Here is a 115,343-nt window from a genome sequence, read left to right as displayed (position 1 = left end):
CCCGAAAGCCTCTTTAATTGCCGGCCAGACAAAAAGATCGGATTGCCCCAGAATGTCGCGTGTCTGATCAGGCACACACAGGCCAGCCAACGTGACATAGCTTTGGGTAATGCCGACGTGGTCAAACATCGCCTCGACCCGGTCGCGGGCCGGACCATCCCCGATCACGGTCAGGTGCCAGTTCCCTATTCCATCACGCAACAACCGCCCCAATGACCGCGCAAGGAGGTCAAATGAACTAAGCTTGTCGCCATCGCGCATCATCGCTGTGGTAACAAGACGAATACAGGCGGGATCAACCGGTGGGCGGTCGGAAATCTGCCAGTTTTGAACATGAGTAAACGGGGCAATGAAATGCAGGGCCTCGTCGGGGCAAATATCGCGCAGGCAAACCATGTCTGAACGGTTAAGCGAAAAGACCGCGCGACTATGGCGCAACGCGGTTTCAACCGCAGCATGACTTTGCGCCCAGGGACCACCAGCACGTTTGGGTGCAAAGGATGCCTCGGCCACGACATAGGGAATATCAAGGGCACTGGCGACAATCGGCCCGATCCAGTCCGGGGCCTTGTAATACAGGTGATAGGTAAACCAGATATCGGGACGCGGTCGAAAGCCAGATTGATATTGGCGTAACAGGCGCCCGGCCAGTTTCGTACCAAGTTCGGCAAGCCGGGCCTGTTTCAGAACACTGCCATCCGCTACCCGGCTGCGCAGTCGCGCCGCAATATCGACATTCATGTCCGCATGGCGCAGCGCATCACATAACAGGCGCGCCAAAAGCCGATCACCCGACGGGACCGGATGGTCAACTGGTTTCAGCGGTGCATAAAAGGCAACCTGCAAACGCGTGCCTCCTACTGGGCGGCGGGTTGATGAATGTCCGAATTCGGGGAACCGTCACCGGCAAGCGGATCTGACACACCGAAACGATGTGCCAGATCTTTCATGCCGCGATAAAATGAAAAGTCGCGGCGCACAATTTCATTGCCCTTGCGCCCCATGGCATCACGCATCGCCGGATCGGTGATGACGACTTGCAGGGCATCGGCCAGGGCATCTGGATTGCGTTGCGGAACAAGTTTTCCATTCACCCCATCAACAAGCAGTTCCGGAATGGCCGAAATTGCCGTCGACACCGCGGCAAGGCCGCAAAGCTGGGCTTCCATCAGAACGTTGGGCAAGCCGTCCCGATCACCATCCTGTTCAATGCGGCTGGCCAGCACGAAAAGGTCCGATGACTGACAAGCCGCGATGACTTCCTTCTGGTCGCGTGGGCCACGCCAGTCACATTTCGCCGCAATGCCAAGTTCGGAGGCCAGCTGTTTATATTTGCTGTCACTGCCACCGCCGATATGGATGAACCGCCAATGCAAGCCGGCTGGCAATTTTGCCAGCGCACGCAAAAGATCGTCATATCCCTTTTTGCCAACCAGACGACCGACCGACAGTATGGTCACCGGGTTTTCCGGATCACTGCCATCGCGCATCGGCCGGTTTGGCAATTCTTCGGGGAAGCGCGAAAAATCAAGCCCATGATAAAGCAGGTTCACCTTGTCCGGGTCTTCGGCAAGCGTACGCAGATAATCAACATTGGCCTTGGTACAGGTCACAAGCCAATCCATATCGCTCAGCTTTTCGCGCATGTCCCAGTCTTCACTGGTATAGATATCCTTGGCGTGTGCCGAACATGACCATGGCAAGCCGCGCATGATCGCGCAATAACGGGCCACCGATGCGGGGGTATGCAGGAAATGCGCATAAATGCGCGTCACATCATCAGGCAGCTCGGCCGCCATGACCACTGCCTGTGCGAACCGCCTGGCACGGTTGGACGTGCGATCTCGACGGTAATCCTGCCACCAGATATTGAAAGCCCGGCGATATCCCAGAAGTTTGCGGGCCTTTAACCAGGCACGCAAAACACGCATCGGTTCCTGATAAACATATTCCGGAAGGTAATCGACAGCCCCGGTGATCCGGTCATTGATCGGATGGCGTTTTTTGTCGGTCGGATGACGCAATGAAACGATGCGATACGGAATACCGGCCTGCTGAATGCCAAGAATTTCCTGCGCAATAAAGGTTTCCGACAATCGCGGATATCCCTTCACCACGATTGCAAGATTGTCGCGTGTCATCAATTTTGTTCCCGGAAATGCTTATTCGGCGGCCATTTGCGGCGGAAGCCAGCGATCAACAAGATCCCCGACCCGATCAAGCCCGCCCATAAGGTTGGGTACCGTGACGTGGGACGGTTTGGGCTGATGGATCAGTCCGTGAAGGGCATCGGCCATTTCACGCGGATCGCGCCCGCCATCTTCGGTCAGCATCTTGACCAGTCCGAGCTTTTCGGCAGCTGATGCGCGGACATATTGTTCCAGACGCGGCACTGTGCGCGGCACGATAACCGCGGGCTTGTCAAAGGACAGGATTTCGCAAAACGTGTTGTAACCGCCCATGGCAATGACACCGGCAGATTTATCCATCAGCATTTCGACATTGGCATCAAAGGTAATGACCGAAAGCTTTTCAATCTTTTCGGCACGTTCCATGAAGGCCTTTTGTTCTGCGGGCGCCATGAATGGTCCCAGAACAACAAGCGATGGAACAGCAATCGTCGGGTCAGTTTCATAGGCACTGATCACCCAGTCAACCAGATTAACACCATCCCCGCCACCACCGGTGGTTACCAGGTAATAGGGTTCTTCAAGACCAAGCGCACCATGTTCCGGGGTCGGGCGCCGTGTTGCAGTACGCGGCAGATATCCGGTATAGGCCATCTTGTTTTCAACACCCGGCGGCAAATCAATCCCTTCGAGCGGATTACAGATTTCCTGCAAACCATAGACCCAGATTTCGTCATACAGATCGGCGAGCGCCGGAACACATTGTTTGCGATCCCATTCTTCGCGCAGATTGGCCGGGTCATCCATCACATCACGCAAGCCCATCACCAGACGGGTCCGTCGATGACGCAACATCTTAAGCGTCGATTCCACTTCACCACGAAGACCAAGCGGTTCCTTGTCGACGATGAAAATGTCGGGATTGAAGACATCGGCCGTGTGCTGAATGATCGATTCACGCATCGCCAGGATCTGATCAACGTCGATATTCAGATTAAGGGACGTATATTCCCCGTTCGACAGTTTGATCACGCCGGGAATACGGACAAAGTCGACTCGCGAACGGAATTCGAAACTGCCAATGATCGGTGATCCGGACAGGATAAGAACAGAAACATCATCACGACGTGACACAAGCGCATGCGCAATTGTGCGGCAACGGCGCAGATGGCCGAGCCCAAACGTATCATGACTGTAAATTAGAACCCGATACCCGGAGTTCCCCACGATAGACATATACCCGCCCGTCTGCGTAGTGATCCTTAATATCCTGTCTCTCCACCTCACAGGGTGACAGGATATCTCTTATTGGCAAGCAAATCCGTTTGTACAAATCCGGTTTGCCATTTTGTTTTCCCAGCTAATTGCTCTCACACTGACCCGATATCGCGCAAGACTTTTTCGAGCAGCTTCTGCCTTTCGGCTGGTGTGCCAAGTGACTGCAACTTCTCGGAAAGCGCGGTGATGGTCCCGGCATACATGTTATGCCAATCATCACGCGACAGTTCTTCACCCGAAAGTCTCGGCTTGTGCTGAACCACATGCAAGGTGCCCTTTTGCAAGGTCACTGTTTCATCAAGCATGGGCAGGGATATCTTTTCGACAGGTATGTCATGGGCAATCAGCGCTTGTTGGAAGGCAGTTCGCGCGCCCTCTTCACCATGGGTAAGGAAAATGCGCTTGGCCACAGGTAGTCTGTCTTTGGTCCAGCGCAAGAGCATGTCCTGATCGGCGTGACCGGAATAGACATCAAGCGTGCGAATTCGGGCATGGACCTCGATCTCGTCGCCATGAATGCGGACATGTTTTGCCCCCTTCTGCAAGACACGCCCGAATGATCCTGCGGCCTGGAAGCCGACCAGCAAGACGGTGCAGTTGGCCCGCCACAGATTGTTTTTCAGATGATAGCGAATGCGACCCGCATCACACATGCCGCTTGCCGACAAAATGATCGCACCGCTGGTCACCCGTGCCAGTTGTTTGCTGGCTTCGACATCGGGAACCATATGGAATTTCGGATGTTCAAGGGCACGCGCATCTTCATGACTGAGATGACGGGCAAAGACGTCTGTCGCATGTTGCGCAAGCGGGCTGTCGACAAAGACATTTGCCTCGGGCAAGTGCCCGCGATTGAACAGATGCGCAAGATCAACCAGCAATTCCTGGGTTCTGGCGACGGCAAAGCTTGGAATGACAAGGTTGCCACCGGCATTCAGTGCATCACGAACTTCCTTGCCCAACATGGCGCGGCGTTCATCATCACTGACATTTGGGCGATTGCGATCACCATAGGTCGTCTCGACAAACAGATAGTCAAGATCAGACGGGCCTTCGGGGGCCTCGTTAAACACGGCTTCGCCGGTACCGATATCGCCAGAAAACAGAATGCGGGTCGGTTTGGTTTCCTTTCCAACCGGTGAGACTTCAACCTCGATCGAGGCCGAGCCCAGCAGATGCCCGGCATCCCAATAGCGGGCGCGTACACCGTCGATGACATCAATCCATTCGTGATATTCGACGGGTTTGAGCCTTTGCAAGGTTTGTTCGGCATCCTTGCGGGTATAGATCGGGGTTACTTCCGGGCGTCCACGGCGCGCATTGCGGCGGTTAAGGCGTTCGACCTCGCTTTCCTGAATATATCCGGAATCGGGCAACATATAAGTCAGAAGATCACAGGTCGGCTCCGTCGCCAGAATGTGGTTTTCAAAGCCTGCCTTGACCAGTTTCGGCAACAACCCGGAATGATCGATATGGGCGTGGGTCAACAAAACGGCTGAAATGTCGGACGCCTTGAACGGAAACGGTCCATAGTTCAGTTCGCGGACAGTTTTGCTGCCCTGGAACATGCCGCAATCAACAAGAAACTGACCATGGTCGGTCTGCAACAGATAACACGAGCCGGTCACACCGCCAGCGGCACCACAAAACGTAACTGATACGGTCATTCCCGTTCCTCCTGCACGTCAACAAGGCTGCAAGGATTCAGGAATAAACCTGTCATTGCAATGATATGGATCACTTATTGGACGCTTTATTGCAAACCACGCAGCGGCAGATACAAAACCTGATCGCCCTTGCACAGCTTGCCGCAATTTTCAGGGATTTCAATCAGGCCTTCTGCCCACACCATGGATGATAGCATCCCCGAACTGGTCGAAGAAAAGGCAACCGCTTCGAATTCACCGTCATCAGTCTGTATCAGTCTCGCACGCAGCCATTCGCGACGTCCGGTCCCACGCTGAAAATCAAAACCGGCGCGAACCGGAATGCGCACAGGTTCGCTCCACGACCGTTCAGCCCCCATCATATGACGAAGCAGTGGCAAAACATACAGCAGACCGGACACCAGCACCGAAACAGGATTGCCCGGCAATCCGATGACCAGGCATTTGCCAATCCGGCCACGCATCAACGGCTTTCCTGGTTTGATGGCAAGCTTCCAGGCCGTGATTTCACCAAGTTTGTCGACAACCGGTTTCAGCAAGTCCGCCTTGCCCACAGACACCCCGCCCGATGTCATCACAACATCATGATTTTGGGCAGCGTCTCCTATTGCGGTGGCAAGCACGTCGAAATCATCCGCAAGCAGGCCAAGATCGGTGACCTGACATCCGATGTCGCGCAACATGCCGATCATCGCAAACCGGTTGGAATCATAAATCCCCCCGTGCGGAAGCGGATCCCCCGGTTTTGCCAATTCGTCCCCGGTTGAAAAGACCGCAACACGAAGCGGACGGGCGACTTTCAGACTGGCACGCCCCTGCCCGGCGGCAATCGCGATATCCTGTGGGCGCAAGACCATGCCGGCACGCAGGACAACATCACCTTTTTTGATATCTTCACCCGCCCAGCGGATGTTCTGATGACGCCGGGTCCGGGCAATCACGTCACCGGCAATTTCGATGCCGGTTTCATCCTGATCGGCGATGACATTTTCCTGGATAATGACGCAGTCTGCCCCATCGGGAATGGCGGCCCCGGTGGCAATCCGGATGGCCGTTCCTTCTGGTACGGTGCCCGAATACGGATGTCCAGCCAATGACGTCCCGACAACGGGCATCGTTCCGTCAACCGTCGCCAAATCGGCAAGGCGCACGGCATATCCATCCATGGCTGAATTATCGACCGATGGCACAGAAAAACCGGCCATCACATCTTCGCGCAGGACGGCACCATAACAGTCCGTCAGGGGGCGTTCTTCGACATGTTGTGCGACCGGCACCTCCGAAAATGCGATTTCAAGCGCATCGGAAAGCAGTGTCAGTCCGGGTTTGATATTTTGCATCTATGTTACCTGCCCGCGTTGACGTGATTTGGATTTCAGGACTCGCCACCATGGCCCGGGCGGGATTTTGAGATGGCACGGCTTAGCATGATCACCGGTACCACACCGACAAGAACGATGGTCAGGGCCCCAAGGGCAGCCTGTTCGATCATCTCGTCCTTGGCAAACTGATAAACATGGGTTGCCAATGTATCGAAATTGAACGGCCGCAAAATCAATGTTGCCGGTAGTTCTTTCATGCCATCGACAAACACCAGTACAGATGCCGCCAGAATTCCGCCCCGCACCATCGGAAAGTGAATGCGTTTGAGCGTTCCCCAGGGACTTTCGCCAAGGGTCCTTGCTGCGTCATCCATGCTTGGCCGCACCTTGCCCAAGGCAGCTTCGATCGAACCATACGACACCGCCATGAACCGCACCGCATAGGCAAAAACAAGCGCAAACACCGTCCCGCTCAGCAACAAACCGGTCGAAATCCCGAACGTGTCGCGCATGACCGCATCCAGCGCATTGTCAAATCGCGCAAACGGGATCAGAACCCCGATCGCCAGAACTGCGCCAGGCACGGCATAGCCCACAGATGACAACCGCACGAAGAATTTCAGGAACGGTTGCGGGAATAACCGCAACGCATAGGCCATGAACAATGCACATCCAACCGCCAACGCCGTGGCAAGCCCCGACACCAGCAGACTGTTACCGGCAAATTCAAAGAAATCTGCCGTCCAGCTTTGATCAAAATAGCCGACCGAATAATAAATCAACACCATCGACGGGACGACAAAGCCCAGCACAATCGGCAAAATGCAGATTGCCAGCGCCCCGGTTTTTGCCATCGGTCCAAGATCGTAGCCCGGCAGTTCCTGGTACCGGTTGGTTGTATCGTGGAAGCGCTGGCGACGGCGCGAATAGCGTTCAATCACCAGAAGCGCAATAACCACCGCCAGCATCGTCAGGGCAATCTGGGCGGCACCGCCCGCATTGCCCATGCCAAGCCATACGTTAAACACCCCGGCTGTCAGGGTATGCACCGCAAAGAAATCAATGGTGCCGAAATCGTTCAGCGTTTCCATCAGCGCAATGACAACACCGACAACAATCGCCGGGCGTGCCAATGGCAATGCAACGGTGACAAACGAGCTCCATGCGCTGCGGCCAAGAACACGGGCTGCTTCGATCACGCAGATTGACTGCGCCAGAAACGCTGCGCGGGCGAGCATGTAAACATAGGGATAAAGTGTCAGACTAAGAACAAGGATCGCCCCGCCCTTGGTACGGATATCGGGGAACCAGTAATCTGCCGCTGATGACCAACCAAAAATATCACGCAACAACCGTTGCACCGGTCCGGCATATTCCAGCAAATCCGTATAGACATAGGCCACGATATAGGCCGGCACCGCCATCGGCAGAAGCATGGCCCATTCAAAGAACCGCTTGCCCGGAAGTTTGCACATCGTGACAACCCAGGCCGATGAAACGCCAAGCAATGTCACACCGACACCGACACCAAGCATCAGCACGGCCGTGTTTTTGACATAACGCGGCAACATGGTCGATGCCAGATGCGGCCAGATATTCTCTGTCGGGAAGAATGCCAGATAGGCCACGGCGATAATCGGGGCTGCCACCATCATCGCAATGACAAAGGCCCCGATCAGCCAGACAGCCGATTGTCCGCGCGGCAACCAGCGCATGGCAGGATTGCCGCTGGGCGTACGCATCGGATCAAACGTTTCAGTAACTGCGGCGGGACGGATATCCTCGTCCTTTGGCGTGTGGCATGCGTTGTTCAAGGCAGTTTCCGTCTCAGTCGTCAAAGGCCACTTCATCAAGAAGCTGTTTCGCCAAATCCTGATAGCCTGCAATGACGGTTAAAGGCAAATGTTCAGAGGTGAATTCACCCCATGAACGCAACATTTCCGGCCAGACGATCCCGACCGGATATTCAAAATTGACCGCGGCATAAACGTGCTGGATTTCGTTGCTCGACATGAATTCGATCAGTTTCAGCGCATTTTCACGGTTCGGGGCCCGCTTCATCAAGACCACACCGGTGATATTGACGTGGGTGCCAGTGGATTTCTGATTTGGAAAGACAATCTGGACCCTGCTGGCATCCTTGCGCGTGGCCGGATCATCCAGCATTTTTCCGTAGTAATAGGAATTTGCAATCGCGACACTGCATTCCCCACGTGCGACCGCCGCAATCTGATCAGCATCGCCGCCCTGGGGTTTGCGCGCCAGATTGCCCTTAACATAGCGCAGCCAGTTTCGGGTATATTCCGGCCCGTGATGCGCAAGCATCGATGCCACAAGGCCGGTATTATAGACGTGATATCCCGACCGGATGCAGATCTTGCCTCGCCATTGCGGATTGGCCAGTTCCTCGTAACTTTCGATTTGCATCTGGTTTCCGGCCTGACGCGGGGTGACCAATACCCGTGCCCGCGATGTCAGCCCGACCCAAAGATTGTTGGTATCGCGATATGTCGTGGGAATGTTTTCATCGACGATTGGTGATGTGATCGGTGATGCGATATCGGCATTTGCCGCCTCGACCAGGCGCCCAACATTCACAGCAATCAGGATATCGGCCGGGGTTGATTCATGCTCGCGTCGAATTCGGTCAACCAAATCTGTTTGGGAATACAGGACGTTAACGCGAATTCCTGTTGCTTTGGTAAAGCGGTCAAAGACAGGCTGAATGAATTGCGGCTCGCGTTCGGTATAGACATTGACTTCATTGCCGGCCTGCGCGGATGTGCCCATTCCCAACGCCAGCAGACATCCGAAAATCATCCTTTGAACGTAACTGCCCGCCATCAACCCGCGCCATGTTCCCCAACCACATCAATCTGGACATAGTTGCCCAATGTGTCCGGGAAATCAATTCAGACAAATCAATTATACCAACCAGCTCGCCGCCCCTATCCGGAAGACAGGGGCGTTATGGGGTGATGAATTTATTCGTTAAAGCCGACTTCATCGATCAGACGAATGGCCGCACCACGATTTTCGGCGATCTTGTTCAAAGACAGTTCATCATGGGTAAAGGTGCCCCAGGACCGCACCATTTCCGACCATGCCACACCCGGCTTCACCGGATATTCGAAATTGACGTCGGCATACATGTGCTGGGCTTCATCGCCTGACAGGAACTCGACCAGCTTGATGGCGTTTTCCTTGTTCGGGGCATGTTTCATAAGGGCAACCCCCGAAATATTGACATGCGTACCCCGGTCACCCTGGTTCGGGAAGACAATGCGCACCTGTTTTGCTGCCGGGGCCTTGTTCGGGTCATCCAGCATCTTGCCGTAATAATAGGAATTGCCGATCGCCAGATCACATACACCCTGCGAGACGGCCTCGATCTGGTCGATGTCGGCACCCTGGGGCTTACGCGCCAGATTTTCCTTCACCGATGTCAGCCAGGTTTTCGTATATTCTTCGCCGTGATGGGCAATCATCGATGCGATCAGCGCGATGTTGTAAACATGCATGCCCGACCGCACACAAATCCGGCCTTTCCATTTCGGATCGGCCAGCTCCTCGTAGGTGGAAATCGCATCCGGTGCGACCCGGTCAAGCGATGTGTAAAGCACACGCGCACGGGTCGTCAGACCGACCCACAATTCATTTTCATCGCGAAACTGGTCCGGGATGTTTGCTTCGAGTACGTCACTTGTCAGTGGCTGGGCGATATCGGCATCAACGGCATCCTGAATACGACCGATATCAACCGTCAGAAGCAGGTCGGCAGGACTGTTGCGCCCTTCATGCTTGATCCGTTCAACCAGACCACTTTGCGAAAACAGCGTATTGACCCGGATGCCGGTTTCTTCGGTAAAACGCTTGAACATCGGTTCGATCAGGAAAGGCTGTCGCAACGAATAGACATTGACTTCTTCTGCTGCATTGGCGCCCTGAACCATCGAAAGTCCCATTGCCGCCGCGACCAGACCATAGACCGTTTTGCGCAGAAAAATCATGAATGCCTCTTGTGGATGTGCTGTGCGAACAAACAGCAATTAGGAATGATTTGTATTCGCCGTCGGCGAAATTAAAGGCCAGAGCCCGGTTCTTGCAAGCCCGAAAGCACAGATTTTCGATGTTAAAGGGCAGACATGCGGACAAATGCGGCTTTTTGGCCATCCTAACCACAAATATGAAAAAGGGATGGCAATGTGCCATCCCTTCAAAAATTCTGCTTTCAGAAGCAGCGATCTATTCGTTGTAGCCGACCGTATCGACCAGCTTGATCGCATCCGGGCTCAGACGTGCAATATCGGAAAGCGGCAGTTCGTCAGCCTTGAAGGTGCCCCAGGATTTGACGTTCTCGGCCCATTCGACACCCGGCTTGACGGGGTATTCGTAATTGACCTCTGCATAGATTTGCTGAGCAACATCGCCGGTCAGGAATTCCATCAGCTTCACGGCGTTTTCGCGGTTCGGGCCATCCTTGATCAGGCTCATGCCCGAGATGTTCATCGACATGCCACGATCTGCCTGGTTCGGGAAGACGATATTGACCGACTCTGCCCACGGGCGCTGCTCTTCGTTGTCGAGCATCTTGCCATAGTAATAGGTATTGCCGATCGCGACGTCACAAACGCCTTCCTTGATCGCCTTTACCTGGGCGCGGTCATTGCCCTGCGGCTTGCGGGCAAGGTTGTTTTTCAAACCTTCGAGCCATTCTTTGGCTTTTTCTTCGCCATGAACAGCAATCATCGACGCAAACAGCGCAACGTTATAAACATGCGTGCCGGAACGGGTGCAGATTTTGCCTTCCCATTTCGGGTCTGCCAGATCTTCGTAAGAGGTGATTTCACCTTCGGCCACGCGGTCCTTGGACGCATAGATCGCACGACCACGCTGGGTCAGCGCGAACCAGTGACCTTCGGGATCACGCAGATGCGCCGGGATGTTTCCATTGATGACATCATTGGAAACGGCTTCGGTTACGCCGGCATCAACAGCCTGCTGAATGCGGCTGATGTCGACCGTCATCAGAATGTCGGCCGGGCTGTTCGCCCCTTCCTGCTTGATACGTTCGACCAGACCTTTTTCCGCAAAGATCACATTGACCTTAACGCCCGTCTGTTCGGTGAATTTTTCAAACAGCGGCTCGACCAGGAATTCCTGGCGAAGGGAATAAACATTCACTTCCTGTGCGCTGGCAATGGCTGCTGCAAAGGTGGTCGCACCGAATACGGCACCACCGATCAATTTCCTGATTTCCATCTGAACGATCCCTATTGAACGTGATTACGTCTCAACTCCCATGAAGTTGCAATTAATTTGCAACCGCGCTTGCAATTAAGAGCAATCCGCCATCATTTCAATAAGGTTTCATCCTAAGGCCGCCCGCAGTGTGATTCACATCACTCCATCGCACCCCGCGTTGAAAGAATGCTTGAACTCCTAGAGAACGTTGAACGACCCGCCGCTTGAGGCGCGCCATGCATCCAGAAATTCCTGATAGGCGGGAATGTCCCCTGCCCGTTCTTCAAGCCAGCCAACCGTCAGATTGATCGCGTGATTGTATCCGTCATGATCGGTCAGTCCGGTATGCAGGGCATGACGCAGATACAGCAAATAGGTATTGAGCACATCTGTTTCACAATAACGGCGAATGCCATCGATCTCGCCATTGTCAAACATGTCCGAAACCTTGCTGCCATCAACACCGGTCTTGCCCGGCAAATCCAGTGCGGCACATACTTCATTCATCTTGGTACGGGCTGATGCACCGTAATCAGACAGTACTTCGGCAAGGTCACAATGCCAGTTCGGTGCATAACGGGATGTATAGTTTTCCCATTTGTTCGATGCCTGATGCAGCCAGCGCGCCGTAACGCCATGCTTCATCGCGCGGTATTTCAGAACCGGCAAATCAAACCCCCGGCCATTGAAGCTGACCAGTCTGGGATAAAGCTTTCCGCAATAGGCAAAGAACCCGTTCACAAGATCCTTTTCCTCGGATGTCAGATCCCCGCCGGACCGCAATTCTTCGATCTCGTACATTTCTAGATCACCATCGCGCTGGATGGTTGCACGCAGAAAGCTGATCGCAACGACCTTGTGAAACGGTTGACGGGGGAACCCATTGCGACCGCTGGTGATTTCCAGATGATAATCTTCGAGCATCTTCCGCCCGGTTTCCGGATCAGGTGCCGTTTCACCGGTCAGTTGCGGCAAAACATCAATGTCGGGAACGGTTTCAATATCAAAGACGAACAGACTGGAATGCATCATCACGGGCCCCACAGGTTTGTTTTGCCCACCATAACGGCAAGCAGACCGGATTTCACGGGAATATCGGCATGAATTCCACTCAGTATAGCTGACATCTCCTGCCATCATTGTCAGGAGCAACCTGCCATCATGGCTGCAACTGACTGGGATCACATCATGGTTAACTGACGCACCGGGGGTTGCATCCATTTTGCGCGCCCGGTTAAACTTGCGCATGGGACTTTAACCACCTGTATCAGGGGCACTGTCGGCTTCATCGGGGGACCTACCAGGATGAGCCACGCAAATATCGGGCAAAAGCAGTGCATTTGATGCGATTCCGGACCGCAACCACGAAGGGACAGAAGGATGAAAACCCTGCCTACCGGAGCCGCAATGCTGATGGCCGCTGGCCTTGCATTTTCCACATTCATTTCAACCGCACAGGCACAGGACGTGACATGCGAAATTGACCGCCCCGTCATGTTTGCCGGCCTGAATTATGACAGTGCGCTTTTTCACAATGCCGTCGCACGGTTCATCATCGAAAAGGGGTATGGCTGCAAAACCGATGCCCTGCCCGGTGATGTCATTCCGCTTTTGACCGGTGCCGGCAAAGGCGATGTTGACGTCGTCATGGAAATCTGGCGCGACAATGTGGCCGATGCCTGGAAAAAGGCAGAGGCCGCCGGAACCGTCAGCCAGATCGGGGTGAATTTTGACGATGCTGTCGAAGGATGGTTTGTCCCGCGCTATGTGATCGAAGGCGATGCCGCACGCGGGATCGAGCCGATGGCACCGGATCTGAAATCGGTTGATGATCTGCCGAAATATGCATCCTTGTTCGAAGACCCTGAAGAACCCGGCAAAGGGCGCTTTTATAACTGCCCGTCGGGTTGGGTATGTGAAAAGGTCAACTCGGCAAAGCTTTCGGCCTATCAGCTTGATGACAGCTTTACCAATTTCCGCCCCGGCACCGGTGCGGCACTTTCCGCGGCAATCGCATCTGCGCATAAACGCGGCAAACCGGCACTTTATTATTACTGGGGACCGACCTGGGTCATGGGGCTTTATGACAGCTACCGGCTCGAAGAACCGGCCTATGACCAGACCATTTTTGATGCGCTGAAAACCGATTCTTCCCCGAAGAAGGCAACCGCATATCCGCAAAGCACGGTGACGGTCGGCGTCAATTCCGACTTCATGAAATCCGCGCCGAAACTGATCGAGTTCCTGACCCATTATGAGACCAGCAATGCACTTGTTTCGGAAATGCTGGCTTATATGCAGGAAAACAACGAAAAGCCCGAAGGCGCGGCACTTTATTTCCTGAAACAAAAACCGGATGTCTGGAAAGCCTGGGTGCCGGAAAAGGTCGCCGCCCGGGTTGAGGCCGCTTTGTAAGCTGCTGTGCAAAGCAGCCTTGCAAAAGGCACTGTAAACTAATGATTTTGATGTATGGGGCGGATCATTTTCCGCCCCATATTTTTTGCGCATTCTGCCCCTGCCATCACATCCATTCCGGCATGGCGTCATCCTGACGGGCTAACTCAGCTCATTTTCCAAGTGAAAACAACCAAAGGAAACAGAGATGAAAATCCGTTTTGATGCCTTGCGTGGTCTTGCGCGCCACGTGATCATGGCCGGAATCATGATTGCGCTTGGTGCGGTCGTTGTACCTTCCCCATCGCATGCAGCTTCTTGCTCGGCCACCACCAATTCCGCCTTTGCCACGACGATCGCAAACGGGCATGCCTATACCAAACACAAGGACGAATTTGTTAAGGGAAAAGTCATTGACAATCTGGCTTTTCCGGACGCCACCATCGCCAGTGCTGGCGAGTTTGCCACTTTCCTGGAGGGCATTCTGGACGCGCCCAGCGAAAACAAGTCGCTTGCCAATAGCCGCGCGGCATACTGGGACAGCCGTACCGGCACAATCATCATCACCAATGCAAATGCAGGTGATTGCGGCACGGCATTTCGCCCCACGGATGGCGTTACCTATTACAACCAGCAAAAATGACACCTGACAGGACTGGATTTTAATAATCATGCCCGGCACGCAGCCGGGCATGACAAACCGAAACAGATCAAAGCTGCAAGGAACCCGAAATGTCAGACCATGACAGCAAAATATCACTGTTGCTTACACGCGACGAAGCGATCGCGGTGTCAAATGCATTAAACTATATGGCAGCCGGTTGCGATGCGAACGAGTGTTCCACCCTCACCGGCGCAAGCCCGAAACAAATTCAGGCAATTTTTGATCGTCTGAAACAGAATTTGGATGAAACTGAAAAATGAACTGAATGAACCCGGGCACGCGGACATAAAATACTTGGCCCATCTGCTGCCGTGCCTGCCCGTATGCCATTGGTGAATGGCCATCAATCACCATAAGGCGAAGAACCATCTGTCCGGGTCGGCGGCCTTGGATCGACTTCGGTCGCATCCATCAAGCGGGCAACATGCTGCAACGAGTCAAGGATCTGCTTGCGTTCATCCAGATCAAGCATTTCATAGCGCAACATAAAATGGCCATCCATCAAAGGTGGCGTATTGATCAGAACTTCCCGCCCCTTGTCGGTCAGGCTGCTATTGACGACACGTTTGTCGCTGGCGTTGCGCGTGCGCACGATAAAGCCGCGTTCTTCAAGACGGTTCAGAATTGTGGTTACCGTCGCCTGACTAAGTGACACGTGTCGAGATATTTCACGCACAGTAACCGCACCAAGTTCTTCGATCGCAAGCAACACAACCAGCTGCGGAACCGTAAGACCACAAACCTTCATCACATGTTTTGAATGAAGATCCGTTGCTCGGATAATCTGTCGCAATGCGACAAGAACATCGAGAAATTCCTTACGCTTTGGCTGTTCCGACCCCATCTTGATGCGGCTCCTTCCGTTCTTCGTTGCGCCCAACTTAACGCCATTATAATTTGACATCAAATGTTTTGAGCTGTAACTATCGCCTTAACGAATATAACGAGACTTGGGGGAACCTGCGCCTGGCGGCCATCCGGTCCAAAGGCGCATTGCGGGTTTCACAATGAAAAAATCCGACGGGCACCATGATCGCGCCAACGTTTTGTCCTGGCGGGATTCAAGATGTTCATCGCCAAAATTCGATAAGGGCTCATGACCGAAAAAATCGTTGTAAAAGACCTCTATAAAGTCTTTGGCGACCATCCTGATCAGGCCATGCAAATGATCAATGACGGTATCGACAAGGACGAAATTTTCGACAAGACCGGCCAGACCGTCGGTGTCTGTGGCGCCAATTTCACCGTCCATGAAGGTGAAATTTTTGTGGTGATGGGCCTGTCAGGATCGGGCAAATCCACCTTGGTGCGGCTTTTGAACCGTCTTATTGAACCGACATCGGGTCAGGTTTTGTATGATGGCGTCGATATTGCCGCCATGTCGGACGAAGAATTGCGCGCCCTGCGCCGCAGCGACATGGCCATGGTTTTCCAGTCATTTGCCCTGATGCCGCATCTGTCGGTCGTTGATAATGCTGCCTTTGGCCTTGAACTGGCCGGCGTTGACGAGGCAGAGCGTCATGAACGCGCCCTTGCCGCCCTTGATCAGGTTGGCCTTAAAGCCCATGCCAATTCCTATCCGGATGAACTTTCCGGCGGCATGCAGCAGCGCGTCGGCCTTGCCCGCGCACTGGCTAATGACCCGGCAGTCATGCTGATGGACGAAGCATTTTCCGCACTTGATCCGCTGATCCGGACAGAAATGCAGGACGAGCTGCTTACGCTTCAGCGTGAACACAAACGCACGATCATTTTCATTTCGCATGATCTTGACGAAGCCATGCGCATTGGCGACCGCATTGCCATTATGGAAGGCGGAATTGTGGTTCAGGTCGGCAGCCCGGAAGAAATCCTAAATAACCCGGCGAATGACTACGTCAAATCGTTCTTCCGCGGCGTTGATGTTTCCACCATTCTGAGCGCCAAAGACATTGCGTCAAAACGTCAGGTCACGGTTATCGAACGCGAAGGCGTTGGCCTTAAGACCGCCCTTAACCGTCTGCGTAATGAAGACCGCGAATATGGCTATATCGTCGGTGACAAGCTTGATTTCCATGGAATCATTTCTGTCGACAGCCTTGACGAAGCCATCAAATCAGGTGCGGACAAACTATCGGCAGCCTTCCTGCCAAATGTCGAACCGGTTTCCCATGACACACCGCTTTCCGATCTGATCGGGACGGTTGCGCATGCACCATGCGGTGTTCCCGTCATCGCAGAAGACGGCAAATACATGGGCGTGATCAAGAAAGCCAACCTGTTGGCAACCCTTGACCGAGAAGGAGACGGCACCAATGGCTGATACCAGTAATCCTTGGGGCCAGAGCACAGAGGCCGGCTCCGCTGACAGTGCGGGTTCATCCGCGGCAAGCACAACCAGCAACCCGTGGGGAAGCGCAAGCCCGGATGCCGCGGCAAGCGGCCCGGGCGGCAGCACCGGTGGCGATGCCGCAGCATCGTCTGACTGGCTGTCAAACGCGGCCCCTGCCCCGGAAAAGCATTTTGATATTTTCCACCCGTTCCAGGATGCGCTGATCCCGCTTGATGGCTGGGTCAATGACGGTCTTGAATGGATTGTCGAGAATTTCCGAAGCGTCTTCCAGGCCATTCGCTGGCCGATTGATGCGGTTCTCAGCGGTGTTGAAGCCGGCCTGCAAGCAACCCCGGCGATCCTTGTCATCATCATCATGGCGCTGATTGCCTGGCAGCTTGCCGGACGCCGTCTTGCCATCGGGACATTGGCATCGATGATTGCGGTTGGTCTGATCGGTGCATGGTCCGAAGCAATGGTGACGCTGTCGCTTGTCATCACATCGGTCTTTTTCTGTGTGGTGATTGGCCTTCCGACCGGTATCTGGCTGGCGCGTAACGAACGTGCATCCAATGCCGTGCGTCCAATCCTTGATGCCATGCAGACAACACCGGCCTTCGTTTATCTGGTGCCGATTGTCATGCTGTTTGGCATCGGCAACGTGCCGGGCGTGGTGGTTACCATCATCTTTGCCCTGCCGCCGCTGATCCGCCTGACCATTCTTGGCATTCGACAGGTCCCCGGTGATCTGGTCGAAGCTGCGCGCTCATTTGGTGCCAGCCCGAAACAGCTTCTGTTCCGGGTTCAGCTCCCGCTTGCGATGCCGACCATCATGGCTGGCGTTAACCAGACGCTGATGCTGGCGCTGTCGATGGTTGTGATTGCCTCGATGATTGCAGTTGGCGGTCTGGGTCAGATGGTCCTGCGTGGCATCGGCCGACTGGATATGGGTCTGGCAACGGTTGGCGGCATTGGCATCGTCCTTCTGGCGATTGTCCTTGACCGCATGACCCAGGCGCTGGGCCGCGACCAGCGATCCAAGGGAACCCGTCACTGGTATGAAAGCGGCCCTGCTGCTGTCGTACGGTCGATCCTTGGCAAGAAATAATACCGAACAACGAGATAGCTGACGGAACCAGGAGCGGTTCCGTCAGTTTGGAGAACAGGGACAGATAAACTGTCCGAGGCTCATTAAAACCAGGAGAAGCTCATGACGATCCTCAAAAAACTGACAACCGGCGCTGCGATTGCCGTTACCGGCTCCATGCTGATGACCGGTGCTGCATTTGCCGATCATCATATGCCGGGCAAAGGCGTCGAAGTTCAGCCGCTCAAAAGCTCGATCGCCGAAGAAACCTTCCAGACCCTTCTGGTCATGAAGGCACTTGAAGAACTGGGCTATGACGTCAAGCCGATCCAGGAAATCGAATATGCTGCCGGTCACGTTGCCATCGGCAACGGCGATGCAACTTTCTTGGCTGACCACTGGAACCCGCTTCATGCCGATTTCTACACGGCTGCTGGTGGTGACGAGAAAATCTATCGCAAGGGCGTATATTCGCCGGGCGCGCTTCAGGGCTACCTGATCGACAAGAAAACCGCCGACAAATACAACATCACCAATGTCAGCCAGCTTGCTGATCCGGAAATTGCCAAACTGTTCGACAATAATGGCGACGGCAAAGCCGACCTTTCGGGTTGTAACCCGGGCTGGGGCTGTGAAGGTGTGATCGAACATCACCTTGACGCATACGGCCTTCGTGACACCGTAACCCACAATCAGGGTTCCTATTCGGCCATCATCGCCGATACCATCACCCGTTACAAAGCCGGTGAGTCGATCCTGTATTACACCTGGACCCCGTACTGGGTTTCGGGCGTTCTGGTTCCGGGCAAAGATGTAACCTGGCTGCAGGTGCCGTTCTCGTCGCTTCCGGGTGAACGTAAAGATGCCGACACCTCCCTTCCGGATGGTTCGGACTTCGGTTTCCAGGTCAACAACCAGCAGATCATCGCCAACAAGGCATGGGCAGAAGCCAACCCGGCAGCAGCCAAGTTGTTTGAAGTCATGGAAGTTTCGGCCAACGACATTTCGGCTCAGAACCTGCGCATGCGCGATGGTGAAAAGTCCGCCGAAGACATCGGCCGTCATGCTGATGCCTGGATCAAGGCACATCGTGAAATCTTTGATGGCTGGCTTGAAGAAGCTCGCGCTGCTGCGAAGTAATTCCGGCAAGCCGTACCTTCAGGCATCCGCCTGATTTGAAAGACCAGACACCCCGCAGATCAAATTCTGCGGGGTGTTTTTTTTTGCGGACCAACCAAAAACTGTCAGGAGATGTCAGGCGTCGCTCGATTTACAGTCGCATGTAAAGATCGAACTTGTTAGGCTTTCAAACTCATTGATTTTTTGAGCAACACGGGCCTGCCGTCGCCATGTTTCCGGAACAATTGAATGTGCCTTTGGGCAAGTGGGTCAATCAGTTCGTTGATTGGCTGGTTATCAATTATGGCACAGCGTTCGAGGCCTTTGCCGACAGCTTGTTGACCATTCTGGTTGGGCTGGAACAGCTTCTGCGTGGTGCACCTTGGTGGCTGGTACTGATTGCGATTGCTGCCATCACCTGGCATGCCAGCAAGAACTGGAAGCTGGTTGCCGGCCTTGTGATCGCGATGTTTGTCATCGGCACGCTGGGCCTTTGGGACAAGGCGATGCAGACCCTTGCCCTGATGATTGTTGCGACCTCGCTTTCGGTCGTTATCGGGGTTCCGGTCGGCATCGCAATGGCAATGTCCAACCGGTTGCGGGCCATTATGCTGCCTGTCCTGGATACCATGCAGACCATGCCAAGCTTTGTGTATCTGATCCCGGCCCTGATGTTGTTCGGGCTGGGCAAGGTGCCGGCCATTCTGGCCACCGTGATCTATGCCGCACCACCGGTCATTCGTCTGACCGATCTTGGTATTCGTCTGGTCGATCCCGAAGTTCTTGAAGCATCACGTTCGTTCGGCGCCAGCCGCAAACAGATCCTGTTTGGTGTTCAGCTGCCGCTTGCCCTGCCCAACATCATGGCGGGCATCAACCAGACAACCATGATGTCCATTTCCATGGTCGTGATTGCGTCCATGATCGGCGCGCGCGGCCTTGGCGAACAGGTCCTGATGGGTATCCAGCGCCTTGATGTCGGCGCAGGCATGGAAGCAGGCATTGCGATTGTGCTTCTGGCGGTTGTCTTTGACCGGATCGGCCAGGCCTATGGCAAGCGATCCCAGCGCACATCAAGCGCGGAGGACGGGCAATGAGCTATATCGAAATACGCAATATTTTCAAAATATTCGGCCCCGATCCGGATGCCGCACTTGAACTGGCAAAGGCCGGTTCGGACAAGGAGGAAATCCTCGCAAAGACCGGCAACACGGTGGGACTTCATGATGTATCCCTGTCAATCGAACAGGGTGAAACATTTGTGGTCATGGGACTTTCGGGGTCCGGAAAATCGACATTGATCCGCCATCTTAATCGCCTGATTGATCCAACCGCAGGCCAGGTATCGTTTGGCGGCGAAGATATTCTGTCGATGGATATCCCGACCCTGAATGCATTTCGTCGCAAGCGGCTTGGCATGGTGTTTCAACGGTTCGGCTTACTCCCCCATCGCAATGTGATGGACAATGTCGCCTATGGGCTCGAAATCCAGGGCACTGATCGCAAAACCCGCGAAGCAGCCGCAAGCAAATGGATTGATCGCGTCGGGCTTGCCGGGTACGAAGCCAAATTCCCCGATCAGCTTTCAGGTGGCATGCAACAGCGTGTTGGCCTTGCCCGGGCACTCGCCACCGACCCGGAAGTCCTTTTGATGGACGAGGCCTTTTCCGCCCTTGACCCCCTGATCAGATCGGACATGCAGGACGAGTTGATGAAGCTTCAGGCGGAACTGCACAAGACAATTGTCTTCATCACCCATGACCTTGACGAGGCACTCAAAATCGGTGACCGGATTGCCATCCTCAAGGACGGGAAACTCATCCAGGTCGGCCGACCCGAAGAAATCGTTCTTAACCCGGCTGACGCCTATGTGCAGGCCTTTACCCGGGATGTGAACCGGGGCAAGGTCCTGCGTGCCAGAAGCATCATGGAACCGGTTAAACCGGCATCCGGCGCGGACGGGTTTTCAACCGCGCATGTGGTACGCTACGACACCCGGCTTGAGGATATCCTGCCTGTGGCACTTGGCTCAGATACCGCAATCACGGTAACGGGCCACGACAATCACCCCATCGGAACCATTGGCAAAAAACAGATTCTTGACGCCCTGTCGGTACAACGCAACGACTAGCCAAGACTTGAATTTCGCATTCTTCTACTTTAACTCGATAAGAAGGGGATTTGAACAGATTGAGCAAGCGTCGGGACTGTGCCGCAAAATAACGTAAACATAATTCACGTCCTGTGCGATCAGGACCACCGTCACTTGCTTCCGGAAAGCTTGATGGGGTTTGATCTGTGCCTGCTTGATCCGGCAAAGCCGATCCCGGCTGATATCATGTCGCTGATCATAGATGTCGATCTTCAGAACCCGGACATGATTGCCAGGCTTCGGGCCTTTCGCAAAGTATCGGAACGCGGCTCGGACCAGATTATTGCAATCGGCAAGGGCAACCTTCAAGACGAGTTGCAGGCCACAGCACTTGGCGCGCGCAAAACCATTCTCAAGCCGTTATCGGAAAAGTCGCTGGCGACTTATATCGAAGACCGTCGCACGACCTATGGCATGACGGGCAAGACCGCAACCGCGACCACGCAGCTGGCAGCAAAAGCCATCCAGAACAGCTTTGACAAGATCACCAGCAATCAGCCCGTCGATCTGAAACAGATCAACGAGGCCGGCCAGAATATCGCAACGGCCATTGCCGATCTGGGCATTTCGGAATGGCTAAGCACGGTGCGCGTCTATCACCAGTCAACTTTCCAGCACATCTTGCTGGTGACCGGCATTGCCTGTGCCTTTGCACAAAGTACGGGCATGAGCAAAACCGACGTCGCCAAGTTGACCGAGGCCGGGCTTCTGCACGATATTGGCAAGATCTGGATTTCGGACACGATCCTCGACAAGCCGGGGGAACTTACCCCCGAAGAGTTCGAGATCATCAAACGCCATCCTGTCGAAGGGTACAAGAAGCTGTCTGAACAGGGCAACCTTGACCCTGCCGTCCTTCATAGTGTCAGACACCATCACGAATATCTTGATGGCAGCGGCTATCCCGATGGGTTGACGGCGGACGCCATTCCCGATCTGACGCGTATTCTTACGATTTGCGATATCATGGGGGCGTTGCTTGAAGAACGTGCCTATAAGCCACGATTTAGTATCGAAAAATCACTCTCGATCCTGAAATCGATGGGCAAGGAAGGCAAGGTCGAACTGGCACTGGTGCTGGCACTCGAAACCGTGATGAAAAAGCACACCTCAATTCCCGACAATGTTGCCGATCTGATCAACCAAACCGGCTGACTTTGCCGGTTGCAGTGATCACGACGGGTTACCGTCCGTCAGAACACACCGCCGGAAATAGCGAATAACATCGCCGTCCTGCCCGTTTGTCGGCTTCTGATGGTGTGCGCGATACATGCGGCTGTCCAGAACCCCGGAATTGTCAGTGGCAATTATCAGCCACAAAAAACCGTCCACATCGGCACGCCCCCGATCCGTTGTTGAGGGCAAGAAACTGCCATTTGGATGCGAATGAAAGCAGCCCACCACCTCGTCACCGCTTTGACGGGCCAGACGATAGGTATCAATCAGGGTTTGCGGATCAATTTCAAAGGTCCTGAGCGGATCATCGGCAACATTGCGTGCTGCCACCACCCGACGGATCCGGTTTGGTGTCTGCTTTGCCGCAACAAGCAGCCCACAGCATTCTTCCGGCCATTGCATTGCAGCCAGATTGCACATTTCCTGATGCAGGTCAGCAGACAGAATGACAGCCGAATGATCGCCGGTGTCGCAGGCTTTCTGATTTGTCATGCTGCCGCTATCCTGTTTGCCCTGTCTGATCGCCTGCACGAATCCTATTGATCGTCAGCATTCAAAATAACACGACCAAGGACCTTTTTATCGGTCAGCGACACAATCACAAGACGCGCACCAAGTCCGTCCGGGCCTTCGATATGCAGGATTGCCTGTGTTCCCTGAACGGAATAAGCGACCAGCACTTCACCAGGTGCAACATCGATAGTGATGTCACCAAAATCCGGGATGACGGGTGCACCGGAAAATCCGGTCGCCACCTGCTGGCCGTTATCAAGGCCAGCGATCGGAACCGAAGGCGCCTGCCCCGTATCGGTGCTATCTGCGTCCTTGGCATTTTTATCAAGCGACAGCCCATAGGCAACAAGCCCGATGCCGATCACGATCAGCACCCCCATGAACACAACCAAGGCCTTAACTACACGCATCTTGTTTCCAACCAACCCATCTGTTTGACATCAGCATGGCCGGTCAACTGCCCCGATCACGCAAAACACATCCCAAGGCCATAGCTGCAAGCACCGACAATTGCAAGATCACAACATAAACGGGCCGCGCCCTTTGTCGTGCCCTGTGTATTGGATCGCTCCTTTTGATGGTTTCCGTATTCCCGCGCGTAAACGAACCGGCCTCATCCCCGGTGCCATGACGGCATTTCATTGCAATCGGGCATAAAACAGCTACAAGCTGCCAGCACAAAGCATAACCTGTTACACTGCATATCGAAATCAGACTGCAAGACATTGATGACCAGTAGCGACCAGATGCCAGAACAACTCCGCTATATTGCAACGGCCCAGGACGAAGGTGCGCGCCTTGACAAGGTGCTGGCTGTGGCCTGGCCGGATCAATCCCGATCCCGCATCAAGGCATTGATCGAAGATGGTCATCTGCGCATGAATGGTGACGTCGCGCGCAAGATGTCGGCCAAGGTCAAGCAGGATGACGTGTTTGAACTTGTCATTCCGCCGGCCGAACCGGCCGAGCCGATTGCCGAAAACATCAAACTTGATGTCCTGTATGAAGATGATGACCTTCTGGTAATCAACAAACCCGCGGGGATGGTTGTCCATCCGGCAGCCGGAAATGAAAGCGGCACGCTGGTCAATGCGCTTCTGGCCCATTGCGGCGATAGTCTTTCGGGGATTGGCGGGGTCAAGCGACCCGGCATCGTCCACCGACTGGACAAGGATACCAGCGGTGCGATGGTTGTTGCCAAAAACGATACGGCCCACCGTGCCCTTTCGACCCTGTTTTCCGAGGATAAGGAAAATATCGATCGGGCGTACCTTGCGGTTGTGTGGGGGGTTCCGCGTCCGCTTGCCGGTGATATCGAAGGCAATATCGGCAGAAGTCCGCGCAACCGCAAGAAAATGACGGTTCTTAGAACCGGCGGAAAATATGCACTAACCCACTACAAAACACTTCAGTCCAGAGACGACTCGTTAGCATCTCTGGTTGAATGCCGTCTTGCGACCGGCCGAACCCACCAAATTCGGGTGCATATGACCCATATCGGCCACTCACTTGTGTGTGATCCAGTTTACGGCAGGAATAAAAATTCACAGAAGTGCAACTTGGAGACGCAAGAACTTCTGAACGCATTCAACAAACAGGCTCTACACGCCAGAACTCTGGGATTTATTCACCCTCGCACCGGGGAATATATATCGACAACAGCACCCCTTCCCGACGACTTGAACGCATTGATTGAGAGCCTGAACCTATCCCAAGGGATAGTATAGATTAAACTTTATGGTCAAAAAATAATTGACGACATCTAATACCCTCGTATAAGGTTTAGTCAGTGCTAGGGGATAACAGCACTTGATCGAAGCATAACGGGAGGCTTCAATGAAACAGGGAAATGCTCTGCCAGTAATCTCTCAGGATGGTCTGACTGTATATTTGCAGCGTATCCGACGTTACCCGATGCTTACCCCCGAACAGGAAACGACGTACGCATGCAATTTCCGCGACAGCGATTGTGACAAGTCGGCGGAAAAACTGATTACAAGCCATCTGCGACTGGTTGCCAAGATTGCCATGAGCTATCGCGGCTATGGTCTGCCTTTGAATGAATTGATATCCGAAGGCAACGTGGGCCTGCTGCAATCTGTCAAACGTTTTGACCCTGACAAGGGTTTCCGGCTTGCAACCTACGCCATGTGGTGGATCCGCGCAGCCATTCAGGAATACATCCTGCATTCCTGGTCGCTTGTGAAAATGGGCACCACGGCCGCGCAGAAGAAATTGTTCTTTAATCTTCGCAAACTCAAAAGCCAGATGCAGGCGATTGATGAAGGGGATCTGTTACCAGAACAGGTCGAACTCATCGCGACCAAGCTGAATGTTTCCGAAGATGACGTGATTATGATGAACCGTCGCCTTGCCGGTCCTGATCATTCGCTCAATGCACCTGTCCGTGTTGACGGCGATGGTGAATGGGTCGACTGGATCGAAAGCGACGACGAAGACCAGGAAACCCTTTACGGCAAACGTGAAGAATTCCTGCAACGGATGAATATGCTTAAAAGTGCCATGTCGCATCTTAACGATCGCGAGCGTGACATTCTGACCCAGCGTCGCCTGCTTGAAAGTCCGGTTACTCTGGAAAACCTCAGTGTCGCCTATGGTATTTCACGCGAACGCATCCGGCAGATCGAAGTCCGGGCCTTTGAAAAAGTCCGCAAATCGATCCACAGCGATCTGCCACACTAAGGGTGTTTACCAGCCCTCTTCCCCCTTGCAACGAACTACGGCGGACAAATTGTCCGCCGTTTTTTATGTCATCGATGATGTAAATCGGATCAAAACATCATGGCATGATCAGTTCCCGGACCGGTCGACTTCCTTGATCAGACTGTCGCCCCAGGTTTTGATCAGGGCACGCTGCTTTTTGCGAAGCTCCCCTACCCGGCGCTGGGCAGAAAGATTAAGCACATTGGCAACGATCGGGGGCATCGCAAGATACAGCAACCAGCCAAGGCCCGCCGCCCCGTACATGATTGATAATGCCAGTGGCTGAAAGATCTGCTGGGTCGCACCGCCCACTGTTTGCGACGGCACTTGCCACAGTTCAAGGATATAGGGTGCGACACCGGAAAAATTCAGACCAAACACACAGCGCGCCATGGTCCGACCCGGGCTGCGATCAAAAATGAACGCAACCAGCGACGGCAACAAGCCGACCACCAATGTCACAAAGGTCGGCAGGGCGACCATGAATAGCAGCACAGCAGATGCAACCACGGACAAACCGGAAAATGCGCTGCGGCCGCCCTTTTTGGTGCTTTTACCTTTTGCCATGTCGATCCCTTAAAAGATATGCATCAAGAACAGTGCCGATACCGTCAGCAGCGCGATCATGGTTGATGCGAATGCTGCGGCCTGCTGACCGACTTTTTCCGCAAGCTCCAATCGTGCCGGCCCCGAAGATTCAAGGTCGAAAACCTCGCTTTCGGCTTCGGAATATTCAGCCACGGCCTCGACAAATTCGGATTGATCCTTGCGGCGTTCCTGTTCATCATTGATCAGGTTGTAAAGCTCCACCAGATTGCCGCGCTTTGCCAGTTTCGGGATTTCGGTTTCAACCCGTTCCCGACGCGCCTTGCTGTGGAATACCTTGATGGCCGGTTCCATAAGCCGCGCCACCCAGTGCGACAGATTTTGCAAATTGTCCGGTCCGTGACGCCATTGCACAATCGCCAGCATACTGATGATGGCGCGGCTGTATTCGACCTCGTCAGACGGGTTTTGCATGGCCATCAACTGGCCTTCGATATCATCTTCAAGACGGGTGGCGATGAAAGCAGCAATATGGCGATCCACCGGCCAGCTGTCTTCAGACGCACTTTCCGCTGCCTTTTCGAGCGCCGGAAGAAGTTGCGAAATTTCAACAACATATTCCTGTTCGATCATCGGGCTCAGGCAATGCTGGTTACGCACAAGCGCGTAAAGACAACGCTCATAGCCATAACCTGCACTTTGTTGCTGAACGTAATAGCGCAGGTTTTTATATACCTGCTGAAGCTTTTGAATTTCCGGGCTGAAGCCTTCCTGGCGGCCAAACCAGTAAGCCGGGATATCGCGGACGATCACATCGGCAAATCTCTGTGGGCCACGTCCATGCTGCACGTCATAGGACAACATATATCCAAGACCATCGACCATGGCCGAAAAGCCCTTGAACCGGACTGGTCCCTGATGATCCATGATCAGGATAGCACGCGCGACCAGAACATCCTCGGCCGCACGTTTGTCCGCGCCTGCCCATTGCAACTGCCGCATGGCATCTGCAAGGGCCTTGGCCCGATCATTGTCGCCAAGACCGCGCCGCAGCCAAATCTCGATCGTGCCGTCGCGCAATGGCGCAAGTGCACTGACCCAGTTCTTTGCCATTCCTTGGGCAAGGGAACGCACCGTATAGTAATCACGCCCCGACAGGTTCTGGGATCGTGCGGCGCGTTTTTCGCTATTGGCCTGCACCGGCTTGGTCCGGCGACCGTCCAGCCATGCATTCAGTTCGGCAAAGCCCCAGCGTTCTTCGGGATCATCACAAAGCAATCCGCGAACTGGCTCGATCAGAACCAGTGGCAATCTTTCCTGTGATGCAATTGCCTGAAACGATCCCTTTGCCAGTTTGAGATCCATGATCTCCTGATCGCCCAGTTTGCTGAGCGGTCGGTGACCGATCCCGAGTTCCGCCAATGTCATGCCCAGGGCATACAGATCGTCCATGATGGTACCCGATCCGCGACCTGCGGCATCGGCGCTCATTCTGGCGGTTGTTTCATAGACAAGCGGCTGGGCATAGCCCGGCGGTGTCGCAGCACAATCCCCCAGAACGACTTTCTGGCGCAACGGGTCGGCATAAAACAGGTTGCCAGCACGAATATTGCGATGTGCCAGATTTTTTTCGCCAAAAGACTGCAACACACCCATAAGCGGTTCGATGACCACTGTGCCGATTTCGTGTTCGTCGATGGTCGCCTTTTTGCTTTCACCAGTGACGACACGACCGCCAGCGGGCTTTTCATAGAACAACACCATGGTGTTGCGCCCGAATGGCGGCCAATAGGCAATCTCGCTGTCAAGCAGGTCAATCTGACCTGCCATATGCATACCGGTCAGAAAGTTGATATGTTCCTGACGGGTTGGCAAGGCCGGATCGGCAACAACCGCAAACGCACTGCCTTCATCGCGGCGCAAATTATCAGCGGAATAGGCCTTGCACGGGCCCATATCAAATTCCGGCATACGCAGATCAAGAAAAACCCGGAAATTGCCGATTTCGATGCTTTTGCCGCCGGTTGAAAACTCGACATTTTCCGGACCGGCTTCGGGATTGGCATCATCGGGTTCTTCGGGCGCAGGCGCACCGCCGCCCGGCGCATCCATCACTGGTTCTCGCGCAGCACCGCTCGAAACTTCCTGTTCCTGGTCTTCTGCTTGCTCTGCCATGATCCCGATATTTCTTTACGAGTTATCGTTATTTGATGACGCGCATGATCTGATGAACCGTCATCCTGACGCGACATCCAGTACGCTACCGTCAAAAGGTTGATAAAACGATACTTCTGATACGCCACACGAGCAAGCTGTTATAAGACCGGCACACCGGGTCTGCATGCGACAACACATTCAGACAAAACGAAAAAAGCCACCAGTCGGAACTGGTGGCTTTTGCTGTGCGATGCACAAACCCTGTATCAGGCGCTGAACGGGTCGTGAACCAGAATGGTGTCATCACGTTCCGGGCTGGTTGACAGCAATGCCACCGGCGCTTCGATCAGTTCTTCGATGCGGCGAACATATTTGATGGCTGCTGCCGGAAGATCGGCCCAGCTGCGCGCACCCATGGTCGTTTCAGACCAGCCCTCGATGGTTTCATAAACCGGCTTTGCCTTGGCCTGAAGACGCTGGTTGGCCGGAAGATGATCATAGATCTTTCCGTCAATGTCATAGCCGGTGCAGATCTTGATTTCATCAAAACCGTCAAGCACGTCAAGCTTGGTCAGAGCGATACCGGTGATGCCGTTGACTTTGACCGACTGGCGCACCAGGGCGGCATCAAACCAGCCACAACGGCGTTTACGACCGGTCACAACGCCAAATTCACGGCCACGTTCGCCAAGACGTTCGCCATCGGCGTCAAACAGTTCGGACGGGAACGGACCTTCGCCGACACGGGTGGTATAGGCCTTGGTGATACCAAGAACATAACCAACACCGGACGGGCCCATGCCGGAACCGGCAGCGGCCTGACCAGATACCGTATTTGACGAGGTCACGAACGGATAAGTACCGTGATCAATGTCAAGCATCGTGCCCTGGGCACCTTCAAACAGAATGCGCTTGCCAGCTTCCTTGAACTGGTTCAGCGATTTCCAGACGGTGTCAGAGAACGGCAGGATTTTCGGCGCGATTTCCTTAAGCTGGGCAAGAAGCTCTGCCCCGTCGACTTCCGGCTGACCAAGACCACGCAGAAGCGCATTATGGTGGGTCAGAAGGTTTTCAACCTTTGCCTCAAGCAGATCAACATCAGCCAGATCACCAACGCGGATCGCACGACGACCAACACGGTCTTCATAAGCCGGGCCGATACCGCGACCGGTGGTGCCGATCTTGTTGTCACCCGATGCCGCTGCTTCGCGTGCACGATCCAGATTGCCATGCAGCGGCAGGATCAGGCAGGCGTTTTCCGCCAGACGCAGGTTTTCCGGGGTGATATCCACGCCCTGCTCTTTCAGGCGGCCGATTTCGGCAAGCAACGCCCAAGGATCAACAACAACGCCGTTGCCGATTACAGACAGCTTGTTCTGGCGAACAATGCCGGACGGCAGCAGGCTGAGTTTATAGGTCACGCCATCGATCACCAAAGTATGACCGGCGTTATGACCACCCTGGAAACGCACAACGACATCGGCCCGTTCGGACAGCCAGTCGACGATCTTGCCTTTACCTTCGTCCCCCCACTGGGAACCGATCACGGCAACATTGGTCATCGCAAAACTCCTTGCGCGATAAAAAGTTCGTTCAGTTAGGGTCCAGACCCTAAGCGTTCAGCGGCACGACCTGGCCGCCAAGATAAATGTAATCACAGCCCATGCGGCGCGCTTCGACGCGCGCACCGTCTTCTGTTTTGGCCTCGGCGGCACCTTCAAGGGCAGCAACCGTGTAATGGCCTTCGGCACGCAATTTGCGGGCTTCTCGCTGCGGGGTGCCAAGCGGAAGGTAAACCCGTTCCACCGGTTTCGCATCCGGAAGTCCACGCAAAATACTATCCATATAAAGCGACATGCCGGTCGCTGCTTCACCCGATGCGCCACCGGCCCGGTAACGGCCGCCACGCCCGATCTCACCACGGACATTGCGGGCAAACAGGGTAAAGCTGACACCGGTCTGATAACGGAAACCGGCCATTTCAACCGGATCAATGGTCAGGGCTGCATCAAGATCGGATGCCAGAATGCGTTCCGCAACATCGATCAGACGATAAAGCTCCTCGGATGCGCCCAACGGCAGTTCGAGCTTTTTAAGCTTTGGCAACGCCGTTGTCGCCGGACCGGCCGCCTCAAGCAAGGCAACAAGCACATCGGTAACCTTGCCATCCATCACGCGAAGGGCCGCAACATCGCGGCGTTCAAGCGCCTCGGTCAGGGCTTCGCGATCATCACGCGACACACCGAATGCATCAAACAGGCGTACGGGCAATGTCGGCAGGTTCAGGTCAACCGAGACATCGGCAAGACCAATGGTTTCAAGTGCTTCAAGCGCCAGCAGAACAATCTCGGTATCGGCTGCGGCACTCGAAACGCCAATAAGTTCCGCACCAACCTGTGCGAACTGACGTTCCGGGCGCAGGTGCGATCCCTTGATCCGCAACACATCCCCGGAATAGGACAAACGCAACGGCCGCGGCGCATCGCCAAGACGGGTGGCGGCAATACGACCGACCTGCGGGGTCATGTCAGAACGCAGCCCCATCATGCGGCGCGATTCAGGATCCATAAGACGGAAGGTCTGGGTTGCCAGTTCCGGTGCTGCCCCTTCGAGCAGGCTTTCTTCAAACTCGACCAGCGGCGTTTTCACACGGTCATAGCCTGCATGTGCCAGACTGGCCATCAGCTTTTCGCGGATTTCGGCTTCCCGCGCAGCGGTTCCCGGCAGGACATCCTGCAGGCCGGCGGGCAAAAGTGCTTTCCTGGCGAGTTCGGTCATTTTGTGTGCTTTCCCGGACGAGGCGCGCAAATTCAATCAGGCTCGATAATGCCCCAAGGATTACTCAAGGCTCACTATCCGGTAGCGGTTACTACCGCGTTGTGCCGGACAGGGCAACGGGGAAAACCCCAAAAACGCAAATAATACGTACGAAATGTTTCTCAGGCAGCGGAAAATTCGGCTTTTACCACCGCATAAGCCCAATCAAGCCACGGCAAAAGTGCTTTGGTATCGCTTGGTTCCACGGTCGCACCACCCCAAATTCGCAGGCCAGCCGGCGCGTCGCGATAGCCATTGATATCAAGGGCGACATTTTCCGCTTCAAGCAGCTGGGAAATCTTTTTCGGAAGTGCTGCCTGCTGATCTGCGGGCAATGCCAGTGCCCAGGGATCGACAATCTTGATGCACATCGATGTGTTTGATGCGGTTGCCGGGTCTTCGGCAAGATCGGCAGCCCAGTCACTGGTCGCAAGCCAGGCGTCAAGATAGGCGCGGTTTTCGCGGGTACGCGCCAACAGACCATCAAGGCCACCAATGTCTTCTGCCCATTTCAGGGCGTCGATCGCATCTTCGACAACCAGCATCGACGGAGTATTGATCGTTTCACCGCGGAAAATGCCATCAATCAGCTTGCCACCCTTGGTCATGCGGAAGATTTTGGGCATCGGCCATGCCGGCGTATGGCTTTCAAGGCGCGCAACGGCCCGCGGGCTCAGGATGATCACACCATGACCGCCCTCGCCGCCCAGAACCTTCTGCCAGCTATAGGTCACGACATCGAGCTTGTCCCACGGCAATTCCATGGCAAAAATCGCCGATGTTGCATCACAAATGGTCAGGCCCTTGCGGTCATCGGCGATCCAGTCCCCATTTGGAACACGCACACCGGCGGTCGTGCCATTCCAGGTAAAGACAACATCACGATCAAAATCGACAGAACCAAGATCGGGCAGCTTGCCATAATCGGCATCAAGGGTGCGGACATCATCAAGTTTAAGCTGCTTGACCACATCCGTGACCCAGGTCGCGCCGAAACTTTCCCACGCCAGCATATCGACACCACGCGCGCCCAAAAGCGACCAAAGCGCCATCTCGACCGCACCGGTATCGGATGCCGGAACAACGCCCAACAGATAGTCATCAGGCAGGTTCAGAACGGCGCGCGAACGGTCAATGACTTCTTCAAGACGCTGTTTGCCCAGTTTGGAGCGATGGGAACGACCAAGAATTTCCGTTTCAAGTGCAGATGCAGACCAGCCCGGACGCTTTTTGCACGGACCCGACGAAAAGTTCGGGCTTGCAGGGCGAAGTGCGGGCTTTGCGAAAGCGGTATTCTCGGCAGTCTGGGTCATCGGCATATTCCTGAGCAGCGGGAACGATCCGGCCGGATCATTCCCGATCAAATTAGGGGGCTGATCCTATTGACACAAAGGCAAAAGTCAAACGCCTTCGACACAGACAAGCCAGCCAATTTTGCATGGCTGGCCATTATCTGAAAATCATCATGGGCTGATTGCCCGTACGGGATCAAAACCCGATCAAAACGGGATGTCGTAATACCACGGCGCAAACAGGCTGAATGCAATCCACAACAACACAATCAACGGCGTTCCGGCCTTAAGGAAATCGATAAACCGGTAATGCCCCGGCCCCATGACAAGCAGGTTGGTTTGATAGCCAACGGGCGACGCAAACGAACAGTTCGCGGCCATCACCACCGCAATTGCAAAGACATGCGGTGGCACGCCAAGTTGCTGGGCCATACCGATTCCAATCGGCGTAAACAGAACCGCACAGGCATTGTTCGACAATACATTGGTAAAGGCCGCAACAATCAGGAAGAACAATGACAGGATGACCGGTGCCGGGGCCCCGCGTGTCACCGTCAACAACTGATCGGCAACGAATTCCGCCCCACCAGTCAATTGCAACGCATTGCCCAACGCCAATGCTGCTGCAACCAGCAGCACGATCTTGCGATCAATCGCGCGCGATGCCTGCCGCAAATTGAGCGCCCCGGATGCAATCATAAGCCCCGCACCAATGAAGCTTGAAACCATGATCGGAACAATGCCGGTCGCGGCAAGCGCAATCACACCAAGGAAAATGGTTGCTGCGCGGCGAGCATGGAACGGACGCGGCAAGGTGCGCGTCGACCATTCCAGCAACACCACATCACGAATGGTACGAAGTGCCTCGACATCTTCGGAACGCCCCTGCACCAGCAAGACGTCCCCGGCCTCAAGGCGGATTTCCGTCATTTGGGTACGGATCATGCGCGAACGGCGCTGAATGCCCAGAACAAGACATTTGTACTGATAGCGGAAACCGATCTGTTCAAGGTTAAACCCGATCAGACGCGAACCGGGCGGCAACATCACTTCGGCCAGAAGCTGGGTCGATTTCTGTGGCGTTTCCTCGCCATCGCCACTGACGGCAGCAGCATCGGCATGCAGAAGCCCCGGGTCCTTCTGAAGGGCCTCAGTCAGGGCCTTTCGGGTCGCAGCGACGACCAGAACATCGCCCGCCTGAATTTCCATATCACTTTCAAATGGCGGCAATTCGGCATGTTCGCGACGCACGATCATTTGAATGGTGATGTTGGGCAGGTTTTTGAAGAAGCCTGCAACCGGACGGGTTCCGATCATTTGCGATGCCGGGCCGACCGTGATCTGGGCAATGAACTGTTTGCCGCTGCTGTCCGGATTGGCAAGCTTGCTGCGCATCGATGCCAGGGCCGGCAAAAGGCGCGGCGCAATGAACAGAACATAGATAAAACCGGTAATCGCCAAGACACTGCCAACCGTCGTGAATTCAAAGAATTCCAGCCCCGGCATGCCCAGTTCGATCAGGGAGCTGGAAACCAGAAGGTTGGTTGACGAACCGATCAGGGTGGTCATCCCGCCCAGAATGGCGGCATAGGAAAGCGGGATCATAAGCGCACTTGGCGAACGTTCAATCCGCTCTGCCAGGGCCTGAATGATCGGGATAAAGATAACAACAACCGGCGTATTGTTCAGGAATGCCGACATCAGCATAACCACGAACAGGCCGATAAAAATCGCAACGGCTGCGTTCTTGCCGCCATGTTCGGTGATCAGGCCGGCGATATAACTGACACCACCGGTAAGTACCATCCCCTGCCCGACAACAAGCAGGGACAGAACCGTCAATAATGCCGGGTTGGCAAAGCCGGACATAATCGTGTCCGCACCCAGCAGGTTTTCACCATTGCCGTCAAGCAACGGGAAGAATTCGAAAAACAGCAACAGGGTCGCAATCAGCGCCATGCTGGTCAGTTCAAGCGAAATGCGCTCAAGCCCGTACAGGACAAGCGACCCGGCAACAAGTGCCAGGACCACCCACATCTGCATTGGCGTCGCAGAACTGGCGACAACACTTTCGATCACGATAAATCTACCCCTGTAAAACCAGCACCCTTTGCGGTTTCAGGCACGGAATTTTATCCCTGCGCCATGCCCGCATTCATCGTATTTTGCCTTTACTTAGACGAAAGCCCTATGGGCCGGTCAATAAAAAAACTGCGTCGCGGCGGTTCAATGCGGATTAATCGGTACGAACCGTCCAATGAAAAACGGCCGTTTTCCATATGGTTTTCGCAAACAAAAAGCGGACAACAATCCTGTTGCCCGCCCCGTGCCTTGAAACTGAATGCCGCATTTTACGCCGGCACAACAATTTCACCCTTAAGATACAGGACGGCCTCGCCCTTCAGCTCGACCCGGTCGCCCGCAACCTTGCATGCAACAACCCCGCCGCGTGCCGATGCCTGATATCCGACGACATCAGCCTGGCCAAGCTTGTCCGACCAATAAGGGGCCACCACACAATGCATATAGCCCGTCACCGGGTCCTCATTGATCCCGATCGCCGGCACGAAAAAGCGTGAAATCATATCAAGCCCGGTCTTGTCCCCCGGTGCCGTCACGATCACCCCGCGTCCGGTCAGGCGGCCAAGCACCGACATATCGGGCGCCATGTCCCGCACGATTTTTGCATTGTCATAGACGGCAACAATGTCGGTATCACGGCTGGCAACGACATAAGATTCAACCGGTTTGGCACCGCCAAGTGCCGTCAGAACTTCTTGCGGAATTTCATTGGCCTTGATCGGTTGTTTGGGAAAGTCGAGGACGATGGCATCATGATCGCGCCGGGCCGTCAAAATACCGCTTTTGCTTTGCAGTTTGAGCAAATCCGACTTGAAACCAAGATGGTTGAAAATCACAAACGCGCTGGCAAGGGTTGCATGCCCGCAAAGCGGCACCTCCACCGCCGGGGTAAACCAGCGGATGTGAAAATCGGCTTCATCCTTGTCATCACACGGAACAAAGAATGCGGTTTCCGACAGATTGTTTTCCATGGCGATTTTCTGCAAAACATCATCGGCAAGCCAACCCGACAAGGGAACAACCGCCGCCGGGTTGCCGGCAAACAGCATGTCGGTAAAGGCATCAATCTGATAGATCGGCAAAGTCTGGGTGGTCATATCTTGGTATCCTGAAGACGGAAAGTTCTGCTTTTTTCATGCTATCCGAACCTAGAGAAATTCGGATCAAAGAGCCATCTCGATTGCTTGCTTGACGATGGCAAGATCGTGATCCTGCGTCCGCCAGTTTGAAAAGGCCGCGCGGAACCCGAACCGCCCGCCATAAATCGTCGGTGTCAAAAAGGTCTTCGCGCCCGCATTGATCCGGTCAAGCAAGGCACGATTATCATCATCGCTGCCAACGGATGCGAACATCGTGACATTGAGTTTCGGTTCGCGCAGCAACTCAAGTTTTTCATGCGTGCGCACCCACATGGCCAGATCGGCCGCCTGATCGCAATTGGCCCGGATGACCGCCGCCATTCCGTCAAGGCCATAGGCCATCATCGTCATCCAAAGCGGCAAGGCCCGAAACCGCCGGGAATTTTCGACGCCGCGATTGATATAGCTGTTGCCGATTGCCTTGGTCTCAAGATACGGCGCAAAGGCACGGCAGCAGGTTTCCAATACCGAAATATGCCGCGTCAGGAATATCCCGCAATCATAGGGCACATTCAGCCATTTATGCCCGTCGGACGTTATGGAATCCGCACGGTCCAAACCGGACAGAAAATGTGCCCTACGATCATCAAGTGCGGCAAAGAAACCGAATGCGGCATCAACATGCAACCATGCCCCAAATGCCGCACACAAATCGGCAATCGCATTCAAGTCATCAAAATCAGTGGCATTGACGGTCCCCGCCGAGGCAATGACAATCTTTGCGCGCGCGTCGCTGGCTTCAAGCTTTGCCCTAAGGTCAGAAAGGTCGGTTTCCTCGGTCCCCGGGAGTGTGGCGACCTTGATAAAACTGTTTCGACCAATCCCGGTTATCGACAGGTCCTTGATCATGCTCGCATGCGGACTTGCCGCAAAGATCGCAAGATCGGGCAAAACCGACGCACCATCCGCATCAATATTGACACCGACCTGCACGCCGCACCATTGCCGGGCCGTAACCAATCCCAAAAGATTGGAAACCGTTGCCCCGGTGGTCAGCACACCATCAAACCGGTCTCGGGGCAGATTGCCGATATCACACAGCCAGTTGATGACCTGTTCCTCGACGGCGGCATTGACCGATCCTTCCGGGCCGGTCGCATTCTGATCGACCGCGGATGCCAGCCAGTCACCGACAAGGGCCGCCGGGGTGGTACCGCCGGTAACAAATCCAAGATAACGGGGTCCGATTGATGCGGCGAGCAGCGGCAGAATTTCTTCCTTGGCTGCCCGCAACGCATCAAGCGTGCCGCTTCCCTGCCTTGATAAGGGGCGCGAGGGGTCAAAAGCAGAGAAATCGCGACAGGTCACATCCATGTCATCCGCCCCCTGAATAAAGCCATGGGCAACATCACCGGTTTCCACCAGGATACGGCCAAGCTTTTCAAGGTCATCAAACATGAGATGACGCGCGTCCTCAGTGGGGCTGAGTGGCGCACGATTTGAACGATAGGTCATCTTTCGTCTCCCGAAAGGATGCGGGCAAAGTCGGCCCGATCGATATTGGCCCCGGTCAGGACAAGGGCGACTTTTTTGCCAATATTGCGATCACGTTCGGCAATTGCCGCGGCCAGCGGCACTGCACCGGCCCCCTCGGCCAGCGTGTGACAGCAACTGAAATAAAGACGCATGGCATCTGCGATCTGATCATCACTGACGGCAACAATGTCGGCTGCGCCCTTTGTGATGATTTCAATCACCCTGGGGTCGGGGCTTCGACACGCCACACCATCGGCAAATGTATCAGCAACGGGTGTATTGATCACCTTTCCGGCCAGAAAAGACTGACGCACGGCATCTGCGCCACAGGCAACCACCCCGACAATTTCCGTATCAAGGCCCAACGCATCGCGCACCGCAATCAGCGAACAGATCCCCGATCCCATTCCGACGGGAACGTAAACGCGATCAAGTCCCTTGATATCGTCAAACAATTCCAGACCATAGGAAGCGACACCACGCACAAGTTCCGGATGGAAAGGCGGAACCATGACCGCCCCTTCGCTTGTGGCATAGCTATGTGCAAATTCTGCTGCGGCCTGAAAATCGTCGCCATGCTCGATCACCTCGGCACCCCAGGCGCGCATGGCCGCATTCTTTTCAACAGAATTGCCGTGCGGAACGACAATGGTTGCCGCCATTCCGAAACGACTGGCCGCATGGGCAAGACTTTGTCCGTGATTGCCCCGCGTTGCCGAAACAATACCGCGTGCAGTATCCGGCAGCCGCCCCAGATACCGGCAAAAGGTCAAACCACCGCGAATTTTAAACGCGCCCAGGCGGGTATGGTTTTCATGTTTGACATACAGGGACAATCCCGTCGCCCGATCAAGAAGCGGCCAATGGATTGTCGGGGTCGGCGCAACAAAATTATGAACAAATGCGGCCGCATCACGCAATTCGGTCAGACTGAACATTCACATTGTATCCCTGAATTCGACAGATAAAGACAATTGACCCGAACATCGATCCCGGAACCGGACGGAGGCACGATGGGAGCACGCGCCTCCGTCACGCGCGGGGTGGCTAGCCGCGCGGTGGTAACCCGCTCCAGAATGGCTTCGACAGTTCGGTGTCAATGTCTGCACGCGACAGCCCGACATCCTTAAGCATATGATCGTCAAGCAATTGTATCGCATGACGGTTGCGCGCACGCGATTGCAGACGTGCAACAAACTCGATAGCAGAGATTGCAATACCAGCCATTGCCGCGCGCCAGGTCACAGGCTTGTTGCCCTGCTTGCCCTTGGTCAGTGCGCGATCAGTGACATGAATATCGGGAAGCTGGATTGTATCGTTACAATTTACCATTTCCATCTCCTATCGGTTAATTGTCTCGATATTGTTTTGTCATTGACATTGTCATTGTGTCAATTTAAACATTGTCACCATGACAATGTGGCTCCCCAACCTTTCAGAAGCCGGCGGTCCTGTTTATCGACAGATCGCGCAGGCCATTCGCGAAGCAGTCAAGGATGGCTCCCTTAAACCGGGTGACCGACTGCCAACCCACCGCGACCTTGCCTATCATCTGGGCGTGACAGTCGGCACGATTACGCGGTCCTACCGCGAAGCGGAAAGATTGGGACTTGTCGCCGGCGAAGTCGGACGCGGGACTTATGTTCTTGATAACATTCAGTCCGAACTCGACATGGCCGCAACTGCGCCCATCCCGATGGCCTTTACCAACAACCTTGCCCAGATGGGCCGCAAACCGGCCTTTGCCCATGGTGCCGCTGATGACAGCGAAGACACCGGGCCGATCAATTTTCGAATGAATTGCCCCCTGCCCCCGCAGGAAGGTCACATTCGTCAGACATTGCTTGAAATTGCCGGCACCATGCCGATTGACGATATGGTGTCCTATAAATCGGAATACGGGGTTGCCCACCAGCGCGAAGCAATGGCCCACGCCGCCGGTCGGGTTGGACTTGATGACAATCCCGAACGCGTCCTGCCGACCGCGGGTGTCCAGCACGGCATGACCGTATCGCTTCTGGCAACAGTTCGTCCCGGCGATCTTGTTTTATGCGAAGAACTGACCTATCCGAACCTGCGCAGTTTGGCCAATTTGCTGCAATTCCGCCTGCGCGGTGTCGCCATGGATGATCAGGGCATCCTTCCCGAGGCCCTTGAAAATATCTGTCGCACGCAAAGTCCGCGCGCAATTTACCTGATGCCGACCCTGCATAATCCGCTGTGCAGCACCATGGATCAGCAACGCCGGATCGAAATCGCCGAAATCCTGCGCAAATATGATCTGACACTGATTGAAGACGGCATTTACCATTTCCTTGATCCGGACGCACCGCCCCCCCTGTCGTGCTTTGCCCCGGAACGCAGCATCTATCTTGATGGCGTATCCAAAAGCATCGGCGGCGGTTTGCGGGTTGGTTATATCCATGCACCCGGCGAAATGATCGGCAAACTGGCCAGCGCCATTCGATCGACCTGCTGGATGGTATCGACCATCAATCTGGAACTGGTCACCCGCATGATCATGGATGGCAGCCTTGCCCAATACGAAGCCTGGCACCGCAATGAAGCCGCCCAGCGTCTGGCGGTCATTCTTGGAACCCTTAAGGGATATGACGTCCGCTTCCACCCGACCAACTATCATATCTGGCTTGAACTGCCCGATCATATTGATCCGGGTGAACTGGTCATGAATGCCGCCAATAGCGGTGTTCTTTTGACCGCAGCCCAACAGTTTTCCGTTGGTCATGTGCCGCGCGGGTTGCGTTTGTGTTTCGGGGCTGAACGATCCGCCGAACGGTTGCGCCGCGGCGTACAGATTGTCGACCGGCTGCTCAAAAGCAGCGACTTCGGCAATGCTGCCGTGATCTAGGGCCCGGACACCGGATCTTGTTCCATCAACATGGCTTTGATGACGTTTGCAGGCGGCACTATCGCGCGGCAACAGCCGGGTGGTTTCGGGTTTCCTGTCGCCATTTCAACAATTTCCGCACGCAACGCTTGACCACGTGATTGCCTTGCTTCCAAGATATGCTGCGGGGCGCAAATTGCCCCGATGATTTGTTATCTTGGGCAGCAGAAAGTCAGCAGATGCCAGTTTCCCGCCTTGACGCAGAAGATTGCGGTTTTCCGCATTTCCGTATTCGCAGCCCTCATAAAGACCAGCATCCGAAAATCTTCGATTTTTCATCGCACTACCGTGCCGCAGAGGCCCTGAAATTCGGACTTTCCATGTCCGAGCCGGGCTTTAACATCTTTGTTCTTGGTCTGGATCGCGCGGGCCGCATGACCGCGACCCTTGATTATCTGAACAAGGCCATGGAAGAACGTTCAGCCCCGGATGACTGGGTTTATCTGAACAACTTTTCGCGCACCAACCGTCCGCGCCCCTATGCCCTGCCCGCGGGTGAAGGTCGCAAGCTTTTGTCTGCGATGGAAACCCTGATTTCCCATCTGCGCGAAGCATTTGCATCGGCCTTTAACGCCCCGGCCCATCTGACCGAAACCCAGACCCAGACCGAAGAAGCCCGTACCCAGCTGCGCGAAAAATTCGATGCGCTGCGTGAATATGCCCGTGAACGGGGACTGGATGTTCAGGAAAACGAAAAAGGCGTGATGATCGTCGCCCTGAACGAAGACGGCGAACCGGTATCCCTTGATGAAATCCCCAAGGAACGCCGAAACGAGGCCGAAGACGCCTTTGAAGAGGTCGCCGAAGAAGCCCGTAAAACCCTTCTTTCGACCCGCGACCTTGAAGAACAGATTGCCGATACACTCGACAGCCTGCGTCGCAGTGCCGCCAAAGTCGTTTTGAAACCGCGCATCAAAAAGCTGCGCGACAAGTTCACAAGCCCGGGTCTTAAGGCGTGGTTCGAAGCACTTGAAAAAGACATCCTTGATAATATCGACGCGTTCGAAGAAGCCAGCGATCAACCCGCCATCGAAAGCGGCGATGGCAAGATCCCGGAAACCGTCGATGATCGCTATGCGGTCAATCTTCTGATTGACCATTCGCGCGATACGCATCCCGATGTCGTTCTTGAGCCAAGCCCAAGCTACGACAATCTTTTCGGGCAAATTCAGTACCGCCCGATGGGCGGCGGCATGCATCCGCATTTCAGCCTGATCAAACCGGGCGCGCTTCATCGTGCCAATGGCGGCGTTCTGGTTCTGCGTGCGGAAAGCCTGCTTGAACATGAAGAATGCTGGGGGTTCCTGAAGGCAGCCCTGCGTGACCGCGAAATCCGCATCGAGGAAACCCACAAGGGCGGCGCTCCGACAGCCGGTGCCCCCGAACCGCGCCCGATCCCACTTGATCTTAAGGTCGTGATCGTTGGCGCGCCGAAATTCTATTACACGTTCTTTTCACTCGATGTCGATTTTCGAAACCATTTCAGGGTCAAGGCCGACATTGATGCGGATATGCCAGCCGCCGGCCGCAACATATCGATCTATACCGGCTTGTTGCGCGAATCCGCCCTCGCCCGGTCGGGCATTCCGGTCGATAACGGTGCAATCCGCCAGCTTCTGGGTCAGGCCGCGCGCTGGGCGGGTGAACGCGACAAACTGACCGCCCAGATCGAACGGGTTGAAGATGTCGCGATCGAGGCCGGCGCCCTTGCCAAGGCCGATGGTCGCGAAAGCATCCGTGCAGCCGACGTCAGACGCGCCATTGAGGAACGCCGTCACCGTAATTCCCGTCTGGAAGACAAATCGCACGAACGGGTTCAGCGCCGTGAAATCCTGATTGACAGCTATGGCGCGGTTGTTGGGCAGGTCAATGCATTGACCGTCCTGGATTATGGCGACCATGCGTTTGGCCTTCCGGCCCGTGTGTCGGCACGGTCTTATGTCGGCAGTCTCGGGGTTCTCAATATCGAACGCATGGTCGATATGTCCGGTCCGCTGCAACAGAAGTCGGTCATGACGATTGAAGGTTTCCTGAAATCGCGCTTTGCCCAGGACTTCCCGCTTTCCTTTGCCTGTAATGTCACGTTCGAACAGAACTATGGCGGCATCGAAGGCGATTCGGCTTCTATGGCCGAACTGTGCGCCATCATATCGGCAATCTCGCACGTACCGATGCGCCAGAATATCGGCATCACCGGATCGATGAACCAGTTCGGCGAAGCGCAGCCGGTTGGCGGTATTTCGCACAAGATCGAAGGGTTCTATCGGATTTGTGCCGATCAGGGCTTCACCGGGGATCAAGGCGTGATCATTCCGCAGGCCAATGCTGAAAATGTGGTCCTGCGCGAAGAAGTCGTTCAGGCAATCCGCCAGGGCAAGTTCAATATCTGGACTGTCGAACACATCAATGACGCGGTCGAACTTCTGACCGGCATGCCATCCGGCGATCGTCCGGACAGCCAGTATCCGGAAGACAGCGTCTATGGCAAAGCCATGGAACGTCTGCGCAGGAATGACCAGATATTGCGTGACCGGTATGCCTATCCCCCGCGCGCGGAGATGTAACAATGAAAGGACCACTCCACGATCAGCCAGACAATGTGGCAGCCATGCCGCATGCTGCTGGCAATTTTGATCGGCGGGGTGGTCTTTTTTCTTTGATTGGTCTGGTTGCGTTGCTGGCCTTGAATGTCGCGGTCATTTCCGACGTAGCAGCACAAACCAGCGAAATGACCGAGTTCCCAACCGGGACGGACATCATCCCGAATGATCTCCCCGCCCATGCATCACAACCGGTCTTGCGTAATCAACCGCTCAGCCTGCTTCCGGGAACGATCCCGGCCAGTGATACCGTCATTGATGACGCGGACATCCCGTCACTTGCCAATCAGTATTATCAAGAACTTACCGGCACAACGCCAAGCAGACCGCGCCCGGCGACAGTCCGCAAAATACCCGACAAGCCGACGCCATCCCCCGACACCGTCATGACCAAACCACCGGCGGCAACCAGTAACATCGCCAATCCCGCCCCTGTGGCCACCAGCCACCAAACAGCAACGACGGCTCCTGCAAAGCAGGTTACAGATACGGTTGTTGCAACACGCGCCGCGCAACCGACCGTGACGCCGCCTGAAACGGCAAAGCATGATCCAAACGGGCGTTATCTGATCCAGCTGGGTGCTTTTCGTGACACGATTTCAGCTGAAAGTTACTGGGCAAGTTTCCTGGTGCGTTACCCCACCCTGTCAAAATCGCACACCAAACAGATCGTCACTGCCAATCTTGGCGTCAAAGGGGTTTATCACCGGCTTCAACTGACCGGCTTTGCCACCTTTGATGGCGCCAAACAACAATGCCGCCAGCTGAAAGCTGACGGCACCGATTGCTTTGCATCCCATCGCTGAGCGATCAAAAGCGATCGCAGGCACCAATGGTCGGCATAATATTCTGATTTTTTTGCGGCTCAGTTTCCTGGCGACAACATGACGATCTTGTCAACGATCAGGGTCGTTGCTTCGGTACAGGTCGTCATCAATGCCATATGTCCGGTTACACGGACCTTGTCCCCCGGACGGAATCGGCTTGCCTTGTTGGCAAGCGCATAAAGCGTTCCATCTTCGGCACGGAAAGTCACACATTCGTTGCCGTGATCCGTAATTTCACCAACAACGGTAAAATTATCTTTTTGCAGGAATGAGCATGCAGACAGCGCCAGCGCAATGCCAATTACCGCAATTTTCTTAGTAAACCCAACCATCAACCGGTTTTGCATCGGTCGTTCTCCTGTGCGTGAACGATTCTCTTTGGACACAAATTCTTTCGTGCCACGTTAAGGTTCTTGTAACGCGATCAACGATACAACGATAGACATCCTTTTAAGGGTTTCACCATCCAATGTCATTGATTACAAGACGGCACATGGAAAAGTCGCAGATAGAATTGCTCATGGAACTTGCCGCTGATTTTCAGCAGCAGACCGCGATTAACAATCGCGCCAGTGAGGTTACCGAGCAAAGTAATGCTCTGTCGACTCTTGTTGATCTGGCGCGTGATATGCAAAACCGCCTGGACCAGCAGCAGAACCGCATTCGTCAACTTGAACTGATGGTCGAAACCGACGAGTTGACCGGCCTTTATAACCGCCGTGGTTTCATGCGGCGTACCCGCGAAGCATTGGCACGCGCGGCACGCACTGCCGAACGCGGCCTGATGGTGATTGCCGATCTTGACGGATTCAAGGAAATCAATGACGAACATGGTCATGCCGCCGGTGATGCTGTTTTGCGCCATTTCGGACAGAATCTGCGCACCCATACCCGTTCCGATGACTTTGTCGCACGGTTTGGCGGGGATGAATTCGCCATTCTGATGACCGGAAGCAGCCCGGAAGCTGCCCAGAAACGCATTGCACAGCTTCAACAGGCAACCGTGCGATTCCCGCTGATCTGGCAGGGAAAGGCATTGGCGATCAAGGCAAGCTTTGGCTACACGGTTTATAATGCCAAAAGTGACATTTCGGACCTGATTCGCGCCGCCGATCAGGCGATGTATGTCCAGAAGCATGCCGCACGTGAAAAAGCCATTCCGTCCAAAAAAGACAACGACGCGGCCTAAGCCGCGCCTTGTTGCATTCTTTCCAGTCTTTTCACGACTTTACAGCTGTCTCGGGGACCGATTTTTCCCGCTATCGGGGCAATCTTTTGTGGCTGCCCGTTTTTTTTGGCTTATGAAGTGCAAATCCTTCATATCCTTAGTAAGATCGCTATCTGATAATGGCGGCAAATGCTGCAACAAGAATGATCAGGCGGCTTGAGAATGACGGTTCACAAATGACAGACAGCACCAGCTATTCTGCGGAAACAAATGACCAGGACCTTTTGGCCGCCATGGCGTTTTGCTGGGCCGACATGCTGCTGGAAGTGGATGAAAACGGCTATATCCTGTTTGTCGCCGGTGCAACCGAAAGTCTTTTGGGCTGCACGCCGGACCGGCTGATTGGCGAGGCACTTGAAAAAATTGTCGTCAAATCGGAACGCCCGCTCCTGCGTGCCTATCTGCATACAAGCAACGGGCTCAAACGCCTTGAAGAACTTGATCTGGATTTCCAGCTTTGCGAAGCCGATGATCAACCCGTTCAGGAAGCGGTTCCGCTGTCGCTAAGCGGTTATATGATCGCCGATCCGTCAAGCCGCTATTACATCGCCGCCCGTCATCGCGCCATTCGTCCCCGTGCACGATCAGGGATTGACCGCATCATTTTGCAAAACGCGGTCATCCGCCAGAATCAGCAGGCCGAAACGCGGCAAACCGCCCTTCTCAGCAACAAGGATGCCGGGTCGTATCACAGCGAAGCACTGGTGGTTCTTGAAAACCTTGCGGCATCGCGATCACAGGCGGAAACAGCGGCGACCAATGAACTGGCACGCCTGATCGGCATCGGGGCCAAACGGCTGTCATCACTAAGTGCATCGGACCTTGTTGCCCCCGGCCGGTCGGCAAAAATTCATCCGGTTGACGAGCCGATGATTGAACTTGAACGGCGGATTGTTGCCTATGCCAGTGCGCTTCGTGCCGATCTTGAAGAACCGGTGACCGGCGGGACGCAGGAAGAGACATCTGCTCCGGCCGGTGGCGGACTGGCATCCCTGACCAACAATCCCGGTTCTGGCGAAAAGACGAGCCGGCAAAAGAACGCCAATGACCTGTTTGGCAGCGATTATGAAAGTGCACGCAACATTCATCATTTCGATACCGACAATGACGAAAATGATCGCGATACCAACCTTACCCGCGCGGTTGCCTATGCGCTTAATCGCATGCAGCGCAAGGCACAGAACGATGTCACTGCCGCGCGTCTTTCGGCTAGCCTGCCGCATCTGATCAATGAAACGCTGAAATCGGTGCGCGCTTTTCGGGAAATTGTCGAAAACGGGTCATTTGCCGTCGCCCTGCAACCGATTGTCCATTTGCGCAGTCAGGAAATGCATCATTTTGAGGCCCTTGCACGCTTCAACATTGGCAACAGCCCACTTGCGGTTGACCAGATCATCCATTTTGCCGAGGGCACCGGCCTGATTACCGAATTTGATCTGGCGATGTGCGGCAAGGTTCTTGATCATCTGCGCGACAATGCACAAAACATCCCCCATCCGGTTGCCGTCAACCTTTCGGGCCATTCACTTGAACAGGCGGGCTTCCTTCCGGCTCTGGCGGAATTGCTGGATCGTTATGACATCGCGCCGCACCGGGTGCTGTTTGAAGTAACCGAAACATCGCGCATTCGTGCCCTTGATGACGTCAATAACGGCTTGCAGGTGCTGCGCGAACGCGGCCATGAAATCTGTCTTGATGATTTTGGTGCCGGGGCTGCGAACTTTGAATATCTGAGCGCGCTTGACGTCGATATCATTAAATTTGATGGCGGAGCCATGCGCACCGCCCTTGCCAATCCCAAAGGACGTGCTTTCCTTAAGGCGACGGCCCTTCTTTGCAATGATCTTGGCATCCACACCATCGCCGAAATGATCCATGATCAGGCCAGCTATGAGATGGTCCGTGATCTGGGCATTGACTATGGTCAAGGCTATCACCTTGGCCCGCCCGTTACGATCAGCAGCAAAGCGTGTTTTGAAAAACTGCAGTCGGGCAAGTGCGATACCGACGCCGGAGAAAATGATTTGAACATTTCGACTGCAACAGGAGGAAGCCTATGACGCCGCGCCATCCTGTTGATGCCCCCGTTGATGCCAGAACCGCTGCAACCGACCCGCAAGATGATCTAACCAGATATGATGCGGATGTGTTTACCCTTGATCCCAAGGTGATGGCACAGGCCGAGGCACCGGTCATTGTGATGGATTCACATGGTGTGCCGCTTTTTGCCAACAAAAATGCTGTCGGCTTTGCCAAAGGCATCCGTGACGGGCTGTTCCCTGAAATCTATCAGTTGATCCGCCGTACCCTGACCACGCCGGGCGGGGTCGTCGAAATGATGACATTTGAAGTACAGCGCGGCACTGCGACGCTCGAACTGACCGCCCTTCCGACCACCAACAATCAGGTGATGATCCTGCCGCGTGATGTCAGTATGGATCGCAACCTTCGCGAAGCATTGATTGATTCGCGCCAGCGATACCGCGACATTGTCGAAGTATCATCGGCCTTTGCATGGGAAACCGACGACACGGGGAAATTCATTTTCGTGTCGCCGCGCGGTGCGCTGGGATACCGTGCCGATGATATCGTCGGACGGTTTCCGCAAAACTTTCTTCTCGATACCGCCGATCAGGACAGCGAGCATGTGTTTCGCAGCCAAAAGGCCGTGCGCGATGTTCCGGTCTGGTTCCGCCGGTCCAACGGCAAGGATGCCTGTCTTTCGGTATCCTCGACCCCGGTTTATTCGCGCGATGGACGCTGGACCGGGACGCGCGGGCTTGCCCATGACATTACCGAACAGCGCCGCCGCGAAAGCGAAGTCGCAACAGCGCGAAACCGCGACCGCCTCATGACCTATATCGTGCGGACCATGCGTGATGAAATCGATCCGCTTCTGGTTCTTAAGGGCGCGTCCGAGGCCAGCACGCGTGCCCTTGCCTGTTCAAACTGCATCATTTTCAAACGCAATGATGAAACAGATGAACTTGAAATTGCAGCAGGCGACGAAAACCCCGAAGCCAGCCACATTGCAAAACAGGCCTTAAGCCAGTTGCAAAATTCGACCGATACCTTTGATGCCCATATGGGCCAGTATCGTATTCATGCCCTGCGCTGCCACTATCATCAGCGCAACAACGGCGCCGTGATTTTCCTGTTTTCCGCCGATCACCCCGAACCGACTGACGGCGAACGTGCCATCATGACCGAAGTATCCGATCAGGTCGGCATTGCCATTGAACAGGCCATCCAGCATGAACGCATCCTGACCCTGTCACGGACCGATGGGATGACCGGGCTTTTGAACCGTCGCGCATTCTTCGAGGAACTCAAACGACGCCACAGCCGTCTTCAGCGTGAACGCGCCCCGGCTGCCTTGATGTATGTCGATATGGACAACTTCAAGATGGTCAATGATATCCACGGTCACCAGACCGGTGACGAGGCCATCCTCGCCCTGACCCGTGTTCTTCAGGACAATGTCCGCCCCGCCGATCTGATTGCCCGTCTTGGCGGGGACGAATTCGTACTGTGGCTCGAAGGTGCCGATGTCTCCGCGGCTTCAGGACGCGCACGGCTGTTGATGAAGGAAAGCGCGATCCTTGGCCAGTATTCGGGCGACAAGGATCACCCGCTTGGAATATCGGTCGGGATTGCTGTTCATGAACCAGGTTCGAAAGAAAACCTGCAGCAACTTGTACAACGCGCAGATCAAACCATGTATCAGGTCAAGAAACATGGAAAAGGTCGCTTTGGCATCGCTGCCGCACCCGGCTCGGAAGAGCCGGCAAAGATCGAAGATTAGGAGGAATGCCCGATGAAGGGATTTTTACAGCGGGTATTCACCAAGCGGCGCGAAACCCCGATCACCTATGACGAAGCCAAGGAAATGGCCGCCAGCCCGGATGCCAATGTGCGCGGCAAACTTGCCCAGCGCCATGACACCCGGCCCGAAATCCTGTATTTCCTGGCATCTGATAATGATTCCTCGGTGCGTCGTCACATTGCGGCCAACGAAGCAACGCCGATTCAGGCCGATGTCCTTCTGACCGATGACGTCGATGACAGCGTCCGTGGCAGCCTTGCTGAAAAAATCGCCCATCTTTCGGCGGGTCTGACCCCCAACGAAACCGACAAATTGCGCCGCATGACCTATGAGGCGCTCGACAAGCTCGCACGTGACCAGGCCGTGCATGTCCGTCAGGTCATTTCCGAGACGCTCAAGGATATTGCCGAAGCCCCGCAACCAATCATTCAGCAGCTTGCCCGCGATGCCGAAAGCGTCGTTTGCGGACCTGTCCTTCAGTATTCCCCGGTCCTGACCGAAGAAGATCTTCTGGAAATTATTGAAGGCAGTTCTGGTCGCGGGGCGCTCAGCTTTGTGTCACGTCGGCGCAATGTCGGCGAAAAGCTTGCCGATGCCATTGCTGCAAGCAGCGACAAGGATGCGATTTCGCACCTTCTTGGCAACAAATCCGCACAAATCCGTGAAGAAACGCTCGATCAGCTGATTGACCGTGCACCGGATTATCCGGAATGGCACCAGCCGCTGGTCAACCGTCCGAAACTGCCGCCGACCGCAGCCGGGAAACTTGCCCGATTTGTCGCCGAAAACCTGATCAGCGTTCTGGAACGGCGCAAGGACCTTAAAAAAGATCAGCTTGAAGCCGTTCGCGAAGTGGTTCAACGCCGTATCGCATCTGGCGAGTTTGAAAAACGCGACGACGCCGCCGAAAACGCACCATCGGTCAAAAACAAAAAAGGCGAAAAAGCCCAACCGGCTTCTGCGAGCGACGCCGCGTCAAACGAAGAAGCAGAAGAAGACGGCGAACCGGCCTTTGAAAAGGCCCTTGCCCTTCATGCAAAGAAAAAACTGACCGATAAGGAAGTCGCCAAGGCCCTTGCGGCCAATGACGTCAAATTTGCCCGCGCATCGCTTGCGGTTCTGGCCGGTATTCCGCCAGAAGCCGTAACCAAGGTTCTGAATACACATTCGGCAAAGGGTGTCGTTTCACTGGCATGGAAGGCCGGCCTGCCGGCTGATCTTGCGGTGAAGATTCAGGTCAAGCTTGGTCACGTACCGCCAAGCCAGACCCTTAATCCACGCAACGGCAACCAATACCCGCTAAGCGAAGATGACATGAACTGGCAGCTTGAATTCTTTACCGGTATGGCGACCACCGGGCTGCGCTAACATCACCCCGTTGCGGGTGCTGATTTCCATATAATCTGATTATCGGGACGCCTAGTCCGTGACCGGGCGTTCCATACAGATATGGGGAATGCCGTCTTCTTCATAGACGTTGCCAAACTGAACAAATCCAAGACTTTGATAGAATGACTTCAGGTAAAGCTGCGCATTCAGATAGATCGGCTTGCCCCCGAATTCCTGCGCGCAAACATCGATCGCACGGGCCATAAGGGTACGCCCGATCCCCTGCCCGCGCAGTTTTTCGCTTGTGACCACCCGCCCGATGGCTGGACGGTCGCCCTGTTCGGCATGTCCCGGATCAACACCGGGCGCAACAATGCGTGCTGCGGCCAGAACGTCACGCCCGTTTGTGGCCTTGTCAACAGCCAGAAGATGGGTGCAGAGCGGATCAAGGCCATCAATTTCAGGAAAAATGCAGTCCTGTTCGATGATAAAAATCTGCTGACGCAATTGCAGCAGACTGTGAACCTGGTGGGGCGTCATCGCGTCAAAATGGCAAACAATCCATTCCAGATCGCTGGAAGTCCTGGTCATCGATATTTCTTTCAAAAGGCAGGGTAAATCAGGTGTGGCATGTGAACGTGGCGCTTGGTGGCAATACCATCACCCCATTGTCAGGAAACCGTTTTTTCAATGAAATAGATAAAGACATCGTCTTCCTGATCCGAAGAAATCAGACGATTGCCGGTCATTTCACAAAAAGACTTCATATCCGCAACGGATCCGGGATCCGTTGCCAGGACTTTCAAAACGCCCCCGTCCGGCACATCACGCAGGGATTTCTTCGCCTTAAGCACTGGCATGGGACAAATCAATCCTCGTGCATCGAGAATTAGATCAAATTTATCACTTGAAGATGACGACATGAACGACCTTATAAAAAAATCGGAAATCGGTCTGATATAGCGCCAATTGGCGATTGTTGCATTTGCACAATATGTTAGACTGAAAAACAACAATCAATCAAACGCTGTTAGCCTGCCCGCAATGCAAATCTATCTCCCTATTGCCGAAATATCGGTAAATATATTTCTGATTTTGGGACTGGGCGGCGGAGTTGGCTTTTTGTCCGGCCTGTTCGGCGTTGGCGGCGGTTTTCTGATTACCCCGCTTTTGATTTTTTATGGCATTCCCCCCGCTGTATCTGTGGCGACAGCCGCGAACCAGATTGTCGCATCGTCGGTGTCCGGCGTGTTTGCGCATTGGCGCCGTGGCAATGTTGACATCAAGATGGGCCTTGTGCTGCTGGCGGGTGGTATTGTCGGGTCGACGGCTGGTGTCTGGGTCTTTGCCTGGTTGCGTTCACTGGGTCAGATCGACCTTGTTATTTCTCTTTGCTATGTCATCTTCCTTGGCATTATCGGCGGGATGATGTTGCTTGAAGCAACCCGGGCAATTTTCAGAACCCGGCGCAAAGGCCCGATCCGTCGATCGAAAAAGCACCAGCACAGCTTTATCCATGGCCTGCCCTTCAAGATGCGGTTTTATCGTTCGGGCCTGTATATCAGTGCGCTTTTGCCACTGGCCGTCGGGTTCTTTGTCGGCATGCTGACCGCCCTGATGGGGGTTGGTGGCGGCTTTGTCATGGTTCCGGCGATGATTTATCTGCTGGGCATGCCGACCGGGGTTGTGATCGGAACATCGCTGTTTCAGATCATCTTTGTCACGGCCAACGTTACCTTCCTGCAATCGGTTCAGACCCAGACGGTTGACGTTGCACTGGCCATCCTGCTTCTGATCGGTGGTGTGATCGGCGCCCAGTTCGGCGCCCAGTTCGGTGCGCGGCTCAAGGCGGAACACCTGCGTGCGCTTCTGGGGCTGCTGGTTTTGTCGGTATGCCTCAAACTTCTGTTTGATCTGGTGATCGAGCCTGACGAACTTTATTCCATCATGCCGGGGGATCTGTGATGTCCCTATCGGCACGGTTTATCGCATCGATCTGTCTTTCGGCATTCGCCGTCATTGCGACTAGCACACCAATGAAACGCGCCTTGGCCGATCCGCTTGTCGTGGATTTGTCAAACCATCTGGTGGCGATCACCACCGGCTTTACCGGCACTGATGTGCTGTTATTTGGCGCAGTCCAGAACGAAGGCGATGTCATCGTAACCGTGCGCGGCCCTGATCAGGACATGGTTGTCCGTCGCAAGGAACGTAAAGTCGGCATCTGGGTGAATGCTGAAAGCGCGCGCTATAAAAATGTTCCGGCCTATTATGCCAGCGCGTCCAATCGCCCGATGGATATCATCGCCCCGCAAAACATTCTTCAGGATTACCGTATCGGCTTGGACAACCAGCGTTTTATCGCCGTGTCCGACAATCCTGATGCCGATCAGAAAGTCTATCGCGATGCGCTGGTTCGCAACATGCAGAATGCCGGTTTATTCAACCAGCGTCCCGCGAAAATCAGCTTCCTGTCAAACCAGCTGTTTCGAACCGACATTCATTTCCCGGCCAACACCCCGACCGGGACATATACGATCAATGTCTATCTGATCCGTGATGGTCGTATCGCCAGTGTAAAGACCACGCCGCTGGTTGTTTCCAAAACCGGGGTCAGTGCCGAAGTCTATGAATTCGCTCATCGCTATTCGGCGCTCTATGGCATTATTGCGGTGATCATTGCCGTCATTGCCGGCTGGATCGCCAGTGTGGCATTCCGCAAACGCTAGTTCGCGGTTCCATCGGCTCCACCTGCTCCAACGCCGATTTGGGCATTCTCATCTCCGCACTTTCACGGTCTGCAACAACGCATGTGCAGCATGATTTATTGTGCGCATGCACAGTATGAAACTTTCCCGATTGCGATAAAAACCACTTGGAAACCGTGCCGGATTTACGGCACACTTGATGCAACATGCTCTAATATCCGGGTGATCCATTGCCCCACGCAACCATGCATCAGACCCGGCACAGGAAACTATTCAGAGAACCCATATGACGTCATACGATGCCGATCAGGAACTCCGCGCCACGTCCAACCGAACATTTCTTGTTGTGATTGATGACAGCGATGAAATGACCAAGGCGTTGCGTTATGCATGCCGCCGCGCGCAACATACCGGCGGCCGCGTTGCCCTGCTTAGCGTCATTGAACCGGCCGAATTCCAGCACTGGATGGCGGTTGGTGACCTGATGAAGGAAGAAGCCCGCGAAGAAGCCGAATCACGGGTCAATGAACTTGCCGCCTATGTGCATGAACAAACAGGCACAATGCCGCTTCTGTTCATTCGCGAAGGCCGTCTCAAGGACGAGTTGCTGAACCTTCTGGAAGAAGAAGAACAGATTTCCATTCTTGTTCTTGCCGCTGGCACCACATCCGAAGGCCCGGGGCCACTGATCACGGCACTGACCAAAAGTGACACTGTCGGCCAGCTCCGCCTGCCCCTGACAATCGTCCCCGCCGCACTGTCCGAAGCCGACATTGACGCGTTAAGCTGATTTATCAGCGCCTGTCGTGGATCGGTAAATTCATCCGACGTTTTCAGCCGGAACGGCAATGCATTCCTCAAGGAACTGCATATAGGCATCAAAGGATGATTTTTGGCCAAACAGGATATGTGACCGGCTTTTGATTGCGTGCGAGACAACGGATCGGCGGCGTTTGTCCGTTGCGAGTGTCAGGGCGGTATCAACGTAATCCGCGGAATGGTAGGCGACGCAATCAAACACCGATATCTGGCGGTAACAGGTGTGGCTGCGACGCGACCGTGCGGCACTGCCCGGCAATGTCACCAGCGGCACACCAAGACCCAGGCAATCAAAGGCCAGCATTGCGTCATTCCATGCCGGACTTTCAAGAACCACATCCACCGCGCAAAGCAGCGACAGCAAATCGGCGCGGCTGCGCACATTGACAAACCGCATGCGCCCGGCGACATCGGCATAGTTCACGGCAAAACGTCGTCCCCATGCCGCATCCCAGCTGTCGCGTTCCGGTGCAATCAGCAACAGCTCAGCCGTTTCATCAAGACGCAGGATTTCCGCAATCAGCGGATCAAAGTCGGCCGTCAAAACATCAAGCGGCTGCGGACACAGATAGGTGTTTCTGTCCTGTGCCAAACGCCAAAGCCGTTGCAGTTCCGTCGGCGTCATATCGACATTTTCGGGCGGTGTCGCATTAACAAAAAGTCCCGGCAACCGGATCAGTTTTTCACTGAACCGTTTTTCGCCGCCGGCCGTTTCCCAGTCTTCGGCGATCAGGTGATAGTCAATATTTGAAAGACCACTGGTCGCGGCAATCCCGCCACCGGAAATTTGCACCGGTGCCAGACGCCAGCTTGCCAGCAACATGGTATAGGCATCGGCCTGCGGATCGGCATAATGCAACACATCAAGATCAAGCCCGGAAATCACCCGTGCCGAATGCAGCGGATCAAGCGGCAAGGGCACGACCAGATCGGCATGTTCGTCAATCCGCGACGTAATATCGTCTTCGCCGGTCGGCGGACGGATCACCGTGACATCAAACCGGTCACGATCAATCGCATTAACAAGCCCCAAAATCCAGCGACCAATCCCGTTATCACACATATTGGCCGACACGATCCCAAGGCGGATCTTGCCCCCTTGCCGGGGTTTGCCGGGATCAACATGGGGAACATCATAGCCCGAAACCAGCCGCTCCCAGTAATGCCCGACGGCGCGCAACTGCTTGTCACCTTCCGGACGCAGGGCCGCACGCCAGACCGGCGGGAACCGCGTCAGGATTGCCGGGTCAATGCGATCGGATGCGACAAAGGCCAAATCGGGTTCAATGGCATCGTCATCAAGTGTGTCATCGAGCAGATCACGAATGACTTCGTCATTCTGGGCCGCAATATTGGTTGGAACCGGTGCAAACAACAAACGACGTGCGGTTCGAAACAGTGCGGTGTTTTCACCGGCTGCGATTTTGCGGTCGATACCGTTTTGCAAAACAGACTGGGCTGATGCAGTGTCGCCTTCTTCAGCAAGTTCGACAGCCAGTCTGAAAACCGCGTCATCACCGCCACCAGCCCCGATGGCGGCCCCGAACCGTTCGACGGCTTCGCTATGACGGCCGACAAGACTTAGCGCCTCGCCCATCATCAGCAGCAATTGGGGATCATTCGGATTGGCCGCAACAAGCGGTTCAAGCGCACCGATTGCCTCGGTCCCCTGTCCTACCCGCAAGTTAAGGCGCGCCAATGTGCGCCGTGCTTTGGCATCATCGGGATCAAGGGCAAGAACCTGACGCAAACAATGCTGTGCACCGGCAAATTGGCCAAGTCGGAACAAGGCATCACCATATGCAGTCAGGGCACGCTGGTTTCCCGGCTCCAACGTCAGGGCGCGGCGCAAAGGTTCGCTTGCCGATACCGTGCGTCCCTGATCAAGCCGGATCTGGCCGATCAGCACCAGTGCATTGACAATATCATCGCGCATTTTAAGGGCGGTCAAACAGGATGTCTCGGCACCGGGAATGTCGCCCATCGCATAAAGACATGCGGCATAGTTGGCGTGAATTTCGGCAATATCCGGGGCCAGTTCCAGCGCGTATTCATAATTTTCGCGCGCATCCTGCAATTCATCGAGTTGCCGGTAAGTATTGGCGATATTGCAATATAGCGCCGGTGCATCCGGACACAGCCGAATGGCCCGCTTGAAAGCGCCAACAGCTTCGCGCAATTTGCCGATCGCCTTTAAGGCCTGCGCGTGATCATGTTGAATTTCCGCACTGTTGGCATCGGCTATTGCCGCCCGCCCCATCCGTTCCGCCGCAAGAGTTTGATTTCCCTGTCGGGCTGCGACCAGGCCAGCCAGATGCATGGCTTCTGCGGCTTGTGGATAGGCATGGATCAGCTTGCGGCAGGCTTCTTCTGCCTCCGCCAGCTGGCCTGCTTCATACAAGCCCAACGCAGTTCGGTAAGGAGCGTCAAAATCAGACAAGGAATACCTGTTGCGATAAATAGTGCGATTACCGGCCACCATAAGGGCCAAGCGTTAACAAACCACGTCTTTGCCACAAATAATCGGCCCTGACCATGCCCGGCCGATCAAATCTGTAACGCGTTTAAGGAATATGCGTCACTTTCTGAAGTCGGAATAAACAAGATTAAAATAATTACCTGAAAACAAACAAAAATCCCCCGAACTACAGTCGGGGGATTTTTCAGGAAAATCATCACGCGGTTATCTTTGCGCCTGAAACGGCACTTCAAGCCGTCACTCAAAACCGGAAACGGCCCCTATACCCGGTTGGCATAATAACGCCCGAACCGGTTCGAAAGCAGATCATCCAGACCGACTTCTTCCTGCCGGACATAACCGGAACCGGGCAATTTGGACGTCATCACCATATCCATCACTGCGCAAAGCCCCGCGGATGTCGTGATCTGGATCGCGGACCATTTTTTGCCACCGATTTCTGTGCCATGCACCTTGCGGATAAAGTTTTCTTCGCACAGCTCGCCATTGCGGGTCCCGACGGCATCGGCAAAGATTACAATGACATCCTGCTGGGTTACCGGCAGGGCATTTTCAAAGATTTCCTTCATCATGTCGGGACGTTCGCCAAGACGCAGATCTTCGATCAGGATTTTCAGGATTTCCTGATGCCCCGGATACCGCACGGTCTTGTAATCAAGGTTATCCACCTTGCCTTCGAGCATGTCACAAAGCGCCCCAACCCCGCCCGATGTGTTGAAGGCCTCATATTCCGTGCCATCAATGGTGAAGCGTTCATAACCTTCAAGCGGCAAGACTTCGACACGCTTGCCATTGAGGATCGCCTCGCACGGATTAAGATATTCATTGATCAGGCCATCAGTTGACCAGGTCAGGTTATATTTCAAACGGTTGGTCGGGTTTTGCGGCAATGCACCGACGCGCAGGCGCAACTTTTTAACCGTATCAAACCGTTTGAACAGATCATGGGCGGCGATTGAAATGAATCCCGGCGCCAAACCACATTGCGGTACGAACGCACCAGCCGCACCTTTGGAAATTTCACGAATAGCACGGGTGGTTTCGACATCTTCGGTCACATCGAAATAGGATGCCCCAACCGCGCGTGCGACGCGGGCAATCGCAACATTAAGATAGAACGGGCATGTCGACAAAATGGCGTCGTGCCCGGTTGCCACGTCGGTCAGTGCGGCCTCATCGGTAACATCGACCTTGATCAGGGTTGCCGCATGATCCTGGGCACAAAATTCAAGCATTTCGCCATTGGCATCGGCAAGCGTCACCGCATAGTCGCCACTTTCATTGAGCATGACTGCCGCCATGCGGCCGATTTTGCCCGCACCAAGAATCAAAATCTTTTTCATTTTCTCTCACTCCCGACTGAACTGACACCTTTGCGATGGATGTCGTTGCTGCCCTGATAACGTTTTGTTGTTTACCCCTTGATGCTCCGCCGCTGGACTAACGCTTGCAACCCGGCAATACTGTCAAAACAATTGAATAACCCGTCATTTTTATGGGTATCACCGATGAAACGTCGCCTTGATGAAACCGATCGCCGTCTGATCGCCAAATTGCAGGAAAATGCCCGCATTCCGACTGCCGCCCTTGCACGCGAAGTCGGCCTGTCGCGCAGTGCCGTTCAGGAACGCCTCGAACGGCTGGAAAAATCACAAACCATTACCGGCTATACGGTGCAGCTTGGTGATGCGGCACGCCCGGTTCTTTTGGCCGAAGTCATGATCCAGCTTGAACAAAAACAGTCTGCGGGCGTGGTCGGTGCCTTGCAGAAAATACCGCATTGCATTCGGTGTCTGGCGATATCGGGGGAATATGATCTGATTGCCGAAGTTGCCGCCGACACACCGGAAGAACTCGACGGTGTGCTTGACCGGATCGGCGGGCTTAGCGGGATAAAACGCACTTCAAGTTCAATCATCCTTTCAACCAAGTTCGATCGCCGCTAAGATGCCAGTTGAGGTTGGGGAACCTCTTGTCAGAAAGAAAACCGAGTGACATCCAAACGCAGATATTCTGTCCTTTCTGTTCTTCTTGCCAGTTTTATCGGCACCAGTGTCTTTGGCGTTGGCCTTGCCCTTTATGTCGGCCTTGGCACGGCCTATGAAAACACCCGCAATCTTTGGGTTATGCTGGCCGATATCGACCTGACATCGGTTCAGCGCACCATGCATGAACGCATGAGCGAAGTTGACGAACGGTCCAACTGGGTCGCCCGACAGGTTGCCGATGGCAATCTTGATCCAAGCTTCCAGTATGGCTGGACCAACGCCATGCGGGCGCTGGCGGCAGCGGATATGGATGTGATGGCCTATGGTCTGGTAACCGGTGATCGGCAATTTATCGGCTTTAATCCCGATGATATGAGCGAAATACGCCGCACCCTGCCCCAGGATGACATGCTGTTTTCGGAACTGGCGCAAATTCGTGGTCCGGTCGCCAACCGCACCGGTTTCCCGCGCTGGGATCCGTATTTCAATCGCACGGTCCTGACCAGCTGGGTACCGCTTTTTTATGACGGGCACTATCTTGGTACCTTCATACAGTATCTGTCGCTGTCCAATTTGTCAGAAAGCCTGATTCGCGGTCGTGAAGATTTGCCCGGAACGCCATTTATCCTGATCGGTGGCAATCGCGTGATGGCCCATCCCGATTTGCGCGACTGGGGTGAAAATACCGCCAACAAGCTGATCAACGGGGCCGATATTGCCCGAAGCCCGATTCCATTGCCGACCATCCATGATATCGGCGATCCGGTTCTGGCCAATATCGGCAAGTCCGAACGCATCAGGACCGACGAAAAGGATGCCCGCCAGAATACCGGGCTGCGTCTGGCAGGGCTTGAAGTTGATGGCAGATACCATCTGATCGTCACCCGTCAGGTTCTTAATGCGCCGATCTCGCCGGTCATCATCGGCATGCATTTCACCGAAGAATTGTTTGACGATGAATGGGACAGGCTTGTTCTGGCCTCGATCCTGGGTGGCGGGGTGTTCATTCTGGCTGTTATTGTTGCGATCATACTGTCCAAACAATTCACCAAACCGATCCGCCGGTTTGCAGCCGCCGCGCGCGCATTTGAAGATGACGACATCGCATCAATCGATGTGCCGCAACTGTCGGGCAGCCGTATCCGTGAATATGACGATGCGGCACGATCGTTCAATCACATGATGATGGCGGTTCATGACCGCGAACGCATCACAAGCCTGTTTGGTAAATTCGTGCCCCAATCGATTGCCAAAAAACTTCTGGCATCGGGAAATGATTCCGGGGTCCTGCCGCCGCAACAATCCGAAGCAACGGTTCTGTTCATCGACATTGCCCATTTCACATCCATGTGTGAAAGCCTGCATCCGAACCAGATCATTGCAATGCTCAATGATTACTTTGATTGCGCAACGCAGATTATCGAATCACATGGCGGCATCATCACCCAGTTTCAGGGGGATGCGATCCTTGCGGTCTATAACGTGTTTGATGACCTTGAACATCACGCCGATGCCGCACTCGACAGCGCCATCGCCCTGCAAAACGAAGTCTCGAACCGCACCTTTGAAGGGTTGAACATTCAGGTGCGCTGCGGGGTGAATACCGGAACAATGGTGGCCGGGAATGTCGGGGCCAAGGCACGCCTGTCCTTTACCGTGCATGGGGATGCGGTCAATACCGCATCGCGCCTTGAACAGGAAAACAAGGTACTGGGCACGCGCATTCTCATTTCAGACAGCACACGCAACCTGCTGACCGATCCGAACCGCGTCGTCAAGGCCGGTGATGTTCTGTTGCGGGGCCGTCACAGCAAAACCGAACTGTTCACCACAAACGGGTAAGCAGCCCCCACACACCATCGATAAAAAAGGCGACCGCAATATTGAAACTGCGGTCGCCTTTAATTTTGCCATCGTGACAAATATGAAAAAACAAAACGCCGCATTGGGTGAACCGATGCGGCGTTTTGTAAAACCTTTGAGAACAAGGTACCGGGAATTAACCCTGGCGTGCCTTGAAACGCGGGTTCTTTTTATTGATCACGTATACGCGGCCACGGCGGCGCACGATACGGCAGCCTTTTTCCCGCAGCTTCGCGGATTTCAATGAGTTCCGGATCTTCATAATCTTAAACCTTAGAAACTTGGCCCCTTCGAGGAAGCCGGAAAATAGAAGTACGACATGCCCCTGTCAACACTAAAAACAGGTTGCGGCGACAGAAATTGGAACAAATCCCGTCAAAGTCGCCTGCAGCAGTCTGAAACCTGAGCGATCAGTTGATCGTTGCGTAGAACCGATAAAAGGCCAGCGAGCCATTTTCAAGCATTTTTACGCGATTCATCCACATTTCCATCTCTGGAAGCAGATAATCCATCACATCGGGGTCCAAACCGCTTTTCTGAATATCCGACAGCATGGTCATCCAGGCCTGTTTGATATGCACAAGATGGGTTTCCGACTCATCCTTGGCGATGCGGATATCAAATTTGAGCTGTCCCAGACGGGATTTGTATTCCTGTGCAGTCCAGGGGAAAAGATCATCCCCTTCGAGCTTGGCCCATTGCGCAAGCCCGTCCTCGTCAAGATCGCGGGTCAGGACATAGTCGGTCAAAAGAATCTGGCCCTGTTCGCGCAACGTCCCGGCCAGTTCGCCCAGAAACGTCTCTTTGCCCGGCACCTTGTAAAGTTCGCCAAACGAATAGACGACGTTGAAATAGCCTTTGCGCAGTTCGGGTTTTTCGGGATCGAATTTCTGAACGGGGACCTTTTTCTGCACACCGGCATGAACTGATCGCTCCATCCCCAACAGTGCCAGTTCCCCATCCTGCTCATAGGCGGTTACCCAAACGCCAAGTCGGTCCGCCAGAACACGCGCAACCCCGCCAAGCTTTGCCCCGATTTCAAGACAGCTGAGTGTTTCATCAAGCGCAAGCGGCTTTGCGAGTTCAAGGGCGTAATCATGCCCGCCCGGGATCATGATCCCGTGATCAAACAGCTTGTCATAAAGCCTGATTCGCTCGGGTGGCCACCGCCCGATTTCGTCATCAAGATCAAGTTCGCCCAGTTCCGGTTCAACCGGACGCGCCAGCCACACACGCATTTTGCGCAGCCAGTCGGCATAGGCGTCTATTTCAAGCTGAAGCAGATAATATTCAACCGGGTCGTCATAGCCTTCCCACTTGGCACGCAAACGGGTCCCAAGGCCAAGATGATGCCCGGGCGGCATCTCGAATTCGGACGCAGCCCCCTGCCCGCCATCTTCGGACAGTTCGCCGTCATCGTCGGCTTTGCGTTGCCAAAATTTGAGTTTCAAGACGGCTACCTGCTTATTCGAAATGCGCGCTTACGTGATTCTTGCAAAATATGACAAATAGGCAAAAGTGACAACGTGTTAAGATTTCAATCATATGATTGCACCCGTCACCGCCGGCAGTAAAATCCACGCTGGCTGATCGCGCGCACCGGAACGTTTGTCAGGACAGGAATCTACATAAGACATGAACAAGGATCGTCTTGGCATCTATTACAGCATGCTGAACATTGCGCCAGGCGCGAGCGCAAAGGAAATCAAGCTCGCCTATCGCAAACTGGCATTTGAATATCATCCGGACCGCAATACCGATCTTGATGCCGAAGAAAAATTCAAAGACATCACCGAGGCCTATGAAATCCTGATTGGTGAACGCAAGCCCCCTGCACAGCCGTCGGGCAGCAACACCAGTCGGCCTAATGACGGCACAAAGGGCAAAACAGCCGCGTCTGAAAAGCCAACCGCATCCGGCTATGGCCCGAATGCAGCCGGTGCGCAAAATGCAAACCGCACCAGACAAGGCTTTGCCGGAACCGGTCGCAAACAGGAAAAGACCAAGACCGGTACGGACGAAAAAACCGCCCGCGCCAATCAGGCCTATCGCGAACAGCAGGCCAAAACCGGCACGCGCAAAAGCAACATCCATCCCGGCGCCCGGCGCCATAACCGCAAAAAAGCCGATAGCAACGCCCAGGGCTTCATCGCCTGTGCGGCAACCGGTGTGGTTTCGGCCCAGCCAAGACAGGTCGAATTCAAGATCGTTCGCGGTTTCCTGAATTCCTGCAAAACCGAAACGCTTACCGCCAATCTGGCCCCCAAGGGGGCAAAGCGGATGGCGCTTAAGGCAAGTTTCATTACATGGCTTCGCGGATTCTGGGGATGGCGCAGCATCGTCCCGGCATGGAAAGCCATTCTTGGCAACATGCGCGGCGGCACCTTCCCGCCCGAAGGCAACGCCAAAATGCTGTTTGCCCATGCCAATGCCTTTGAACGTGCCGGCAACAAGCCGCTTGCCCGCGCAGTATTGATGCAGGCGCTTGATTTCATCGGCACCAACAGATCGGTTCTTGCCGAACAAATCCGTGCCAGTTTGCGCCGTCTTGAAGATGGCAGCCCAACCCGGCGTGTCCGCGATGAATGGAAACGCGCAGGGATGCTTGATGCACTTTTGCATCTGAGCCCGTTATTTGTTCTGATTTTTGCAGGCCTTCTGGCATTTGGCCCGGGTCAGGGATTTGTCACCCGCGAGATCCCCGAACTGGTGGCAAAACAGGGCAGCCAGATCACCAAGCAGGTCAAACAACTGATCGGTGAGGATCGCGATCCCTATTATGTTGATCGCGAACTTCTCAATATGCGCGACGGGCCAAGTGTGAATAACAAAATCATCCGCCGCCTGACGCGTTTTGAAACGGTTTATATTGCCGGTGACAGTCAGGGTTTCTGGATTGAGGTTGAAACCACGATTGGCGAAAACGGCTTTGTGAACCTTGATGCACTGGTTCCGGGCAACGGATCGACTGCGCGCGATAACTGGTGTGCTACAAACAAATGCGACTGACCGAAACATTCCGGTCAGTCGCACAACAGACTTCTAATCTGTAGGTCCCGTTTACGCCCAGGCGGGCACTTATCCCTTGGTCGGGATCGCTTTCAAGGCCGCAAGAAGATAATCCCAGAAACGTGCGACACTGGGCACATGGACGCATTCATCCGGGCTGTGCGCGCGCTTGATGGTCGGGCCAAACGAAACCATGTCCCAATGCGGGTATTTCGCACCAAGAACACCGCATTCAAGACCGGCATGGATCACGCGAATTTCCGGATCCTTGCCAAACAGGTCGCGATGCACCGACTTCATCATTTCGACAACTTCGCTATTGGCATTGGGTTTCCAGCCCGGATAGGCATCCCCCCACGCAACATTCGCCCCGATCAGCTCAAATACCGCAGTTGCCGCTTCGCGAATGGCATCACGGGCCGAATTGATCGAACTGCGCGCAGACAAGGTCACCTTGGCCGTGCCGTCCGCTACCTTGACGATCGCCAGGTTGATCGACGTCTCAACCACCCCTTCAACCGATGTGCTCATGGCCTGGACACCATTGGGGGCACCGACACAGGCATTGTTGAATTTCTTTGAATCGGCTGCGCTCATTGCCGTTTCCGGCAAATCGGCATCTTTCGATGCAATCGCGAAATTCGGCTCAATCGCGCCAATTTCATCACGGACATCGCCGGCAAATGCCTTAAGCGCGGTATCAAATCCGCCAATCTTGCTTTCGGGCAGAACAATGGTGGCAAAGGATTCACGCGGGATGGCATTTCGCGCCGTACCCGCATTGACCGCGACAATCCGGGCATCAAAATCGCGAATGGCCGTGCGCAGGAAACGTGCCATCAGCTTGTTGGCATTGCCCAGACCAAGAATGATATCGATGCCTGAGTGCCCTCCCTTAAGCCCGGTCAGCGCAATGTCGCGGGCCACATATCCGGCACCGATTGCTTCGGGGCTGTAATTGAAGGTCGCAACAAGGTCTCCCCCACCGGCACACCCGACACACAGTTCATATTCATCTTCGGTATCAAGGTTCAGAAGGATTTCACCCTTAAGACGCCCCGGCTCCAGATTCATTGCACCGGTCAGGCCGCGCTCCTCGTCGACCGTAAACAGCAATTCAAGCGGTCCGTGCTCAAGCCCGTCTTCGGTCATGAAGCCCATCATGGCAGCAGCACCAATACCGTTATCGGCACCAAGGGTGGTGTTGTCGGCCGTGATCCAGTCCCCGTCCATCTGCATCCGGATCGGGTCCGTGTCAAAATTATGGGTCGAACCGGAATTGGCCTGGGTGACCATATCCACATGCGCCTGAAGGATCGTCATTTTGCGATCTTCGTAACCCGGTGTTGCCGGAACACTGATCACAAGGTTCTGGCCACTGTCACGGAAATGCGAAAGCCCCTTGTCATCCGCCATTTTTTCAAGCAGCCGAAGCACTGCTTCTTCCTTGGTTGACGGGCGTGGCGTATCACAAAGTTTCTGGAAATTTTCCCAGATTGCGACCGGCGCAAGTTTGCTGATCTCGTTCACGGTGGCGCTCTCCTGTTTGATCTGTTCAGTGTGTTTGAACTGAATATTGTCGGTTATGCGGTTTCGCGGGTTCTGACTGTTGATTACCCTATCACCGGCCGAATTTAAAGGGCATCTACGTGTTTTTACGCAACGCGCAACCAAACCGGCAAAAGGCCTTGGCCCATCGCAGAAAACGGCTCAAACCCGGCGTCTGGCGCAAATTGCTGCTGTGCTAATCAACACCAACCGTCGTGCTGCGCCGTTGCAACAGCATGACATCGCGCCACTGCCCGGCCATCGGACCGTATCCCATACGGCCGAGTCCGCGACGCAAACCGACTTCGGTAAATCCGTGCCGTTTATGAAGTGCGATACTTGCGATATTTTCCGGAAAAATACCGGCCTCAAGCGACCAGATACCTTGGGCCTCGCTTGCTGCAATCAGGGCACCAAGCAACGCGGTTCCGATCCCCTTTCCCTGAGCATCCGGATCGACATAGACCGATATTTCGGCAACACCGCGATAAACACAGCGACTTGAAACCCCGGACAATCCGGCCCAGCCAACAACCCGGTCCGTTTGATCGCAAGCAACCAGACGGCATTCATTCAAATGTCCGCTATCCCAATCATCCCATGTCCCGGGCTGATCCTGAAACGTTGCGTTTCCGGTGCGGATCCCGCGCCCATAAATCTCGATCACAGATGCCCCGTCTTGCGGGGTCATGGCACGGACAATCATGCTTCGTTCTCCTGATCGTCAATGGTGTGGCACCATAGGACGGGTCAAATCGCAACAACCTGTCGCTGGAAAAGAAAAAGCACCAATCGCGCACGTGATCAAGTCCGCCGTCAAAGGCGGCTGCGCGAAACAGCCCCTAGTTTTCAGGATCACGTTCAAAGGTTTTGAAAATCATGCGATCGCGGCCGGCATCCTTGGCCTCATACATTGCTTCATCGGCCAGTGCCATCGCATCGGCCAGATCAACAGACTTGTGCCGGCCTTCACCGCCAACGGTGGCCCCGAAACTTGCCGTCACCTTGACGAGTTCCTTGCTGCCCTTGGATACCGGAACTTCAATCGCGCGGATCATATTTGACAGACGTTCACCGATCCGTTTCGTCACCGCCGCTGTTGCAGATGGCAAAAGAACGGCAAATTCTTCACCCCCGAGACGCACAACAAGGTCATCGTCGCGCAGGGCCTGACGCAGGGTTTCGGCCACCTTTTCAAGCACCCGGTCACCAATCGCATGTCCATATGTGTCGTTGATGTCCTTGAAATAATCCAGATCAAGAATGATCAGACCAAAGACCCAGCTTTTATCCTTAAGATGGCGAATTTCGCGCAGGCGACTGACCGCAATTTCAAAGCCGCGCCGGTTAAGGGCACGTGTCAGCGGATCGGTTGATGCAAGGGTATCAAGCATCTGCTCCTTGCGCTTGTGATCGGTGATATCGGTCGCCGACACCATGATCCCGCCGCCATCCATCATATTCATACGAATGTCGGCCAAACGCCCGGACGGGGTTTGCATTTCATCAAGTGTCGAATGACCGTGCCCGTTCAGCTTCATCCGCGCACAGCATTCATAAAGTGCCGATATATCAAATGCCGGTGCATCGCCATCGGTATTGGGGACACCGAACATCCTGGCAAATTCATAATTGTGATTGATGACATGCAAATCTTCGTCAAGCATCGCCACCGCCGATGGCACAAGCCGGATCACCTCGGTCACGGCATGTTCAAGACTTGCCTTTGCACGCACAAGTTCGTCATTCATTTCGACTTCGTCGCGCACATCATGCGCTGTCGTCAAAACAGCGGGCTTGCCATCGTGCCACAAAATGCGCTCGTCCGTCAGATCGCGCCAGACGGAACTGCCATCATCAAGAATGTCGCGTACCCGGTGACGATCGCCGTGACGTTCCCCGCTTAGGATACCGGCAACATGTTTAAGGGCGCGCGGGCGGTTTTGTTCGGGGATAAACCGCAAAACATTGGGATTTTCCATGAATTTGCTGGCATTTTCCGCCCCCATCAGATGGGCGAACGCATCATTGACATATAATGCCGTCATGTTGCGATGAACCATGACCCCGATAAAGGACCGCCCCAGCATGTGATCAACCTGCATGGCGGTTGTGCCATTGTCGATCATTTGCGCTGTGGTCAGGACCGCATTGCCCTGATCCCATTCCACGGTTTCGTCGCTGATTTCCATCCAGACCGGGGTGCCGTCGGTACGAATGTTATAGACCTTCTTCCAGCCGTGAAATCCGTTGCTTTCCTGGAACCCTTCGGCCAGCTTTTCAGCTTCGTGGTGGAAACTTGGCGGGATATACTGACGCATGTCAGGTTCGCTCATGAAATCCTGGACATCACGGCGCCCCAACATCTTCGCATAGGCATCATTGACATACACAGCCTGCAAGTCCTTGTGTACGACAACTCCTACGCGTGATCGTCCATACAGACGTGCGATTTCTGTTGGCTCGAACCGCATCAACGTCTTGTTTCCCCCGAAACCCTGAAATCCAAAACCACACGATATGCCACCATGCAGCTTGATTGGTGCCTTAAATACTACAACAGTTCAGGTATAATTAAAACCGAGGGATGCCCTACCTATCCCTACGAACACCCCGCAAACAGCAGGTTCAGGCCGCCCACCACCTTGAGATTCACCAAATACATACATAAGAATAAAAAAATATTACCATGAGTTTAGATTGTCTTAGATCACTCTCCTTTTACATTGTACACCCTTTAGCCTGATATACGGACAATGACCGAACAAAAACACGCACGCCCACGACAATTTCACATTCTTGACCAAAAACGCGGCTGGGATGGATATTTCAAACTTGATGTCTATCGGCTGCAACATGACAAATTCGATGGCGGCAAAAGCGCGGTCCTTGAACGCGAAGTTCTTGAACGCGGTCATGCCGTCGCACTTCTGCCATATGACCCGGTGCGAGACGAGGTTGTCCTGATCGAACAGTTTCGCCCCGGCACCCTGTCGGTCCAAAACCATTATCCCGACATGCCGGTCTGGCTGACTGAAATTGTTGCCGGCATTATCGAAGACGGCGAAAACGCAGAAGACGTCGCACGCCGCGAAACGATCGAAGAAGCCGGTTGTGAAATCATCGGCCCGCTTGAACTGATTTCGCGATATTATGTCACGCCGGGCTGCTCAAGCGAGACAGTGACCATGTATTACGGGCGGGTCGATACATCCAAAGCCGGTGGCATTCACGGTCTTGCAGAAGAAGGCGAAGACATTCGCGTCTTTACCGTCAGTGCCGATGAATGCTTTGCCATGTTGCAGAATGGACAACTCTGCAATGCAACAGCGACGATTGCCGTACAATGGCTTATGCTTCATCGCGACCGCATCCGCAGAGAAGCTGGCGTCTAGGGGATTTTCCGGATATTCGGAGATATGATATATTTCACACAAACTTTGCGTTGTAATTTTCAAACCATCTTGACTTTTGTGTAATAAAGCCCCAATCAACAACTAATCAAATTTTGAACTCACCACGTTTGGAGTCTGTCATGGACATTCGCAATGGCACCATCGAAGCCATTGGCCGCACCCCGCTTGTGAAACTGAAAAAGGTTTCCGAGCTGACGGGTTGCACCATTCTTGGCAAGGCGGAATACGCAAACCCGGGCGGCTCTGTCAAAGACCGTGCGGCTCTTGCCATCATCCGCGACGCAGAGGCCCGCGGCCTTTTGAAACCGGGCGGCGTTATCGTCGAAGGTACGGCCGGCAATACCGGTATCGGCCTTGCTGTTGTCGGCAATGCCCTTGGCTATCGCACCGTTATCGTTATTCCGGAAACCCAGAGCCAGGAAAAGAAAGATCTTCTGCGTCTTCTGGGTGCAGATCTGCGCGAAGTTCCGGCCGTCCCCTATCGCGATCAGAACAACTATGTTCACGTATCGCGCCGTCTGGCCGAAGAACTGGCAAAAACCGAACCCAATGGCGCAATCTGGGCCAACCAGTTTGACAACGTTGCCAACCGTCAGGGTCATATCGACACCACGGCCCCCGAAATCTGGGAACAGACCGATGGCAAGATTGATGGCTTTATCTGTGCTGTTGGTACCGGCGGCACGCTTGCCGGTGTGTCGATGGGCCTGAAAGAGCGCAACAAGAACATCCAGATCGGCCTTGCTGATCCGATGGGTGCAGCTCTTTACAGCCACTATAAATTTGGCGAACTGAAATCCGAAGGCAGCTCGATCTCCGAAGGGATCGGCCAGGGCCGCATCACTGCGAACCTTGAAGGCATCGAGATTGACCACCCGTTCCAGATTTCCGACGAGGAAATGCTGCCGATCGTCTTTGACCTGCTTAAGGAAGAAGGCCTGTGCATGGGCGGTTCGACCGGGATCAACATTGCCGGTGCGGTGCGGCTTGCCCGTGAACTCGGCCCGGGCAAAACCATCGTCACTGTTCTGTGTGATCTTGGTACCCGATATCAGAGCAAACTCTGGAACCCGACTTTCCTTAAGGAAAAAGGTTTGCCGAGCCCCGACTGGCTCTAGGACCATTTGATGTCTGAAACGCAAAACCCCGCCAGAATATCCGGCGGGGTTTTGTTATAAGTGCGCGAATTTTTCCGCCATCAGGTCGCATCGACCAGTTCACCCTTTACGGCATTTCCACCGGCACCCTGACCGCGATCACCCGATGCCTTGGCGGCCAGCCGCCACAGATGAATACCGCATAGTAATGCACAGAACAGCAACGCCACGGCAAATCCCGCCACCGCGTTCCATCCTCCGTGATCCCAGAACCATCCGCCAACCGATCCCATGATGCTTGATCCCAGATAATATGCCAGAAGATACAGCGACGATGCATGGCCCTTTGACGTTTCGGCAAGACGACCGACCCAGCCACTGGCAATCGAATGGGCAACGAAAAAGCCGCTGGTCAAAACCACAATGCCGCCAATGATCCCGCCCAGACTGTCAAGCATGGTCAGAACAACACCAAGCCCGGCCAGCAGCACACCAACCACCAGCACCGGCCCGCGGCCCAGCCGGTCGGAAAGCGCCCCGGCAATCGAAGACATCACCGACCCGCACAGATAGACAACAAAGATCAGGCCGATCTGACTTTGGCTCATGCTATAGGGTTCATCAGAAAGCCGGAACCCGACATAGTTAAATACCGTGACAAAACACCCCATGGCAAAGGCGCCAATCAGAAACACATATGGCAGGCCCGCATGTTTGAGATGCCCGCCCCAGGCCCGCAGGTGATAGCGCACCTGAAATCCCGGACGCCGGACAAAGTTGCGCGATACCGGCAACAAAACAGCAAAACCAAGGGCCGCAAGCAAACCGAACGCCCCCATCGCACCAAGGGCCGTATGCCAGCCAAACATGTCGGTCAAAAAACCGATCACAACGCGGCCACTCAAGCCCCCGATTGCGGTTCCGCTGATATAGATGCCCATCGCCATGCCAAGCCCCTTGGGATCGATTTCTTCGGCCAGATAGGCCATGGCAACCGCAGGCACACCTCCAAGAATAAGCCCCTCAAGTGCGCGCAATACCAGAAAGGCATGCCAGTCTGACAAAAACGGCGCAATCAGGTTCAGTATCGATGCCACACACATTGACACCAGCATCAATTGTTTGCGCCCGGCGGCCTCTGATACCGCACCGGCCAACAAAATGGCAAAGGCCAAAAACCCGGTCGTCAGTGACAATGCCAATGAACTTTCCGCCGGTCCGACACCAAAATGACTGGCCAGTTCCGGCAAAAGCGGCTGCACGCAATAGATCAGGGAAAAGGTCGCATAGCCTGCAAGGAAAAGGGCAACACTGATACGGCGGAATGCCGCCGATCCCGGACTGATCCAGACCGGTTCGGATGACATTTGCGCATTGGTGGACGCGAGCGGGCTTTCAGCACATTGGGGGGACGTGCTGTCATTATCCGCCGTATCAGCAGCGACGTTTGAATGTGGCTCAGGTTTTTGATCCCGAGAAACAGACATTTGCGACCTCTTTTGGAAGGGTTCGTGGGGTGTGCTTATGATTGCATTCCACGCGCCATCCGTCCAATATATGAAACAGTCATTTTTGATATGTTTTGGATATACCACCAATGGAACTGCGCCATATCCGTTACTTTCTGGCTGTTGCCCGCGAAGGCAATTTTACCCGTGCAGCTGCGCGGATCGGCATCGGTCAGCCCCCGCTTAGTCAACAGATCCGCGATCTTGAAACCGAAATCGGTACCGCCCTTTTTCATCGTGTGCCCCATGGCGCCGAACTGACCGAGGCCGGGGCGGCATTCCATGACGTGGTCGCTCAATTCCCCGACCTGGCAGAACGGGCCATTCGTGCTGCCCGTCGCGCCGGGCGCGGTGAAACCGGCACCATCCGGGTTGGCTTCACCGCATCGGCGGCCTTCAGCCCGTCGGTTCCCGGTGTCTTTCGCGATTTCAGGCGTGCCTTTCCGGCCGTTGAAATGACGCTGGAAGAAAGCAACTCGGCCCAGCTTGTCACCCGGCTTAAGGAAGAACAGCTTGATGCCGTTTTCCTGCGTCAGGATGCTATTGCCGATGACGGCATTCGTCTGCATGTGATTTCGTCCGGTCCGATGGTTGTGGTGTTGCCTGCCGGGCATCCGGCGGCAAAACGTGATAAAGTCTCACTTTCTCAATTGCGCGATGATGCCCTGATCCTGACCCCGCGCGATGTCGGCCCGACACATTATGACAAGGTGGTCAGTGCATGCCGCAATGCCGGGTTCGAACCCCAAATGGGCCAGATCGCCCCGCAGCTTGGATCGGTCATCAACTTTGTGGCGGCAGAACTTGGTTTTTCACTGGTGCCCAAACCCATGACACAGCTTCAGGCCAATGGCGTTGTTTATCGCGAAATTGATGGTGAAGTCCCGATTGCCGAATTGTCGCTGGCCTATCGCAGCAACGACATTTCCATCGCCCTTCGCAATTTCGTCAGCCGCACCCTTGCCGCCCATCGGTCATTTTCCGAACCCGACGCGGATTGAGCCATAACAGGACTGGCAAGACGATGATTTCGGGCTAGATTAATGCCAACTGTGAAATCAGGCGCCCCGCAAATGCGATGTTGGCGCCAAACCGAAAGTCTGGCTGATGCTACGATATTCCCTTCTTGATCTTTGCCCGGTGAATGCGGGCGAACATCCCTCTGATGCGCTTCGCAATACACTTGATCTTGCCCAACATGCCGAAAAGCTTGGCTATCATCGCTATTGGCTGGCCGAACATCACAATATGCCCGGCATTGCCAGTGCGGCGACCTCGGTCGTGATGGCCCATGTGGCGGCGGGCACCAAAACCATCCGTGTCGGTTCGGGTGGCGTGATGTTGCCCAACCATGCGCCGCTGGTGATTGCCGAACAGTTCGGAACCCTTGATGCACTGCATCCCGGGCGGATTGATCTGGGCATCGGTCGCGCACCGGGCACGGATCAGCGCACCGCCGCGGCCCTTCGCCGTGACATGCACGGGTCCGAAGAACGCTTTATTCAGGATGTATTGCAGGTTCAGGCGTTCCTCGCCCCGCTCGAAGGCAATCCGCCGATCCGCGCCGTTCCGGGCTATGGATCCCAGGTCCCGATGTGGCTTTTGGGAAGCAGCCTGTTTTCGGCTGATCTTGCCGCGCGTCTTGGCCTGCCCTTTGCCTTTGCATCGCATTTTGCGCCTGACATGCTGATGGATGCGCTGTCGCTTTATCGTCACCGGTTCGAGCCAAGCGAACAGCTTGATAAGCCCTATGCCATTGCCGCCATGGGATTCTTTGCTGCTGACACCGACGAGGAAGGCGAATATCTGGCGACCTCGATGCAGCAGCAATTCCTGAACCTGCGGCGTGGCACGCCGGGTCAGTTGCCCAAACCGGTCAAGGATATGAGCGAAATCTGGAACCGGGTTGAAAAAGCAGGCGTTGATCACGCCATGCGTTATGCCGCAATTGGCGGGCGTGACACGGTTCGCAAGAAATTGCGCGAATTTGCCTATATGACCAAGGCCGATGAAATCATGGTTACCGCCAACATCTATGATCAGGCCGCGCGTCAGAAATCCTTTGCCATTGCCGCCGAACTGTTTGGCGAAATGAACGCACAAGGCGACAACAAAGACTGCGCCTGATCACGAATTTACGCAATGCGATCAAGCACATCAAAACGCCGGGCTCCTTCCGAACCCGGCGTTTTGATTTCATCATACGAAATACCAGATTTCCACTACTTGCGCTTGCATCATAGCTCGGACAATATGCGCATCCCGTCGACGTCATCGACGGCAGCCCCATTTTTTCAAAAGGTTATGGTGCGCCACCCATGAGCGACTTTTTGTTGGCCGCGTTGCCGATCGCAACCATCCTGTTTCTGATGATCAAGATGAACTGGGGGGCTGCGCGTGCCGGCGCGGCTGCGTGGTTTGTCACCGCCGTCATCGCCGTGTTTTTCTTTGGCGCACCAACCGACATGCTCGTCATCGCCCAGGCCAAGGGCGTGATGCTGGCACTTTATATCCTTTATATCGTCTGGGCGGCCCTGATCCTTTACTTCGCGGCCGAAGAAGCCGGTGCGATCAAAACCATCGGGCGTGCCATCCGCTCACTGACCGATGATCGACCGCTTCAACTGCTTATTCTCGGCTATGTTTTTGCAAGCTTCCTGCAAGGGGTTGCTGGGTTCGGCGTTCCGATTGCCGTGGTCGCACCATTGCTTTTGGGCATGGGCTTTTCGCCGGTGCTGGCGGTTGCTGCCCCCATGATCGGTCATAGCTGGTCGGTGCTGTTTGGCAATATGGCAACTTCGTTTGAAGCATTGATTGGTGTAACGGGTATTCCGGGCACCGAACTGACCCATTATTCGGCGATCCTGCTTGGCCTGTCCGGCTTTACTTGCGGGGCGGCAGTCTTGTGGCTTGATGGCGGTTTTCGCACCATTCGTCGGCGGATTGTCCCGCTGGTTCTGATTTCGGGCGTGATGGGCGTCGTGCAATATTGCATGGCCAATTACGGTGTATGGACGCTTGGCGGATTGACCGGCGGGATTGCGGGGCTTGTAACATCGATCATCGTCACCCGGTTCTGGAAATCCCATCCCGATGATGTCGCCGAGCAGGTTCATGATGATCATGCCCACATGCCATTGATCGAGGCGCTGACACCTTATCTGGTCTTTATCGTGCTGGTGACCGTGGCGACCTTTGCGCCGGGGGTTGAGGACTTCCTGGGCAAAGTCCGCTTCACCCTTGATTTCCCGGAAACATCGACTTCGCTTGGCTGGGCCATTGGTGCGGAAAGCGCCAAGGCGATTGCCATTTTCGGCCATCCGGGTGCGCTTCTGCTTTATACTGCGGCCATCAGCTTTGCCTTTTTCAAGCTGCGCGGTCGCTATGATGACGGGATTGGCAAGCGGATCTGGCAACGCACGCTCAAAAGCGGCCTTCCGACCAGTATTGGCATGGTGCCGGTCATCGGACTTGCCATCATCATGGATCATGCGGGCATGACCTATGCCCTTGCCGAAGGTGGTGCCGCGATCTTTTCCGGTGCCTTTGCCATCGCCTATCCGGTGATTTCACCGGCAATCGGCGCGCTTGGTGCCTTCATGACCGGCAGCACCAACAATTCCAACGTGGTGTTTGGCATGTTCCAGCGTCACACTGCCGAACTTTCGGGGCTTTCCACGGCCCTGATCCTTGCCGCCCAGGCAACCGGGGCGTCGCTTGGCAGTATGCTGGCACCTTCCAAAATTCTTGTTGGCTGCTCAACTGTTGGCCTGTCTGGCAAGGAAGGCCCGGTGTTGTCGGTTGTCCTTAAAACCGGCGTGATCCTGACCGCGCTTTGCGGGTTTATGGCACTTGGAATATTGCTGATTACCACCATGTACGGGGGCGCATGACATGAAACAGAAACTGTTTAACCCGGTCTTTCTGGTTCTGGCATCAATCATTCTTCCGGTTGCCAGCTTCGAGGCAATGGTTATTGGCAGCATCGCTGCCAGCGATATCCTGTTTGCCCTGTTTTGCGCGGTCATGGCCCTGATCATTGTGCGCAAATAACAAACCCGCCGATTGAAAACCGGCGGGTCAGAATGACAACTGCATCCGTTCTTATGGACGGAATGTCGCCAGCTTCACCCCAAATGCGATGAATACCGCCCCCGTGGTTGCCTTGAGTACCCGCTGAAAACGGCCACTCCCGGCAAAACGGGTCAGTTTGGCCAGAAGCAGAATAATCGCCCCGAACCATACGGCATTGATCGCCGCATGGACACAGACCAGCATGAAGGCTGCTGAAATCGCCCCTTCTCCGGTCGGAATGAATTGCGGAAATGCCGCAAGATAGAAAATCGACACTTTCGGGTTCAGCGCATTGGTCAGGAACCCTTCACCAAACGCCATGATCAGGGTCCGCTTGCGTTTTGCCGGCGTGACAGGCCGCACCGTTTTCACCCCGCGCCATGCTTCGCGCAGTGCCTTGAACCCGACCCAGCACAGATAGGCCGCCCCCAGCAGTTTGACGATCATGAAAGCCTGTGCCGATTGCACCAGAATGACCGAAATACCCAATATCGATAAGGTACCGTGAATGTAAAACGCCGTGACAAATCCGGCGACATTGGCAAATCCGGCAGCACGCCCCGACGTCGGAACCGTTTTGGCGACCAGCACCCCGTTGGGGCCCGGCGACATCACCAGAAGCGATGTAACAAGTGCAAAACTTAAAATATGCGTCCAATCCATGGGGGGCTCCTTGCGTCGCGGTTGCGCGGGGTGGCTTGCGAATCTCGACTATAGCTCCGCCCCGTGTTCCGGCAAGAAAATGATTGTGACCATGACATTTTCCCTGACACCAGCCCCATTGCCGTTCAGGGAAGATGATAACTTTTGGAAAAATGATAAAGAATAGAACTGGCCCCGCCCTGCTGGCAGCATTACGGTTTTTCCAAACAAAAAGTGATTTGGCAGAAAGCCATACACGCCGGGGCACAAATTTCCCCACGAGCTGACAGATCCCAACGCCTCATCAGTGCATCAGCAAACCGCTGTAGCACACTGAGCCCTGCTGACCAGATTGAACATGCACACCAGCCACATCATTCGCCCCGCATTCCTGTTCGCTGCAACCTTTATTGCATCCTCCGTTGCCCATGCCGATGCGTTACAAACGGCCGACAAATGGGGTGGTCACATCGACCTTGAAGGCAAGGCAGGCACCGACCGCAATCTTGGTGAAACAGACCTGTTCATTCCGCTTTGGCAGGACGATGACACCCTGACCTTCACCAGCATTCGTGCCCGCATGGATGACAATAACAGTCACGAAGGAAACTTTGGTCTTGGCATCCGTCAGATGCTTGATACTGGCTGGAACATTGGCGGTTATGGCTATTTTGACCGCCGCCACAGCCCATATGGCAACAAATTCAACCAATTGACCTTCGGCGCAGAGGCTCTGTCGCTTGATTGGGATTTTCGCGCCAATGCCTATGTCCCGATTGGCACCACACAATACATGGAAGACAGTCTGAGCACTGTTGATGTGAGTGGCACCACCTTGATGTACAACCAAGGTGAAGAACGTGCATTACGTGGCTTTGACGGGGAAATTGGCTGGCGCATTCCGTTATTTAAGGCTAATGCCGGACAGCAACTCCGGGCCTATGCCGGTGGTTATCGTTTTACGGAAGACGGTGTTGATACGGTGCAGGGTCCGCGTGGGCGACTGGACCTGACCTTTGATGAAGTCCCCTTTTTGTGGGAAGGGTCACGCTTCTCGTTCGGGGCGGAAATTCAGCATGATAGCCCGCGGGGTACGCAGGGCTTTGCCAGCTTCCGCCTTCGTATCCCGTTGCATGGCTTCGGCGATACGCCGAAGCCCCGCCTGACCGCGATGGAACGGCGCATGAGCGATCCCATCATTCGCGATATTGATGTGGTCAGTCAGGCCGGACAGTTTTCAGAAGCAAGTGAAATCACCGAGACTGCGGACGGAGAAACGATCACAGTTCTGAACAGCAACTCGACATCGGCGGCGAACTTTGCCACTGACATTGCCAATGCAGGTGCCAATTCAACCGTGATCCTGAGCGGCAATTACACCGCAATCAATTCCGTCACAACGGTTCAGAGTGGACAAACAATTGTCGGGGGTGGCGCACTTGACATCAAAACCCCGACAGGACGATCGGTTACGGTCACCATTCCGGATGCATCAATCTCAGGCAGCGGCAGCAATGGCGGCGCCGGTGGTGGAGCACGTTTCTTTAACATGGCCGATAACAGCAGCCTGATTGGTGTAACCGCGAACGTTAACACAACCGGGTCAGCATACATCGTCCACATCGAAGGAAAGCAGAATGTTACTATTCGGAACAACAACCTGACAGCGCAGAACGACAACTCAACCGCAGGCGCTATCATAATCAGAGACAGCCAGGATGTGACCATCAAGAATAATGTTTCATCCGTTACCTCCGATGGAAATGGTGCCCGGTTCCTGGCGATTATCGGCAACAATTCCAACATCAGCATTGATGACAACGAGCTTTCCGTAACAGGATCAGGCTTCAACAAGCGATTTGTGTTCTTCGCCAACTCATCAACCATAAACAACCTGTCAGGGACAGGTAACACCACCAACAATATCAACCCATGTGGTGACGGCGGCGGAACCCTTCCCACCGTTCAGGGCTCAGTCACGGTAGACGGCACCGCGGTAAACGGCAGCGCCTGTCCATAACTTGAGACTGTATAACCCCGGACATATAGGCTTTGGCTTGAATGTTCTTCTTTTGTTCTTTATTGTAGATATATGAAGAACAACATCAGCCAACCCCATGCTCACAGCCCCGCTGTCATTTTTGATGATGGATGGTCAAACGCGCAATGTGATCTGAACATCTTGCCTGCCCGCGGACAAAAGGGACGCGGTGCGGTTTCCAATATTGACGGGCGATTTGAACGGCACATCCATCAGGCGGTTGATGATGGATGGCTGGGCACATTGATGGAAGATCAGGACGCCCCACGTACCAAAACCACCCTTGGTATCGATGGTGCGCGGTCTGTCATTACAAAGAACCAAAGCCCGGATGTGCCATTTGATCGGTCGATCAACCCTTATCGCGGCTGTGAACATGGCTGTGTCTATTGCTTTGCCCGACCAACACACGCCTATCTTGGCCTGTCGCCGGGGCTGGACTTTGAAACCAAGCTGTTCTGGAAGCCAGAAGCCGCCAGCTTGCTCCGAAAGCAACTGTCTTCAAAAAGCTATCACCCCGAACCGATTGTGATCGGCACCAGCACCGATCCCTATCAGCCGGTTGATCGCGACAAGAAACTGACCCGCGATATCATCCGCGTATTGGCCGATTGCCAGCATCCTTTTTCGCTGATCACCAAAAGCGCACTGGTGACGCGCGACATCGATCTGATTGCACCGATGGCAAACTTGAACCGTGCGTCGGTCGCGGTATCGGTCACAAGCCTTGATCACCGGCTGTCGAATTTGCTGGAACCGCGCGCATCGGCCCCGCATCGCCGGCTTGAGGCCATCCGAAAGCTTTCGGATGCGGGCATCCCCGTCACCGTGCTGGCCGCCCCGATCATTCCCGGGCTTAATGATATGGAAATCGAAAAAATCGCCGCGGCCTGTGCCGATGCAGGCGCATCATCAATCAGCCATATCGTCCTGCGCCTGCCGCTTGAAATCGCTGATCTGTTTGAAGAATGGCTGAGTGCCCATTACCCGAACCGCAAAGACAGGGTCATGTCGCTAATCCGTCAAATGCGCGGCGGCGAACGATATCAGTCGGAATTTGGCAATCGCATGCGCGGCACCGGCCCGGTCGCAGATTTGATTGCCCACCGATTTGCCCTGGCCCGCAAGAAATATGGACTTACCGGCCGGTCACTTGACCTTGATTGCAGCGGCTTCAAACGCCCCAGCGCAGACGGGCAGATGTCGCTGTTCTGACACCTGCCCGTGATATATCGCACGTTCATCGCATCCCCGTTATCCAACGCGCTTGATCGCGGCATGGCGTTTCTTGCCAACGGAAAGCTGCAATAACGCCCAATCATCAAACGCGTAATTAAGGATGTGATGTTCCGCGTCTGTGATTTGCTTGTCGTCAATCCGCACTGCCCCGCCTTCGACAAGACGGCGGGCTTCGCTGTTGGTTTTGGCAAATCCGGCCATGACAATCAGGGCCAAGATCCCGATGCCGTCCTTAAGCGCATGGGCGGTGAATTCCAGCGTCGGCAAACCATTGAGGTCGCCATTGGTCCCAAACACACCACTGGCGGCGGACTTCACGGCTTCGAGTTCAAATTCGCCATGAGCCAGACGGGTTGCCTCATCGGCCAGAACGATCTTGGCTTCGTTGATTGCTGCGCCTGAAAGCTGTTCAAGCTGTTCGATATCAAGCAATGGCAGATCGGTGAACAGACGCAGGAACCGCCCGACATCCCCATCCTCGCAATTGCGCCAGAACTGCCAGTAGTCAAAGGCACTCAACCGATCGGCATTCAGCCACACGGCCCCGGCGGCAGTTTTGCCCATCTTTACACCTGATGAGGTGGTCAGAAGCGGTGCGGTCATGCCAAACACTTCATTGCCATCAACCCGGCGCACCAGATCGACACCATTGATGATATTGGCCCATTGATCGCCCCCGCCCATCTGGGCTCGGCATCCGAAACGACGCGACAGTTCAAGGAAATCGAACGCCTGCAAAATCATGTAGTTGAATTCAAGGAAGCTGAGGCTTTCCTGTCGTTCGAGCCTTGATTTCACCGAGTCAAAGGACAGCATCCGGTTGACCGAGAAATGCCGCCCGATATCACGCAAAAGGTCAACATAGCCAAGCTGATCAAGCCAGTCGGCATTATTGACCAGAACCGCATCGCTCGGACCGTCCCCGAAACGCAGGAACCGTCCAAACACCTTGCGAATGCCGTTGATGTTGGCGGCAATTTGATCGTCGCTCAGGATCGGGCGGGCTTCGGACCGGAAACTGGGATCGCCGATGCGGGTCGTACCACCACCCACCAGCACAATCGGCTTGTGGCCGTGGCGCTGCAACCAGCGCAATGTCATGATCGGCAACAGGTGCCCGACATGCAGGCTATCAGCAGTGGCATCAAACCCGATGTAAACCGGCACGGCCTCTTCACCGGCAAGAATACGATCCAGCCCGGCAAAGGATGTGCATTGATGGATAAAGCCCCGTGCATGCAACGCAAGCAACGCATCGGATGCAAAACCGTTCTGGGTTACCTCGCTGGCATTTTGCGGCGAAGCTGGTTGGTCAACTGGTTGGGATATCGTCATGTCGGTTTTCCTTGATGGTGGGGCCACCTCGGGCAAACCGGTTTATGGAAAAAACAAAGGCCGCCCTGGGGCAGCCGGTCTTGGTTTTATAAAAACACGTCAACAGGCGCCGCACTATGTGTGCAGCGGATAATACGAGTTGAACTGTGCAAATACGTTTTCCATGCCCAAATGCATATGGCGCAAATCCGGATCGGTCAAGCGTGTTTTGCCACACGCCCCGAAACAAAAACACCCGCCAAAGAATGGCGGGTGCGTGATTACCTGACGAAACCGACGGACTGTCCTGTGTCGCCAGCCTCAGCTGACAACCAGTCTTAGCTCACAACGCGATAGCGCGCATGCAGGGCCGGATTGTTGTTCATCATGGTTGCACTGATCATCGGTTTGCGTGCGACGTCGTCCGACTTTTCGGCGGCCTGAACTGCGCTCAGATCATCCTGGCTGAGATTTCCATTTTCCGTCAGCGCCAGATCACGTGCGGTTTCAAAGAAGCGCAGACCGCGCTTTTCCATGACATAAAGGGTCTCACCACCCCACTCCCCGGTCCAGACAAGGCCAGAAAGGCCTTCCATTTCCCTTTCAATCCGGGCCGGTGAAATCGGCATTCCCAGACAGGTGGTCAAGAGAAATGAAAGTTCTGCCGCCGTCACCCCGTCTTCACAGCATTCTTCGGCCAGAACCGACATGACCGCCATGGTCACAACCCGAAGCGACACCTTGCTGGTTTCCAGACCCGGGAAACGGTTTTGCTGAAGTTCGACAATGTCGTTGGCAATCCGGTCAACATCCCCGCGGATAACATATCGCCCGCGCCAGACACGACAGCTTGTTCTGACTTCCCATTCACGCATTGTTGGTCCCACCCGTTTTTATCTGTCCCAATGCAAAAACGATACATCACCCATACATATAGTCAATACATTTATCGACATTTTGTATCATTTTCGACATTCCGTTTGAAACCACTGATATCCAGCCTTCGAGACAGCAAAACCGTCGTCGCCTTCCACCGGATCAAGATAGCCACGCGTCACAGCAACATGAAAATCACGACTGAAATTTCGCGGCATTCGAAGATGTTCCTGACGCCGCAAGACACGGCGAATATCATCGCGCGTTACAATGGCCCGTCCTTCGCGATAATGCAGCCAGATCGCCGCAATCAGAATGGTTTCGGCAAAACCGCGCGGTTGCAGACGCCCGACCAGACCCCCCAGCGCCCCCATGAAACTGGTAATGAATGCACCGGGATCAATATCCATCGACGCCACAAGCCTGTAACCGGCATCAAACCGACCAGGCTGCTGGTGATCACCATACTCGTCCACCCCAACCGATGCCGGATCAGCAGCACGGGAACCAGATGCCCCGTTCGTTCCGGCCGGGAATGCACCATCAGCAAAGGATGCGCCATCAGAACCGGCAGGAATACCGTCGTACCGTGCATTGCCGGAATGAGCCAAAGCCGCCCCCGGGGTGGATACCGGCGCGGATGCCGCAACGGCCCCCGACGCGGATCCCGGAACAGGAGCAGCCCCCGAAGCCGACCCCGCCCGGGCTGCCGGTGGGGTTGCCATTGAGGTTGCCGTTGAGGTTGCCATTGAACCCGGCGCAGTCATCCCCTGCACCGCCGCGGGCATCCCGGGTACGGTCGACGCCATTGCCGGTGCCGGCTGCCCGAACAGGGCCGCCATAACCACAGGCAACCGTGCCGGCGGGATCGCACATTCAAGATCCACCGGTCCGAAATCGCCCTCGCCCGTAAGTTTGACGTGAATTATTGCTGCCAAGGTTGCTGCCACTCCTGATTTACCCAACCAGATATCATACAAAATGTATAAATTGCAACCTTTGATCTTTGTTTTGCGTATCAATAGCTACATTCCGGAAAATCCGGTGTGGCAAATTTGATCTCGACAACACCCCCGCCGATTGCCCACCATGCCAAAACTGTCGACCGGCACCGCCTGGTGCGATTTCCCATGCGCAATCTCGTGCATGAAATTGCCCCGGCCCGTAAGCAGATCGGCACAGAAACGCCACCACCAGGGGATCGAGACCATGACACGCCTTTTGTTTCGCGAAGATGCCTATGCCAGAAGTTGCGATGCCACCATCCAAAGCATTTCAGATCGCGGTATCGAACTTGATCAGACCGTTTTCTATGCCACCGCAGGCGGCCAGACTGGCGATATCGGCACCTTGAAAACCGCATCGGGGGATGTTCTTCCGGTCGTTACCACCGTCAAGGACCGCGAAACCGGTCGCATCCTGCACATCATCGATGAAAACCATCCGCTTCCGGGCGTTGGTGACGCCGTCACAACCGAACTTGATTGGGATCACCGCCATAAACTGATGCGCTTTCACACCTGCCTGCATCTTTTATGTGCCGTGATCGAAGGCGACGTTACGGGTGGCAATATCGCCGCCCACAAGGCACGCCTTGATTTCAATCTGCCTGACAGCGCACTCGACAAGGATGAAATCACCGAGAAACTGAACGAACTGATTGCCCGCGATGCCGATGTCTATGACGGCGAAATCAGTGTGGCCGAACTTAAAGCCAACCCGGAACTTGTCCGCACCATGTCGGTTCAACCACCCATGGATGGCAATTCGATCCGTACTGTTACGATCGAAGGCATCGATTTTCAGCCCTGTGGCGGCACCCATGTGCGCAAAACCGGGGAAATCGGCCCGGTTTCTGTGGCAAAGATCGAAAAGAAAGGCCGTCAGAACCGGCGGATCAACATCGTTTTCGCCAGCTGACATCAAGAATATCGGGTCATTGCGCGCATCAGGGCAACAGTTTGGCGAAAATCACGCCAAGGTGCAGGACTGCCGGTTGCCAGTTGCCATTACTGCCATTACAAATTTGCCATTAGAATTTTAACGACAAGAAGTCACAAAGACCATCAGGACCCCATAACATAATGATCCCGGGACCAACCGGGATCGTGCAATACCCACCACATTGCCAACCGGAGCTTGTCCATGAATAACCCACTTTCCGCCCATGTGGCTGACGCCCTGGTTTCCACCCAGTGGCTGGCGGATCACCTCGATGCACCAGATGTGCGCGTCGTGGATGCAAGCTGGTACATGCCAGCCGACAATAAAAATGCCCGCGAAATTTATGACACCCGGCACATTCCAGGCGCCGTCTTTTTTGATATTGATGAAATTGCCGCTGACGACAGTGCACCACTGCCGCACATGATGCCTGATGCCATCAAGTTTTCGGCCAAGGTCCGCAAACTTGGCCTTGGCGACGGCGTGCGGATCGTTGTTTACGGTCAAACCGGTTCTGCCCTTGCTGCTTGCCGGGCCTGGTGGATGCTGCGTCACTTTGGCCATAATGACGTGGTTGTTCTGGATGGCGGTCTGCCGAAATGGCTGGCTGAAGGCCATCCCGTGACCGATGCACCAACCCCGCCGCGCGAACGTCATTTTACCGCACGCGCCAACAGCTTCCTGTTGCGTGAAATTGATCAGGTGATGTCAAACGTCACGACAAAGCGTGAACAGCTTGTCGATGCCCGTGCGGGCGAACGGTTCCGTGGCGAAGTTGCCGACCCGTGGGGCAAGTCGGGCCATGTTCCGGGCTCTTTCAACCTGCCCTTCAATGTGCTGTTGAATGCGGATGGCACCTTTAAAGATGCCGCCGAAATCCGCACTGCCTTCGAAGATGCCGGTGTTGATCTGGAAAAGCCGATCGTCACCACCTGCGGATCGGGTGTCACCGCCTGCGTTCTTGCCATGGGTGCCTATATTGCCGCCAACAAACAGGTCGCGGTATTTGACGGCTCCTGGGCGCAATGGGCCACCACCGAAGACAGCCCGGTTGCCACCGGCCCTGCATGATTGCGGCCCGGTCAAACCCGACCAGTCGGGTTGATCACATATTTAAAGTATCGAGATTTAAAGCATCGAGAGTTTGATATGCCTGCTGCGTCACAATTTGGTTCCGGCTTTCCCGACCCCGGTCGGAAAACACCCGGTGACGAAGCAGGCATCATTCTTGAGCAGCTTAAATCCCCGACCCGCGACGATATCGCCGCAATCACCACATTGTGGATTGCAACCGGCCTGATCCCTGCCATTCGCGACGCCAGGCAAGATATCGAGAACTGCATCAATGCCGATCATGGCAGCCTGATCATCGCCCGCCACCCGACAAACCGCCAGATCATCGCCACCATGATGACCGGTCATGATGAATTTCATGGCTGGATCCATTATCTGGCCATTGCGGCGGATGCGCAAAACCTTGGCATCGGGCGCGAACTTGTTACCCTGGCCGAGGATATCCTGCGCGCCAGCGGCCTGTCAGAAGTCCGCGTCACCATCGAAAATGCCACAGCGGGTGATTTTTACGCCAAACTCGGCTATGACTGGCATGACAACGCCACCCGTCCGGAAACAACGGACAACAGTCAAAACATGATCATGCGCAAGAGTTTAGACCAATGACCCCATCCAATCCGCGCAAGCTGGAAGTTGTTGTAAGCTTCCTTGAAATGCAAAGCCCGCCTGACCGCCCGCCGGCAATCATCCCGCCGGGCAAGGTCGCGGTCATCCGGGCCGAAGACCCCACATTGTCATTTTACCGCTACCTTTATAATACGGTCGGTGAACCGTGGTTGTGGTGGCAACGCCGCCTGATGAGCGATGATGAACTTGCCCCGATCCTGGCAAGCCCGCATACCCATGTGTATGTGCTGTATGTTGCAGGTGTGCCGGCCGGCTATTGCGAGCTTGATCTGACCGGCCTTGAAAATGACGGGGTCATTGACCTTCATTATATGGGCCTGATCCCGGAATTCATCGGCAAAGGCTTTGGCAAATACTTGCTGGACTGGGCGATTGACACGGCCTGGAGCCTCAAACCATCGCGGATTACCGTAAATACCTGCACACTTGATCATCCAAGTGCATTGGGGGCTTACCAAAAGGCAGGCTTTGTTGTATACGACCAGCGAACGGATATTGTTGACGATCCGCGCGATGTCGGGCTGATCCCGCATATTGATCATCATGTTGATCGTGATGACCAATCTGGTGGTGACGCGCCTGATACCGGAAGTGGGCCGGAAAATGCAAATAATGCAGATTCTGGAACTTTGGTCGTTGACTTTCCCGACCGCGCAAGGTAACAAGCGCGCCTGAGTTTACCCAAGCCAGAGGATGATGACCCATGGCAGTGCCAAAGAAAAAAGTGACCAAGTCCCGTCAGGGCATGCGTCGCTCGCATGACAAGCTCGCCAAGGGCTCGTACCGCGAAGACAAAGAGACCGGCGAACTGCATCGCCCGCACCACATTGACCCGAACACCGGTATGTACCGTGGTCGTCAGGTGGTCGAGCCGAAGATGTAATTCCGTCCCGGAGAGCTCTTGCTCTTTGGCGGTTTGCGACGCTACAAAATTCCGCGCCTTCTGATTTCAGATGGCGTCTGGTTTAAAAAGGGATGAAGCCCAACGGTTTCATCCCTTTTTATTTGCCCAACACACAAACAAAAACGGGCAAGGATACACCCTGCCCGTCGCATGATCAGCATATGGCGATTTCGCCCTACTTGATGCCGTCGGTTCCGGTGCCACAGATGATCACACCAACCCGGCCCGGATCATCCACCCCCAGACGGTCCGTCATGATCGCGGCAATCCCGGCAGCAGCCGAAAGTTCAACTGCGACCCCCAAATCCTTCCAAAGCCAGCTTGCCGCCTTTTGCATTTCCTCGTCACTGACAAGGGCGATGCGATCGACATTCTTGCCAATCAGGTCGATATTCAGTGCCGATGACTGACGCGGTGCCAGACTGGTGGCCGCCGTGTTCACGCTTGGCAAGGTCACGACTTCGTTGGCCTTGATGCTTTCAAACAGGGTGGCTGCCCCGGTGGGTTCCACCCCGATCACCCGGATCGATGGCCGCAACAGGCGCGCCGCCGTTGCAACACCGGAAATCAGCCCGCCGCCACCAATTGCGACCACAAGCGTATCAAGATCAGGTTGCTGCTCAAGAAGCTCCAGCGCGATGGTGCCCTGCCCTGCAATTACTTTGGGATCGGCAAAGGGATGGATATAGGCCATGCCGCTTTCACGCGCATGGTCCATTGCGGCCCGGTTGGCGTCATCCCAGACCGCCCCGATCAGGGCAACATCAACGCCCTGTGCACGCAGCTTTTCGACTTTCGGCTTCGGGGTATTGGTTGGCAAAAAGATTTTGACCGGCACACCAAGGGTCCGCGCCGCATGGATCACCCCCATGCCATGATTGCCACCCGATGCCGTGCAAAGCCCGACCGATCTTTTTTCGGCATCAAGGGCAAGTGCCGCATTCATGGCGCCACGCGCCTTGAAAGAACCGGTGACCTGCATGTTTTCAAGCTTCAGGAACAGCTCCGGCATATGTTTAACACCGCCAAAAGCCGTATTGTCGGCAAAGCTTCCGGCCGCGAAAACCGGCGTCAAGCGCATATGGTCTGAAATTGCGCGGCGCGCAGCACGGAAATCCTGAAGATCGATCACGGGGCCCCCATTTGAAATCGTTATTTGATGCCCCGGCAGAAGGATTTCCCGAACAAGGCATTTGACAGAAATAACCCGGATCACTGATTTCACAATGACTTTTGCGCAAAAATCCTTGAAGGACGCCCGCCAAGATGGTTTGTCTTAACCCTAATAAAGCGGCATGAAACGACCATGTGCCAGACAGACGATCAAGGAGATGCACCACCAATGTCCGCCAAAAGCCCCAAGAAAACGGCAACCCGACTGGTTCACGCCGGACGCCGGTCCAGTCAGTATCACGGCGTGGTCAACCCGCCTGTATTGCACGCATCGACCATCCTGTTTGACAGCCTTGCCGAACTGGAAAAGGCAGGTGCGTCTGCACCGGGCAAAGTCACCTATGGCCGTCACGGCACCCCGACCCGCTTCTTGCTCGAAGAAGCGGTTGCCGAACTTGAAGGCGGCTTTGGCACGCTTTGTGTGTCATCGGGGGTGGCTGCCATCACCAATTCGATTTTGGCCTTTGTCAAACCGGGCGATCATATTCTGGTCACTGACAGCACCTATTATCCGACTCGCAATCTGTGCAATACCTTCCTTAAGAAGTTCGGGGTTGAAACCGAATATTATGACCCGACCATCGGGGCGGATATTGCCGGTCTGATCCGCGACAATACCGCCCTTGTCTGGTGTGAAAGCCCCGGCTCTCTGACTTTCGAGATGCAGGACATTCCGGCGATTGCCGATGCCGCCCATGCGCGTGGCGTCAAGGTGCTGCTTGATAACACATGGGCGTCTCCGATCCTGTGCCGTCCGTTTGAACTGGGGGTCGATGTTTCGGTTCAGGCCGGCACCAAATATATCGTCGGCCACTCGGATGTCATGATGGGCACCATTACGACCGCCACCGAAGAAGACCTTCTGACCATCAAAAAACAGATCATCATTTCCGGTGACGCGATTGGCCCTGATGACTGCTATCTGGCACAGCGCGGTCTTCGCACCCTTGGCGTGCGCATGAAACAGCATCATCAAAGCGGCCTTAAAGTCGCCAACTGGTTGCAATCGCGCCCCGAAGTCAAACGCGTTCTGCACCCGGCCCTGCCCGATGATCCGGGCCATGCCATCTGGAAACGCGACTTTTCGGGCGCCTGCGGCCTGTTTTCCTTTGTGATGAAACCGGTTTCCAAGCCGCAACTGGCCAATATGGTCGATCATATGGAACTGTTTGGCATGGGCTTTAGCTGGGGCGGATTTGAAAGCCTGATCCTGCCATCGGACCCGACCAAAATCCGCACCGCCACCAAATGGGACGAAGACGGCCAACTGATCCGCCTTCATATCGGTCTGGAAGACCCTGATGATCTGATCGCCGATCTTGAGGCCGGGTTCGAACGGTTGAAATCCGCCTGAAGCAAGTTTGCCCCAAACAACAAACGGCGCGGTAACTTCCGCGCCGTTTTCTTTAAAACCAATTCTGTCGGGTATGGCATTTCAGGAACGCCGCAACCCCATCATCACGATCGAACTGATCACAAACAAACCTGCCGCTGAAATAACGATGCTGGGCCCCGCTGGCGTATCCACATGCCATGACATGGCAATCCCCGCCAGAACCGCACCCGCACCAAACAATGCCGCTCCAATCGCCATCTGTTCGGGGGTTCTGGCAAAGAACCGCGCACTGGCGGCCGGGACAATCAGAAGGGCCGTGATCAGCAACACCCCGACAATCTTGATCGCAAGACCGATCACAAGCGCCATCAGCAACATGAAAATCAGGCGCAGCCGTTCGACCGGGATGCTTTCGGCCGCGGCAATTTCGGGACTGACTGTCAATGCCAGCAACGGCCGCCACATCCAGATCAGACCGGCAATGGCAAATGCCCCGCCACCGGCCATAAGCCAGATATCGCCCATGGTAATGGCAAGGATATCGCCAAACAGATAGGCCATGATATCGACTGCAACACCCTGGACAAAGGCCAGCGCCACCATGCCCAGCGCCAATGTCGAATGGGCCAGCATGCCCAGAACCGTGTCACTGCCGATCTTTGATTGCCGCTGCCCATAGGCCAGAAGCAGAGCACTGGCAAGACAGGTGGCAATCATGCCAAGCCGCACATCCACCCCGATCAGAAGGCCAAGCGCAACCCCGAGCAACGCCGAATGGGCCAGCATATCGCCAAAGAACGCCATGCGCCGCCAGACGATAAACGCCCCGAACGGACCGCAAACACAAGCCAGAAGAACACCGCCAACAATGGCCCGCAAAAGGAAATCATCAATCATTTTGCTGTGTCTGCCTCTTTGTGCGCATGTGCATCGCCATGATGGTGGTGGTGTCGATGGTCGTCGTGATGGTGATGGGAATGATCATGCGAATGGTCATGCCCGCATCCGCCAACAACATGCCCGGAAAGGTCATGTTCATGATCATGCTCGTGGGTATAGATACCGATTGCATCGGCTTCGCGCACACCAAACAGCGACCGGTATTCCGGATGCTGGCGCACGGTTTCGGGCTGCCCCGAACAACAGACATGACGGTTAAAACAGACCACCTGATCGGTCTTGGCCATCACCAGATGCAAATCATGCGAAATCATCAGAACCGCGCAATCAAGTTCGCGGCGGATTTCATCAATCAGGCGATACAAATCGGCCTGCCCGCTGACATCGACGCCCTGCGTCGGTTCATCAAGTACCAGCAATTCAGGACGCAGCAAAAGGGTCCGCGCCAGCATCACACGCTGCGCCTCGCCACCGGAAAGGCTGCTCATTTGCGCATCGATCACATGGGTTGCACCAACCTGTGCCAGGACCTGTTCACAATCTGAACGGCTTGCCGACCGGGTCAGGGTCAGGAAACGCTTCACTGTCAGCGGTAAAACCTGATCAATTGCAAGCTTCTGGGGAACATAACCCACCCGAAGGCCCGGTTTGCGGATGACATCACCGCTATCGGGCTTTTGCAAGCCCAGCAATGTCTTGACCAATGTCGATTTGCCCGCACCATTTGGCCCGATCAGGGTAATGATTTCGCCTGCACGGATGGAGATTGATACCTGATCGAGAACCCGCTCGCCCCCGAATGACAGGGTAAGCCCCCGCCCCTCAATGAGTGGCGCAGTCATGGCACAGCCCCTTAATCTCGACCGTGGTTGCTTCGATGGTGAAGCCGACACCACGTGCGGCCTTGCGCACGGCATTGCTCATGTCTTCATTCACGGCCTCGGCCACACGGCCACAATCGGTACAGATGAAATACTGCCCCAGATGTTCACAATCGGGCCGGTCACAGCCGAAATAGGCATTAAGCGATTCAATCCGATGCACCAGACCAAGTTCGGTCAGGAATTCCAGCGCCCGATAGACCGTTGGCGGCTGCACGCGCTGCCCTTCGGCAGTCAGCGCATCAAGCAGCTCATAAGCCGTCACGGCCTTGTGCGATTGCCAGATCAAGGTAAAGACCTTGCGGCGCATATCGGTAAAGCGTGCATTTTCCGCATCACAGACTTTTTCAGCCTGCGCAAGTGCGCTATGCACACATCTGTCGTGATCGTGGCCCTTTTTCGGGAAAAGATCGCTCATATCTGGATATCTCGTCTCGCTGGCTGAACGCTTTTGATCCAATTGATTTCCCAAAAGCGCCAAAAAGCCATGGCATCTGATGAAATGTTATAATATATCATTTTCTGACGTGCCGAACATAAAAAGTCAACCTTCATCGACCGGAGCATCCCCATGACGGCTGCCAACCCGCAAATTGCCGATAAACTCAAATTCAATGAAAACGGCCTGATCCCGGCAATCGCCCAGCAGCATGACACGGGTGAAGTCCTGATGATGGCGTGGATGAACCGTGATGCGGTGCTTGAAACCCTTGAAACCGGTCGGGTGTGCTATTTCTCGCGGTCACGCGGCAAGCTCTGGCGCAAGGGTGAAAGCTCCGGCCAGGTGCAGAAACTTGTCGATTTCCGCTATGACTGCGATCAGGACACCGTCTTGGTACAGGTCGACCAGCTTGGCGTTGCCTGCCACACGGGGCGTCGCAACTGTTTTTATTTCGCCGCCCGCGATGGACAGGAAGTCGTGATTTCCGAACCGGAAGTCTCGGTCGATGAATTGTACGGCAAGAAATAAGACAGAAAACAAGACATATACGACATGGCCATTTCCGACGAACAGTTTGAACGCATTGCCACCACCGTCATTACCGGCTTTCTGGGCAGCGGCAAGACCACCCTTCTGAATGCCCTTCTGACCCAGGACGGCATGGACAGTACAGCCGTCCTGATCAATGAATTTGGCGAAATCGGGCTGGATCACCTTTTGGTGCGCGAAGTCTCCGAAGATGTGGTGTTGCTGAATTCCGGCTGCATTTGCTGTTCGGTGCGCGGTGATCTGATTTCGGGTCTGCGCGATCTGTTTGTCAAACGCACGCGTGGCGAAATCCCGGCCTTTGACCGGGTGATCATTGAAACCACGGGGCTTGCCGACCCGGCACCGATCCTTCATACGCTGATGACCGATCCGCTGCTGACCACCAAGTTCCGTCTTGATAGCGTTGTGACCACGGTGGATGCCATCCATGGGTCCGGGCAGCTTGACCAGCACCCCGAAAGCGTCAAACAGGCCGCCGTCGCCGACCGTATCCTGATGACCAAATCCGATTTGGCCGATGATACGACGCGCACCGCCCTTGAAGCCCGCCTGCGTGCCCTGAACCCCGCCGCCCCGATCTATCAGGTGATCAATGGCGATATCGCGGTATCCAAACTGTTCAACGCCGGCCTTTATGATCCCGAAACCAAAAGCATGGATGTGCAAAAATGGCTGCGTGACGAGGCCTATGACCATCACGGGGATGAGCCCCATGACCATGAACACAGCCACGATCACGACCATTCCCGTGATGATGCACATGACCACGGTCACGATCATCACGGCCACAGTCATGATCATAGTCACGACCACGATGTGAACCGCCATGACGATCACATTCAGTCATTCTGCATCACCTTTGACGAACCGCTGCATTGGGATGCTTTTGTCACCTGGGCCGAGATTTTTACCCAGATGCGCGGCGAAAGCCTTTTGCGCGTCAAGGGCATCCTGAACCTTGTCGGTGAAGACGCCCCGGTCGCCATTCACGCCGTCCAGCATGTTTTCCATCCGCCCGCATCGCTTCCGGCCTGGCCCAGTGATGACCATCGATCAAAAATCGTTTTCATCACCAAGGATCTCGGTCCCCAGGTCATTCGGGAGTCCCTTTATCACCTCAATGCGGCGGTCAGCGAAACCGGGAACACAGCACCAACATCATAAGTTGATCCGGTTTGAGCCATATCAAGGATATCGAACCGTTTCAGGTGCAGATTGGATCTTGGCTTGATACAGCCTCACTCTAAGTCCTGAACTTCGGGCGACCCGACATACCCGGTCGCCCTTTTTCTTTTCAAAAATGTCTTTTGACACAAAGACATCTGTCGCACGTCCTTCCCCATTGAACAGCGCACTTCATCCAACCGTACAGGTTGCGGTTTGGTTGCATTGCACTAAATCTGGCGCATGTTAGCGCATAATTGACACCTGATCGTCATTTGAACAGGACGATGACAGCAGCCACAATTACAACAATCAAACACAGAGGGGGTAACACATCATGATTTACCGGAACTGGCAGGGTATTGAAATTCCGGCCCTCGGATTTGGGACATACGAACTCAATAATGATGACGCGGCAACAATGGTCGCAGAGGCCGCCAAAATCGGCTATCGCCATTTTGATACCGCCCAGATGTATCACAATGAAGAAGGCGTTGGTCGCGGTCTTAAGGCATCGGGTCTTGCGCGCGATGACTATTTCCTGACCACCAAGGTCTGGTACGACAAGTTCCAAAGCGGCGATTTGCAAACGTCGGTCGTTGAAAGCCTGCGCAAGCTTGATCTTGACCATGTCGATCTTCTGCTTTTGCACTGGCCGACCGACGAAGTCCCGCTTTCCGAAACGCTGGCCGCCCTTAACGAAGTCAAAAACCTTGGCATGACGCGCCTGATCGGGATTTCAAACTTCCCGACGGCTTTGGTCGACAAGGCCGTATCGCTCAGCAACATTCCGCTGACGGTCAACCAGGTCGAATATCACCCCTATCTTGATCAGTCCCGGGTGCTTGAAAACCTGCGTTCGCATGACATGCTGCTGACCGCCTATTGCCCGATTGCACGCGGGACGGTTTTGCATGACCCGGTGCTTAAGGATATCGGTGCGAAATACGGCAAATCCGGCATTCAGGTCACCTTGCGCTGGTTGATGCAGCAAGACAGCGTCATGGCGATCCCGAAATCGGGCTCTCCGAAAAATGCCGCCGCCAATTTCAATATCTTTGATTTTGAATTGTCCGATGAAGACATGGCGGCAATCAACAATCTGTCAAAACCCGATGGCCGCATGATTGACCCGTCCTTTGCCCCGAAATGGGACGAAGCCGCCTGATCGGAACGCTGTTGCGCGGACCATTCCGCACAATGACGCGCATGATTTTGCCAAGACCGGCTCCTTTCGGGCCGGTCTTTTGCGTTGGCCTGCACGGCAATATCAAAAACGGGCGAATTGACATTGCATTGCAACGCCAGCTTGTTTCGCACATGCAAAAAGCGTAAATTGATCCTATTCATCAGACAAAAGACTGTTGTCCGACATGGCCCAAACCAACGCATCCATGACCGATACCAACGTATCCACCGCCACACAGGCGCCGTCGAAAAAGGACGATATTTCCCATCGCCTTTACGAAGATGTGCTGGCTTTGCTGCTTGGCACAATGGTGGTATCGCTTGGCGTGACGCTTTATAGCGAAAGCGTTCTGGTTACCGGCAGTACCGCCGGGGCGGCGCTTTTGATCGAACACGCGACGGGGCTGTCCTTTGGCCTGATTTTCTTTGTGATCAACCTGCCCTTCTATTGGCTGGCATTCAAGCGCATGGGCATTGCCTTCACGCTCAAAACCTTTATCGCGGTCGGCCTTGTATCGGGTTTTTCAAAACTGACCCCGATGCTGGTTGATTTTCAGATGCTCAACCCGGTCTATGCGGCAATCTCTGGCGGTGCGCTGATGGGGATTGGCCTGCTCATGCTGTTTCGCCACCGTGCGGGGCTTGGCGGGATCAATATCCTTGCCCTGTATCTGCAGGAACATTTCGGCATCCGCGCCGGTTACTTCCAGCTTGCCGTCGATATGGTGATCCTGGTTATCGCGTTTCTGACTCTGCCCTTTGACAAGGTCCTGCTTTCGATCCTGGGTGCAGTGGTCCTTAACCTGATTATCGCGCTCAACCATCGCCCGGGGCGGTATTTGGCCGCACGGTAATCGCCAACCTTAAATAGATCATATTTAAGGTTGCCAATGGCCTTGCAAACTTTCTTTAGCTAACCTCTGTCATCCGAATTGGAGGTTCGCTGTGACATATAAAGTACCGTTTTATTCTGCTGTTATCTCAGCCTTAATCACTGTCTGGATCGGCTTGCAAGGCCCTACTTATGTGGCCTCATGCAGTTCTTCACTTTGCAATGGCATAAGATCATTAGAGTGGGAAACTTTGACCGCAGGACTTTTGGGATTGGCGGGTGGTTTAGCTGTTGTATGGGCAACACAAACTCAAATCGTTTCACAACGAAAAGCGGCCGTGGATTTAGAGTTGATTGACATTGACTCATTCACAAAAGAGCTGAGCGAACGATTAAAAGAGATAATAAGTACGGTTGAGGACTCGTCTCGCTCAGTTATATTTGATGATGCAGAAAGTGCTGGTAAAGCAAACATAGCCGTCGAAAACGCTGTAGGAAAAGTCGAAACTGCACTCCTATTCAACATAGATAGCAATCACAGATTTCCTGCCTCACTTCGACAAGCCGCTCGCATCGCGTATGAGCAAACAGTATTGCCGAAAACATATCGTTTTGCAGTAACTAGGGGGCGGATGGATTACACTGCAGTGTCATCCACTCAGCATGCACTAGAGGAGTGGGTTCAACATGCACACGAACCTTTGGAAGAGCTAATTTTTGAGCGAAACAAATACGCGCAATTCTTGATAAATCGGTGACAGTAGCAACTAACTCTGTCTTTGACTGAAAACGACCCCACAAACTGCAGATTAGAAGTCTGTTGCTCTACCCTGTTGAGCTAAGGGACAGCACAGTGCGGATGGCTTGCTTATCCCCCGGGGGCATGGCATTGGCCGCCTACCCGACTTAACAAAAACGGGGCGCGAACGCCCCGTTTTGGAAATCTGATTTTTGCGTGCGAATGTCAGAATTCGACTTTGGCACTCAGGATTGCCTGGAACGGCTCCCCGATCTGGTTGCCCAGATTGTTGGTGCCGATCGAGGAGGTGTAATACACCTCGTCAAAGATGTTTTTCAGATTGAGCTGGAAGGTAATCGGGTTGCTGGCATCAATCGTGTAGGACGCAAACATGTCCGCAACCGCATATGCCGGAAGATCATAGGTATTGGTGTTGGTCCCCGGACGATCACCGACCGCACGGACACCACCGCCCGCGCGGAAGTTGCTGGCACCGGGCACCGCAGTCCCGAAATCATAGGCCAGGAAAAGCGACCCGGTATGGCGGGCCACATTGGCAAGACGCTTGCCCTTGAGTTCGGGATCCTTTGTCACCCGTGCATCGGTAAAGCCATAGCTTGCAATAATGTCGAGATTTTCGGTAAGCGCCCCGGCCACGTCAATTTCAAGCCCGCGCGAACGCACGGTTCCCGCCGCCTTGACTACGGTTTCGCCACCGACATCTTCGGAATAGGCGACGTTGTTTTTCTCGCTGGTATAAAGGGCGATGTTGGTCGTCAGACCATTGGCGACCTGGTATTTCGTGCCGACTTCATAGGAAATACCTTCTTCCGGGGCAATATTGCCGACATAGCTGCCGATCGAGGATTGCGGACGGAAGGTCTTGGCAACATTGGTATAAAGCGACAGTTGCGGCGTTACCTTATATACCAGACCGCCATTGGGGATCAGTTCCTGACCATAACGTTCGGTGTTGGTCACAAACGGCCGTCCCTTGCCCGCCAGAATGTCGTAATATTGCACACGCAACCCGCCGACCAAGATCCACTGGTCATTCAGATGCAGGGCATCGCGCGCATAGGCCGAAACGGTCGACAATGTTTCGGTCTGGTCACTGTCGCTGGCCGACACGTTCGTACATTCATCCAGATTGCCATAGACCGGATTATAGATATTGAAATTGGTGACGTTGCTACACCGGATCATATCCGTACGCAGCGTATCACTGTAATCATAGGACGTGCCAAACAGCAGCTCGTTCTTCAGCCCGGCCAGCTCGACCTCGCCAGTCAGATCGGCACGCACGGAATGCTTGATCAGGGTTGAATCCTGTGTCGCATCGGCGCGCCGGGTCACATCGCCGGTGCTGGCATTATAGGACCGCACACGTGCCTGGTTGTCGGCATATTTGTTACGGCTGAAGCTGTAATCAAAGCCAAGCTCCCACGCATCGCCAAGATCCTGATTGACTTCGAACTGGACCATATCGGTCTTGCCCTTGGTCACGTTATAGGGCTCGTCAAAGCGAATTTCCGGATCAACATTGACCGCCTTGCCGGTATTGAGATCAAAGATGGTCCCGCGGTCGAACGGCACACTGTATTTTTCGTGGAAGTAACTTAGCGTAATGTCGGTTTCATCGCCTTCCCAACGAAGGGACGGTGCGATTTGCTGGCGTTCGGTTTCCCCGAAATTGCGCCAGTAATCGGTTTTCTCGTAATCTCCAAGCAACCGGAATGACAGGGATCCGTCTTCCACCAGCGGTCCGGTCACATCAAACCCGGCATTGCCGCCGCCAAAACTGGTCAGGCTTGTATTCACCTCGCCACCGAATTCGGATTGCGGTTTCTTGGTGACGATATTGATCATCCCGCCGGGATCAAGAATGCCATACAATGTCGATGCCGGCCCCTTGACCACTTCGACATGATCGGCCGTGATGTTGAAGCTGCGCGGCGTGGCAACCTTAAGCCCGTTCACCAGAATGGAATCATCACGGTTCGATCCAAATCCGCGGCGAATGATTGCATCCTGCGTCGCGCCAAGTGTGTTGGTCTGCGTCACCCCGCTGACATTGGCCAGAACATCGTCAAGGCTGCGCGCATCCTGATCTTCGATAACCTGCGATCCGACGACATTGACCACCCGCGGCACATCAATCAACGGGGTCTTGGTCCGGGTTGCCACCGATGTGCTGACCGGCTGATAACCGTCAACCGCATCGTCGCCATCCCCGCTTCGCTGGCTTGCTGTCACGGTGACCGGCTGGGTCGTTACCGCTGTTGCAGTCTCGTCGGTTGACTGCTTTTGGGTTGGCTGGGCTTGCGCGACCTGCTGGATTTGGCTGCCGGCTTCTTGTTCGCCCGCGGCACGGGCATGGTTGACCATAACCCCGCTTATCGATACCGACGCCAGCAACAAGGCCCCGAATTTACAATGTTGCACCTTCATTCTAACCACACTCACAATTCCAGTTAATAATTATTCTTAATTACTTTGAGAGTGGTTATCATTGTCATTTATGTAGTAGTCAAACCCTAGTTTCACCCATTGCCACAAAACCGGCCTGTTTCCGACCTTTTTATGCCATTAAACACCGGTCGAAAACCGCTAAATCACCCCTGTTTTCGATAAAAAGTGAAAAAATATAACCGTTGGTTTCTTGACTACTACAGTCGCAAATGTTTCTCATTTGCTTTTGGAATCTGCGGAATCGCAAAGACTCACCCGATGATCAAAGACGCTCCATCACGCGATGTTGCCCCATTGGCAGCAGAAAAACTGCATGCTGCATTCCGCGAAACACCGGTTTTGCACGATATATCATTGTCCATTCCGCAAAACCGGCTCACGGTTCTGGTCGGGCCGAACGGTTCTGGCAAGTCGACATTGCTTTCGACTTTGTCGCGTCTGATGTCCCCGGCAAAGGGCACGGTTTACCTTGCCGGCAAGGATATCCATACCCTGCCCACACGCGATGTCGCCCGCAAACTGGGCATTCTGCCGCAAAGCCCGGTCCTGCCCGAAAGCCTTAATGTCTATGATCTGGTGTCGCGCGGTCGCTACCCCCATCAGGGACTTTTCCGGCAATGGAGCAATGCCGACGAAAAGGCCGTCCATCACGCGATGGAAATCACCGACACCGCAAGCTTTGCTCAAACACCGGTCAATGCCTTGTCCGGTGGCCAGCGTCAGCGATGCTTTATCGCCATGGCACTGGCACAGGAAACCGACATCATCCTGCTTGATGAACCGACAACCTATCTTGATCTGCGTTATCAGGTCGATGTCATGAAACTGATTGCCGAATTGTGTCGCAGCCACGGTCGGACAATCGTCACCGTTCTGCATGACCTGAACTTTGCCATGCAATATGCCGATCACCTGATTTTCCTTAAAGACGGCAAAATACATTGCACAATCGATGATCCGAAATCCTGTTCAGCCAACCTGATTTCAGATGTTTTTTCCACCGACGTCATCCGGCTGGTGGATCCGGATTCCGGCATCCCGGTTTTCATTCCGCGCCATAACGCTGGCAAGTCCCCTTTGCCATCCGCATCACCATCAAATGCCACCCCGGCCGGATGTGCACCGTGAGAACGGAACGGCTGCCAGGTGCCCATATGGCATCGCGTCCGATTCTTGGCCTTGCCGCCCTGCTGGTCCTGATTTCGACACTTTATCTTATGGTCGGGCCGCGTCTGATCGGGCTGGACAGCCTGCTTGACCTTGCAAACGGTTTTGATGCCGACAGTTTTGATCACCGGGTTCTTCAAACCATTCGCATGCCACGGCTTGTCGCGGCCCTGATCACCGGTGCGTGTCTCGGCCTGTCGGGTCTGTTGTTACAGGGGCTTTTGCGCAACCCGCTGGGTGAACCCCATATTCTGGGACTGAATGCCGGGGCGACACTTGCGGTAGTTGTGGCAACAGCAGCCCCAATGGGCCTTGCCACCGACGGCATTGTCCGCCCGCTGATTGCCGCGACCGGTGGCGGTTTGCTGTTTCTGGCGACGATTGTTTTTGCCTCTGCCGGGAAATCGGGCATGACGTTGCTTAAGGTCACCTTTTGCGGCATTGCCTTTTCCGCGCTGGCATCGGCTGTGACATCGGCCATTCTTATTCTTGATGATGACACCCTTGATCAGGTGCGTCTTTGGATGGTCGGGGATCTGGCCGGGGCCCGGATGGATACCCTTTGCGCGTCTTCCTGGTTGCTGGCGCCAGCCGTGATCGCCGCGCTTTATGTTTCAAGCTGCCTGAATGCGCTGGCACTTGGCGATGATGTGGCAACCGGACTTGGCATTTCCGTTCGGCGGGTACGCCTGATCGGTATCATTGCCGCCGCCCTGTTTTGCGGGATCGCGGTCGCAATCGCAGGTCCGATCGGCTTTGTCGGGTTGATTGTGCCCAATCTGGTGCGCCGCTTTGTCAGCGATTACCGATTATCCGTACCGCTTGTCGCATTGGGTGGTGCGGGTTTGCTGGCCCTTGCCGATCTGGCAGCCCGGCTTGTGATGCTGCCCCATGAAATTCCTACCGGACTTGCCACCGCCTTTGTTGGCGCACCGGTCTTTATCATTCTGGTGGCAAGGGCGCTGCGATGACCATGCCATTCAAACAGCCCCGTGCCACAGGCTATCGCCAGATCAGGATCGGCCGCCTTGAAATGCGCCTGCATATCGTGCGCACCGTCATCCTTGTCCTTGCAACATCGGGCCTGATTACCGGGGTGTTCTGGGCAATCACACTGGGCAGTCAGGATATCCTGCCGGCTGGCCTGATCGCCGTCATGTCGGGGGATGTGACATTATCCCCCACGGCACAGGCGATCTTGACAGAACTGCGCCTGCCACGGGTTGTTCTTGCCGTTTTGTGCGGGGCGATGCTGGGGCTTTCGGGTGCATCGATGCAGTCACTGACCCGCAATGGTCTTGCGGATCCGGGGCTTCTTGGCGTGCGTGAAGGGTCCATTCTGGTCATTTTGTGCCTGACCCTGTTTGGCCCGTCCCTGCCCGCCATTTCATATCCGATACTGGGCACGATTGGCGGTTTGCTGGTGGCCGCAATGACGGTTGCCATCGCGCGATCGACCTCGAACCTGCGCTTTGTACTGATTGGTATCGGGCTGTCGTGGTTTTTATCGGCACTGGTGGCCATGATCCTTGTGTCGCTTGATGCCAGCGACGCCCAGCCATTGCTTCTTTGGATTACTGGCAGTCTGGCATCCGCCACCTGGGACATCGTCCCGGTCGCAGCGGGACTTCTGCTTGTCAATTTTGTGCTGCTTCTGGGCTGCGCACGGGCATCTGATGTCATGTCCCTTGGCGCACAGACCGCCACCGGACTTGGTGTGCGGCTTGGCCGGACGTCGGCGATCCAGCTTCTGGCAGCAACCATGCTTTCGGCAACATGTGTCTCGACCATTGGCGGGATCGGCTTTATCGGCCTGATTGCCCCGCACCTGAGCAAACTTGTCATTGGCAACCAAAGCCAGGCATCGGTTCTTGCGGCCAGCGCTCTGGTGGGCGGGCTGTTGTTGCTGGCATCCGATACCATTGGCCGGGTTGCGTTTTTACCCCTGCAACTGCCAGCCGGCATTGTTCTTGCCGTGATTGGTGTGCCGGTTCTTCTGATCCTGCTTTGGAAACGCCGCGATGAACTTTAGGACGATTTTGATGGCAATACCCGTTGTGTTTTCATGCAATCAGCACCCGGTTGCGCGCCATCGCATTTCCCCGCGCCCCCTGTCTCCTCACTTCATATTCCGACGGGTCAAAGCCGCTATTGCCGCCTTCGTCGCAGTCCTTCTGTGGGGCATGACCGTGCAGGCAAAAACATTCACCGATGACCTTGGCCGGGATGTCGAGGTGCCGGACCATCCGACGCGGATCGTTTCGCTATATGATGTGGATGTCACCATTCCGCTGATTGAACTTGGCGTTTTTCCAATCGCCAGCCATGGACGTATCGGCCTTGACGGGACGCCATATTTGCGGTCATCCCGGCTTTTGACCGGGGTGGATTTTGACAATTCCGACATCCGCTATATCGGATCGACCGAGATTGATCTTGAAACCATCAATGCCCTGGCGCCCGATCTGATCATTACCGCCCCGGGCCGGGCCAGTGCAATCGAACCGCTTCAGGCAATTGCACCGACGGTTTCACTTGATGCCGCGCGGCTGGGTGGCCCCCATGTTTATCAAAAGCTCGCCGAACTGACCGGACGGCAAGATGCCCTGAAATATCTAGAATCCCGTTATCAGGCCAATATCGCCGCCCTGAAACGCAATCTGAACCCGTCTGACATCTCCGTCAGTGTGCTTCAGCCCCTTAATGGCAAGATCAATATCTATCATACCTATCGATCACTGGGGCGGGTGCTGCGCGATGCCGGGTTCAAGTTCCCCGCACTGATTGACAATATCGCCCCTTCCGGTCGCCTTCAGGTCAGCCCGGAATATCTTCCCGATCTTGATGCCGATTACATATTCGATCCGTTCCGCGATGACCGCAACAATGGCGCCAAGGCCGAAATCAGGGCAATGAACGATATCTTTCCCGATTTCTGCCGTTTCCTGCGGGCCTGCCGCGACGGCCGCTATATCCTGGTGTCGCGTGAAATCGCGATTTCGAATTCCTATGGCGCGCTTTCGATGATGACCGCCCTGATCACGTCGCACATTGTTGCCGACCGGTTCCGACCGCCATCCGGCCCCGCGACCAAATCACCGGAAAACGCACCGAAACCCTGAATGCGGTGCGCCGCCTTACACCGGCATCACCGCCTGTTGCATCCTTCTTCAAATCGGGAGTAGCCCGTGTCCAAGAACTTCACTGAAAATCCCGTTGATCGTTTTGCCGAACGCATCAATGCCCGCGCAGACCGCCTGTCCCCCAGCATGCAACTGGTTGCCGAATATATCCGCGATAATCTGAGCGCGACCCTGTCACAATCGGCCCTTGAGATCGCCCACATCACCGACACATCCGATGCCACGGTGATCCGGACTGTTCAGGCGGTCGGCTTTACCGGTCTTCGCGATCTTAAGGAAACCATCGAAGGTTTCTTTATCGCCACCAATTCGCCAACCGCAAAAATGGCGTCGACAACATCGGATGTCGCCAATGATGCCGATACCGCCATCGATTTCATGGTCGAAGATCAGCTTAACGCCATGCGCGAACTGGGCCAGCCCCACAACCGCGCCGGAATGCGCAAGGCGGTCGAACTGCTGTCTGGTGCCAACCGGATCGGTGTATCGGGGATTGGGGCATCTGGCATCATCGCATCCTATGCCGCCCGTCTTTTTTCCCGCAGCGGCTATCCCGCCTATGAACTGAACCGCACCGGCATATCATTGGCCGAACAATTGATCGAGGTCGGACCAGGCGACGTTATTGTCATGCTCGGTCATGGCCGCCTGCATCGCGAAGCCAGCGCCACCGTTGCCGAGGCCGAACGCCTGTCGGTTCCCCTGATCGGGATTGTCACATCCGACAAAAGCCCGCTGATCAAGATCGCCGAAGCCGCAATCGTCCTGCCGCGTTCCAAAAGCGATCAGGTCGCCCTGCACGCCCCCATGATGTGCTGCCTTGAAACCATGATGATCGGTCTTGCTGCGGCCAATCCGGCCAAGCCGCTTGCCACACTTGAACGCATCGTTGAAATCCGCAACCGCATCCGCCCGAAAAAGTAAAACCGCCGCTGCTGTCACGACGCAGGACGCGCGCGGCTTGGCACGGAAAGGTCGAAACATCCGGATAACATATTGATAAAAAAGAAAAAATGGCGATCCCTGCAGGACTCGAACCTGCAACCTACAGATTAGAAGTCTGTTGCTCTATCCAGTTGAGCTAAGGGACCGCTGGGTGGGGGTGGTTTGCTTATCCCCCGGGGCATGGCATTGGTCGCCTACCCGGCATGTTTGCAGAGTTTAACGTCCCCTGTCAGACGAAACGGGGCGGATGCCCGCCCCGATGGTATGGTCAGCCGGTAACAGCCAGTCCGCAATCAGACAACGCGTTTGAACGCGAAATTGTCGGCATAGGACTTGATCTGGACCTTGCGCGGCTTGGGCTGTTCGATATCGGCGATCAGCTTGTGCTTGGCGGCAAAGGCCTGGGCTTCTTCAAGGGTATCGAAATACATGCGGACCTGGCCACGGGTATCGGTTGATCCGATCCACCCCATCAGCTGATCGGCGACTTTTTTCGCACCCGGTTCAAATTCCATAACCCAGTGCTTGGTCGCAGCCTGACCGGACTGCATGGCGTTTTTGGCAGGTTTATAAACACGGACCTTCATCGGGACCCTCGTCTTGACCGTCGGGATAAGATGGATATGGCAGTTTAACGGGCCTCTCTAACCCCTGCCAATACTTCATCTTTTACACCTTTTGTCGCGAATTGGAAATCCTGTTGGATCACCGTCAGACAACAAAAAGGGAAATGGTCGGGAAGGCGAGATTCGAACTCGCGACCCCCTGCTCCCAAAGCAGGTACGCTACCAGACTGCGCTACTCCCCGACGCGGATGTGGATTTAGCACCATAATGCCGGGTGGGCAAGACCGCATTATGCGTTTTTTCCGAAAAACATGCACAAAAACCAAAGGCCGCAGATATGGTCTGCGGCCTTGCTATTGCTGATTGATCTTTTGACTGTGGGCGGGTTGGCCACAACGCCCTAGCGCGGCAGGCCTTCTACCTTTTCGCCAACCTCAAAGCCCATCTTGTCGGCCGAGCCACCATTCAGCTCAAGCACGAAGCGCACCGGCTTTGGCGACGGGATGATGGTTTCCGATTGCGGTACCGTGCGCTTTTCAATGCCGACAATCGTGCCACTGGCATCAATGAACAACATATCAAGCGAAATGAAGGTGTTCTTCATCCACATTGAAATGTCACGTGCGCCGCCGAAATCAAACAGCATCCCTGCATCACTGGCCATTTCGGTGCGGAACATCAGGCCGCGCGATCGTTCTTCCGGGGTGACGGCCATTTCGACATTATAGACCTCACCATCGACGAGAATGCGCGATCGTTCAAATCCGGTTGCCTTTGCATTAAGCCCCGCAACCACTGCTGCGCTGATAAAGCACACCACCAAAGCCATCTGAATAAACGACTTCATACCCCATACCCTCTTAGTCTTCTGACGCGTTCCCGGACCTCGTCCCGGATTGCGCCACCCCGCCATGGATCCGCCAAAGTTGTAAACAACTCGTTGGCCGGCTGTCTGCCACGACTATGCGACCATTTTATGACACGCAGGATATTTTCCGCTGTGATGGGTAACACAGGTGGTATTTCGATCCCGTTAATGGTCGCCCACACCCCGGACCAACAGCGCGCAACCCCATATGGACTATATCCTCCGCCGCCAAGAACAAGACTTCTTGGCGCCAATCTGGTCATCGCCCCCACGACTTCCCAGATCGATTGATTGCCCAAAAGCTGTTTTGAAAGCGGATCCTCGGCAAGAGTATCACATCCACATTGTAAAACAATAGCTTGTGGTGCAAAACTTAATGCAAGAGGAATCAAATATTCAAAAAGAACGAACCGCATCTCGTCGTCATTCATCCCGCCCGGCATGGGCAGGTTGCGGGCCATGCCACCGGCCACGTCATCAATCGCGCCGGTCTTGGGCCATAAATCTTCCTGATGCATGGAAACGGTCAGAACCCGGTCATCTTCGGCAAAGGCATATTGCACGCCATCCCCGTGATGGGCGTCAATATCAACATACAACACCCGATCCAGCCCCGAATCGAGAAGCGCATAAATCCCCAGAACCGGGTCGTTGAAGTAACAAAACCCCGATGCCCGGTCGCGCAATCCGTGGTGCGTCCCCCCGGCCGGATGATGGATGATGCCGCCATCGGCAATCAATTGCGCCGCCAGGATCGATGATCCGGCCGCAGTCGCCGGACGCCGGAAAATTTCCGGATAGATCGGATTGCCATTTTTACCCAGACCAAACCGGACCATGACCTCCTCGGGAAGGGACTGGTCACGTTCGGCCTGCATGACGGCATCGACATATTCCGGGTCATGAAACCGCGCCAGTTGATCGGGCGTTGCCACCGGCCCCGTCAAATAGGTGCTTTCATCCACCCAGCCCAGCGCATGCACCATATCGACCACCAGCGACACCCGCGGGATCGCCAATGGGTGTTTCGGCCCGTAACTGGACCCGCGGTAAATTTCGGCGGCAATCATGCGCGGGGTTATGTCACCCCGACGATAATCAGGAAGGGTTTCGGGCAAGATGGTCACAACAGATGTCAGTCAATTTCAACGGCAGGCTCCCCACAGCATTGCGTGCATTCACGCCATTCTGCAAGGCCTGATTACAGCGATCTGACACACCGATCTTCGTTCTTTATCGCGCGCAGCGCCTGACACAAATTGTCACAAAACTTGACGGACGCGTTTTGACTGCGCATAGTCCCGTCATCTCCGGGGGGGCCGATCGTAAATCGGCTGAGAGGTTCGGTGTTGCCGAACGACCCTTTGAACCTGAACCGGTTAAGACCGGCGTAGGAAGGATCGAATGCGCGACACAGAACAAGCGCCCCAGCAGGCGCAAAATCCAACCAGTTTCGATATCCACCTGTCGGGTGCCCGTGTGGCATTTGGCGGCGTTGATATTTTTGATGATCTTGATCTGACCCTTCGGGCCGGAAGCTTTACCTGTTTGCTCGGTCCCAGCGGCGTTGGCAAAAGCACGCTTTTGCGCTTCCTTGCCGGTCTGGTCGAAGGCGATGTTAGCGGTAACATCACCTGTTCGGATGGCGGCATCCTTAAGAACCGCATCGCCTATATGGCGCAGCAGGATTTGCTTTTGCCCTGGCGCACCGTGCGCGAGAATGTCGAGCTTGGCGCGGTCCTTCGCGGGGAACGTCCCGATCATGCGCGCGCCGAACACCTGATCGCCGAAGTCGGTTTGACCGATGCAGCCCACCTACGCCCGGCAAAGCTTTCGGGGGGCATGAAACAGCGTGCCGCCCTTGCCCGCACCCTGATGGAGGACCGCCCGGTTGTCCTGATGGATGAACCGTTTTCAGCCCTTGATCCGGTCAATCGATTACGTTTGCAGGAATTGGCCGCACGGGTTTTGCGCGGCAAGACGGTATTGCTGGTAACCCACGACCCGCTTGAAGCATTGCGTCTTGGCGATCATGTTCATGTCCTGTCGGGTGCCCCGGCCACCCTTGCCGATGCCATCACGCCAGATGGTCAAAGCCCGCGCAACATCACCGATCCCGCCATTTTGGCCCAGCAGGCCGAATTGCTGCGCCAACTTGGTGCCGATATTGCCCCCGGATTTGGGGCGGAGGCTTTGTCATGAGCCTTCAAAACAATCCTCATACCCATAAAAAACCGCTGACAGAACGCCGCTGGCTGATGCTTGCCCGGCCCTTGATCATTGTGGTTGCGCTGATTGCAACTTGGCAGGCGCTGGTTCTGATTACCGGTGCGCCGAAATACATGCTGCCAACGCCCGCAGATGTCTGGGCCACCCTGTTTGCCCGGCATGATGTGCTGCTTGATCACGCGCAATATACCATTGCCGAAACGGTGATTGGCCTGTTTGCCGGTGCGGCCCTCGGCACGCTGGCCGCCATTCCGATGGCGCTGTTTTCGCCGGTCCGGTTCTGGTTGATGCCGATCCTTCTGGTGTCGCAGGCCATTCCGTTCTTTGCCTTGGCACCGCTTCTGGTTCTTTGGCTGGGCTTTGGTCTGGCATCCAAGATTGCCATGGCGGCCCTGATCATTTTCTTCCCGGTGACAGTCGCCTTCTTTGACGGGTTGGCACGCACTGAAAGCGGCTGGCTTGATCTGGCACGGACCATGGGGGCCAGTCGCTGGCGACTTTTGACCCATATCCGCCTGCCCGCTGCCCTTCCGGCCTTTGCATCGGGTTTCCGGGTTGCCACCGCTGTGGCCCCGATTGGCGCGGTGATTGGGGAATGGGTGGGGTCCAGTCACGGGCTTGGCTATTTGATGTTGCATGCCAATGCCCGGGTTCAGATTGATATGGTTTTTGCCTGTCTTCTGATCCTGTGCGCCTTTTCGATCACGCAATATTTCATTGTCGATCGCGTCCTGCGCGCAGCCCTGCCCTGGCAGCCCGACAGCCTGAAACCGGTTCGGTAATACAATTCCCCGCTGCCAAATCGGCCGCGGTTTAAATCCTCATACAAATAATTTGGCGCATCTTACGGAGGTTCATCCATGTCACGCCTTAAATCCATGATCACCGCGACCGCATTGGGCGCAATGGTTCTTGGCACGTCCTCAACGGCCTTTGCCGCCGACAAGCTGGTCATTCTGCTGGACTGGTTTGTGAACCCGGATCACGCACCGCTGATCGTCGCCAAGGAAAAGGGTTTCTTTGCCAAGCATGATCTTGACGTTGAACTGATCGAACCAAGCGACCCTTCCGCCCCGCCGCGCCTTGTTGCTGCCGGTCAGGGCGACGTTGCGGTCAATTATCAGCCCCAGCTTCACGTACAGGCGGCCGAAGGATTGCCGCTGACCCGTATCGGGACGCTGGTTGCGACCCCGCTTAACAGCCTGATCGTTTTGGAAGATGGCCCGATCAAGGAAATCGCGGACCTTAAGGGCAAGAAAATCGGCTATTCGCTGGCCGGGTTCGAAGATGCGCTGCTTGGCACCATGCTGGGCAATCACGGTGTGTCGATGGATGATGTAGAGCTGATCAATGTGAACTTCTCGCTGTCGCCGTCGCTTTATTCCGGCCAGGTGGACGCGATCATTGGCGGATATCGCAACTTTGAGCTCAACCAGATGGAAATCGAAGGCAAACCGGGCAAGGCATTCTATGTCGAGGAAGAAGGCGTTCCGCCCTATGATGAGCTGATCCTGACCGTACGCAATGACAAGGTCGATGATCCGCGCTTTGCCCGTATGCTCGCCGCCCTTGAAGAAGGCGTGCAGTACCTGATCAACCATCCCGATGACAGCTGGAAGGCCTTTATTGCGGCCTATCCGAACCTTGATGACGAACTCAACATCAAGGCATGGGCCGATACATTGCCGCGCTTTGCCCTGCGTCCGGCCGCCCTTGATAAAAACCGCTATGCGCGTTTTGCCGATTACATGGTGCAGCAGGGCCTGATTGCAGAAAGCCCGGCACTTGAAACCTATGCCACGGTGATTGAATAAAATTCAGTCCCCCCTGCTTCCGCAGCGCTTTCCCGGTGGATGCGGAAGTTTCAGGAAGGCCGGAACGTGTCCCCCGCGTTCCGGCCTTTTTCATGCGACACCACTCACGAAGCGTGTCATTGGCACTTGCGTTTACCTTCTGGTCACCAGACCTTGTGACAGACATAATCACATGATTGTTTTGATGGCAGGAACAGACGCGTGCAAACCCAATCCCGACCCGATCACCATACCGAAACCGGTTTTGAAAACCGCCATCCCCTGCCCGATCCGGTCAAGCGGTCGTTCTGGCGGTTCCTGCGCCGGCGCTTCTTTGGGAAGGATAACTGGCCAAAGGCAAAGCATCAGATCGGCAAAATCGCGACCGAAACACCTGATTTTGAGGCCATCCAAAATCCCGACCCGACCCGTTTGCAGGTCACCTGGGTCGGTCATGCCACGGTTCTGGTGCAATATGGCGGGCTTAATATCCTGACCGATCCGGTCTTTTCCGACCGCGCATCACCGTTCAAGCGACTGGGCCCGAAACGATACAGCCAGCCGGGCTTAAGCATCGACCAGTTGCCCAAGCTGGATCTGGTGTTGCTGTCACACAATCATTACGACCATTTCGATCTTGCCAGCTTGACCGTTCTTGGCGATGTACCGCGTTATGTGTTGCCGCTGAAAAACGGACCGTTGCTGGAAAAGGCAGGCGTCACTCCTGATCGCTATGTTGAACTTGATTGGGATGAAAGCCACCATCACGGGGATGTCAAAATCACCCATGTGCCGTCCAACCATTGGTCAAGCCGCACCACCAAGGACCGCAAGGAAATGCTTTGGGGTGGCTATATTCTGGAATTCGCCGATGGTTACCGGTTCTATTTTGTCGGCGATACCGGCTGGAACGAGGCCCTGTTTAGCGAACTGGGCCAGCAGCATGGCGGGATTGATTTCGGCCTGATCCCGATCGGGGCCTATGATCCGCGCGATTTCATGCGCAATTCCCACTGCAATCCCGAAGAAGCCGTTCAGATCATGCAGGCAATGGGCGTCAAACAGGCACTTGCCATCCATTGGGGGACATTCGTTCTGACGGCCGAACCGGTTGATGAACCGCCCAGGCGACTGGCATCGGCCCGCAAGGAAGCGGGTCTTGGCGATGATGACTTTATTGCCCCGCCGATTGGCGCGACCAGGTTCTTTGCAGGCAAGCAGGCCACGGCGGCCCCGGAACCGCATGCCAATTCGATCAGCGCCGAATAACAAACAAAACCGGCAGCGCGCAAACGCTGCCGGTTTCGTCCGATCCACGACCACCCATTGGGAGACGGGCGATCCGCATCGTTTCTGATCTGCAAGGAAACGCCGTCCTGCACACCATTAAAGATACGTTATAACATTACATTTGTTCTGCAAGGAAATTCTGAAGAGATAACGGGATGATGTGACGTTGCTTACACCATCCCGTCCAAACTTTGATAATGCGGGATTTAGACCCGCGTGCGCGGACGACGGACAGAACCGTCTTCAAACCGCGAAAGCTCCATCCCCGCAAGGGTAATTGATGGCTGACCGGTGGTGATCCAGTCTGCCAGAACCTTGCCGACCACCGGCCCCATGGCAAATCCGTGACCCGAAAATCCGGTGGCGACAAAGAAGTGTTTGGGATTATCGAACTGATCAATGACCGGCACGGCATCCGGGGTGACATCAATATCACCGGCCCATTTATCAACGATGCCGACCTGTTTGATTTGCGGGAAAACCTTTTGCAGATTGGCCATGGCGTTGCTGACACGCACCTTATAGGGTTCGGCCTGATTGGTGCGCCGTCCGATCATTGGTTGTTTCGATGCTTCTGATCCCGGCAGACGATCGACCAGATCATCAAAGAACCGCTTGTTAAAGTGGAACTTGAAAGTCGCCCAGTTATCAAAAAGTCCCGGCGCAAAGGCCTTGGCATATTTGAAACGGCCAAGGGTCAGATCAATATCGGTCATGAATTCATCGGCAATATTCATCGACCCGTCAGTGCGCTGTCGAAAGGCCAGACCGGCAGCAAGCGTCCCGGCAGCCGAGATATCGGGCACGGGCGTTGTACGGATCACGGTGCCACGCGTGGTTTGCTGCGGCAGTCGGCGGCCGAATTTGGCAACGAATTTATGGGTGGCGGCACCGGCCGCACAGATCACATATTTGCATTTGATTTCGCCCTTTTCCGAAACCACCGAACTGATCGCGCCCGCGGTTGTTTCAATCGAAAGCGCGCCGCATCCCTCGGCAATCACCGCGCCCATTTCGCTGGCACGTCTGGCGATGGCCGGTGCAGCTTTTTTCGGTTCGGCCTGCCCGTCCGATGGCGTGTAAATACCCCCGACACCGGGTGTTGTGATGCCCGGTGTGATGTTCTCGACACCCTTTGGTGACAGCACCCGGGTTTCAATATCAAAGCCCTTGGCGTCTTCGATCCATTGTTCGTAATCGGCCATTTCCGCGTCATCGCGCGCCACAAACAGAACCCCGCCCTGACGCCATTCAAGATCGGCATTCAGTTCCTTTTCCAGTCCTTGCCAGATGCGGTTGCATTCGATCATCAGCGGCAATTCAACCGGATCGCGCCCCTGCTGACGGACAAATCCCCACGCCCGGCCTGACTGATGGGATGCAATCGTATCCTTTTCCAGAAGAACCACCTTCATCCCCGCCTTGGTCAGGTAATAGGCGCTGGAAGAACCATGGATTCCGCCACCGATAACGACAACGTCGCATTCCTTTGGCAGGGTGATTTCGGGGTAATTGGTCATGTCGGGGCCTCTGGATTGGATTACAGTTTGGTGTGTGGCGCGAACCACGTTATGTTGCGCGGCAATAAATCTCAACAAAATCAGGTAGCCACCATGTCTGATCACGCAAAAAACCAAAAACCGGCCACCATCACCGCCCAGGCACTGGGCTGGGTTGATGATGCAACCAAGTCGGTCACACCGCCGCTTTATCCGTCAACCACGTTCGAGCGTAATACCGATCTCAGCTATCATGACGGGCGCTGCTATACGCGCGCCGATAACCCGACCTATGATCAGGCCTGCCAAGTATTAAGCACCCTGGAAGGTGGCAGCGAAACCCGCCTGTTTGCATCGGGCATGGCAGCGGCTGTTGCCTGTCTTCATGCCCTTAGCCCCGGCGATCATGTTGTCGCCCCCAAGGTGATGTATTGGGCGCTGCGCAGCTTCATGCTTGACAGTGGCGTGCGTGCCGGTCTGTCCTTTGACTTTGTCGATAACGCCGACATTGCGGACTGGGACAAGCATATTGTTGCGGGCAAGACCAAACTGGTGTGGCTTGAAACCCCGGCCAACCCGGACTGGCAGATCACCGATATTGCGGCTGTTGCCAAACTGGCGCACAAGGCCGGCGCAAAGGTGGTTGTCGATAATACCGTTGCCACCCCGCTTTTGACCCGCCCGATTGAATTTGGTGCCGACATCGTCATGCATTCGGCAACCAAATACCTCAATGGTCACAGTGACGTTCTGGCCGGATCGCTGACCACGGCATCCGACAGCGAATACTGGCAACGTGTGTGCAAACAGCATGCATCTGGCGGTGCGGTTCTTGGTGTGTTTGAAACATGGCTGTTGCTGCGCGGGCTGCGCACGCTTTCGATCCGTGTTGAACGCGCATCGGCCAATGCGATGGCCATTGCCAAACATTTCGAAAACCACCCCGAAGTCGAACAGGTCCAGTATCCGGGCCTTGCAAGCCACGCCGGGCATGATATCGCGGCAAAACAGATGACGGGTGGATTTGGCGGCATGCTGTCGATCCGGGTCAAGGGCGGCGAAAAGCGCGCGGTTGATTTCCATAACCGGTGCAAACTTTTCAAACGGGCAACGTCACTTGGCGGTGTCGAAAGCCTGATCGAACATCGTTCTTCGGTCGAAGGCCCGACAAGCCCGGTTCCCGGTGATTTGCTGCGCCTTTCGGTCGGGATCGAGGATGCAGATGATCTTGTTAACGACCTGGAAACAGCATTGCGGTTAAGCAAATAAACCGAACCATCTATCAATCTGGAATTTCACGATCGATGTCAAAGCTCCCTCTTCGCTGGCTTCACGCAAATGCATTGTTTCGCAATGCCGGTGTGATCGCCGCAATTGCAGGGAGCTTTGTCTTTTCCAGGCACAGCATCGCGCAGACGCAGGAACCAGCACCGGTACAAATACCAGCCGGTACCGGCAGCCATCATGTCGCCGACATCAATGCGCTGCCGCCTGCGCCCGGTCTTATTTTTGATCGGCGTGCTGGCGAATACATCATGTTTGATGAACTTGTGCGTCGTTTGTCAGACCGGAAATATATCCTGATCGGTGAAAAACACGACAACCCGATCCATCACCATCACCAGTCCCAACTGATTGATGCGCTGACAAAATCCGATCAACGCCATAGGGCCGTGGTCTGGGAAATGTTTACCCGCGATCAGCAAGGTCTTCTTGATCAAAGCTGGCAGGAAGTTCCGGTCTCCGACCTTGGGCAGACACTGGAATGGGAAGAACGCGGCTGGCCGTCATGGCATGACTATGCCCCGATCGCCGAAATCGCCAAGACACATGACCTGACGATGGTGGCGGGCAATCTGCCAGATGATCTTTTGCGGCCAATTATTGCCGAGGGCACGGCGGCACTGCCTGCGACACTGGCGACAAAGCTTTCGCTGCCCGACATGCCCGACGAGATTATGGAACGGTTCCGTGTTGAAATGGCCGAAAGCCATTGCAACGCCCTGCCCAAAAGCATGCTGGGTGGCTTTTCAACGGTTCAGTTCGCCCGTGATGCGTCCCTTGCCCGCGCCATGACCGATATCGCCAATACCGCCGATCATGACGGGGCATTTTTGATCGCGGGCGCCATGCATGTGCGCCACACCATTGCTGTTCCCTGGCATATCAGCCGGTTCGAACCCGGTCTTGATGCCAATGACATTGCAGTCGTCAGCCTGATCGAAGTCGACGATCCAAGCGACAATCCCCCCAAACCACAGGACTATGCCGAACGGTTCGGCAATCGGGATGATGTCGATTTCATGTGGTTTACCAATGACATGGCCCACAAGGACCCGTGCATTGATCTTACAGTCGGGCAATAATCCCGATAGCGGCCTGTTTACCGCCAGATATCCGGATATGCCGTATCCTGATCGGGATTACTTGATGCGCCGTGGCAGCCAGTCGGTTGTCGCCACGGGTTTGCCCTTGTGCGATCGCATGACACGCGGGCGCACGACTTCCTTTGCCTCTGGCGTGGTGGCACTTTTGCGGACCGATGCATAAAACTCCACCAGCTCCGTATATGGAATGATGGTTCCGATCCCTTCCTTATAGGCCTTGGTAAAGGGCGGATGGTTGCGCACCGTCATGCTCAGATGTTCGACCGTGTGATGACCAAATTGCGACCAGATGCTTTCAAGGAAATGGGCCGTTTTCGGGTCAATCGGTTTGAGCCGCACATCAGGACGGCTTTCTTCCATCACCGCATAAAGGTTGGGTTCGACCGGCCCGAATTCCTCGGCGACGAAGATCGCAGGCATCAGCATATTGCCGTGATAATTCGCCCCGTAATAGGCCTGGGCCAGATACAGCAAACGGTGCAATTTTTGCGGTTGCAGATATTCGTTATCGTTCAGGGCAAGATCAATGAATCTGAACGCTGCTTCGAAAACTGTGTTGAGAACCGGCTTGTTCTGCATTCCTGGCCCGATGGTCTGATGGGAAGATGCCCCATCATAAGGCCTATGTCATATGGCAACAAGCACCGGCAACTTCGATCGGGGAAATTTTGCAGGCAGATATGCCCCCGCGATGATCGCCAACACCCCGGTCAAATCCGGGTCAAACCGATGCATCAAGCTGACGACCACGCACACCAACACCATGCGCCACCGCATTTACCAGCGCATAAAAGGACGTGCCGCTATTGGCTGACAGGTCAAAGGGGATGGATGGATCAAGCATGGATGCAAAATCCTGATCAGACTGGACGTCCATCGCACCTTCGCGGTCACTTGCCCGCCGGGCGGCAGACAATGCGCGCTGTTCGGTTCGCTGATCTTTGTGATCTCCCGGGTTGCCCTGCCCCGGCTGGCGCTTGTTCTTGCCGTCGATATAGGCATTGAACAAAATGCCGTCATCATCCGGGTTATAGGAATAATGCTGAGAGGATTCTTCGATCTGCGTACTGCGATCAACTGTCGACACACCGCGCGCACCAGCAGCCGCAAGTCGGCCATACTGGCTGACCTGTGAGGTTGTCTGTGCTGTTTGGAGCGGTGTGATCATTTCCTCTTTCCTGCCGCAGGGCGGCGAACCAATTCAACCCAAGCATTATACATCAATATAATGGGGAATGGCAGAAATTTCAAAGATCCGGCGGTACTGGGCCTGTTCAGTCGCCTTCGAACTCGACCAGATGGAATTCCTCGATACCGCGATCACGGATCTTTTGCGCCCCGCCCAGATCGGGCAGATCAATGATAAAGGCACAGGCGGCAACTTCTGCGCCAACCTTTTCAACCAGATCAATTGCCGCCAGCGCAGTTCCGCCCGTTGCAATCAGATCATCCATGACAAGAACACGGCTGCCCGGCTTGATCGCATCCTTGTGGATTTCAATCACGTCGGTTCCGTATTCCAGTTCATATTCCACACCGATGGTTTCGGCCGGCAATTTGCCCTGTTTGCGGATGGTGACAAACCCCACGCCCAGAGCAAGTGCCACCGCCGGACCAATGACGAAGCCGCGTGCTTCGATCCCGGCGATCATGTCGATTTTCTTGTCCTGAAATTCTGCGGCAAAGCTGTCGATGACTTCGCGCAGACCGTCGGCATCTTCAAACAGGGTCGTGATGTCGCGGAACATGATCCCCTTTTTCGGGTAATCAGGAATGGTACGGATCAACGACTTAATCGACATGGGATACTCCGGCCAGCTTTCAGTTGGTTCGCATATCGCGCACACAGAACCCGGTCATATCCGGGCTTGCTGCGCATACGGCGACACTTGATGCCTGAAAGCTGCCGGAATGGCAAGCTTCATCAAAAAGCTGCACCAACGGCCGGAACGCCAAATTGCGTTCAGGCGGCGTGCGGTGTCATTGCACGTCCTTGGGCAACTCCCTGGGCACGTACATGGGCACGGTGGTTTTGCGTTCGCATTGCGACGAAATCATTTGCCAGCTTTTTGCTGATTTCCGCGCGTGTTCCGCGCGGCAGTCCGGTCTGGGCGGCCTGGCGATTGCCCCAGACCGCACGATAAAGACGGTAATCATGGTCATTGATCTGACCGAATACTTTTTCGACTTCCATCAGAGTTTGGACGTAACTCTTTTTCATGTCAGCCATCCTGTTGCTCGTTAGGCATTCGCACATCATTGCGGCGAAGGAAATGCACCGTTTGCCGATGCGCGTTTTACAGCAGCGATATAGTCCGGTGTTCGTGGCCACTCAACTGCATGACGGTGACAAGATCAGGAAGATTTTGTGACAAACTGCCCCAATTGAAAAACGGCCCGCTTTTCGCGATGAAAAGCGGGCCGTTCCGGATGTTTTTTTTAGATCGCAAGCAAACGCGACGGGTATCAGTTTACGGTTTTTGCCGCCTGTACCTTGGCTTCTTCGTCGATCTGCTTTTGCAGCGCATCGCCATACTCGCCATAGATCCGCCCTTCGAGCGACAGCTCAAGAAAACGGATATAGTCGTTCTGATCGGTAATCT

At 54.8% G+C, this 115,343-nt stretch carries 106 protein-coding genes, 2 tRNA genes and 1 riboswitch (2 of these 109 running past the window's edge); of the genes, 54 read left to right on the top strand and 54 right to left on the bottom strand.

Annotated elements, in window-relative coordinates; all coding sequences use genetic code 11:
* The 10 genes from WA429_RS11520 to WA429_RS11475 all read right to left on the bottom strand — a co-directional run.
* A protein-coding gene (locus WA429_RS11520; RefSeq protein WP_287465175.1) for a glycosyltransferase family 4 protein crosses the window boundary here: on the bottom strand, nucleotides 1-846 show its 5' portion. 309 nt of this gene lie to the left of the window's left edge; 846 of the gene's 1,155 nt are visible here — the first part of the coding sequence; it begins with the start codon at nucleotides 844-846; its stop codon lies beyond the left edge, outside the window.
* 11 nt (nucleotides 847-857) lie between these two features.
* Nucleotides 858-2,141: a glycosyltransferase family 4 protein gene (locus WA429_RS11515; protein WP_287465176.1), complete on the bottom strand. Its 1,284-nt coding sequence runs from the start codon at nucleotides 2,139-2,141 to the stop codon at nucleotides 858-860.
* Between the two features lie 21 nt (nucleotides 2,142-2,162).
* Nucleotides 2,163-3,263 carry a glycosyltransferase family protein gene (locus tag WA429_RS11510; RefSeq protein WP_228195356.1) on the bottom strand — a complete coding sequence of 367 codons (1,101 nt, stop codon included), beginning with the start codon at nucleotides 3,261-3,263 and terminating at the stop codon, nucleotides 2,163-2,165.
* A gap of 236 nt (nucleotides 3,264-3,499) precedes the next feature.
* Complete coding sequence (locus tag WA429_RS11505; RefSeq protein ID WP_287465177.1) at nucleotides 3,500-5,074, bottom strand: MBL fold metallo-hydrolase; 1,575 nt, start codon at nucleotides 5,072-5,074, stop codon at nucleotides 3,500-3,502.
* Between the two features lie 86 nt (nucleotides 5,075-5,160).
* The gene (locus tag WA429_RS11500; RefSeq protein ID WP_287465179.1) at nucleotides 5,161-6,414 is read right to left on the bottom strand and encodes a molybdopterin molybdotransferase MoeA; all 1,254 of its coding nucleotides are present in this window, start codon (nucleotides 6,412-6,414) and stop codon (nucleotides 5,161-5,163) included.
* A gap of 35 nt (nucleotides 6,415-6,449) precedes the next feature.
* Entirely contained in the window at nucleotides 6,450-8,210 is a 1,761-nt protein-coding gene (locus WA429_RS11495; RefSeq protein WP_242512850.1) for an ABC transporter permease, read from the bottom strand.
* Nucleotides 8,211-8,223: 13 nt separating this feature from the next.
* Nucleotides 8,224-9,186, bottom strand: a complete 963-nt coding sequence (locus tag WA429_RS11490) for an extracellular solute-binding protein (protein ID WP_287465180.1) — start codon at nucleotides 9,184-9,186, stop codon at nucleotides 8,224-8,226.
* Nucleotides 9,187-9,380: 194 nt separating this feature from the next.
* The gene (locus WA429_RS11485) at nucleotides 9,381-10,406 is read right to left on the bottom strand and encodes a Fe(3+) ABC transporter substrate-binding protein (RefSeq protein WP_114112462.1); all 1,026 of its coding nucleotides are present in this window, start codon (nucleotides 10,404-10,406) and stop codon (nucleotides 9,381-9,383) included.
* A gap of 235 nt (nucleotides 10,407-10,641) precedes the next feature.
* Complete coding sequence (locus tag WA429_RS11480) at nucleotides 10,642-11,658, bottom strand: Fe(3+) ABC transporter substrate-binding protein (RefSeq protein WP_068519355.1); 1,017 nt, start codon at nucleotides 11,656-11,658, stop codon at nucleotides 10,642-10,644.
* 180 nt (nucleotides 11,659-11,838) lie between these two features.
* The gene (locus WA429_RS11475) at nucleotides 11,839-12,672 is read right to left on the bottom strand and encodes a 3'-5' exonuclease (protein WP_197460843.1); all 834 of its coding nucleotides are present in this window, start codon (nucleotides 12,670-12,672) and stop codon (nucleotides 11,839-11,841) included.
* Between the two features lie 348 nt (nucleotides 12,673-13,020).
* Between WA429_RS11475 and WA429_RS11470 the strand changes: the two genes are divergently transcribed.
* The 3 genes from WA429_RS11470 to WA429_RS11460 all read left to right on the top strand — a co-directional run bounded on the left by WA429_RS11470 (nucleotide 13,021) and on the right by WA429_RS11460 (nucleotide 14,958).
* Nucleotides 13,021-14,055, top strand: coding sequence for an ABC transporter substrate-binding protein (locus WA429_RS11470; RefSeq protein ID WP_287465182.1), 1,035 nt, complete (start codon nucleotides 13,021-13,023; stop codon nucleotides 14,053-14,055).
* Nucleotides 14,056-14,242: 187 nt separating this feature from the next.
* Nucleotides 14,243-14,677: a hypothetical protein gene (locus WA429_RS11465; RefSeq protein ID WP_287465184.1), complete on the top strand. Its 435-nt coding sequence runs from the start codon at nucleotides 14,243-14,245 to the stop codon at nucleotides 14,675-14,677.
* A gap of 89 nt (nucleotides 14,678-14,766) precedes the next feature.
* Nucleotides 14,767-14,958 carry a hypothetical protein gene (locus tag WA429_RS11460; RefSeq protein WP_228195349.1) on the top strand — a complete coding sequence of 64 codons (192 nt, stop codon included), beginning with the start codon at nucleotides 14,767-14,769 and terminating at the stop codon, nucleotides 14,956-14,958.
* A gap of 83 nt (nucleotides 14,959-15,041) precedes the next feature.
* On the opposite strand, the gene WA429_RS11455 is transcribed toward WA429_RS11460, so the two are convergent.
* The gene (locus WA429_RS11455) at nucleotides 15,042-15,542 is read right to left on the bottom strand and encodes a MarR family winged helix-turn-helix transcriptional regulator (RefSeq protein ID WP_228195348.1); all 501 of its coding nucleotides are present in this window, start codon (nucleotides 15,540-15,542) and stop codon (nucleotides 15,042-15,044) included.
* Nucleotides 15,543-15,794: 252 nt separating this feature from the next.
* Here WA429_RS11455 and proV point away from each other — a divergent pair, with 252 nt between their 5' ends.
* The 6 genes from proV (at nucleotide 15,795) to WA429_RS11425 (ending at nucleotide 22,522) form a co-directional block, all read left to right on the top strand.
* Complete coding sequence (gene proV / locus WA429_RS11450; RefSeq protein ID WP_287465186.1) at nucleotides 15,795-17,000, top strand: glycine betaine/L-proline ABC transporter ATP-binding protein ProV; 1,206 nt, start codon at nucleotides 15,795-15,797, stop codon at nucleotides 16,998-17,000.
* A complete protein-coding gene (gene proW / locus WA429_RS11445) occupies nucleotides 16,993-18,117 on the top strand; it encodes a glycine betaine/L-proline ABC transporter permease ProW (RefSeq protein WP_287465188.1) in 1,125 nt (374 codons plus the stop codon). The genes proV and proW overlap by 8 nt, the downstream gene beginning before the upstream one ends.
* Before the next feature lie 102 nt (nucleotides 18,118-18,219).
* A complete protein-coding gene (gene proX / locus WA429_RS11440) occupies nucleotides 18,220-19,236 on the top strand; it encodes a glycine betaine/L-proline ABC transporter substrate-binding protein ProX (protein WP_068519348.1) in 1,017 nt (338 codons plus the stop codon).
* Nucleotides 19,237-19,466: 230 nt separating this feature from the next.
* Entirely contained in the window at nucleotides 19,467-20,312 is an 846-nt protein-coding gene (locus WA429_RS11435) for an ABC transporter permease (protein WP_443082680.1), read from the top strand.
* Nucleotides 20,309-21,346, top strand: a complete 1,038-nt coding sequence (locus WA429_RS11430; RefSeq protein WP_287465189.1) for a quaternary amine ABC transporter ATP-binding protein — start codon at nucleotides 20,309-20,311, stop codon at nucleotides 21,344-21,346. Before WA429_RS11435 ends, WA429_RS11430 begins: the two co-directional genes overlap by 4 nt.
* 153 nt (nucleotides 21,347-21,499) lie before the next feature.
* Entirely contained in the window at nucleotides 21,500-22,522 is a 1,023-nt protein-coding gene (locus WA429_RS11425) for an HD-GYP domain-containing protein (RefSeq protein WP_336107361.1), read from the top strand.
* Nucleotides 22,523-22,540: 18 nt separating this feature from the next.
* Here the strand turns inward: WA429_RS11425 and WA429_RS11420 are convergent, their stop codons facing one another.
* Both WA429_RS11420 and WA429_RS11415 read right to left on the bottom strand, forming a co-directional pair.
* Entirely contained in the window at nucleotides 22,541-23,035 is a 495-nt protein-coding gene (locus tag WA429_RS11420) for a M67 family metallopeptidase (protein ID WP_287466141.1), read from the bottom strand.
* A gap of 44 nt (nucleotides 23,036-23,079) precedes the next feature.
* Nucleotides 23,080-23,466 carry a hypothetical protein gene (locus WA429_RS11415; protein WP_287466140.1) on the bottom strand — a complete coding sequence of 129 codons (387 nt, stop codon included), beginning with the start codon at nucleotides 23,464-23,466 and terminating at the stop codon, nucleotides 23,080-23,082.
* 318 nt (nucleotides 23,467-23,784) lie between these two features.
* On the opposite strand from WA429_RS11415, the gene WA429_RS11410 reads away from it, so the two are divergent.
* Both WA429_RS11410 and rpoH read left to right on the top strand, forming a co-directional pair.
* Nucleotides 23,785-24,783: an RluA family pseudouridine synthase gene (locus tag WA429_RS11410; RefSeq protein ID WP_287466138.1), complete on the top strand. Its 999-nt coding sequence runs from the start codon at nucleotides 23,785-23,787 to the stop codon at nucleotides 24,781-24,783.
* A 109-nt stretch (nucleotides 24,784-24,892) separates the two neighbouring features.
* A complete protein-coding gene (gene rpoH / locus WA429_RS11405) occupies nucleotides 24,893-25,759 on the top strand; it encodes an RNA polymerase sigma factor RpoH (RefSeq protein ID WP_287466136.1) in 867 nt (288 codons plus the stop codon).
* Nucleotides 25,760-25,867: 108 nt separating this feature from the next.
* On the opposite strand, the gene WA429_RS11400 is transcribed toward rpoH, so the two are convergent.
* The 10 genes from WA429_RS11400 to WA429_RS11355 all read right to left on the bottom strand — a co-directional run bounded on the left by WA429_RS11400 (nucleotide 25,868) and on the right by WA429_RS11355 (nucleotide 38,621).
* Nucleotides 25,868-26,347: a hypothetical protein gene (locus tag WA429_RS11400; RefSeq protein ID WP_101246082.1), complete on the bottom strand. Its 480-nt coding sequence runs from the start codon at nucleotides 26,345-26,347 to the stop codon at nucleotides 25,868-25,870.
* Nucleotides 26,348-26,356: 9 nt separating this feature from the next.
* Nucleotides 26,357-28,501 carry a protein kinase family protein gene (locus WA429_RS11395; RefSeq protein ID WP_206927491.1) on the bottom strand — a complete coding sequence of 715 codons (2,145 nt, stop codon included), beginning with the start codon at nucleotides 28,499-28,501 and terminating at the stop codon, nucleotides 26,357-26,359.
* Between the two features lie 248 nt (nucleotides 28,502-28,749).
* Nucleotides 28,750-30,045, bottom strand: a complete 1,296-nt coding sequence (locus tag WA429_RS11390) for an adenylosuccinate synthase (RefSeq protein ID WP_068519339.1) — start codon at nucleotides 30,043-30,045, stop codon at nucleotides 28,750-28,752.
* Nucleotides 30,046-30,094: 49 nt separating this feature from the next.
* Entirely contained in the window at nucleotides 30,095-31,261 is a 1,167-nt protein-coding gene (locus WA429_RS11385) for an ATP phosphoribosyltransferase regulatory subunit (RefSeq protein ID WP_068519338.1), read from the bottom strand.
* Nucleotides 31,262-31,422: 161 nt separating this feature from the next.
* Nucleotides 31,423-32,613 (bottom strand): phosphoserine transaminase, encoded by a 1,191-nt coding sequence (locus WA429_RS11380; protein ID WP_287466134.1) that lies wholly within the window; start codon nucleotides 32,611-32,613, stop codon nucleotides 31,423-31,425.
* Nucleotides 32,614-32,799: 186 nt separating this feature from the next.
* Nucleotides 32,800-34,671, bottom strand: a complete 1,872-nt coding sequence (locus tag WA429_RS11375) for an SLC13 family permease (protein ID WP_287466132.1) — start codon at nucleotides 34,669-34,671, stop codon at nucleotides 32,800-32,802.
* A gap of 272 nt (nucleotides 34,672-34,943) precedes the next feature.
* A complete protein-coding gene (locus WA429_RS11370) occupies nucleotides 34,944-35,771 on the bottom strand; it encodes a PhzF family phenazine biosynthesis protein (protein ID WP_287466131.1) in 828 nt (275 codons plus the stop codon).
* 66 nt (nucleotides 35,772-35,837) lie between these two features.
* Entirely contained in the window at nucleotides 35,838-37,268 is a 1,431-nt protein-coding gene (locus WA429_RS11365; protein WP_287466129.1) for a pyridoxal phosphate-dependent decarboxylase family protein, read from the bottom strand.
* The gene (locus WA429_RS11360; RefSeq protein ID WP_068519333.1) at nucleotides 37,265-38,227 is read right to left on the bottom strand and encodes a threonine dehydratase; all 963 of its coding nucleotides are present in this window, start codon (nucleotides 38,225-38,227) and stop codon (nucleotides 37,265-37,267) included. Before WA429_RS11360 ends, WA429_RS11365 begins: the two co-directional genes overlap by 4 nt.
* Nucleotides 38,228-38,336: 109 nt before the next feature.
* Nucleotides 38,337-38,621, bottom strand: a complete 285-nt coding sequence (locus WA429_RS11355) for a DUF1127 domain-containing protein (RefSeq protein WP_286884816.1) — start codon at nucleotides 38,619-38,621, stop codon at nucleotides 38,337-38,339.
* A 79-nt stretch (nucleotides 38,622-38,700) separates the two neighbouring features.
* Between WA429_RS11355 and WA429_RS11350 the strand changes: the two genes are divergently transcribed.
* The 3 genes from WA429_RS11350 (at nucleotide 38,701) to WA429_RS11340 (ending at nucleotide 43,603) form a co-directional block, all read left to right on the top strand.
* The gene (locus WA429_RS11350) at nucleotides 38,701-40,158 is read left to right on the top strand and encodes an aminotransferase-like domain-containing protein (RefSeq protein WP_287466128.1); all 1,458 of its coding nucleotides are present in this window, start codon (nucleotides 38,701-38,703) and stop codon (nucleotides 40,156-40,158) included.
* 218 nt (nucleotides 40,159-40,376) lie between these two features.
* Complete coding sequence (locus WA429_RS11345) at nucleotides 40,377-42,761, top strand: Lon protease family protein (protein WP_206927483.1); 2,385 nt, start codon at nucleotides 40,377-40,379, stop codon at nucleotides 42,759-42,761.
* Between the two features lie 2 nt (nucleotides 42,762-42,763).
* The gene (locus WA429_RS11340; protein WP_287466125.1) at nucleotides 42,764-43,603 is read left to right on the top strand and encodes an SPOR domain-containing protein; all 840 of its coding nucleotides are present in this window, start codon (nucleotides 42,764-42,766) and stop codon (nucleotides 43,601-43,603) included.
* A 59-nt stretch (nucleotides 43,604-43,662) separates the two neighbouring features.
* On the opposite strand, the gene WA429_RS11335 is transcribed toward WA429_RS11340, so the two are convergent.
* Complete coding sequence (locus WA429_RS11335; RefSeq protein WP_068519328.1) at nucleotides 43,663-43,971, bottom strand: DUF5818 domain-containing protein; 309 nt, start codon at nucleotides 43,969-43,971, stop codon at nucleotides 43,663-43,665.
* Nucleotides 43,972-44,144: 173 nt separating this feature from the next.
* Here WA429_RS11335 and WA429_RS11330 point away from each other — a divergent pair, with 173 nt between their 5' ends.
* From WA429_RS11330 to WA429_RS11315, 4 genes are all read left to right on the top strand, one after another.
* On the top strand, nucleotides 44,145-44,813 hold the full coding sequence (locus tag WA429_RS11330; protein WP_287466124.1) for a GGDEF domain-containing protein: 669 nt from the start codon (nucleotides 44,145-44,147) through the stop codon (nucleotides 44,811-44,813).
* Between the two features lie 215 nt (nucleotides 44,814-45,028).
* On the top strand, nucleotides 45,029-46,912 hold the full coding sequence (locus tag WA429_RS11325) for an EAL domain-containing protein (RefSeq protein WP_287466122.1): 1,884 nt from the start codon (nucleotides 45,029-45,031) through the stop codon (nucleotides 46,910-46,912).
* Nucleotides 46,909-48,657, top strand: coding sequence for a bifunctional diguanylate cyclase/phosphodiesterase (locus tag WA429_RS11320; RefSeq protein ID WP_287466120.1), 1,749 nt, complete (start codon nucleotides 46,909-46,911; stop codon nucleotides 48,655-48,657). The genes WA429_RS11325 and WA429_RS11320 overlap by 4 nt, the downstream gene beginning before the upstream one ends.
* A gap of 12 nt (nucleotides 48,658-48,669) precedes the next feature.
* Entirely contained in the window at nucleotides 48,670-50,046 is a 1,377-nt protein-coding gene (locus WA429_RS11315; protein ID WP_287466119.1) for a DUF2336 domain-containing protein, read from the top strand.
* Between the two features lie 51 nt (nucleotides 50,047-50,097).
* Here the strand turns inward: WA429_RS11315 and WA429_RS11310 are convergent, their stop codons facing one another.
* On the bottom strand, nucleotides 50,098-50,598 hold the full coding sequence (locus WA429_RS11310; protein WP_287466117.1) for a GNAT family N-acetyltransferase: 501 nt from the start codon (nucleotides 50,596-50,598) through the stop codon (nucleotides 50,098-50,100).
* An 80-nt stretch (nucleotides 50,599-50,678) separates the two neighbouring features.
* Complete coding sequence (locus tag WA429_RS11305) at nucleotides 50,679-50,930, bottom strand: sulfurtransferase TusA family protein (RefSeq protein ID WP_068519323.1); 252 nt, start codon at nucleotides 50,928-50,930, stop codon at nucleotides 50,679-50,681.
* Between the two features lie 121 nt (nucleotides 50,931-51,051).
* Between WA429_RS11305 and WA429_RS11300 the strand changes: the two genes are divergently transcribed.
* The 3 genes from WA429_RS11300 to WA429_RS11290 all read left to right on the top strand — a co-directional run bounded on the left by WA429_RS11300 (nucleotide 51,052) and on the right by WA429_RS11290 (nucleotide 53,505).
* Entirely contained in the window at nucleotides 51,052-51,972 is a 921-nt protein-coding gene (locus WA429_RS11300) for a sulfite exporter TauE/SafE family protein (protein WP_228195331.1), read from the top strand.
* Nucleotides 51,972-52,736, top strand: a complete 765-nt coding sequence (locus WA429_RS11295; RefSeq protein WP_068519322.1) for a TIGR02186 family protein — start codon at nucleotides 51,972-51,974, stop codon at nucleotides 52,734-52,736. Before WA429_RS11300 ends, WA429_RS11295 begins: the two co-directional genes overlap by 1 nt.
* 265 nt (nucleotides 52,737-53,001) lie before the next feature.
* Nucleotides 53,002-53,505, top strand: a complete 504-nt coding sequence (locus WA429_RS11290) for a universal stress protein (RefSeq protein WP_068519321.1) — start codon at nucleotides 53,002-53,004, stop codon at nucleotides 53,503-53,505.
* Nucleotides 53,506-53,535: 30 nt separating this feature from the next.
* Here the strand turns inward: WA429_RS11290 and WA429_RS11285 are convergent, their stop codons facing one another.
* Together WA429_RS11285 and WA429_RS11280 are read right to left on the bottom strand one after the other, a co-directional pair.
* Nucleotides 53,536-55,974, bottom strand: coding sequence for a tetratricopeptide repeat protein (locus WA429_RS11285; protein ID WP_336107351.1), 2,439 nt, complete (start codon nucleotides 55,972-55,974; stop codon nucleotides 53,536-53,538).
* A 299-nt stretch (nucleotides 55,975-56,273) separates the two neighbouring features.
* Nucleotides 56,274-57,356 carry a saccharopine dehydrogenase family protein gene (locus WA429_RS11280; RefSeq protein WP_287466116.1) on the bottom strand — a complete coding sequence of 361 codons (1,083 nt, stop codon included), beginning with the start codon at nucleotides 57,354-57,356 and terminating at the stop codon, nucleotides 56,274-56,276.
* 165 nt (nucleotides 57,357-57,521) lie between these two features.
* On the opposite strand from WA429_RS11280, the gene WA429_RS11275 reads away from it, so the two are divergent.
* Complete coding sequence (locus WA429_RS11275) at nucleotides 57,522-57,959, top strand: Lrp/AsnC family transcriptional regulator (protein ID WP_068519319.1); 438 nt, start codon at nucleotides 57,522-57,524, stop codon at nucleotides 57,957-57,959.
* Between the two features lie 45 nt (nucleotides 57,960-58,004).
* The gene (locus WA429_RS11270; RefSeq protein ID WP_287466115.1) at nucleotides 58,005-59,843 is read left to right on the top strand and encodes an adenylate/guanylate cyclase domain-containing protein; all 1,839 of its coding nucleotides are present in this window, start codon (nucleotides 58,005-58,007) and stop codon (nucleotides 59,841-59,843) included.
* Between the two features lie 157 nt (nucleotides 59,844-60,000).
* Here WA429_RS11270 and ykgO read toward each other — a convergent pair whose 3' ends face one another.
* The gene (ykgO, locus tag WA429_RS11265) at nucleotides 60,001-60,126 is read right to left on the bottom strand and encodes a type B 50S ribosomal protein L36 (RefSeq protein ID WP_007090004.1); all 126 of its coding nucleotides are present in this window, start codon (nucleotides 60,124-60,126) and stop codon (nucleotides 60,001-60,003) included.
* A gap of 148 nt (nucleotides 60,127-60,274) precedes the next feature.
* Nucleotides 60,275-61,315, bottom strand: coding sequence for a methyltransferase domain-containing protein (locus WA429_RS11260; protein ID WP_068519317.1), 1,041 nt, complete (start codon nucleotides 61,313-61,315; stop codon nucleotides 60,275-60,277).
* Nucleotides 61,316-61,499: 184 nt separating this feature from the next.
* On the opposite strand from WA429_RS11260, the gene WA429_RS11255 reads away from it, so the two are divergent.
* Nucleotides 61,500-62,873, top strand: coding sequence for a DnaJ domain-containing protein (locus WA429_RS11255; RefSeq protein WP_287466114.1), 1,374 nt, complete (start codon nucleotides 61,500-61,502; stop codon nucleotides 62,871-62,873).
* A 69-nt stretch (nucleotides 62,874-62,942) separates the two neighbouring features.
* Here WA429_RS11255 and WA429_RS11250 read toward each other — a convergent pair whose 3' ends face one another.
* The 3 genes from WA429_RS11250 to WA429_RS11240 form a co-directional block, all read right to left on the bottom strand.
* Nucleotides 62,943-64,403 (bottom strand): aminoacyl-histidine dipeptidase, encoded by a 1,461-nt coding sequence (locus WA429_RS11250; protein WP_287466113.1) that lies wholly within the window; start codon nucleotides 64,401-64,403, stop codon nucleotides 62,943-62,945.
* A 214-nt stretch (nucleotides 64,404-64,617) separates the two neighbouring features.
* Nucleotides 64,618-65,127 carry a GNAT family N-acetyltransferase gene (locus WA429_RS11245; RefSeq protein WP_287466112.1) on the bottom strand — a complete coding sequence of 170 codons (510 nt, stop codon included), beginning with the start codon at nucleotides 65,125-65,127 and terminating at the stop codon, nucleotides 64,618-64,620.
* A 136-nt stretch (nucleotides 65,128-65,263) separates the two neighbouring features.
* A complete protein-coding gene (locus tag WA429_RS11240; protein ID WP_068519313.1) occupies nucleotides 65,264-66,895 on the bottom strand; it encodes a diguanylate cyclase in 1,632 nt (543 codons plus the stop codon).
* 282 nt (nucleotides 66,896-67,177) lie between these two features.
* On the opposite strand from WA429_RS11240, the gene WA429_RS11235 reads away from it, so the two are divergent.
* Together WA429_RS11235 and WA429_RS11230 are read left to right on the top strand one after the other, a co-directional pair.
* A complete protein-coding gene (locus tag WA429_RS11235) occupies nucleotides 67,178-67,816 on the top strand; it encodes an NUDIX domain-containing protein (RefSeq protein WP_287466111.1) in 639 nt (212 codons plus the stop codon).
* A gap of 140 nt (nucleotides 67,817-67,956) precedes the next feature.
* Complete coding sequence (locus WA429_RS11230; protein ID WP_101246065.1) at nucleotides 67,957-68,955, top strand: cysteine synthase A; 999 nt, start codon at nucleotides 67,957-67,959, stop codon at nucleotides 68,953-68,955.
* Between the two features lie 80 nt (nucleotides 68,956-69,035).
* Here the strand turns inward: WA429_RS11230 and WA429_RS11225 are convergent, their stop codons facing one another.
* Nucleotides 69,036-70,421 (bottom strand): MFS transporter, encoded by a 1,386-nt coding sequence (locus WA429_RS11225; protein WP_336107343.1) that lies wholly within the window; start codon nucleotides 70,419-70,421, stop codon nucleotides 69,036-69,038.
* A gap of 110 nt (nucleotides 70,422-70,531) precedes the next feature.
* Between WA429_RS11225 and WA429_RS11220 the strand changes: the two genes are divergently transcribed.
* The 4 genes from WA429_RS11220 to WA429_RS11205 all read left to right on the top strand — a co-directional run bounded on the left by WA429_RS11220 (nucleotide 70,532) and on the right by WA429_RS11205 (nucleotide 74,495).
* On the top strand, nucleotides 70,532-71,443 hold the full coding sequence (locus WA429_RS11220) for a LysR family transcriptional regulator (RefSeq protein ID WP_287466109.1): 912 nt from the start codon (nucleotides 70,532-70,534) through the stop codon (nucleotides 71,441-71,443).
* 106 nt (nucleotides 71,444-71,549) lie between these two features.
* Complete coding sequence (locus tag WA429_RS11215; RefSeq protein ID WP_287466108.1) at nucleotides 71,550-72,569, top strand: LLM class flavin-dependent oxidoreductase; 1,020 nt, start codon at nucleotides 71,550-71,552, stop codon at nucleotides 72,567-72,569.
* A 191-nt stretch (nucleotides 72,570-72,760) separates the two neighbouring features.
* Entirely contained in the window at nucleotides 72,761-74,335 is a 1,575-nt protein-coding gene (locus tag WA429_RS11210) for an L-lactate permease (RefSeq protein ID WP_287466107.1), read from the top strand.
* A gap of 1 nt (nucleotide 74,336) precedes the next feature.
* Entirely contained in the window at nucleotides 74,337-74,495 is a 159-nt protein-coding gene (locus WA429_RS11205) for a hypothetical protein (protein ID WP_170310148.1), read from the top strand.
* A gap of 51 nt (nucleotides 74,496-74,546) precedes the next feature.
* Here WA429_RS11205 and WA429_RS11200 read toward each other — a convergent pair whose 3' ends face one another.
* Nucleotides 74,547-75,179, bottom strand: coding sequence for a LysE family translocator (locus WA429_RS11200; RefSeq protein WP_287466105.1), 633 nt, complete (start codon nucleotides 75,177-75,179; stop codon nucleotides 74,547-74,549).
* 337 nt (nucleotides 75,180-75,516) lie between these two features.
* Here WA429_RS11200 and WA429_RS11195 point away from each other — a divergent pair, with 337 nt between their 5' ends.
* Entirely contained in the window at nucleotides 75,517-77,178 is a 1,662-nt protein-coding gene (locus tag WA429_RS11195; protein WP_287466103.1) for an inverse autotransporter beta domain-containing protein, read from the top strand.
* A gap of 72 nt (nucleotides 77,179-77,250) precedes the next feature.
* Complete coding sequence (locus WA429_RS11190; RefSeq protein ID WP_287466102.1) at nucleotides 77,251-78,414, top strand: PA0069 family radical SAM protein; 1,164 nt, start codon at nucleotides 77,251-77,253, stop codon at nucleotides 78,412-78,414.
* A gap of 39 nt (nucleotides 78,415-78,453) precedes the next feature.
* Here the strand turns inward: WA429_RS11190 and tyrS are convergent, their stop codons facing one another.
* From tyrS to WA429_RS11175, 3 genes are all read right to left on the bottom strand, one after another.
* Nucleotides 78,454-79,773 carry a tyrosine--tRNA ligase gene (gene tyrS / locus WA429_RS11185; RefSeq protein ID WP_287466101.1) on the bottom strand — a complete coding sequence of 440 codons (1,320 nt, stop codon included), beginning with the start codon at nucleotides 79,771-79,773 and terminating at the stop codon, nucleotides 78,454-78,456.
* Nucleotides 79,774-80,090: 317 nt separating this feature from the next.
* Nucleotides 80,091-80,627: a hypothetical protein gene (locus WA429_RS11180; RefSeq protein WP_287466100.1), complete on the bottom strand. Its 537-nt coding sequence runs from the start codon at nucleotides 80,625-80,627 to the stop codon at nucleotides 80,091-80,093.
* Between the two features lie 87 nt (nucleotides 80,628-80,714).
* Nucleotides 80,715-81,566: a hypothetical protein gene (locus WA429_RS11175; protein ID WP_287466099.1), complete on the bottom strand. Its 852-nt coding sequence runs from the start codon at nucleotides 81,564-81,566 to the stop codon at nucleotides 80,715-80,717.
* Between the two features lie 271 nt (nucleotides 81,567-81,837).
* On the opposite strand from WA429_RS11175, the gene WA429_RS11170 reads away from it, so the two are divergent.
* The 5 genes from WA429_RS11170 to rpmF all read left to right on the top strand — a co-directional run bounded on the left by WA429_RS11170 (nucleotide 81,838) and on the right by rpmF (nucleotide 85,156).
* Nucleotides 81,838-82,548 carry an alanyl-tRNA editing protein gene (locus WA429_RS11170; RefSeq protein WP_287466097.1) on the top strand — a complete coding sequence of 237 codons (711 nt, stop codon included), beginning with the start codon at nucleotides 81,838-81,840 and terminating at the stop codon, nucleotides 82,546-82,548.
* Between the two features lie 225 nt (nucleotides 82,549-82,773).
* Nucleotides 82,774-83,643, top strand: a complete 870-nt coding sequence (locus WA429_RS11165) for a sulfurtransferase (protein ID WP_287466096.1) — start codon at nucleotides 82,774-82,776, stop codon at nucleotides 83,641-83,643.
* A 78-nt stretch (nucleotides 83,644-83,721) separates the two neighbouring features.
* On the top strand, nucleotides 83,722-84,252 hold the full coding sequence (locus WA429_RS11160; RefSeq protein WP_206927459.1) for a GNAT family N-acetyltransferase: 531 nt from the start codon (nucleotides 83,722-83,724) through the stop codon (nucleotides 84,250-84,252).
* Nucleotides 84,249-84,935: a GNAT family N-acetyltransferase gene (locus WA429_RS11155; protein WP_287466094.1), complete on the top strand. Its 687-nt coding sequence runs from the start codon at nucleotides 84,249-84,251 to the stop codon at nucleotides 84,933-84,935. Before WA429_RS11160 ends, WA429_RS11155 begins: the two co-directional genes overlap by 4 nt.
* Nucleotides 84,936-84,976: 41 nt before the next feature.
* A complete protein-coding gene (gene rpmF, locus WA429_RS11150; RefSeq protein ID WP_007090029.1) occupies nucleotides 84,977-85,156 on the top strand; it encodes a 50S ribosomal protein L32 in 180 nt (59 codons plus the stop codon).
* A gap of 196 nt (nucleotides 85,157-85,352) precedes the next feature.
* Here rpmF and WA429_RS11145 read toward each other — a convergent pair whose 3' ends face one another.
* Nucleotides 85,353-86,309, bottom strand: a complete 957-nt coding sequence (locus tag WA429_RS11145; RefSeq protein ID WP_228195311.1) for a threonine ammonia-lyase — start codon at nucleotides 86,307-86,309, stop codon at nucleotides 85,353-85,355.
* A gap of 210 nt (nucleotides 86,310-86,519) precedes the next feature.
* Here WA429_RS11145 and metC point away from each other — a divergent pair, with 210 nt between their 5' ends.
* Entirely contained in the window at nucleotides 86,520-87,704 is a 1,185-nt protein-coding gene (gene metC, locus WA429_RS11140; protein WP_114112498.1) for a cystathionine beta-lyase, read from the top strand.
* Between the two features lie 81 nt (nucleotides 87,705-87,785).
* Here the strand turns inward: metC and WA429_RS11135 are convergent, their stop codons facing one another.
* The 3 genes from WA429_RS11135 to WA429_RS11125 are packed head-to-tail and all read right to left on the bottom strand — an operon-like array spanning nucleotide 87,786 to nucleotide 89,885.
* The gene (locus WA429_RS11135; protein ID WP_287466092.1) at nucleotides 87,786-88,583 is read right to left on the bottom strand and encodes a metal ABC transporter permease; all 798 of its coding nucleotides are present in this window, start codon (nucleotides 88,581-88,583) and stop codon (nucleotides 87,786-87,788) included.
* Nucleotides 88,580-89,428, bottom strand: a complete 849-nt coding sequence (gene znuC / locus WA429_RS11130; protein WP_101246050.1) for a zinc ABC transporter ATP-binding protein ZnuC — start codon at nucleotides 89,426-89,428, stop codon at nucleotides 88,580-88,582. The genes WA429_RS11135 and znuC overlap by 4 nt, the downstream gene beginning before the upstream one ends.
* Nucleotides 89,409-89,885, bottom strand: coding sequence for a Fur family transcriptional regulator (locus tag WA429_RS11125; protein ID WP_068519296.1), 477 nt, complete (start codon nucleotides 89,883-89,885; stop codon nucleotides 89,409-89,411). Before WA429_RS11125 ends, znuC begins: the two co-directional genes overlap by 20 nt.
* Before the next feature lie 153 nt (nucleotides 89,886-90,038).
* Between WA429_RS11125 and hisI the strand changes: the two genes are divergently transcribed.
* The 5 genes from hisI to WA429_RS11100 all read left to right on the top strand — a co-directional run bounded on the left by hisI (nucleotide 90,039) and on the right by WA429_RS11100 (nucleotide 94,400).
* A complete protein-coding gene (gene hisI / locus WA429_RS11120; protein WP_068519295.1) occupies nucleotides 90,039-90,437 on the top strand; it encodes a phosphoribosyl-AMP cyclohydrolase in 399 nt (132 codons plus the stop codon).
* 24 nt (nucleotides 90,438-90,461) lie between these two features.
* Entirely contained in the window at nucleotides 90,462-91,622 is a 1,161-nt protein-coding gene (locus WA429_RS11115; protein ID WP_287466090.1) for a CobW family GTP-binding protein, read from the top strand.
* Between the two features lie 337 nt (nucleotides 91,623-91,959).
* On the top strand, nucleotides 91,960-92,790 hold the full coding sequence (locus WA429_RS11110) for an aldo/keto reductase (RefSeq protein WP_287466088.1): 831 nt from the start codon (nucleotides 91,960-91,962) through the stop codon (nucleotides 92,788-92,790).
* A 205-nt stretch (nucleotides 92,791-92,995) separates the two neighbouring features.
* The gene (locus WA429_RS11105) at nucleotides 92,996-93,664 is read left to right on the top strand and encodes a YitT family protein (RefSeq protein WP_336107334.1); all 669 of its coding nucleotides are present in this window, start codon (nucleotides 92,996-92,998) and stop codon (nucleotides 93,662-93,664) included.
* 91 nt (nucleotides 93,665-93,755) lie between these two features.
* Complete coding sequence (locus tag WA429_RS11100) at nucleotides 93,756-94,400, top strand: hypothetical protein (protein ID WP_287466087.1); 645 nt, start codon at nucleotides 93,756-93,758, stop codon at nucleotides 94,398-94,400.
* Nucleotides 94,401-94,606: 206 nt separating this feature from the next.
* Here WA429_RS11100 and WA429_RS11095 read toward each other — a convergent pair whose 3' ends face one another.
* Nucleotides 94,607-96,832 (bottom strand): TonB-dependent siderophore receptor, encoded by a 2,226-nt coding sequence (locus WA429_RS11095; protein ID WP_287466085.1) that lies wholly within the window; start codon nucleotides 96,830-96,832, stop codon nucleotides 94,607-94,609.
* Between the two features lie 279 nt (nucleotides 96,833-97,111).
* On the opposite strand from WA429_RS11095, the gene WA429_RS11090 reads away from it, so the two are divergent.
* The 5 genes from WA429_RS11090 to WA429_RS11070 all read left to right on the top strand — a co-directional run bounded on the left by WA429_RS11090 (nucleotide 97,112) and on the right by WA429_RS11070 (nucleotide 102,087).
* A complete protein-coding gene (locus WA429_RS11090) occupies nucleotides 97,112-97,981 on the top strand; it encodes an ABC transporter ATP-binding protein (RefSeq protein WP_287466084.1) in 870 nt (289 codons plus the stop codon).
* Entirely contained in the window at nucleotides 97,978-98,991 is a 1,014-nt protein-coding gene (locus WA429_RS11085; RefSeq protein WP_287466083.1) for a FecCD family ABC transporter permease, read from the top strand. The genes WA429_RS11090 and WA429_RS11085 overlap by 4 nt, the downstream gene beginning before the upstream one ends.
* The gene (locus WA429_RS11080; RefSeq protein WP_287466082.1) at nucleotides 98,988-100,052 is read left to right on the top strand and encodes a FecCD family ABC transporter permease; all 1,065 of its coding nucleotides are present in this window, start codon (nucleotides 98,988-98,990) and stop codon (nucleotides 100,050-100,052) included. Before WA429_RS11085 ends, WA429_RS11080 begins: the two co-directional genes overlap by 4 nt.
* Before the next feature lie 10 nt (nucleotides 100,053-100,062).
* Nucleotides 100,063-101,142, top strand: coding sequence for an ABC transporter substrate-binding protein (locus tag WA429_RS11075; protein ID WP_287466081.1), 1,080 nt, complete (start codon nucleotides 100,063-100,065; stop codon nucleotides 101,140-101,142).
* Nucleotides 101,143-101,208: 66 nt separating this feature from the next.
* On the top strand, nucleotides 101,209-102,087 hold the full coding sequence (locus WA429_RS11070) for a MurR/RpiR family transcriptional regulator (RefSeq protein WP_068519287.1): 879 nt from the start codon (nucleotides 101,209-101,211) through the stop codon (nucleotides 102,085-102,087).
* A gap of 90 nt (nucleotides 102,088-102,177) precedes the next feature.
* On the opposite strand, the gene WA429_RS11065 is transcribed toward WA429_RS11070, so the two are convergent.
* From WA429_RS11065 to WA429_RS11045, 5 genes are all read right to left on the bottom strand, one after another.
* Nucleotides 102,178-102,254: transfer RNA gene (locus WA429_RS11065), tRNA-Arg, on the bottom strand.
* Between the two features lie 147 nt (nucleotides 102,255-102,401).
* Nucleotides 102,402-102,695, bottom strand: a complete 294-nt coding sequence (locus WA429_RS11060; RefSeq protein WP_068519286.1) for an ETC complex I subunit — start codon at nucleotides 102,693-102,695, stop codon at nucleotides 102,402-102,404.
* A gap of 144 nt (nucleotides 102,696-102,839) precedes the next feature.
* Nucleotides 102,840-102,916, bottom strand: a tRNA-Pro gene (locus WA429_RS11055).
* 158 nt (nucleotides 102,917-103,074) lie between these two features.
* A complete protein-coding gene (locus WA429_RS11050) occupies nucleotides 103,075-103,521 on the bottom strand; it encodes a DUF192 domain-containing protein (RefSeq protein WP_068519285.1) in 447 nt (148 codons plus the stop codon).
* Nucleotides 103,518-104,669 (bottom strand): acetoin utilization protein AcuC, encoded by a 1,152-nt coding sequence (locus WA429_RS11045; RefSeq protein ID WP_287466080.1) that lies wholly within the window; start codon nucleotides 104,667-104,669, stop codon nucleotides 103,518-103,520. The genes WA429_RS11050 and WA429_RS11045 overlap by 4 nt, the downstream gene beginning before the upstream one ends.
* Nucleotides 104,670-104,844: 175 nt before the next feature.
* Nucleotides 104,845-104,956: riboswitch (TPP riboswitch) on the top strand.
* Between WA429_RS11045 and WA429_RS11040 the strand changes: the two genes are divergently transcribed.
* From WA429_RS11040 to WA429_RS11025, 4 genes are all read left to right on the top strand, one after another.
* The gene (locus tag WA429_RS11040; protein ID WP_287466079.1) at nucleotides 104,947-105,744 is read left to right on the top strand and encodes an ABC transporter ATP-binding protein; all 798 of its coding nucleotides are present in this window, start codon (nucleotides 104,947-104,949) and stop codon (nucleotides 105,742-105,744) included. It overlaps the preceding riboswitch by 10 nt.
* Nucleotides 105,741-106,553, top strand: coding sequence for an ABC transporter permease (locus tag WA429_RS11035; RefSeq protein ID WP_287466078.1), 813 nt, complete (start codon nucleotides 105,741-105,743; stop codon nucleotides 106,551-106,553). Before WA429_RS11040 ends, WA429_RS11035 begins: the two co-directional genes overlap by 4 nt.
* 78 nt (nucleotides 106,554-106,631) lie before the next feature.
* Nucleotides 106,632-107,585, top strand: coding sequence for an ABC transporter substrate-binding protein (locus WA429_RS11030; RefSeq protein WP_287466077.1), 954 nt, complete (start codon nucleotides 106,632-106,634; stop codon nucleotides 107,583-107,585).
* Between the two features lie 201 nt (nucleotides 107,586-107,786).
* Nucleotides 107,787-108,833 carry an MBL fold metallo-hydrolase gene (locus WA429_RS11025; RefSeq protein WP_287466075.1) on the top strand — a complete coding sequence of 349 codons (1,047 nt, stop codon included), beginning with the start codon at nucleotides 107,787-107,789 and terminating at the stop codon, nucleotides 108,831-108,833.
* 227 nt (nucleotides 108,834-109,060) lie between these two features.
* On the opposite strand, the gene WA429_RS11020 is transcribed toward WA429_RS11025, so the two are convergent.
* Nucleotides 109,061-110,374 carry an NAD(P)/FAD-dependent oxidoreductase gene (locus tag WA429_RS11020; protein ID WP_287466074.1) on the bottom strand — a complete coding sequence of 438 codons (1,314 nt, stop codon included), beginning with the start codon at nucleotides 110,372-110,374 and terminating at the stop codon, nucleotides 109,061-109,063.
* 93 nt (nucleotides 110,375-110,467) lie between these two features.
* On the opposite strand from WA429_RS11020, the gene WA429_RS11015 reads away from it, so the two are divergent.
* Together WA429_RS11015 and WA429_RS11010 are read left to right on the top strand one after the other, a co-directional pair.
* Nucleotides 110,468-111,622 (top strand): trans-sulfuration enzyme family protein, encoded by a 1,155-nt coding sequence (locus WA429_RS11015; protein ID WP_287466072.1) that lies wholly within the window; start codon nucleotides 110,468-110,470, stop codon nucleotides 111,620-111,622.
* Between the two features lie 35 nt (nucleotides 111,623-111,657).
* Nucleotides 111,658-112,719, top strand: a complete 1,062-nt coding sequence (locus WA429_RS11010) for a ChaN family lipoprotein (RefSeq protein ID WP_287466071.1) — start codon at nucleotides 111,658-111,660, stop codon at nucleotides 112,717-112,719.
* 57 nt (nucleotides 112,720-112,776) lie between these two features.
* Here the strand turns inward: WA429_RS11010 and WA429_RS11005 are convergent, their stop codons facing one another.
* From WA429_RS11005 to WA429_RS10985, 5 genes are all read right to left on the bottom strand, one after another.
* A complete protein-coding gene (locus WA429_RS11005) occupies nucleotides 112,777-113,319 on the bottom strand; it encodes a Panacea domain-containing protein (RefSeq protein ID WP_068519279.1) in 543 nt (180 codons plus the stop codon).
* A gap of 142 nt (nucleotides 113,320-113,461) precedes the next feature.
* Nucleotides 113,462-113,908: a hypothetical protein gene (locus WA429_RS11000; protein WP_287466070.1), complete on the bottom strand. Its 447-nt coding sequence runs from the start codon at nucleotides 113,906-113,908 to the stop codon at nucleotides 113,462-113,464.
* A gap of 106 nt (nucleotides 113,909-114,014) precedes the next feature.
* A complete protein-coding gene (locus tag WA429_RS10995; RefSeq protein ID WP_068519277.1) occupies nucleotides 114,015-114,542 on the bottom strand; it encodes an adenine phosphoribosyltransferase in 528 nt (175 codons plus the stop codon).
* A 161-nt stretch (nucleotides 114,543-114,703) separates the two neighbouring features.
* Nucleotides 114,704-114,961, bottom strand: a complete 258-nt coding sequence (locus tag WA429_RS10990) for a hypothetical protein (protein ID WP_156480878.1) — start codon at nucleotides 114,959-114,961, stop codon at nucleotides 114,704-114,706.
* Between the two features lie 245 nt (nucleotides 114,962-115,206).
* Nucleotides 115,207-115,343, bottom strand: the 3' portion of a protein-coding gene (locus WA429_RS10985) for a hypothetical protein (RefSeq protein ID WP_068519275.1). Its footprint extends 127 nt past the window's final position; 137 of the gene's 264 nt are visible here — the last part of the coding sequence; the start codon falls outside the window, past its right edge; its stop codon occupies nucleotides 115,207-115,209.

This window comes from Thalassospira sp. CH_XMU1420-2 (assembly GCF_037029325.1).
Classification (GTDB): domain Bacteria; phylum Pseudomonadota; class Alphaproteobacteria; order Rhodospirillales; family Thalassospiraceae; genus Thalassospira; species Thalassospira povalilytica.
The sequence above is the reverse complement of the archived record's forward strand: the minus strand, read 5'-3'. Positions and strand labels throughout refer to the sequence as shown.

Excerpts from the sequence above, each read along its gene's own strand:
- WA429_RS11110 (WP_287466088.1), top strand. The coding sequence starts at position 91,960 with ATGATTTACCGGAACTGGCAGGGTATTGAAATTCCGGCCCTCGGATTT.
- WA429_RS11090 (WP_287466084.1), top strand. The coding sequence starts at position 97,112 with ATGATCAAAGACGCTCCATCACGCGATGTTGCCCCATTGGCAGCAGAA.
- WA429_RS11290 (WP_068519321.1), top strand. The coding sequence starts at position 53,002 with ATGACGTCATACGATGCCGATCAGGAACTCCGCGCCACGTCCAACCGA.
- WA429_RS11005 (WP_068519279.1), bottom strand. The coding sequence starts at position 113,319 with ATGCAGAACAAGCCGGTTCTCAACACAGTTTTCGAAGCAGCGTTCAGA.
- WA429_RS11080 (WP_287466082.1), top strand. The coding sequence starts at position 98,988 with ATGACCATGCCATTCAAACAGCCCCGTGCCACAGGCTATCGCCAGATC.
- WA429_RS11225 (WP_336107343.1), bottom strand. The coding sequence starts at position 70,421 with ATGTCTGTTTCTCGGGATCAAAAACCTGAGCCACATTCAAACGTCGCT.
- WA429_RS11395 (WP_206927491.1), bottom strand. The coding sequence starts at position 28,501 with ATGGCAGAGCAAGCAGAAGACCAGGAACAGGAAGTTTCGAGCGGTGCT.
- WA429_RS10990 (WP_156480878.1), bottom strand. The coding sequence starts at position 114,961 with ATGAAAAAGAGTTACGTCCAAACTCTGATGGAAGTCGAAAAAGTATTC.
- WA429_RS11400 (WP_101246082.1), bottom strand. The coding sequence starts at position 26,347 with ATGGCAAAAGGTAAAAGCACCAAAAAGGGCGGCCGCAGCGCATTTTCC.
- WA429_RS11155 (WP_287466094.1), top strand. The coding sequence starts at position 84,249 with ATGACCCCATCCAATCCGCGCAAGCTGGAAGTTGTTGTAAGCTTCCTT.
- WA429_RS11050 (WP_068519285.1), bottom strand. The coding sequence starts at position 103,521 with ATGAAGTCGTTTATTCAGATGGCTTTGGTGGTGTGCTTTATCAGCGCA.
- WA429_RS11115 (WP_287466090.1), top strand. The coding sequence starts at position 90,462 with ATGGCCATTTCCGACGAACAGTTTGAACGCATTGCCACCACCGTCATT.
- WA429_RS11095 (WP_287466085.1), bottom strand. The coding sequence starts at position 96,832 with ATGAAGGTGCAACATTGTAAATTCGGGGCCTTGTTGCTGGCGTCGGTA.
- WA429_RS11365 (WP_287466129.1), bottom strand. The coding sequence starts at position 37,268 with ATGACCTATCGTTCAAATCGTGCGCCACTCAGCCCCACTGAGGACGCG.
- WA429_RS11135 (WP_287466092.1), bottom strand. The coding sequence starts at position 88,583 with ATGATTGATGATTTCCTTTTGCGGGCCATTGTTGGCGGTGTTCTTCTG.
- WA429_RS11275 (WP_068519319.1), top strand. The coding sequence starts at position 57,522 with ATGAAACGTCGCCTTGATGAAACCGATCGCCGTCTGATCGCCAAATTG.
- WA429_RS11355 (WP_286884816.1), bottom strand. The coding sequence starts at position 38,621 with ATGGTAAATTGTAACGATACAATCCAGCTTCCCGATATTCATGTCACT.
- WA429_RS11430 (WP_287465189.1), top strand. The coding sequence starts at position 20,309 with ATGAGCTATATCGAAATACGCAATATTTTCAAAATATTCGGCCCCGAT.
- WA429_RS11300 (WP_228195331.1), top strand. The coding sequence starts at position 51,052 with ATGCAAATCTATCTCCCTATTGCCGAAATATCGGTAAATATATTTCTG.
- WA429_RS11330 (WP_287466124.1), top strand. The coding sequence starts at position 44,145 with ATGGAACTTGCCGCTGATTTTCAGCAGCAGACCGCGATTAACAATCGC.
- WA429_RS11255 (WP_287466114.1), top strand. The coding sequence starts at position 61,500 with ATGAACAAGGATCGTCTTGGCATCTATTACAGCATGCTGAACATTGCG.
- WA429_RS11190 (WP_287466102.1), top strand. The coding sequence starts at position 77,251 with ATGAAGAACAACATCAGCCAACCCCATGCTCACAGCCCCGCTGTCATT.
- WA429_RS11125 (WP_068519296.1), bottom strand. The coding sequence starts at position 89,885 with ATGAGCGATCTTTTCCCGAAAAAGGGCCACGATCACGACAGATGTGTG.
- WA429_RS11105 (WP_336107334.1), top strand. The coding sequence starts at position 92,996 with ATGGCCCAAACCAACGCATCCATGACCGATACCAACGTATCCACCGCC.
- WA429_RS11220 (WP_287466109.1), top strand. The coding sequence starts at position 70,532 with ATGGAACTGCGCCATATCCGTTACTTTCTGGCTGTTGCCCGCGAAGGC.
- WA429_RS11240 (WP_068519313.1), bottom strand. The coding sequence starts at position 66,895 with ATGCGGTTCGAGCCAACAGAAATCGCACGTCTGTATGGACGATCACGC.
- tyrS (WP_287466101.1), bottom strand. The coding sequence starts at position 79,773 with ATGACGATATCCCAACCAGTTGACCAACCAGCTTCGCCGCAAAATGCC.
- WA429_RS11410 (WP_287466138.1), top strand. The coding sequence starts at position 23,785 with ATGACCAGTAGCGACCAGATGCCAGAACAACTCCGCTATATTGCAACG.
- WA429_RS11360 (WP_068519333.1), bottom strand. The coding sequence starts at position 38,227 with ATGTTCAGTCTGACCGAATTGCGTGATGCGGCCGCATTTGTTCATAAT.
- WA429_RS11170 (WP_287466097.1), top strand. The coding sequence starts at position 81,838 with ATGACACGCCTTTTGTTTCGCGAAGATGCCTATGCCAGAAGTTGCGAT.
- WA429_RS11515 (WP_287465176.1), bottom strand. The coding sequence starts at position 2,141 with ATGACACGCGACAATCTTGCAATCGTGGTGAAGGGATATCCGCGATTG.
- WA429_RS11505 (WP_287465177.1), bottom strand. The coding sequence starts at position 5,074 with ATGACCGTATCAGTTACGTTTTGTGGTGCCGCTGGCGGTGTGACCGGC.
- WA429_RS11310 (WP_287466117.1), bottom strand. The coding sequence starts at position 50,598 with ATGACCAGGACTTCCAGCGATCTGGAATGGATTGTTTGCCATTTTGAC.
- WA429_RS11470 (WP_287465182.1), top strand. The coding sequence starts at position 13,021 with ATGAAAACCCTGCCTACCGGAGCCGCAATGCTGATGGCCGCTGGCCTT.
- WA429_RS11490 (WP_287465180.1), bottom strand. The coding sequence starts at position 9,186 with ATGGGCACATCCGCGCAGGCCGGCAATGAAGTCAATGTCTATACCGAA.
- WA429_RS11230 (WP_101246065.1), top strand. The coding sequence starts at position 67,957 with ATGGACATTCGCAATGGCACCATCGAAGCCATTGGCCGCACCCCGCTT.
- znuC (WP_101246050.1), bottom strand. The coding sequence starts at position 89,428 with ATGACTGCGCCACTCATTGAGGGGCGGGGGCTTACCCTGTCATTCGGG.
- rpmF (WP_007090029.1), top strand. The coding sequence starts at position 84,977 with ATGGCAGTGCCAAAGAAAAAAGTGACCAAGTCCCGTCAGGGCATGCGT.
- WA429_RS11205 (WP_170310148.1), top strand. The coding sequence starts at position 74,337 with ATGAAACAGAAACTGTTTAACCCGGTCTTTCTGGTTCTGGCATCAATC.
- WA429_RS11245 (WP_287466112.1), bottom strand. The coding sequence starts at position 65,127 with ATGATTGTCCGTGCCATGACCCCGCAAGACGGGGCATCTGTGATCGAG.
- WA429_RS11390 (WP_068519339.1), bottom strand. The coding sequence starts at position 30,045 with ATGACCAATGTTGCCGTGATCGGTTCCCAGTGGGGGGACGAAGGTAAA.
- WA429_RS11160 (WP_206927459.1), top strand. The coding sequence starts at position 83,722 with ATGCCTGCTGCGTCACAATTTGGTTCCGGCTTTCCCGACCCCGGTCGG.
- metC (WP_114112498.1), top strand. The coding sequence starts at position 86,520 with ATGTCCGCCAAAAGCCCCAAGAAAACGGCAACCCGACTGGTTCACGCC.
- WA429_RS11180 (WP_287466100.1), bottom strand. The coding sequence starts at position 80,627 with ATGCGTGAATGGGAAGTCAGAACAAGCTGTCGTGTCTGGCGCGGGCGA.
- hisI (WP_068519295.1), top strand. The coding sequence starts at position 90,039 with ATGACGGCTGCCAACCCGCAAATTGCCGATAAACTCAAATTCAATGAA.
- ykgO (WP_007090004.1), bottom strand. The coding sequence starts at position 60,126 with ATGAAGATCCGGAACTCATTGAAATCCGCGAAGCTGCGGGAAAAAGGC.
- WA429_RS11325 (WP_287466122.1), top strand. The coding sequence starts at position 45,029 with ATGACAGACAGCACCAGCTATTCTGCGGAAACAAATGACCAGGACCTT.
- WA429_RS11030 (WP_287466077.1), top strand. The coding sequence starts at position 106,632 with ATGTCACGCCTTAAATCCATGATCACCGCGACCGCATTGGGCGCAATG.
- WA429_RS11000 (WP_287466070.1), bottom strand. The coding sequence starts at position 113,908 with ATGATCACACCGCTCCAAACAGCACAGACAACCTCACAGGTCAGCCAG.
- WA429_RS11340 (WP_287466125.1), top strand. The coding sequence starts at position 42,764 with ATGAAAGGACCACTCCACGATCAGCCAGACAATGTGGCAGCCATGCCG.
- WA429_RS11475 (WP_197460843.1), bottom strand. The coding sequence starts at position 12,672 with ATGATGCATTCCAGTCTGTTCGTCTTTGATATTGAAACCGTTCCCGAC.
- WA429_RS11010 (WP_287466071.1), top strand. The coding sequence starts at position 111,658 with ATGTCAAAGCTCCCTCTTCGCTGGCTTCACGCAAATGCATTGTTTCGC.
- WA429_RS11200 (WP_287466105.1), bottom strand. The coding sequence starts at position 75,179 with ATGGATTGGACGCATATTTTAAGTTTTGCACTTGTTACATCGCTTCTG.
- WA429_RS11215 (WP_287466108.1), top strand. The coding sequence starts at position 71,550 with ATGCTACGATATTCCCTTCTTGATCTTTGCCCGGTGAATGCGGGCGAA.
- WA429_RS11320 (WP_287466120.1), top strand. The coding sequence starts at position 46,909 with ATGACGCCGCGCCATCCTGTTGATGCCCCCGTTGATGCCAGAACCGCT.
- WA429_RS11210 (WP_287466107.1), top strand. The coding sequence starts at position 72,761 with ATGAGCGACTTTTTGTTGGCCGCGTTGCCGATCGCAACCATCCTGTTT.
- WA429_RS11015 (WP_287466072.1), top strand. The coding sequence starts at position 110,468 with ATGTCTGATCACGCAAAAAACCAAAAACCGGCCACCATCACCGCCCAG.
- WA429_RS11305 (WP_068519323.1), bottom strand. The coding sequence starts at position 50,930 with ATGTCGTCATCTTCAAGTGATAAATTTGATCTAATTCTCGATGCACGA.
- WA429_RS11195 (WP_287466103.1), top strand. The coding sequence starts at position 75,517 with ATGCACACCAGCCACATCATTCGCCCCGCATTCCTGTTCGCTGCAACC.
- WA429_RS11295 (WP_068519322.1), top strand. The coding sequence starts at position 51,972 with ATGTCCCTATCGGCACGGTTTATCGCATCGATCTGTCTTTCGGCATTC.
- proV (WP_287465186.1), top strand. The coding sequence starts at position 15,795 with ATGACCGAAAAAATCGTTGTAAAAGACCTCTATAAAGTCTTTGGCGAC.
- WA429_RS11485 (WP_114112462.1), bottom strand. The coding sequence starts at position 10,406 with ATGATTTTTCTGCGCAAAACGGTCTATGGTCTGGTCGCGGCGGCAATG.
- WA429_RS11035 (WP_287466078.1), top strand. The coding sequence starts at position 105,741 with ATGAGCCTTCAAAACAATCCTCATACCCATAAAAAACCGCTGACAGAA.
- WA429_RS11380 (WP_287466134.1), bottom strand. The coding sequence starts at position 32,613 with ATGACCCAGACTGCCGAGAATACCGCTTTCGCAAAGCCCGCACTTCGC.
- WA429_RS11165 (WP_287466096.1), top strand. The coding sequence starts at position 82,774 with ATGAATAACCCACTTTCCGCCCATGTGGCTGACGCCCTGGTTTCCACC.
- proW (WP_287465188.1), top strand. The coding sequence starts at position 16,993 with ATGGCTGATACCAGTAATCCTTGGGGCCAGAGCACAGAGGCCGGCTCC.
- WA429_RS11075 (WP_287466081.1), top strand. The coding sequence starts at position 100,063 with ATGGCAATACCCGTTGTGTTTTCATGCAATCAGCACCCGGTTGCGCGC.
- proX (WP_068519348.1), top strand. The coding sequence starts at position 18,220 with ATGACGATCCTCAAAAAACTGACAACCGGCGCTGCGATTGCCGTTACC.
- WA429_RS11060 (WP_068519286.1), bottom strand. The coding sequence starts at position 102,695 with ATGAAGGTCCGTGTTTATAAACCTGCCAAAAACGCCATGCAGTCCGGT.
- WA429_RS11385 (WP_068519338.1), bottom strand. The coding sequence starts at position 31,261 with ATGACCGAACTCGCCAGGAAAGCACTTTTGCCCGCCGGCCTGCAGGAT.
- WA429_RS11420 (WP_287466141.1), bottom strand. The coding sequence starts at position 23,035 with ATGACAAATCAGAAAGCCTGCGACACCGGCGATCATTCGGCTGTCATT.
- WA429_RS11460 (WP_228195349.1), top strand. The coding sequence starts at position 14,767 with ATGTCAGACCATGACAGCAAAATATCACTGTTGCTTACACGCGACGAA.
- WA429_RS11020 (WP_287466074.1), bottom strand. The coding sequence starts at position 110,374 with ATGACCAATTACCCCGAAATCACCCTGCCAAAGGAATGCGACGTTGTC.
- WA429_RS11455 (WP_228195348.1), bottom strand. The coding sequence starts at position 15,542 with ATGGGGTCGGAACAGCCAAAGCGTAAGGAATTTCTCGATGTTCTTGTC.
- WA429_RS11415 (WP_287466140.1), bottom strand. The coding sequence starts at position 23,466 with ATGCGTGTAGTTAAGGCCTTGGTTGTGTTCATGGGGGTGCTGATCGTG.
- WA429_RS11315 (WP_287466119.1), top strand. The coding sequence starts at position 48,670 with ATGAAGGGATTTTTACAGCGGGTATTCACCAAGCGGCGCGAAACCCCG.
- WA429_RS11425 (WP_336107361.1), top strand. The coding sequence starts at position 21,500 with ATGGGGTTTGATCTGTGCCTGCTTGATCCGGCAAAGCCGATCCCGGCT.
- WA429_RS11040 (WP_287466079.1), top strand. The coding sequence starts at position 104,947 with ATGCGCGACACAGAACAAGCGCCCCAGCAGGCGCAAAATCCAACCAGT.
- WA429_RS11465 (WP_287465184.1), top strand. The coding sequence starts at position 14,243 with ATGAAAATCCGTTTTGATGCCTTGCGTGGTCTTGCGCGCCACGTGATC.
- WA429_RS11370 (WP_287466131.1), bottom strand. The coding sequence starts at position 35,771 with ATGACCACCCAGACTTTGCCGATCTATCAGATTGATGCCTTTACCGAC.
- WA429_RS11500 (WP_287465179.1), bottom strand. The coding sequence starts at position 6,414 with ATGCAAAATATCAAACCCGGACTGACACTGCTTTCCGATGCGCTTGAA.
- WA429_RS11335 (WP_068519328.1), bottom strand. The coding sequence starts at position 43,971 with ATGCAAAACCGGTTGATGGTTGGGTTTACTAAGAAAATTGCGGTAATT.
- WA429_RS11235 (WP_287466111.1), top strand. The coding sequence starts at position 67,178 with ATGACCGAACAAAAACACGCACGCCCACGACAATTTCACATTCTTGAC.
- WA429_RS11350 (WP_287466128.1), top strand. The coding sequence starts at position 38,701 with ATGACAATGTGGCTCCCCAACCTTTCAGAAGCCGGCGGTCCTGTTTAT.
- WA429_RS10995 (WP_068519277.1), bottom strand. The coding sequence starts at position 114,542 with ATGTCGATTAAGTCGTTGATCCGTACCATTCCTGATTACCCGAAAAAG.
- WA429_RS11480 (WP_068519355.1), bottom strand. The coding sequence starts at position 11,658 with ATGGAAATCAGGAAATTGATCGGTGGTGCCGTATTCGGTGCGACCACC.
- WA429_RS11280 (WP_287466116.1), bottom strand. The coding sequence starts at position 57,356 with ATGAAAAAGATTTTGATTCTTGGTGCGGGCAAAATCGGCCGCATGGCG.
- WA429_RS11345 (WP_206927483.1), top strand. The coding sequence starts at position 40,377 with ATGCCAGTTTCCCGCCTTGACGCAGAAGATTGCGGTTTTCCGCATTTC.
- rpoH (WP_287466136.1), top strand. The coding sequence starts at position 24,893 with ATGAAACAGGGAAATGCTCTGCCAGTAATCTCTCAGGATGGTCTGACT.